Consider the following 115,343-nt stretch of genomic DNA (forward strand, 5'->3'; position numbering starts at 1 on the left):
GCGACATATGGAGCGGACAAATACTAATCGATCGAGGACTTAACCTTTTAATCTTGATTTTCGTTACGAAGTAACTGTACTCTTTTCTTCTCTAGTTTTGAGAGAACATCGTTCTTTCATTCTTTGTCTGGTAGCTATGGCGAGAAGGTCACACCCGTTCCCATCCCGAACACGGTAGTTAAGCTTCTCTGCGCCGATGGTAGTTGGGGGCTTCCCCCTGTGAGAGTAGGTCGCTGCCGGGCAATAATTTTGGAGGTTTAGCTCAGCTGGGAGAGCATCTGCCTTACAAGCAGAGGGTCAGCGGTTCGATCCCGTTAACCTCCACCATTTTTATGCCGGCTTAGCTCAGTTGGTAGAGCAACTGATTTGTAATCAGTAGGTCGCGAGTTCGACTCTTGCAGCCGGCACCATTTTTTCTTAATACTATTACATACATTAGTATAAAGAGCCGTTAGCTCAGTTGGTAGAGCATCTGACTTTTAATCAGAGGGTCGCAGGTTCGAACCCTGCACGGCTCACTCTTTGCGGGTGTGGCGGAATTGGCAGACGCACCAGATTTAGGATCTGGCGCCGCGAGGCGTGGGGGTTCAAGTCCCTTCACCCGCACTTATAATTATGCGGAAGTAGTTCAGTGGTAGAACATCACCTTGCCAAGGTGGGGGTCGCGGGTTCGAACCCCGTCTTCCGCTCCAATCTGAGTTTTATTATATGCCGGGGTGGCGGAACTGGCAGACGCACAGGACTTAAAATCCTGCGGGTAGTGATACCCGTACCGGTTCGATTCCGGTCCTCGGCACCATTTTTATATTGCGCCCATAGCTCAACTGGATAGAGTACCTGACTACGAATCAGGCGGTTGGAGGTTCGACTCCTTCTGGGCGCGCTTTATTTTACGGGAAGTAGCTCAGCTTGGTAGAGCACTTGGTTTGGGACCAAGGGGTCGCAGGTTCAAATCCTGTCTTCCCGACCAGTATGAAATTTATTATTTGGGGCCTTAGCTCAGCTGGGAGAGCGCCTGCTTTGCACGCAGGAGGTCAGCGGTTCGATCCCGCTAGGCTCCACCAAATTTTAAATCTATTCTTTACTAATATGGCGGCGTAGCTCAGCTGGCTAGAGCGTTCGGTTCATACCCGAGAGGTCGTGGGTTCGATTCCCTCCGCCGCTATCTTTAAAATTTGGACCTTTAGCTCAGTTGGTTAGAGCAGACGGCTCATAACCGTCCGGTCGCAGGTTCGAGTCCTGCAAGGTCCACTTAGCACTTTTTATGATTATATCGTGGAGGAATACCCAAGTCTGGCTGAAGGGATCGGTCTTGAAAACCGACAGGGGTGTAAAAGCTCGCGGGGGTTCGAATCCCTCTTCCTCCGTTTTTTATTTGTGACTAAGTGGACTATTTTTAATATTATTATCGCGGGGTGGAGCAGTCTGGTAGCTCGTCGGGCTCATAACCCGAAGGTCGCAGGTTCAAATCCTGTCCCCGCAATCGTGGTTCCGTGGTGTAGGGGTTAACATGCCTGCCTGTCACGCAGGAGATCGCGGGTTCAAATCCCGTCGGGACCGCCATTTGGCTTGGTAGCTCAGTTGGTAGAGCACTTGATTGAAGCTCAAGGTGTCGGCAGTTCGATTCTGTCCCAAGCCACTTTCTTGTATATGTGTAGTGTGCGGGTGTAGTTTAGTGGTAAAACCACAGCCTTCCAAGCTGTTGTCGGGAGTTCGATTCTCCTCACCCGCTTTTTAGGGCCTATAGCTCAGCTGGTTAGAGCGCACGCCTGATAAGCGTGAGGTCGATGGTTCGAGTCCATTTAGGCCCATTTTATTCCACAGTAGCTCAGTTGGTAGAGCAATCGGCTGTTAACCGATCGGTCGCAGGTTCGAGTCCTGCCTGTGGAGTTTATATTTTTACTGGAGAAGTACTCAAGTGGCTGAAGAGGCGCCCCTGCTAAGGGTGTAGGTCGTTTGCGCGGCGCGAGGGTTCAAATCCCTCCTTCTCCGCCAGTAAGGCCCGTTGGTCAAGCGGTTAAGACACCGCCCTTTCACGGCGGTAACACGGGTTCGAATCCCGTACGGGTCATCATTATGGGGTAAGAACAATGCGGAGGCATTGTTCTTATTTTATTTTAAAAATTTTTGGGGGCGGCTTGGATGCGAAATGGGCGGAAGTTTTGGGTTTTGACGGTGATTGTGGCTATTTCGGGGCTGTCACAAGGGCTTTTGTTGCCGCTAATTGCGATTATTTTTGAAGGTATGGGGATTAGTTCGGGAGTGAATGGACTTCATGCGACGGGAATTTATATTGGCGTTTTATTGGTGTCACCGTTTATTGAAGCACCGCTACATAAATTTGGCTTTAAGCCAATTATTATAGTTGGTGGGGGATTAGTTCTGGTGGCGCTATTTTTGTTTCCAATGTGGTTTAATTTGTATTTTTGGTTTTTATTGCGTCTTATTATTGGCGTGGGGGATCATATGTTGCATTTTTCATCGCAAACTTGGATTGGAGCTACAACAGAGGAAAGTAAACGTGGAAGGAATATGGCAATTTATGGCTTGTTTTTTTCACTTGGATTTGCAGTTGGTCCGCAGCTTGTAAATTTAATGGATGTGAGTCCTAACTTACCTTTCTATATTTCTGGCGTGCTAGTTCTCGTCGCATGGGGACTAATTTTTACGCTGAAAAATGAGTTTATTTCAGAAGAAACAGAAATTCGTAAACTTTCTTTTTTTGATAGTGTGAAACGTTTTTCGGATGTTATGAAAATTGCATGGGTGTCAATGATTCCACCATTTTTATGTGGTGTTTTGGAAACTGCCTTAAATGCGACTTTTCCAATTGTTGGGCTTAGATTTGGAATCGAAACGTATATGATTACGTTTATTATTTCTGCTTTCTCGGTGGGGACGATTTTATTTCAGGTTCCAATTGGGATTCTTAGTGACCGGTTGGGGCGCGGGCGCGTGTTGCCGATTTTGACGTTTTTAGGTGGTCTCGTTTTCTTTTTAGCAGCATTTGTTTCTAATGATTTGCTTTTTATTGTGATTTTCTTTGTGCTTGGGATACTTGTTGGTTCGCTTTATTCCCTAGGTCTTTCGTTTATGACGGATTTGACGCCGCTTGATCTTCTTCCTGCGGGGAATATTTTGGTTGGGATGTGCTTTAGTGCGGGGAGTATTTTGGGACCAACTGTAACGGGAGCTCTCATTAGCTTGGTTGGTCCGCAGAGCTTTTATTTTACGGTAGCAGGACTTCTTATTTTAGGGGGAATTTTATTATTTTCAAAAAAAAGATTGACAGTATAGATTCGTTTTTGGTATTATGATTTCAATACATTTGTTATGTAAATTAAATAGGAAACTCTTATAACGAGTGGTAGAGGGACTGGCCCGATGAAACCCGGCAACCTTTCAATTTTTTGAAAAGGTGCTAAATCCTGCAAAGCGTGATGCTTTGAAAGATAAGAGAGAACTAATTTTTCGTTTATTTTCGAATTATTTTAGCCTCTCTATCTAGGGAGGCTTTTTCGCGTCATAAATAAAGAGAGGATGAGGTAAATGGTAAAAGTACTTAGTTCAAATTTAGGGTATCCACGTCTTGGTGAGAAACGCGAATGGAAGAAATCGTTGGAAAATTTTTGGAATAACAAAATTTCAGAAGATACTCTTCTTTCTGAAACAAAAGCAATTCGATTTGCTGCTTTAAACAAACAGAAGGAAAAAGGGATTGACATTATACCAGTTAACGATTTTACGTTGTATGACCATGTACTTGATTTAAGCGTGGCGTTTGGCGTAATTCCCAAGCGGTTTGGGAACTTTACGAATGAGGTATCACTGCGTACATATTTTGATATTGCACGTGGAAACAAGACAGCAGTAGCTTCAGAGATGACGAAATGGTTTAACACAAATTACCACTACATTGTTCCAGAACTTCAAGATGTGGAGCCAAAACTCTTAGAAAATAAAGCGCTAAAAGCATATTTAGAAGCGAAAGAAGAGCTCGGGATTGATGGAAAGCCGGTCATCATAGGGCCGATTACTTATTTGTCGCTTGGAAAAGGTGCTGATAAAAATGATTTCAAGAGCTTAATTCAGAAGTTTTTGCCGCTTTATAAAACGATTATTGAAGAACTGGATGCGGCGGGCGCGAAATGGATTCAACTTGATGAACCTATTCTTGCAACGAGTTTAGAAAAAGAAGAAGTGGCGCTTTTTGATGAGGTGTATGCGGAATTACGGGCGGCGGCGCCACATGCAAAATTGATTTTGCAAACCTATTTTGAGAGTGTGGATGAATATGAGACGATTGTGAAGTTGCCGGTTGATGCGATTGGGCTTGATTTCGTGCATGATCACGGGGAAACGCTTGAAAAAATTCAAAAATTTGGTTTTCCAGATAATAAATATTTGGCGGCAGGAGTCATTGATGGGCGTAACGTTTGGCGGGCAGAAGTTCGGGAGAAACGCGCAGAGCTTGAAATTTTAACGCGGCTTGTGCAAAAAGACAAATTGATTGTGCAGCCATCCAGTTCATTGCTACATGTTCCAGTAACGAAAAAAAGTGAACCGAATTTGGATAAAGTGCTATACGGCGGACTTTCATTTGCGGATGAAAAATTAGAGGAAGTTGTACTTCTCGCAAAAGCTGTTTCAGACGGAGCGGAGGCGGTGACTTTTGAGCTTGAAAAAGCGGAACAAGCTGTTTTGGAGTTGAACCGCTCAGAGTACCGAAATAACAAGGAAGTTCAAACGGAGCTGGCAGAGCTCAGTACCATTTCTGCCGAACGAAAAAGTCCATTTGAAACGCGTATTAAAGCCCAACACGAATGGCTCAAGTTGCCGCTTTTACCAACGACAACAATTGGAAGTTTCCCGCAGTCGCCTGAAGTTCGAAAAAAACGTGCGGCATTTCTAAAGGGAGATATTACAAAAGCGGACTATGAAATTTATATTGAACAGGAAACAGAACGTTGGATTCGCATTCAAGAAGAGCTTGACTTAGACGTCCTTGTCCACGGCGAATTTGAACGGACGGATATGGTCGAATATTTTGGGCAAAAATTAGCAGGTTTTCAGGCGACAAAATTTGGCTGGGTACAGTCATACGGCTCGCGTGCGGTGCGTCCACCACTTATTTACGGAGATGTTGCATTTACGGAAACAATTACGGTGAAGGAGAGCAAATTTGCCCAGTCACTCACAAATCGCCCTGTGAAAGGAATGCTGACAGCGCCTGTAACTATCATTAATTGGAGCTTTGTGCGAAACGATATTCCAAAAAGCGATGTCTTTAACCAAGTAGGGCTTGCTCTTAGGAAGGAAGTTCTTGCATTAGAGGAAAACGGGATTCGCGTGATTCAGGTTGATGAGCCGGCGCTTCGCGAAGGGTTGCCGCTGAAGCGTTCGAGATGGGAGAAATATTTGAACGATGCGGTTTATGCGTTTAAACTTACGACTTCAGGTGTTGCGGACGAAACGCAAATTCATACGCATATGTGCTACTCGGATTTTGATGATATTATTGATGCGATTAGTGCGCTAGACGCTGATGTTATCTCGATTGAGACTTCACGTAGTCACGGGGAAATTATTTCCACGTTTGAAGCGTATCATTACGATAAAGAAATTGGGCTTGGTGTCTATGATATTCATAGTCCTCGTGTCCCAAGTACGTCAGAAATTAAAGCAAATATTGAACGCGCACTACGCGTGATTCCAGTTCAAAACTTTTGGATTAATCCAGACTGCGGGCTTAAAACGCGGAAGGAAGAAGAAACGGTGGCCGCACTTCGTGATATGGTTTCCGCAACAAAGGAAATTCGTGAGGCCTATACAATTTTAGAAAAATAGAAAGTGGGGGAAGCACGATGGGAAAATTAAGTAAGCAGACGATTTCAGCACAAATTGGCAATAAAAAATGTGAGAAAACGGGTGCAGTAAGTCCGCCGCTCTATTTCTCAACGGCTTACCGTCATATGGATATTGGGGTGGGAACTGGATATGATTACACGCGGACGGCGAATCCAACGCGCGATTGTTTACAGGAGGCACTAGCAGAACTTGAGGACGGGAAATATGGTTTTGCCACAAGTTCTGGTATGAGCGCTATTCAACTTGTTTTTAAGCGATTTAAAACAGGAGATCATATCATTAGTTTACAAGATTTATACGGCGGGACATTTCGGTATTTTAAAACGCTTGAAAAGCGGTATGATATTGCCTTTTCGTACTGGGGCGGAGAGCGTTTAGCAGAACTTGACGGGCTTTTACAGCCAAACACGAAAGCGGTTTTTATTGAAACACCGACGAATCCGCTTATGCAGGAAGTGGATATTGAAAAGGTGGCCCAATTTGCGAGTGCGCATCAGCTTTTACTTATTGTGGATAACACCTTTTATACACCCATTTTGCAACAGCCGTTAAATCTCGGAGCAGATGTTGTGATTCATAGCGCTACAAAATATTTAGGCGGGCATAATGATGTTCTTGCGGGGGCTGTCATTGTGAGAGATGACGAGCTTGGTCAGTTTTACGCGACAGCATTAAATGAAACGGGGGAAGTGTTGTCCCCCTTTGATTCATGGCTTTTGATTCGCGGGCTTAAAACGCTACCGCTACGAATTAGGGAGCATGAAAGAAATGCTAAGCGCGTCGTTCAGTTTCTAAAAAACCATGCTTTAGTCAAAGAAGTGAAATATCCGGGTCGCGGTGGCATGATTAGCTTTTATATTGAAAATTCTGCGCTGATTTCACCGCTTTTAAGAAATGTTGCTCTTTTTACTTTTGCAGAAAGCTTAGGTGGCGTTGAAAGTTTGATTACGTATCCTGCTACGCAAACACATGCGGATATTCCGCGAGAACTGCGGGAATCGTATGGCTTAACTGATGAGCTGCTGCGTATTTCGGTTGGTGTTGAAGATGCGGAAGATTTAGTGAACGACCTCAAATCGGCGTTTGAACTCGCTTCTAAGGAGGCGATTCGTTCATGAATTTGCGTAGAGATTTAAGTGAAAAAGTTCTAATTGCAGACGGGGCAATGGGGACACTTCTTTATTCGTACGGTGTTGATCGTTCGTTTGAAGAATTAAATTTGACGCATCCAGATGATGTACTTGCGATTCACCGTGCTTACATCGAAGCAGGCGCGGACATTATCCAAACCAATACGTACGGTGCAAACTATATAAAACTTAAGCGCTACGGCTTGGAAGATGAAATTAAACGAATCAATCAGGCGGCTATTCGGTTGGCTAAAAAAGCGACGAGTGGGACGGGAACTTATATTTTTGGAACAATCGGTGGCATTAACGGGGCGAGTGATTCAAAAGTGGAACAGGCGCCTCTTGAGGAAATCAAACGTAGTTTTCGAGAACAGTTATATTGTTTTTTACTGGAGGGCGTGGATGCGATTCTTCTTGAAACGTTTTATGACCCAAATGAGCTAAAAACGGTATTAAAAATTGTACGTGAAAACACGGATTTACCAGTTGTGGCGAATGTATCGATGCATGAACCGGGGCTACTTCAGAATGGGGAGAAGTTACCAGATGTTTTACAGGAATTAGCAAATCTAGGCGCGGATGTTGTTGGCGTGAATTGCCGACTTGGCCCTTATCATATGGCACGCGCGCTTGAAACGGTGCCACTCTTAGATAATGCCTATTTGGCGGCATATCCGAATGCTAGTTTACCTGAGATGCAAGAAGGTAAAATCATTTATCAAGCGGAGACGGATTATTTTAAGGAATATGGTGAAATTTTTCGCAAAGAGGGCGCACGCATTATCGGCGGTTGTTGCGGGACGACACCTGAACATATTCGGGCGTTCCGGGCGGGACTCAGCTCGACTAAGCCAGTTCAAACAAAGGAAGTTCGTCCCATCATCGAACTTGTTCCTGAAGAAGCTGACGTGCTTGATGGCGTTCGGTTAGTGGACAAGGTGAAAAATGAGTGCACCGTGCTTGTTGAGCTTGATCCGCCGCGAACGTTTGACACGGAGCAATTTTTTGAAGGTGCAAAGGCGCTTGATGCAGCTGGTGCTGATGCGATTACAATTTCTGATAATTCGCTTGCAACACCGCGCATTAGTAATATGGCACTTGCTTCGATTTTAAAGCACGAGCATAATATTAAACCGCTCATCCATCTAACGACGCGCGACCATAATCTTGTAGGCATGCATTCACATATTATGGGTTTTCATAAACTTGGCTTGCATGATGTTCTCGCTGTGACAGGGGATCCAACGAAAGTGGGGGATTTCCCAGGGGCGTCCTCGGTCTTTGATTTACGTTCGGTTGAGCTCATTCAACTCATTAAAAAGTTCAACGACGGAATTTCCTACACGGGAAAATCACTTAAAGAGAAGGCTCGCTTTCATGTTGCTGCTGCTTTTAACCCAAACGTTCTTAATGTGGATAAAGCGGTCCGTTTGATAGAGCGAAAAGTGGAATACGGCGCGGACTACATCATTACACAGCCCATTTATGATGCGGAAAAGGCTACGATATTAAAAGAAGCACTTATTGCAGCAGACATTTCCGTTCCCGTTTTTGTTGGTGTCATGCCGCTTCTATCAAGTCGAAATGCGGAATTTTTGCACAACGAAGTTCCAGGTATCCGGCTTACAAATGAAGTCCGTGAAAGAATGCGCGAGGCGGAGAAAGCGGGTCGTGGCAATGAAGAGGGCATGCTCATCTCAAAAGAAATTATTGATACAATTACTACGCATTTTAATGGCATTTATATTATTACGCCGTTTTTGCGGTATGATTTATCACTTGAGTTATTGGAATATGCAAAATCGAAAAAACAGGTGCATGTCGTATAGATGCAGCCTGTTTTTTCGTTATTTTAAAATAAATTTAACTGAAGCAAACTTAAGAGGTAACTTATCGCAAGTATGATACCAAAAATGGTAATCGCTTTTGATGTGGCCTTCATTGCTGGTATCATGGTGATTGGTTCTGTCCGACCAATGAAACGTCTGACAGAACGAATGGCTTCTGGGGCGCTAATTAAAATAAGTAAAGTCCAGTACGGCGCGCCTGCCCAGAAAATAAGTGAGATTTCAAATGCATAGGCAAATACATAGGCAAGGGCAAATAAAATTGTTGCATTTCTTCTTCCAAGTAAAATGGCAAGGGTCAATCTTCCATTTGCTTTATCTGGGTCTAAATCACGGATGCTATTTGCGAGTAATAAATTGCCGACGAGAACCATGATAGGGATGGAAATATAGACGATTTGTGTGCCAATAAATTCCGCCTGGATGTAAAATGATATAAACGTTATGACACCACCCATGAAAAATCCGGCCATAATTTCACCAAAAGGGGTGTAAGCAATTGGGTATGGTCCGCCTGTGTATAAATAGCCAACGAGCATACAAATTGCGCCGAGTAAACCGACATACCAATTTAATTCCATCGAGAGATAAACGCCGCCTAAAATCGAAAGTATGTAAAGGAAAATGGCTAGGAAAAGAATGAGTCCTGGGCGTATACCGTTTCTTACGATGGCTCCGCCGTTTCCAACCGAGTGTTCATCATCGTGTCCTTTTTTATAATCGTAATATTCATTAAACAAGTTTGCTGAAGTTTGAATGAGAAAGCATGAAATGAGCATCACGATAAAGCGTGTAAAATGAAGATTTGAGTAGAGCATTGCAACGGATGTACCTAAAAATACAGGTACAAAAGAGGCAACTAGAGTGTGCGGGCGGAGTAGTGTCCACCATTTTTTAAAACCAGATTGTCTGGCTAATACTTGTCTTTCCTGCGCTGCCATTTTATTCGCTCCTTTTTTTAAATATCCTTTCTTCATTTTAGGGAAAATAGTGAGTTTCGTCAATGAATAAAGCAAAAATCGCAAAATGAGCAGGAAGAATTTATTTTTGATATAATAGAAGGAGTGTTAGTAAAGGAGCGATGAAAAAAAATGGGAATTACATTACCTCTTGCTTTATTTGAACAAGCGAAACGTCATGCGACAAAAGATAAACCTGCTCTTCTAAGCTGGGTGACTGAATATACACAAGATTTGGCGCCGCATGTTTTGTATCAAAAAGCAAAAGATGCCTTTTCTGGCGAGCGTTTCTTTTGGCAAAATCCTGAGATGACGCTAACACTTTCTGGCTTTGGTGTAACGGAGCAATATTTAGCTAATGACAAAGCAAAAGATGCCTTTTCTGGTTTAGAAGACAAAATTAAGGCTTTAAAACTAAGAATGGTGACCAACGCGACTGAAAAAGGAACGGGACCGCTTTATTTTGGTGGTTTCAAATTTGATCCAGAACGCGAAACAGATAAAGAATGGCAAGCTTTTAAAGATGGTCTGTTTTACTTGCCGCTATTTATGTTAACGAAAAAGGGCGAAAAAGTCTTTTTGACAGTTAACTTAGTCGTTTATCCCGATGATGAGCTTAAAAAATTGGAAGCCGTAAAAGGTCAGTGGGAAAAAATTGTGGAAGCGAAACATCCAGATATGGAAATAAATTCGCTCATTACAGCTAAAGAAATAGAAACGGATGAATTTTTGGAAAATGCACGTGATATTATTGCGTTACTAAAAGATTCAGAAGACTTACATAAAGTTGTATTGTCTAGACGAATGGGCTTGCGATTTAGCAAACAAATTGATAGCGGAGCGGTTCTTCAGAAAATGATGGATACACAAGAAAATAGCTACTTTTTTGTTATGGAAAAAGGGGCTGCACTTTTCTTTGGTGCTACGCCAGAAAGGTTAGTGGCCGTTTCAGATGATAAAATTCACTCTTCTTGTGTCGCAGGCTCAGCCAAGCGTGGTGAAACGGCAGAACAAGATGAAAAACTTGGAAATGCGCTATTAAAAGATGCTAAAAATTTACGTGAACATCATTATGTGGTGGAAATGATTGAAGAAACCTTGCAACAATTTGCGGATGATTTAACGATTTCCAGCGAACCAGTTCTTTTGAAAAATCGAGATATTCAACATCTATATATGAATGTGCATGCAAAAAAGCGTGATGACGTAAATATTCTTCAAATTTTACGTGCTTTGCATCCAACACCAGCACTTGGTGGATCACCTAAAAATTTAGCACGAGCAATCATTCGTATGAAAGAAACGAGTGACCGTGGTTTTTACGGCGGACCAATTGGGTTTTTGGATACGGATTTTGATGGTGAATTTGCTGTTGCGATTCGTTCAGCGCTTGTCATTGATGCGCTAGGTGTACTTTATGCTGGTTGCGGGATTGTTTCTGATTCCGTTCCAGAAGAAGAATTACAAGAAACGAAAGTGAAATTTCAACCGATGTTACGCGTTTTAGGAGGAAATGTCGAATGAGTCATCAAGAAATAATGACCGCATATTTAACGGCTTTTATTGAAGAACTGATTCAAGCGGGTGTCAAAGAAGCTGTTATTAGCCCAGGATCAAGATCGACCCCAATTGCTCTTTTAATGGCAGAGCACCCCACGCTTAAAATTCATGTTCATGTGGATGAACGTTCAGCTGGCTTTTTCGCACTTGGGATTGCGAAAGCTTCGAAAAATCCTGTAGTCTTACTTTGTACAAGTGGAACGGCTGCGGCCAATTATTTCCCAGCAGTTGCAGAAGCAAATTTATCTCAAATCCCACTTATTGTGTTAACGGCGGACAGGCCACATGAACTACGGAATGTTGGCGCCCCGCAAGCGATGGATCAAATCCAGTTGTTTGGCACACATGTGAAAGATATGGTGGATATGGCGATACCAGAAGGAACAGATGAGATGCTCCGCTACGCGAAATGGCACGGTAGCCGCTCGGTCGATATTGCGCTTAAAACGCCACGGGGACCTGTTCACTTGAATTTTCCGCTACGCGAACCTTTAACGCCGATTCTAGAACCGTCGCCGTTTACACAAACAGGCAAGAAGAAGCACCACGTACGAATTTATTATACGCACGAAGTTTTAGAGCAAGATGCATTAGATAAAATGTTTGCAAGTTGTTCGGGCAAAAAAGGGGTCATCATTGCAGGACCACTTGATAAGAAGAATTTGGAAGGAAAACTTGTTTTAGCGGCACTGAAATTGGGATGGCCTATCTTGGCAGATCCACTTTCTGGTCTTCGTTCATACGGCGAAAAAGATGCTATTGTGGTGGATCAATATGATGCACTACTAAAAAGTGAGGCCTTTCGTTCAGCCTTAGAACCTGAAATGGTCATTCGATTTGGCGCAATGCCTGTATCGAAATCGCTGAAAACTTGGCTCGAATCGCTTGATGTGCGAACTTTTGTAGTGGATCCTGGTGCGGCTTGGCGGGACCCTGTGAAGGGTGTAACGGATATGATCCACTGCGATGAGCGTTTCCTACTTGAAGAGATTATTCAGGCGGAGTTTCAGACTCCGGAGAATTGGCTTTCTGTTTGGCATAAATTGAATGAATCTGCGCAAAACTTGCTTTCTTCCCATATAAAAGAAACAGACCACTTGGAGGAAGGGAAAATTGTAAGTGTGCTACGCGAACACTTGCCAGATCAGTCGGGTTTATTTATTGGAAACAGTATGCCGATTCGGGATGTGGATACGTATTTCATGCAGACGGATAAGCGCGTGAAGATGCTTGCAAACCGCGGAGCAAACGGGATTGACGGTGTCGTATCGGCTGCGCTCGGTGCAAGTACGATTATTCAACCGATGTATTTACTTATTGGCGATTTATCTTTTTACCACGATATGAACGGCTTACTCATGGCGAAAAAATATAATTTAAATTTGACCATTGTCGTTGTGAACAATGATGGCGGCGGAATCTTCTCATTTCTACCTCAAGCGAAGACGCCAAAATATTTTGAATCGCTGTTTGGTACATCAACAAACCTTGATTTTCGCTACGTAGCGGCACTTTATGATGCTGAATATAGTGAAATTACACGACTAAGTGATTTGGAAGACGCGCTCGATAAAGCCGCTTACAACAAAGGGTTAGACATTATCGAAGTGCGCACAAATCGTCACGAGAATGTTGCTTATCACCAGGAACTTTGGGGGAAAATAGCGGTCCAAGTGGAGCGTGACCTGAAAAAATGAAGCTCTTTTCAAGTTTTATAAATCGTCATGCAGTACTTGATATGATGTTGCTACACGGTTTTACAGGAACGCATCAAACATTTAGTCAGCTGGAACTGGGGCGTGCCAATTTGATTTTGCCAGATTTACCTGGGCACGGAGCGTCTTATTCGCCTGTTTTAGATGATTATTCACTTGTGGCAACTGAAACCGCACTAGATGCGCTTCTTAGAGCGGACAAGCCTACGGTTTTAGTTGGCTATTCGATGGGCGCACGAATTGCCCTTGCGCTTACTATGCGGCAAAGGGGAAAATATAGCGGGCTTGTTTTGATTAGTGGTTCCCCAGGGCTTAAGACGGGTGATGAGCGTTTCATGCGGCGTAATCGTGACGCAAACTTGGCGCAATTTATTACCGAAAAAGGTGTGTCAGAATTCGTTTCTTACTGGGAAAATTTACCTTTATTCGCTTCGCAAAAAGGGTTGGCGGAGGATTTGCAAAAACAAATTCGAAGTGAGCGCCTAAATCAAGTGGGAACGGGTCTCGCTTATAGTTTAGCGGGTGTTGGAACTGGCGAATTGCCTTCTTACTGGGCGGATTTGGCGGCGCTTAGGTTGCCTGTGCTACTTATTACGGGTGAGCTTGATGAAAAGTTTTGCCATATTGCTGAAGAGATGCAGCGTTTACTGCCCCATGTGAGCTACGTTTCTGTGAAAGATACGGGACATGCGGTTCATCTTGAGGCACCTGGAGAAGTTTCAAAAATTATTAATAACTGGTTAGATAATCATTTTTAGGAGGTTTTTTCTATGATTGAATGGAAAACGGAGAAAGTGTTTGAGGAAATTAAATATGAATCACATAATGGCATTGCGAAGGTAACGATCAATCGTCCGCACGTACATAATGCATTTACGCCTAAAACGGTGATGGAAATGATTGATGCATTTAATTTGGCACGCGATGATGAAAAAATTGGTGTTATTATTTTAACTGGTGAAGGAGATAAAGCCTTTTGTTCTGGTGGTGATCAGAAAGTACGTGGACACGGGGGCTATGTTGGGGACGATCAAATTCCGCGTTTGAACGTGCTTGACTTGCAACGCCTTATTCGTATCATTCCGAAACCAGTCATTGCAATGGTTGCAGGTTGGTCAATTGGCGGGGGGAATGTATTGCAACTTGTTTGTGACATTACGATTGCTGCTGATAACGCAAAATTTGGGCAGACTGGGCCGAATGTTGGGAGTTTTGATGCAGGGTACGGGTCTGGCTACTTGGCGCGTGTTATTGGGCATAAGAAAGCAAAGGAAGTTTGGTTTATGTGCCGCCAGTACACGGCTAATGAAGCGCTTGAAATGGGCTGGATTAATACGGTTGTGCCTGTTTCAGAGTTGGAAAATGAAACGGTTGCTTGGGCGGAGGAAATGCTCAAGAAAAGTCCAACGGCTTTACGATTCATTAAAGCGGCATTTAATGCGGATACAGATGGTTTGGCGGGAATTCAACAACTTGCAGGGGACGCAACGCTTCTCTATTATACAACAGACGAGGCGAAAGAAGGTCGAGATGCCTTCAAGGAAAAACGTAGCCCTGACTTCGATCAATTCCCGAAATTTCCATGATGAATTGGTTATTACAACGAGCGCAGGTTTCGCCACATGAAACTGCGCTTGTTTTCCGCGAAAAAAAATATTCATTTAAAGAGGTAAGTGAGGAAGCAGTTTGTAGGGCAGAAAAACTGGTTAGTTTGAACATTAAAGCGGGCGATTTTGTTGCACTTCTTGGGAAAAACAACAAGGAAACTTTTTTAATGATTCACGCGTTGCAACTTCTTGGCGCTATACCTGTTTTTTTGAACAACCGGTTGACGGCCACTGAAATGAATTTTATGATTTTGGATAGCGGTGCCATTTGTACGCTTTTTGATGACAGCTTTACTGATTTATCGGTGAGTTTAGACGGTGCCCGTTACCCCTTTTCGGATGTGACTGCGCAAATTGCACGAGATTTTCCTTCCGTAAAACATGATTTTGAAGATGTTGCATCGGTCATGTACACATCTGGGACAACAGGGAATCCAAAAGGCGTTTTGCAAACGTATGGGAACCATTTTTTTAGTGCGACTGCATCGGCGCTAAATTTTGGCTTGAATCCGCAAACTGACTCGTGGCTTTGTGTCGTGCCGATTTTCCACATTAGTGGTCTTTCGATTTTGATGCGCTCGGTCATTTACGGAATCCCGGTCTTTTTGGAAGAAAAATTTGATGCAGAGCGTGTTACAAAACTGCTTTTAAGCGGGGAAATCACGCACGTTTCAGTTGTTCTTACGATGATTGAACGGCTTCTTACCCACAGTTCGGCGGCTTTCCATGAAAACGTGCGTGTCGTTTTGCTTGGCGGAAGTGCCGTTCGAAAAGATATGTTAGAAGCCTGCTTTATGCGCCGTATTCCAATTGTCCAGTCTTACGGTATGACCGAGACGGCATCACAAATTGTGGCACTAAATCCGGCGGATGCAAAACGCAAAATCGGCTCCTCGGGCCGCGTCTTGTTCCCTTCAAGCTTGCATATTGAAAAGGCAAATGAAACGGACTTAGACGGAGAAATCTGGCTTAGCGGGCCTACTATCTTTAAGGGCTATCTGAATAATCCGGCTGCGACAGACAAAGCCACACAAAACGAATTCTTTTGTACCGGAGATATTGGCCATGTGGACGAAGAAGGATTCCTATTTGTAGCAGAGCGGAAGGGCGACTTAATTATTTCCGGCGGTGAAAACATCTACCCGACAGAAGTTGAACACGCCATTTTGAGTGATGAACACGTCTTAGAAGCAGCTGTTGTCGGACAAAAAGACGCCGAGTGGGGAGAAGTGCCCGTTGCACACCTCGTTGTCCTACCCACATTTAACGAGCAGCACCTAGTTCAAGTATTACATGCTAAACTTGCCGCATATAAAATCCCAAAAGCCTTCCACATCACCTCCGAGCTACCCAAAACTGCATCCGGCAAAATCAAGCGCCATGAACTAAAATAGCGGAGAAAGGCGGAAACCCAATGTTCAAACAACCAATTGATGAGAAAACAACCATTCGCGTGTTAACTGAAAATGATGTAGAGGAATATTTTGAGTTAATTAAATCCGTCAAAAATGACTTGAAAAAGTGGCTGACAGTTAGCGACAAAGCTGAATCTAAAACGAGTACAGCACAAAATATCGCCTATCAAATGAAAATCAATGAAAAAATGCCAACTTTGTTTATAATTGAATACGAAGGAAAACTCGTTGGTTCCATCAGTTTTAATTCCGTCGATGAAATAAATCGAAGCGGGGAAATTGGTTACTGGCTGTCAGAAAAGTATCGGGGACTTGGTATTATGTTAAAATCTCTGCAATTTTTAATTCGGTATGGGTTTGACGTACTAAAGTTACACCGACTCGAAATGAAAATTGCATTAAACAATACAAAAAGCCGTGTTTTGCCCGAAAAATTAGGTTTTAAAAAAGAAGGTATTTTACGAGAAGCAAAGTTTCTAAATGGTGAATTTATTGATTATGTCGTATATGGTTTGCTTGTGCGGGACAGATAATAGAAAAAGAGCAACTCAAAGTGAGCTGCTCTTTTTCCGCACATCATCTTTAATAATTCGTGATGTCATCCGTTGTTTCTTTGCGATCCCATTTCACAATGAGAAGCGCCTCTTTTTTTCGCGCGTTAATTTCATCGTAAGCTTCCGTGTAGAAGCCGCGCTGAGTTTGAATTTGTTCTGCTAGAAAACCTGCTTCTAGTTTAAAAGTAGGATTTCCGTCTTTTGAAAAGCGTTTTTCGACTTGCTCACCGCTTAAAGTAATACGCAACTCGTCTTTTTTCTCTTTCGTAAGCGTAAGTTCGCCGAAAGAAGCCTCTTTAAAAAATGCGCTTATTTCATCTAAAGAAGCTAAAGGAAATTTGCGTGCTAAATCTTTTCCGGCCCAGTAAAGGATATGTGGCGTTTCTTCGCCTAGTAAATCAGGAATAAGATGGTCGCGCAACAGCTCTAGACCTAGGCTTGGAACTTGTAATTGAACTTCTTCATGAATTTCTTCTGTCATTAGTGAATACCCCACTTTCTTCTTCACTATTATAACTAAAAGAAGCCCTAATTGAAAAGAGAGAAGGGCAGTTTTTATAAAATACTTGCTAAAAGTACGAAAAAATAAGAAAATGGAAACGTATAGATTTAAAATAGAAATTGAGGCGAGACCGTGAAACGAGCAATTGGATTTATTGATTCTGGAGTTGGTGGCTTAACTGTAGTTAAAGAAGTGTTAAAACAACTCCCTCATGAAAATATTTATTATTTAGGTGATACAGCGCGTTGCCCGTATGGTCCGCGTGATACAGAAGAAGTTTTGAAATTTACTTGGGAAATGACCAACTTTTTAATGGAGCGAAAGATTAAAATGTTAGTGATTGCTTGTAATACTGCGACTGCTGCTGCATTAAAAGATATTCGTATGGCGTTAGATATACCTGTTATTGGCGTTATCCAGCCTGGCTCAAGAGCAGCACTTAAAGCATCACACAATAATCATATTGGTGTACTTGGAACGATTGGAACTGTCCAAAGCATGGCTTATCCAAATGCTTTAAGAGGACTTAATAATCAAGTAAAAGTGGATTCACTTGCTTGTCCAAAATTTGTTTCAATAGTGGAGTCTGGTGAATATAAAAGTGCTATTGCAAAAAAAATCGTTGCCGAGTCACTTTTGCCACTAAAAAGCACAAAAATTGATTCGTTAATTTTAGGTTGCACACATTATCCGCTTTTAAAGCCGTTGATTGAAAATGTGATGGGTGAAGGCGTTGCAGTCATTAATTCTGGTGAGGAGACAGCAAGCGAGGTGAGCGCACTGCTCGATTACCATGATTTACTTGAGAGAAAAGGCGGCGAAAATGATCACCGCTTTTATACAACAGGTTCTATTAAAATTTTCCGCAGCATCGCAAGCGACTGGTTAAATCTACCTCAAATGGATGTTAAACACATCACTCTTGGGGAAAAATAAGGAAATCAGGTGTAAAAATGAGAGTTGATAATCGAAATAAAGAAGAACTGCGCCCCGTTACAATAGAAAAAGACTACGTTATCCATCCAGAAGGTTCCGTTTTAATTTCAGCTGGAGCAACAAAAGTCATTTGTAATGCGAGTATTGAAGAAAAAGTCCCGCCATTTATGCGCGGTGAAGGAAAAGGCTGGATTTCAGCTGAGTATGCCATGCTACCACGGGCAACGGGCTCAAGAAACATTCGTGAATCCTCTAAAGGAAAAGTAAGCGGACGTACGATGGAAATTCAGCGCCTGATTGGCCGCGCACTGCGAGCAGTCGTCAATTTAGATGCATTAGGTGAGCGAACAATTTGGCTCGATTGTGACGTCATCCAAGCGGACGGAGGCACGCGTACAGCTTCTATTACAGGTGCTTTTATCGCGATGACATTCGCGGTTTATCGGTTACATAAGGAGAAACAATTTGAATCATTTCCAATTCAAGATTTTCTTGCCGCTATAAGTGTGGGCATTTTAGATGAAGGAGAAGCGGTATTAGATTTAAACTATGTAGAGGATAGCGCTGCAAAAGTTGATATGAACGTGATTATGACGGGAGCAGGCCGCTTTGTCGAACTCCAAGGAACTGGCGAGGAGGCTACTTTTTCTGACGAGGAACTAACAGAACTGCTTCGCTTAGGGAAAAAGGGAATTACGGAGCTTGTTAATATGCAAAAAGAACAGCTAGGTGCGGAAATCACGGCACTTATAAAAGGGGAGTAAACTATGCGGAAATTAGTAATTGCAACAGCTAATGTTGGAAAGGCACAGGAATTTCGTGGTATTTTAGAAAAATATGATGTGGAAATTTTAACATTGAAAGATTTTCCAGAAATTGGTGAAATTGAAGAAACGGGAACGACTTTTGCGGAAAATGCTGCACTAAAGGCAACGGAGGTAGCAAAAATTTTGAATCAAACGGTGCTTGCTGATGATTCAGGTTTAATTGTGGATGCCTTAGGCGGCGCTCCTGGCGTTTATTCTGCACGTTATGCGGGTGAGGCACATAATGATGCTAAAAATAATGAAAAGCTCTTACACGAGCTGAGTGGTGTGAAAGATGTAGAGCGCACAGCTAGGTTTCATTGCACGTTAGCACTTGCTACACCTGATGGCACTGTTGATTATTATGAGGGCGACTGCGAAGGAAGAATTGCGCACGAGCTTTCTGGAGAAAATGGGTTTGGCTATGATCCATTATTTTTCCTACCTGAACGTGGTGTTACAATGGCGAATTTGACTCCTGCAGAAAAAAATCAAATTAGTCATCGTGCTAATGCAATCAAAAATCTTGGTGAAAATATTGAAAAAGTACTAGAAAAAATCGATAAAAAGTGAGAAAATAGAAAGCAGTAGCACATGGGGGGATATACATTTTATGAAATTATTAGTAGTTAGCGACAGCCATCATGAACAGGACTGCCTGCTTCGTTTGAAAGAAAAATATGAAAACAAAGTGGATGCTATGATTCATTGTGGTGACTCTGAACTTGAAAAGGATGATCCTGCTATTCAAGGTTTTCAAACGGTACGTGGAAACTGCGACTTTGGTGCAGACTTTCCAAATGACCTAGTTACTCAGGTCGGAGATTACCGTATTTTTGTGACGCACGGTCATTTATACAATATTAAAATGACGTTAATGAATTTACGTTACCGCGCGCGTGAGCTTGATGCTGATTTTGTGTTTTTTGGTCATTCGCACGAGCTGGGTGCTGAACTGATTGACCAGACGCTCATTTTAAACCCTGGTAGTATTTCTTTGCCGCGAGGTCAAATCCGCGTGAAAACTTATGCTTTAATTGAAAGTGTTCCTGAAGGTGTTTGTGTGAAATTTATGGATGAAGACGATCAGGAGTTAACGGAGCTGACACAAGTTTTTCCACTTATTAAAGCTTAAAAAAGGTTTCTTTTTGTAAAAATATAAGGGAACTTGCATAAAACCATTGACAAACGAATAAAATCACAATAAAATGGTATTTGGCTGTTGAAAAATTAGCCATTTGTCCTGATAGCTCAGCTGGATAGAGCAACGGCCTTCTAAGCCGTCGGTCGCAGGTTCGAATCCTGCTCAGGACGTCAAAACCAAAAAATACACTACTACTAAAACAGTAGTAGTGTATTTTTTTATGTATTAAACGTTTCTAAACAAATTTAATAGTATAAGCGTGATGAATTAAAAAGGTGGCTCTAGTATGGCGTAAAGATGTAAATGAATATGTTGCAAAACGTATTGTTTAATGAATAGAATTCCGCAACAACTTAGGACAAACAGGTCAAAGAGGTTTCTATTTATAACACAGATTTATGCGTTACTAGCCAAAAATTTTGCCAGCCTGCCAGAAAATTCAGGCTGGTCTTTTCGTACTATCTTGGCCTTTATTATTTGGAAGCGTTTTTTAGTCTGTATCCAAGACTACCCCGCAAAATATGAGATGAGTTTTGAGGGGAGTTCATATGGAAGAACCAAGTCGAGAAGAGAAAGAGTTGGTATTGGAACTGCTACTAGGAAAAGGATTTTGTTTCAACCAATTTTTGACAAGGTCAGAGAGGTATAGAAAGATTACAAAGAATCAATTTCTTATGACTTTGTATTGGTTAGAGGCTAAAAAATATGTATATCGGTTACCTGGAAATGTGCACGAGTACAGTGTAACGAAACGAGGACAAACTTGGCATGTTACGTACTTAAAAGAATATAAAGAAGAAGTACTGCCAAGTAAGGCCCTTCTTTTGAGGATGAAAAAGAAAAAAATGCAGCGGCTAGACTAAAAAAAGATTAGGGAGTAGTTAAGGTGTAGGCTAAAAAGGCGCTTCTTTTTAGTCTGTGAAATCATGGGAAACCAACTAGATTTACTAGCTTTTATAAGTTGGTGGGTTTTTGCATATATTTTACTAAAAATTTCATATCATGTTCACAGATTCCAAACTAGCTGTGCGTTGTAGTAAAAAATAAAAAATGGGGGGACGGGGAGCACTGTGGGCTTTTCAGATAGGTGAAATTTATTGGAGAGTCTGAGAGTTTTATTTTAACAGGCGGTTTAAAAATATTACCAAATATAATTTAATAGATGCGATTTTTATAGGTGCTAATCTAGCACCTATTTTTGTGATATTGACAACTTGGAAGTACTTATTTCATGCATAAAATTAAATTTTAGAGATATAGAGCATAGCCACTTTTCCGCTATTATCTGGGTCGGCTTGTAAAACTGTAAAATGCATGTTGCCGCTTTTGAGCTCATAACCTACGGAGCCTGAACCGTCTTTCATCTCGGTTAGAACGGTTCTTTCTTTCGGAATGTAGGGCGATGCGAGGCTTAATAATTTATCTTTTGAGGCTGGAAAATCTATATTTTCATCTGTTACATCTACTTGAATAAAAATAATTTTATTTTCTTTATCCACTGTATAGGATTCTGTTTCATACATATTTGTCCAATTATCAGTTGTCTCATGCAAACCTTCTGTTTGTATAGTTTGTCCAATGATATTTTTCGGTTCGGTATTTTCTTTGCTAGTTTCTTCTTTTTTTGAAGCATTCCCCGAGCAACCAAATAGAAGAACGCTAACCAAAAAAAGTACGCTAACTAAAAAAGTAGCTTTTTTCAAAATAATCATTCCCTTAGAGTTTTTATTGATAGTAGTACTTATTATATCATCTTTCGAAAAGTAGCGATATATTAGATTGGTTAAGATCGTCACGTTATTTCATAAGGTTCTTTTTGATCTAGTCACTTTGTTTTATTCTTTTTTTAAAAAATGACTTTTGGACTGTATACTTTTTCTGGTTAATTTAATATAATTTAATCGAACATACGTTCTTTTTAGGAGGTGGAAAATATGAGTTTGCCTGGTGAAGAATTTGACCGTGGTATCCAGAAATGGGGCGGTTTTATTTTAAGTGAGCATTCAGAACAAATTGAACATGAGAAGAAGCATTTAAGTTGGAAAGAAGCAATGAGTGAAGAAAAAATTGGCTTACTACTGAGTGAAGCATTATTACATCAGCAAACAATTATTATTCAGCAGAAATTGGCAGTTTATACGCCAAATGGTTTTCCAGAAGCAAATTTAATTGGACGGATAGTTGGTATTCAAGATGGCGATCTTTGGATTAGAAGTGGGGAGAAAAACGTAAAGGTACCTTTTGATAGTATCCATCATGTTGCTTGTAAAGAAGGCGAATCAAGATGGTACACATAATGGATTATCAAGCTGTGCCGCGGAAAGATATTTTATGCATTGATGTAAAATCATTTTTTGCGAGCGTTGAATGTGTTTCAAGGGGGCTAAATCCACTAACCTCATTTCTAGTTGTAATGAGCCATTCAGAAAATAGTGGAGGATTAATACTTGCTGCCACGCCACTTATGAAGGAAGTGTTTGGTATTCAAACAGGATCTAGGAGATATGAGCTTCCAGACGATCCACGTATTATTGTTGCACCGCCTCGTATGAAGTATTATTTAACCATTAACTCACAAATTCGGGCGGTTTTTTTACGCTATGTACCTGAAGAATATTTTTTACCTTATTCAATTGATGAAATTTTTTTAGATGTGACTGGGTCGCACCGTCTTTTTGGCTCTACTACACGGATTGCAGAACAAATTCAAGCAGATATTTTGAGGGAAACAAACCTTTATGTTACATGCGGCATTGGTGATAACATGCTTTTAGCTAAGCTTGCACTTGATAATGAGGCGAAACATAGTTCAAATGGACGTGCAGAGTGGCGATATGAGAATATAAGTGATACAGTATGGCGTATCAAAAAACTCACAGATTTTTGGGGAATAGGCATGAGGATGGAGAGAAAACTTAAGGACATCGGTATTAATAGTGTTTATGATTTGAGCCAAACAGAACCGGGATTACTTAAAAAGCATTTCGGTGTCATTGGGCAGCAGCTTTATTATCATGCTCACGGCTTGGATTATAGCCGAATTAATGAAACTTATAAAGCCGTTGAAAAGTCTTTTGGAAAAAATCAAATTTTGGAATGTGACTACAAAGATGCAAAAGAAGTTGTGATTGTCATAAAAGAAATGGCCGAAGACATAGCAGCTCGCTTACGCAAAAATTTTGTTGATACTAATCGGGTGTTTTTGGGTATTAGTTACAGTAAATACAGTCCAATACGCGGGTTTAAACACCAAATTAAAATTCAACCGACAAATTCAAGTACAGAGCTTAAAGCTATTTTAGAAATGTTGTTTTGGAAATATTATCAAAAGGAGCCTATTCGCGTTATTGCGATTTCATTTGGTGGCATTGCCCTAAAAAAAGGTCTGCAACTTAATTTATTTGAAAATCCAATTAAAATGCTACAAATTGAGCAATTAGAACGAACTATTGACAAAATTCGAGCGCGCTATGGTTATAAAGCTTTAATGCATGCCAGTAGCCTATCAAGTGGAGCAACTGGGATAAAGCGTTCTACCTATGTAGGTGGACATCAAGGCTAAACTTTAATAGAAGATGGAAAGTGTTTTGTAAAATGTTTGTCTAGAAATAGATGGGGAAAATACTTTAAAATATGAGGAAGGGAAGATAAAATCGTGAATCCATATATTAAACAAACCAATTTAAAACGTGAAATCTATCCATTACCTGAAGATATTCATCAATTGCTAAAAGAAACACAGGTCTTAGAAGCTTATAAAAATCGTCCTGATTTTCAAAAAAATGATTATATTGGATGGATTGGACGTGCCAAACGTAAGGAAACTCGTGAAAAACGAATTGAACAAATGATTACAGAACTAAAAGGTGGTAAAAAATATATGAATATGGATTATGATGCGGAATAATCCACCCCATTTCTATGATTTATTGATTAGTAGGTACAATATTGTATATAATTGTTTTATAAGGTTGCTGTTTAATTTAATAAAAAGTAGCTCTTGCTAAGGCGGTATATAAATAATAGAGAAAGTTGTTGGATGCTATGAATTTAATAGGTGCTAGACTGCGAAATTTAAGAAAACAACAAAATATGACCTTGAAAGAAGTAGCTCACGGCATTATTTCTGTGCCTTATCTATCAAAGATTGAGCGAGGGAAAAAACCAGCTGCATTTGAAACGTTAGTGGATTTAGCTGAGCGCCTTGGGGTAGAGGAAGAGTTACTTGTTATAAAAAGTGAAAAAGAGTACTCTAATTTATATAAAAGTTTTGATGAGATAGTTATCTTATTATTAAATCATGAAGTAAAAAAAGCAGAAGAATTGCTACATGAAGTAACTTCTGGCATGAATTTGAATTATGTACCGGCTGATATTGCGTTTAGCCAAGCTATTTTACAAGCGACAATCTATTACCGAAAATGGGATGAACTGGCAATAAAAGAAATTGAAGAGAATATATTAAGTGCTCTGGATAACTATGATTTAACAGCTACAAACCCTCATATTCAATCTTATTATTATCAATATTTAGGTTTGAAATATTTTGTGAAAAGCGACTATCAAAATTCACTTAACTCATATGAAAAAGCTTTTTCCATAAGTCACAATATAAAATTGAAATCTTTATTTTGCTGTAAAGAAATCATTAATGCGGTTTGTTTAGTCAATTATGATTTAGTCTTAAGTCTGGTAGAAACCGCACAAAAGACCATTCAAAGTTTAAAAGAAGAAGAACAAGGGATACAAATACAAGTTATTTATTATAAAGGTTATTGTTATTTTGAACTAGGACTTGTAACACAAGCAGCATCCTGTATTCAAGAAGCTCTAGCCTTGTTAGAAAGGTTTCCAGAATGGAAAAGAGAGTTTGAAGCATTAATTCGTTTGAAATATATTGAAATTGCTAGTTTACAAAAAGAGGAAACCTTAGTTTTAAAAGAGGCAAACGAACTTTTTAACATGGTTATAAAAAGAGATGAGCTACGTCCCAACGATTATTTAATGATTGGTGAATTAATGCTCATATTTGCAGAACGTAGCCATTTTGAGGAAGCACGGAAGCTACAAATAATGTTAGAGCCTTTTAGTGAAAAATTTATTGAACTAGAATATTATATTGATTTTATGAAAGCATTAGATATTTTTGCACATGATTCCATTGATATGTATGAAAAATCTATGTTGCAGTTATTAAAAAAGGTGCAAAACTCCAATGATCCAGTCTTTATTGAACGTGTATTGAAGCATGCGAGTACTCATTTTGCCAGCAAAAATCAGTACAAAAAGGCCTACAGTATTTTAAAAAGCCAATATAAATTTTAGGGAAAATTTACTGAAAAAAAGCTACTTAGTGAAGGAAATGGATACCGGTTTCCTTTTTTCTAAGTAGCTTTTTTTTTCTGATAAACTGTTTAAGTGAAGATGAAATTCACTGATTGGTTACGCTTTTTCAAAGTGATGAGGCTGTTTTAAAGAAGATAATTTAAACGATTATTTAGTGGGAAAAGTGAAGACTGACAAAATATCATGTTTTTACTGAAAACAGAGTTTTTCATCTGAAAAAATTTTTAATCCATTTATTCCAAAATACATTAAAGGAGATGTAGCATGAAAGAAAAATTATTAGCACAAGGATTTCTACAAGTAAAAAATGGTAGTGAGGGTTATTATTTTGTGCAAAACAACCAAAAACTTTGGGCAGTTTTTAGTGCAGAAGGTGAGCAACTTAATGATTTTGTATATCAAGAAATTCTAGCTTATGAAGAAGGAAAAGCTATTGCTCGTAGAAATCCACAAACTTTACCTGAAAAAATGTGGTTTTTAGAGTTGAAAGAACGAGAAGTGCCTCAGGGAACATGTAAGCTTTTTTTAAGTCCAACGAGAAATTATCAAGGTGATCCAACAGAAAAAGCATGGTGCATTTTAGATGAAGAAGGACAAGTTATTGGAGATGCCTACTTTAGTGAAATTTTACCAAGAAGAGAAGACGGGTATATTTTGACAAAAGCTATAAATAGGGATACTGGATTTCTTGCACCAAGCGGTCTATTTATTGAACCGGATATTAAAGATGAATGTTGGCCAACCAATATTTTACTATTTCAAGATGGCTATGCGCGTGCCTATTGTAACGGGCTTGGCGTTGTGAATGAAAAAGGAAAGTGGGTCATCCCTCCTAAATATGATGCACTTGCTACTTTATCAGACGGAAAATATTTTTATTGGATTCGGGAAACTAATGAATCTGGTTATGTCGATATAACGGGAACGGAGTACACGCTAAAAAAACATAAAAACAAAAACCTTTATTTATATCATGATAAAAAAGGCAATTTAGCACCTGTACCAGAACCAGGTAAGATTCGTACCTTTGTAGAAGATAGTTGTGGGTTCGGGGAAGGACTAGAATCAGTTATTGTAAATAGTAAAGGTGAACCAATTATTGATGTCGGGTATGAGAAACTAGCGGGCGCTTTTTGGGGAGATATAAGCTATGCAAAAAAAGACGGCTTTTACGGATTTATTCACCGAGATGGTAGAGAGTTAACTGATTTTGTCTATTCACACATTGGCTTTATTTCTAAAGGATATGGTCAGGCAGCAAATGAAGATGAGCGTATACTTGTTGGGGCCGATGGAATTATTGCACGTAGCAAAAAAGGCTATTTTGGGTATAATAATCGACGCAAAGATCCAAAAACTGAAAAATTAAGATATTCTTGTGGCGGAGATATATGGTGTATGATTAGTGAAACAATAGAATTTGCCTTGCTTGATGAATTGGACGATAGCAGAATTACAGAAGATTTAGAATTTAGTTTGTTACAACAAGCACCGGATGGGCAATGTTATTTCATGACTGGAAAAAATACAGCAGTCGATTTAAATGGAAATATTTTAAAAAATATGGAAATGCAACCAGTTCAGTTAGTACAACCAAAATTAAATAAGGAAACACAAAAAATTGTGGATGAACTTGAGAAAACATACTATGGTTTTACTTGTCCAGACCTATTTAAAGATTTAATTGCACATGAGCAATGGCTTGGTGAGCGTGAATTTAGTTATGGACTTTCTGTATTCTATCAGTCTAAGCAAGATATTGAAGAATGGTATGATAACTGGTTTCGTCTGGGGGAGGAGGCTACTCTTAAAATCAAGAAGAGCCTACTTTATCTTGGTTATGCGGACGGGACAGGGGGGTGCTATTTCTTTTTTGTTGATAAGGGTATAACAGATTTAAGTGAAGCGCCAATTGTTTTCATTGGAAGTGAAGGTGAGATAAACATGGTGGCTAGCACGTTAAAAGATTTTTTACAACTTGTCAGTATAAATGCAGAAATTTTGGGAGGATTTGACCGAGATACTCTGGCTTGCTTTTATGTGGATGAGGATGATGAGCCTAGTGTTAATTATTATAAACCATTTATTGAATGGCTTGCATTTAATGAAATACCTATCCTATCCCTTGAAAACTATGAGGAGAGGTCAAATGAAATAATTCAAAATGCACACGATAAATATTTTACTTCACTAAAAGAAATGTTGTCGTCGGTTGGAGTAGATGTATAAATAGATAATAACCTTTCAGACTGTAATGTACTTTTGCTACAGTCTAAAAGGTTATTTCTATAAAGTATGAGTTTAAAAAAACGTAAAAAAGAAACGCTTATTCACTTGTTATTTGTTTGGTAAAACCTTCGCCTACAACACTTTGGGCATCATTAATAATGAAAAAGGCTTTTTCATCGTGTTTATTGACAATTTTTGTAAGAGGTAATAATTGCTGCCTACTAATAACAATATAAAGAATTTTTTTATCTTCTTTTTTATAATAACCCTGCCCATCAAAAAGGGTCATACCTCGTCCAATTTTAAGATCAATTTCACGAGCGATATCTTCATACTTATCAGAGATGATGGTTACGGATTTCTTAGGATTAAATCCTTCTAAAATTAAGTCAAGCACTTTGGTTGAAACATAGAGAGAAACAATAGTGAAAAGCATATTTTGTAGTCCAATAATAAAAGTGGAAGGGATTACGACGATGAGATCGAAAAAGAGGAGCGCATAACTTGTATTCCAACCAAGATATTTGTTTGCAATTTTCGCCAAAATAGCACTCCCTGCTGTTGTCCCCCCGCCGTGCATAATAAGCCCCATGCCAAAGCCCATTAGCACACCAGCGAAAATAGCTGCTATGATGGTTTGGTCGGTTACAAAGGTAATATTTTCGGTTAGACGTAAAAAAAGTGACGTAAAAATAATAGCTATAATAGTCAGGATAATCGTCAATCGGTCCAAAAATTTATACCCAATAATAAGTAAAATTCCATTGAAAATTAAAGTCGTAATGGCAGGGGCAATACCAAATGTGTAGTACAAAATCATTGTAAGCCCTGTAACGCCACCTTCACCAAGATGGTTTGGAATCGCAAAAACGTTTACTGCTAATGAGAAAATAAGCGCTCCTATGATAATTTTCGCAAAATTAAAAGTCCATTTTTTATTCATATGATAACTCCTCTCTTTCCTAGTGAGCAGAAAAAGACCCCGATCAGCCCAAAATGGGTGTCGGAGTCTTTTTGTAAAAAAGCATTAAGGCAACCGCCATTAACTGTCTCACCATAAAAACATCAAATTCTATTACTAAATTAGCATAAAATTTTTAAAATGGCAACTGAGTATCTTTAAGAAAATATCGCCAGGATAGGCATGAGATTAAGTAAAACAAGCCCTAACAAAACAGAAATGACAATTTTTATAACAAGTGGTTTTTCACTTTCTGCTTTTTTCATGTGGAAATCCTCCTTTGATGATTACTTTTTCCAATGAACAAATTCATTTTTTAGCGGCATATAAGTGGCCGTCTTTTTCTTGTAAACTTGAAGCGCTACAATAGCTCCTAAAGTTGCAGGAAAAACGATTGCCAGCACAATCAGCAATGTTTGCTTCATGAAAATCGCCCCCTAGTTAGTGAATTATTTATAGTATTAGTGTACCATAAACTCTAGTTAGGTAGCTATTTTTATTCATAAAAAAACAGGTCATGCAGAACCTGTTTTTTTAGTTGCCGTTTTCTTAGGGGTATTTGATTTTCTTTTAATGAGTGAAATAAGACTGATGATGAGGGCAATTACGTATTCACCAAAGCTTGCTAGAAATAGTGCGATGGCAATTTCAGTTTGCTTTAAGCCGCCGCCATAAAAGCTAATAAAGAATATGATACCACTGGCTACTAAACCGACAGTAGCTAAAAAGTATTTAAACCAGCGCCATTTCACAATGAACTCAAATAAAAGCAAAGCCGCAACAAAGCCTGCTAAAATAATTAAAGTTAGTGGAATTAATGTCATGTTTATTCTCCTTACCGTTAAATTCGAATATATTTTTCTGATTTTAACCATTCTATCATACCACAGGTTTAAAAATATGATAAGAGGAAAGAAAATGACTAGGAGGTTATCAAAATGAAAGCTATTATTTTTTATGATGGAAACTGCGAATTTTGCAAAGAAGTCAAACGAATAATGACGAAATTTGATAAAAATGAAGAGCTAGAATGGCGGGCACTACAAACGTATGAGGGTACCTATTTTTCACCAAGCGATTTATACGAACAATTACACGTTGTAAGTTGGGACGGTCATATTTATCGCGGCTTTTATGCTGTACGCAAAATCCTTACGTACTTATCTTACTGGAAATGGCTAGCATTAGCGTTATATTTCCCAGGAATTCCATTTTTTGGCAGGAAAATTTATCGTTTAGTTGCTCGAAAACGTGGTAAAATAATGTGTTGTATTAAAAAATATATATCACTTAAAGATGTAAAGTGTTTGAAAAAGGAAGCGTGAAGAGGTTGGAAATCCCATTTGGCTTGGCCTATAAAATCATTGAAAATATATATAAGAGCGAATCGAACATTCATGAGCTTATTAATGATCGTTCGAAATCTAGGAAGCAGACTTTGCCAAGTAAAACGGATTTTTTGTGGACAATTTATCACTTGGAAGAGGCCGGATATGTTTTTCGCTACCACAGCAACCAAGGTATTCGTTACGGTCGAACAGAAAAAGGCGATTTATTTTATGAAAAGTATCGGGATGTGCCGCCAAATGAGTGGCCTGAACTTTTAACAGAAAATTAGGCTTGCAACAGTATGGTGCGTATGTTATTCTAAAAAAGAACGAAATCAACTCTTATCCAGAGCGGTAGAGGGACTGGCCCTTTGAAGCCCAGCAACCTACACTTTTTGTTGTAAGGTGCTAACCTGAGCAGGAGAAATCCTGACCGATGAGAGCGAAGGTACGAACTTTCAAGCCTTTTCTCTATGCCTGTTATGTAGAGAATAGGGCTTTTTTTCTTGCCATACGCGGATGGAAGAGATTAAAAGGAGGAACTATCAAATGACAGAAAATCGTCATTTATTCACGTCAGAATCTGTTTCTGATGGGCATCCAGATAAAATTGCAGATCAAATTTCTGATGCGATTTTAGATGCTATTATTGCAAAAGATCCAGATGCACGTGTAGCCTGTGAAACGACTGTGACAACAGGTCTTGTCCTTGTAGCTGGTGAAATTACAACATCGGTTTATGTGGATATACCTAAAATTGTGCGAAAAACCATTAAAGAAATCGGCTATACACGTGCTAAATATGGTTTTGATGCAGAAACATGTGCCGTTTTAACAGCAATTGATGAACAATCGCCAGATATCGCACAAGGTGTGGATGAATCTTTAGAATCACGTAACGGCGAAAAAGAGAAGGATTTACTTGCAATCGGTGCGGGCGATCAAGGATTGATGTTCGGATTTGCGACAGATGAAACCGAGGATTTAATGCCTCTACCCATTCACTTAGCGCACGGACTATCGCGTAAAATCGCTGAACTTAGAAAATCAAAAGCATTAAAATATTTACGTCCCGATGCAAAAACTCAAGTAACCGTGGAATATGATGAAAATAATCAGCCCGTACGGATTGATACAGTCGTAATTTCTACACAGCACCACCCCGAAATTTCAAATGAAACAATAAGGGAGGATATGCTTGAAAAAGTAATTCATGCCGTTATTGATGAAAATTTGTTAGATGCGGAGACAAAGTATTTTATTAACCCTACTGGACGTTTTGTTATTGGTGGTCCTCAAGGAGATGCCGGACTAACCGGGCGGAAAATCATTGTGGATACTTACGGTGGGTATGCAAGACACGGCGGTGGTGCCTTCTCAGGGAAAGATCCAACTAAGGTTGATCGCTCTGGTGCCTATGCAGCACGCTATGTTGCTAAAAATATTGTAGCAGCAGGTCTTGCCAAAAAAGTAGAAGTGCAATTAGCCTATGCAATTGGTGTGGCACAACCAGTTTCCATTTCAATTGAAACATATGGTACAAGTAGTTATTCGGAAAAAGACTTAATTGATGCAGTGCGTGCGAATTTTGATTTGCGTCCAGCGGGTATCATTAAAATGCTTGATTTACAACGCCCGATTTACCGCCAGACAGCGGCATTTGGACATTTTGGACGTTCTGATTTAAACTTACCTTGGGAAGAAACAAATAAAGCAGCCGACTTAAAGGCCTTCTTAACCCAACTTGCAAGTAAACTATAATTTTGAAACGTTGCTTTCTTTTAGCAGCGTTTTTTTATAATTGAAACTGTGCAAATCATCGCGCTTTATGATATGATAGACGTTGTGTAAATGAGAAATTAAATGAAATTTAAAATAGAGGAGAATGTCAGAATGTGTGGATTTGTAGGATGCGTTCATGACCGCATTGCTGAAATTACTGGTGAAGAAAAACAAACATTTAAAGAAATGAATGATATGATTACTCATCGTGGACCTGATGATGAAGGGTACTATACAGATGAGCATGTTCAGTTTGGTTTTAGACGATTAAGTATTATTGATGTGGAAAACGGCCATCAACCGCTAACGTATGAAAATGAACGTTACTGGATTATCTTTAACGGGGAAGTTTACAATTATGTGGAACTTCGTGCGTCACTTAAAGCGGACGGATTAACTTTTGAAACCGAAAGTGATACAGAAGTCATCATTGCTACATATGCAAAATATAAAGAGAAGACGGCTGAAAAACTACGCGGAATGTTTGGTTTTGTCATTTGGGACAAAGTTGAAAATACCGTATATGGTGCGCGTGACCCATTTGGCATTAAACCGTTCTTTTATGCAGAAGAAGACGGGAAATTATATATGGGTTCTGAAAAAAAATCGATTTTACATGCGCTAAAAAGCAAAAAGTTAGATGAAGTTTCTTTGCAAAATTATATGACGTATCAATTTGTGCCAGAGCCTGACACACTTACGACAGAAGTAAAACGTCTATTACCCGGACATTATTTTACTAAAAAAATAGGGGGAGACATGCAGTTTACACAGTATTTCAAGCCAGAATTTGCTGCTGTTTCGAAGGCTGAGGATACATTTATTAAAGAAATTCGCGATGTTATGTATGATTCTGTTAAAATGCACATGCGTTCTGACGTACCAGTTGGTTCCTTTCTTTCTGGCGGAATTGATTCGTCAATTATCGCTGCTATTGCAAAAGAATATCATCCAGCAATTAAAACGTTCTCGGTCGGCTTTGAGCGAGATGGTTTTAGTGAAATTGATGTTGCAAAAGAAACAGCAGATAAACTTGGTGTAGAAAATATTAGTTATGTTATCACACCTCAAGAATATATGAACGAATTACCGAAAATCGTTTGGCACATGGATGATCCACTTGCTGATCCAGCAGCGATTCCGCTTTATTTCTTATCACGTGAGGCGCGTAAGCAAGTAACAGTAGCACTATCAGGCGAAGGAGCAGATGAACTTTTCGGTGGTTATAATATTTATAATGAACCCAATTCGCTTTCCATGTTCAACAAAATGCCTAGCGTTTTTAAATCCATGCTCGGAGGCGTTGCGAAAGTGATGCCAGAAGGAATGCGCGGAAAAAGTTTCTTAGAACGCGGTACAACACCAATGGAAGAGCGCTATATTGGAAATGCAAAGATGTTCACTGAAGCAGAAAAACGCATTTTACTGCCTGGCTATATGGAAGGATACGATTACACAAACATTACAAAGCCATTCTACGAGGAAACAAAGCACTACGGACCAGTTGAGCGGATGCAGTACATCGATATGCATACATGGCTACGTGGCGATATTTTGCTGAAAGCTGACCGCATGACGATGGCGAATTCACTTGAAGTACGAGTTCCTTTCCTTGATAAAGAAGTATTTAACGTTGCGAAACAAATTCCCGCATCGCTTAAGACGACAAACGGAACAACGAAATATATTTTACGTAAAGCGGCAGAAACTTTCGTACCCGACCACGTTTTAAATCGCCGTAAACTAGGGTTCCCAGTCCCAATTCGCCACTGGTTAAAAGCAGAAATGAATGAGTGGGTAAAAAACGTCATCCATGAATCAGAAACGGATCACCTTATTAATAAGGCGTATGTTTTACAACTTCTCGATGATCACTGCGCTGGTAAACACGATTACAGCCGCAAAATTTGGACAGTTGTGATCTTCATGATTTGGTATTCCATCTATATCGAAGAAAAATATGATTTTAATAAATAATCAAAAAGAGCGGAAATTAATTTTTCCGCTCTTTTTTTTCGATTGCCACAATAAATGGTGGGTGGTTTTGCTGGTTGATGAAACCGTATCTGAGAACATGAAAGTCCTTTTGCGACAAGGATTCAGCATAGTTTAGGACAGCTTGTTTTTCGGCTTTGCCTGCATCATGACCATGATAGATGACTAAGATGACAAGGCCACCAGGACGGAGCTTTGCGAGCGCCTGCTGGATGCTTAAAATCGTTGTTTCGCTGAGTGTCGTAATGGACTTATCACCACCTGGAAGGTAGCCAAGGTTGTAGATGGCCGCTTTAATTGGCAGGGGGACGCAATTTTCGATTTCCGCATGGCTTTTTTGGAGCAGCTTCACTTGCGCTAAGCAATTGGCTTCTTTCAGTCTCTCACTTGTATTTTGAATCGCATCATGTTGAATATCAAACGCGTATACCGTACCATTTGTGCCGACTAAATTAGCAAGAAATAGCGTGTCATGGCCGTTGCCACAAGTCGCATCAATCACTACATCACCAGGGAAAATGATTTTTTTCAGTAAACCATGACTAAAGGGGAGAATACCATCTAAATTCATGCCTTTACCCCCGAAAAAGATTTGCCCTGATAGCTATCACGAAAGACGAGCTCTCGGTCGATAGCGTTTAGCACCTCAAACTTATTCAAACTCCACATTGGACCAATTAAATCGCTAACACCGCCGTCACCCGTGATGCGGTGGATAACCATCTCTTTTGGTAAAAGCTCAAGTTGGTCACAAACGAGCTTCACATAGGCTTCTTGCGTCAAAAACTGGAGGTCGCCACGCTTATAATCCTGAACCATTGGCGTGCCTTTCAAAAGGTGGAGGAGGTGAATTTTAATACCTTCAACACCGCTTTCAGCAACTTTTCGTGCAGTTTCAAGCATCATATCAGGTGTTTCTTTTGGCAAACCATTAATAATGTGCGTACAAACGCGAATACCTTTGGCATGCAGTTTCTGGACACCTTCCAAATAAGTATCATAGTCATGAGCCCGATTAATCAGTTTCCCCGTTTCATCGTGAGCTGATTGAAGACCAAGCTCCACCCATAAATAAGTGCGTTCATTAAGCTCCGCCAAATATTCCACAACATCATCTGGCAAACAATCGGGGCGCGTTGCAATCGAAAGCCCAACAACACCTTCCTCATTTAAAACCGTTTCATACTTTTCACGTAAAACAAAGACGGGGGCATGGGTGTTTGTAAAGGCTTGAAAGAAAGCAATATATTTGCCGTCTTTCCATTTATGGTGCATTTTACCCCGAATGTCATCAAATTGTGTTTTCAAGTCAAAGTTTCTATCACCAGCAAAATCGCCAGAACCAGCAGCGCTACAAAAAGTGCAACCGCCGCGTGCCACTGTGCCGTCACGATTAGGGCAATCAAAACCGCCATCAAGAGCTACTTTAAAAATTTTCATACCAAATTGTTCGCGGAGACAATAATTCCACGTATGGTACCGCTTGTTATCGCGGCTATAAGGGAAGGGATTTACTTGTGTCACAATACTTCTACTCCTTTTTATTCAATGTGTTAAGTTTACCACAAATAGTTGACGCATAAAATAAAGTTTGCTATATTTAGTTATGCTTTCTTATGGTAAAGTGATAATACGTTAAACAAAAAGAAGTCACAATTATGTCGCAAAAAAAGAAAATGGGCTTTTTTATCTTAACGGCCCTCGTCATCGGAAATATGATAGGTTCTGGCATCTTTATGTTGCCAAGACAAATGGCAGAAGTCGCAAGCCCGCTTGCAATTTTACTCGCATGGTCCATTACCGGACTCGGTGTTTTAATGATTGCCCTTGTTTTTGGAAATTTGGCGGTTAAAAGACCTGATTTAACAAGTGGCGCACAAAGTCATGCCTATGCTTTATTTAAAAATCAAAATGCGAAACAGATGGCTGGTTTTATTGCTGTTTGGAGCTACTGGGTGGCCAACTGGGCTGGAAACGTGTCAATTATCACCTCGTTTGCCGGCTATTTATCCGTGTTTTTCCCTATATTAAACAGTACTGATACGTTAGTTAAAATCGGAGGCTTTCAGATAACAGAAGGACAGCTCGTTACATTTTTCGTGTGTTCCGTCTTACTTTGGGGCGTGGCGCTCACCATTTCACGCGGCGTAAGCGCAGCAGGAAAAATCAATTTAATCGCCACCACTGCGAAAGTCATTGGCTTCTTTCTATTTATTATCGTGGCCGTCTTCGCTTTTCAGTCCGCCAAAATGGGCGCGTTTTATCACCCCGTTTATGATGCGAATGGACTTGCAAATGGGCTTCTATCGCAAGTAAACAAAGCCGCAATTGTGACGCTTTGGGCATTTATTGGCATCGAATCAGCAATGATGTTTGCTGGACGTGCCAAATCAGGACGCACTATTCAAGCAGCAACCATTTCTGGTCTGGTAATTTCCGTCTTGTTGTACATCTCCATCTCCGTTTTAACTCTCGGACTCATTCCAAAAGAAGAACTACTCGGTAGCGCGAGTCCACTTGCTGATGCGCTTAATTCAGTTATCGGAAGCGGTGGATCCGCTGTGATGGCAATTTTAGTGCTCATTTGCCTTTTCGGCTCAACAATTGGCTGGATTATGCTTAGTTCAGAAGCGCCTCACCAAGCAGCCAAAAACGGTCTATTCTTACCTTATTTAAAAAAAGCAAATAAAAATGGCACGCCAGTTCGAGCGCTCGTTCTAACTTGTTTGGCCTCACAGTTATTTATTTTATCAACGCTATCTGGGAGCATTGCTGTCGCATATGATTTTGTCGTAAAAGTTTCGACACTTGCTTTTCTTGTACAATATTTCATTTCACCAATTTTCCAATTGAAACTCGTACTAACTGGTTCTAGCTATGAGCATTCAGCGCGCACAAAACGTGTCACAGATGGTATCGTCGCACTGCTTGCTTTAATTTATAGCGCATGGATTATTAAAAGCGGCACGGAAAATCTAGTCGTATTCGGCCTTAGTCTGGGCTTGTTCCTGCTTGGCTTTATACTTTATCCACTAATGAAGAAAACAGTGAAATAAAATAGACACTGTCAGACGTTTAATAGCTTTTTTGTGTAAAATCGTACACAAGTTGCCCAATTTAGTTTTTTGCAGTAAAATGAAAATGCAGGGCTAAAGGCTTAAACAATGAAAAGGGGTACAAGAATGAAAAACAAAATGACAACAATGATTATTTTTGCAATATTTTTTTCAGCATTAGTGGCCCCAACCACAACAAAAGCTGCTACTGATGCAACTTCTTATTCAATACCAGGGAAAAAAGGGAAAATAACTTCTAATGTTTGGCGCAGTAATTATCCAAGCACTTCAGGTAACACTGGAAAATATAGTTATCAAGTTTCTGCTGTTTATAGTGGTTCGAAAAAGGTGACTGAAATTAAAACGACTTTTAGGACGGGAGCCTCACTTCGGAAAAGTGCAAGTTTGAATATTGGTACTTCCTCTGGAGGAGCCAGTGCTGGAGCTAGTAGTAGCTGGCAAACTGTTTCAAAAACAGCGTACTGGATAAATACAAATGGTGCTAAAACATCTAGCTGGAGATCTAATGCTACTTTCGCACCGTATCGAGACTATAGAAATAATACTGTTTTTGTGATGAATACGGCTCGTGTCAGATTGTCTGGTGATAAAAAGCCGTATGAAATAACTGCTTCTATTTAAATGAATTAGCCCTACAAAAAATAACAACATTGGAGCAAAAAATGAAAAAGAAAATAAGCTTTTTAATATCGCTACTTATAGTACTAATAATGTCTGGATGTTCTGAAAACTTAGACGATAAGAAAAATAATAGTACTGCAGGGGATGAAAATGTCACGCTTGTGTACGACGGAGCCAAGCTAATTAAATTTGATAGGAGCAAAAAATTAGCTTTAGAACCTTGGGATACACGCGATAATCAGTTTCAATATATGTTTTTTAAAACTGCCAAGTACATTACTTCAGGAAATTCGATATCAAATAAATTTGAAATATTAAAGAAAACAGGCGATTCTTACAGTAATGTATATCGTTTAAATGATGATAAGGAAGCTATTTTTCCTTTAGCAAACATTTTTGATGAGTACTTGTTTATGATTGTTAGTTATTCTGGTAATACAAATGAACTCGTAGATGTAGTAGAAATTAATAGCTCTGGGAAAATAAAAAAATTGAATTTAGCACTGAGTGATAAGGCTAAAAAAGTTTTTTCGGGAATATCAACGAACCAAGGAGATATCTATACGTTACTACATGAAAATGATGTGGCGAATCTTTATAAAACGAATAAATCGTTATCTAAATTTGACTTAATTGCTTCTGATGTAAATGAAAGTGCGCTCAGTACTAATAAAGAAGAAGTTGTTTATAGCAAACAAAATTATTTATATAGTGGTATAAGGCAAATAAAAAAATTAAATAAAGAGACGGTACTAGCGAAGGTTATTTCGGATAAATATATCTTGCAAGTAATGATAGATGGAAAATTCATTGTGGAAGACATGTCTACAAATACGATTCTGTTGGGGCATAGCGATTATTTAGGTTATCAAGAAGAAAATAATAAAGTAAGTTTTTTTACAGTAGATAATGTCTATGAATTAGGTGGGAGATAAACAAATGATAAAATTTGAGAATGTCAAAAAAAATTTTCGATCTTCTGGTTTAGAGAATGTGTCATTTGAGTTGCCTAATCATGGTCTATTTATTTTATATGGCAAAAGTGGTAGTGGTAAAACAACCATTTTGAACTTGTTAGCATCGTTAGAAAAACCTGATTCGGGTAATGTGACAATAAGTAATCACACAGTCACATACATGATGCAAACAGACATGCTTTTCTATAATCTGTCTGTGGAAGAAAATCTAATTATTAAGCTCCAGGCGACAACTATAGATAAGAAAAATTATGAGCATGAACTATTGGGCTTGTGTAAACTTTTAGGTATTGAAGAATTATTGAAAGAACAAGTCTCGATTCTCTCAGGAGGAGAAAAACAGAGAGTTGCTTTTGTTCGTGCGATGCTAGGGGAGGCGAATTTACTACTTTTAGATGAACCAACGTCTGAGCTCGATGCGCATAACAAGAGGGTAATTATGAAATATCTTAAACATTTATCTCAAAAGAAATTAGTTATTATTGCGAGTCATGATAATGAAATTAAAAACTTCGCAGATAAAGTAATCATCATGAAGGACGGTCATGTGAATGAATAGAAAACTAGTCGCGCGTTTATTTAGAAAAAAAACCTACCAATCATTAAAATTATCACAAATTATATTTATTTTCTCTCTCTTGATTGTAAGTTGCATATTACTATACTTAGCCAATCAATATTTTCAAATTAATCAAGATTATTTAAAAAATAACAATGTCAAAGTTATTGAAATCTTGAGTAAAACTCAAAAAAATGTCACTGAAGAGATTGTAAGAGAAGATGTGGAGATAATAAATGAACATTTTAAAGAGAAGAGAATAAATAAAAAAGGGATTGCATATCCGGTATACGGTTTGAAAATAGGAATGGAGTTATCTGGCGATGAACGACCTGTTTTTATAACAGGTATAGATAAAGAACTAGATTTTTTAATCGGGGACAAAATAGATTTAAAAAATGGAACTATGGCTGTTTTGAAATCAAGAAATTCATCTCTTGAGCTCCAAGTTCCAATTATTGAAGAAAAGAATGGTGGTATAAGTTCTAATGATTATGAAGTGCTTAAATATGCAGCCATTCAAGGAGCTAAATCCGACAATCCTTTATTCATTAATTCTACTCCCTTTCATCGTGCCTATGTTAACTTAGATGAATTTGATCAGATATTAAAAGTGATTTATGCTAAAAGTGAGAATGATTTAGCATATAATAAAGAGCAAAATTTGGAAAAAATTATCGTCTATGTGAGTAACACAACGGATGTAGACCAAATGGGGCTAGCTTTGAAAAATTTAGGTTATGATACAAGCTATACGTTTAGTAATTTTTCTAACTTTACAGCTAATCTAAGGATGGGGGAATTGCTATTATTTATTATAGGATCTATCATTTTGCTAGCTTCGATAACGAGTATAGCTTTCCTAACTTTTAATTTTTTGAATGCAAACAAAAAAGAAATCGCTATTTTGAAACTACTGGGTTATCAAAATAACGATATTTCGCATATCTATTTAAACATTATTAGTCGGAATTATGGAATTGGTGTAGCTATAAGTTCAGTGATTTTTATGCTAATATCCTTGTTACCATTTTTTGAAGTGCCGATTTATATTGCGATGAGTATAATAATAATGGATGTGTTTATTTATGGAGTAATTATTCTCATTATTTATTTAGGTAAGATTAATCGGTTAGCTAATACGGACTTCTTAGATTTGCTGAAACAAGGTAGAGAATTTGATTAGAACCGCCTTGCCAAAAGTGTGAAAATCGGCTACAATAAAGCTAACTTCAAAATGAGATGCGATAAAAGGAGTAGTAGTCCGATTTTCTTTTGCTTAGAGAGTCAGCGGTTGGTGCGAGCTGAACAAAGGGACGGGTGAACTTGCCTTTACAAAAATTCGCACGTTATCCGCGTTAAGGATGATAAAAGTTGAGTGAATGTCACTAATTTGGGTGGTACCGCGGAAGAAACAGTCTTTCGTCCCATAGCAATTATGCTATTGGGGCGGAGGACTTTTTATTTTGTGCATCTCAAAAAATAGGTAGAGAGAGGGAGTAAAAATGAGTTTTAATCATAAAGTAGTTGAACCAAAATGGCAAAAATATTGGGATGAGAAGAAAACATTCCGCACGACGAGTGATGCTGATAAGGAAAATTTTTATGCGCTAGATATGTTTCCATACCCGTCTGGTGCTGGGCTACATGTTGGGCATCCAGAAGGTTACACGGCAACAGATATTTTGTCGCGTATGAAACGTGCACAAGGGTATAATGTGCTTCATCCGATGGGCTGGGATGCATTTGGTTTGCCAGCTGAACAGTATGCGATTGATACAGGGAACGATCCAGCTGAATTTACGGCTCACAATATTGAAAACTTTACACGTCAAATTAAATCGCTTGGATTCTCCTATGACTGGGAGCGCGAAATTAATACGACAGATCCAGGTTATTATAAATGGACACAATGGATTTTTGAAAAATTGTATGAAAAAGGATTGGCCTATGAAGCAGAAGTCGCAGTGAATTGGTGTCCAGCGCTTGGAACGGTGCTTGCTAATGAGGAAGTTATTGACGGGAAAAGTGAACGCGGTGGGCATCCTGTTTTTCGGAAACCAATGCGCCAGTGGATGCTTAAAATTACGGCGTATGCGGATCGTTTGCTAGATGATTTGGAGCTTGTCGATTGGCCTGAAAATATTAAGGATATGCAGCGCAATTGGATTGGTAAATCAACTGGGGCAGAAGTCAATTTTGCAATTGATGGCGCGAATCAATCGTTTGCTGTTTTCACGACACGTCCAGACACACTTTTTGGTTCAACGTATGCTGTATTGGCACCAGAGCATGACTTGGTGGATGTTATTACGACACCAGAACAAAAAGAGGCCGTCATTTCGTATCGCAAAAAAGTGGAACTAAAAAGCGAACTAGAACGTACTGATTTAGCCAAAGAAAAAACAGGTGTCTTTACGGGAGCCTATGCGATAAACCCAGTTAATGGCTCTAAAATGCCGATTTGGGTTGCTGATTATGTACTCATTCAATACGGTACAGGCGCTGTGATGGCAGTTCCAGGGCACGATGAACGGGACCACGAATTTGCGCAACAATTTAATCTTGAAATTGTGGAAGTTGTGAAGGGTGGAGATGTTTCTAAAGCAGCTTATAGTGGCGACGGAGAACATGTAAATTCTGACTTCTTGAACGGTTTGAACCAAGCAGATGCTATTCAAAAAGTTTGTGATTGGCTAGAAGCGAATGGCTCGGGTACACGAAAAACAACATACCGTTTGCGTGATTGGCTTTTTAGTCGCCAACGTTACTGGGGCGAACCAATTCCCGTTATCCACTGGGAGGACGGGGAAACAACACTCGTTCCTGAAAATGAGTTGCCACTTCTTTTGCCTAAAGCAACGGAAATTAAGCCATCTGGTACAGGCGAATCACCACTTGCGAATTTGACCGATTGGGTAAATGTGGTGGATGAAAATGGTCGAAAAGGTCGTCGCGAAACGAATACGATGCCACAATGGGCTGGTTCTAGCTGGTATTTCTTGCGCTACATCGACCCGAAAAATGCGGATAAAATTGCAGATCCAGAAAAATTGAAAGCTTGGCTACCTGTTGATGTGTATATTGGCGGAGCGGAGCATGCAGTTCTTCACTTGCTATACGCACGTTTCTGGCACAAATTCCTATATGATATTGGGGTTGTTCCTACAAAAGAACCATTCCAAAAACTTTTTAACCAAGGAATGATTTTGGGAGAAAATAACGAGAAAATGTCTAAATCTCGCGGTAATGTTGTCAACCCAGATGAAGTCGTTGAAAAATACGGAGCGGACACGCTACGCTTGTATGAAATGTTCATGGGACCACTTGAAGCTTCTATCGCTTGGAGTGAAAACGGGCTTGAAGGTGCGCGTAAGTTCCTTGACCGGGTGTACCGCCTTTTTGTTTCTGACGCAGGCAATTTGCAAGCGAAAGTGACGAAAGAAAACGATGGCAAACTTGAACGTGCGTACCATCAAATGGTGAAAAGTGTGACGAATGATTACGAAAATCTGCGTTTTAACACTGGGATTTCAGCGCTAATGATTTTTGTGAATGAAGCGTATAAAGCAGACACTATTCCAACAGCATATGCAGAAGGCTTCGTAAAATTGCTTGCTCCAATTGCGCCGCATGTAGGAGAAGAAATTTGGTCCATTTTCGGATATCAAGAATCTATTGCATACGAAGCATGGCCGACGTTTGATGAGTCAAAACTAATTGAAGATGAAGTAGAAATTGTGCTTCAAGTGAACGGCAAAGTGAAAGCGAAAGCAATTGTTGCAAAAGCAATGCCAAAAGAAGAACTAGAAGCATTCGCTAAGCAAAATGAGCGCATCCAAGCAGAACTAGAAGGTAAGACAATTCGCAAAGTAATTGCCGTACCAGGAAAACTTGTCAATATTGTCGCAAATTAAAAAGAGGGGGAGACCCCTCTTTTTTAGGAAATGAGACGATTACAAGAGGATTTGGAACTGTTTGTAAGGGAGATAAAACGTTTAGGAGGAAAAAACATGGAACAGTTAAAAAACATCATTCCAGAGCCATTTATCCAAGATTTTTTAAAAAATGAAAAAAAAGCTATTCAATTATCGTTTGTAGATGAAGGACTATTAGATTTAAAAACAAGCAAAGCAGGAGGAAGAGGATATTTGCCTAAATCAGTGAATTATCCAGTAAATAAGAAAGGGATGCCGCTATCACTTCTTGCACAAATTAACTTTGAAGAGATGCCCTTTTTAGAAAACTTTCCTCAACAAGGCTTGCTCGCTTTTTATGTGGATATGTATGATGATTTAATCGGGCTTGATTTTAAAAATCAAAAAAATACGGATGGTTTTCGAGTTCTTTATTTTGCGGAATTAAATGAAATAAGTTATACGCGAGAGGAACAAGATGCCCTTTTCACTGTATTTGAAAAGGAAGAGTTATACAAAATTGTATCGGATGAATTTAAAATGACAGGTCAAATAGAATCGCGAGTCATTATTTCTAATAGTTATGATTTTTTTAAAGCTTATGGGAAAAACGCCTATGAATTTTATGAAGATGCTTTTTTAGAAAAAGCGGATGATATTATGGACGCTATTTATGAACACATTCCAGTTGCAGGCAGCCTTATTGGCGGCTATCCTTTTTTCACACAAGAAGACCCAAGACAATATGAAAAACATGTTACAGAAACCGAATTGCTTTTTCAATTAGATACTGAAAAAATTGGCGATGGTGAAATCATGTGGGGAGATTCTGGAATTGGGAACTTTTTCATTTCAAAAGAAGATTTAAAGAAGAAAGATTTTAGTCGTGTCTTATATAATTGGGATTGTTACTAAGCAAGCACTAGATGTATAGTTTTACCAAAGGAAATGAGCGGAATTTTATTTTTGTGAAAAATTTTAAAAAACATACTGAATAGGAGATTTAACATCCGTGATAATCTTGACGAATCCTCTTGTTTTATGTTATATTAGTAGACGGTGTTAAATCACACACGCATTGTGACAAATGAGAGGGTGCTTGACTTTTCAAGTCTTTTGTTTGGATGAACGATTGCGGAGGGCGACTTGTCGCAAAAATAAAACCATAGGAGGGAATAACATGCCTGTTATTTCAATGAAACAATTATTAGAAGCTGGTGTTCACTTTGGACATCAAACACGCCGTTGGAACCCAAAAATGAAGAAATATATCTTCACGGAACGTAACGGAATTTACATCATCGATTTACAAAAAACGGTTAAAAAAGTAGACGAAGCTTTCAACTTCATGCGTGAAGTTGCTGCTGACGGCGGGACTATCCTTTTTGTTGGTACTAAAAAACAAGCGCAAGATTCTGTTAAAGAAGAAGCGGAACGTTCTGGTCAATACTTTGTAAACCATCGTTGGTTAGGTGGAACGCTTACAAACTTTGAAACAATTCAAAAGCGTATTAAACACCTTAAAAAAATCGAAAAAATGGAAGAAGACGGTACTTTCGAAGTTTTACCTAAGAAAGAAGTTGTTCTTCTGAAAAAAGAAAAAGAAAAATTAGAGCGCTTCTTGGGCGGTATTAAAGATATGAAAGGTCTTCCTGATGCAATGTTCATCGTTGACCCTCGTAAAGAGCGTATCGCAGTAGCAGAAGCTCGTAAATTAAATATTCCTATCATCGGTATTGTAGATACTAACTGTGATCCTGATGAAATTGATTATGTAATCCCTGCAAACGATGACGCGATTCGTGCGGTTAAACTATTAACTGCTAAAATGGCTGATGCAATCATCGAAGTCAACCAAGGCGAAGAAAACGTTGAAGCTCCTGTAGAAGAAGTTCAATCTACTGAAGAAGTGAAGGCGGAAGAGTCTACTGAAGCTTAATTTTTGATGAAACATTCTGAGGTGATAAGAGATTTAACTTATCACCTTTTTTAAAAGTTAACTATTGGAGGGAAAATAAAATGGCAAACATTACTGCTCAAATGGTAAAAGAATTACGTGAAAAAACTGGCGCAGGTATGATGGATTGTAAAAAAGCGTTAGTAGAAACTGATGGAGATATGGATAAAGCAATCGACTATCTTCGTGAAAAAGGAATTGCGAAAGCAGCTAAAAAAGGTGACCGTATTGCTTCTGAAGGTATGACTCACGTTGTAAGTAACTCGAAACATGCTGTTGTTTTAGAAGTCAATGCTGAAACTGACTTTGTTGCTAAAAACGATAACTTCATTGCCTTAGTAGATAAATTAGCGAATCATTTGTTAGCTGTTAAACCAGATAACTTAGACGACGCTTTAAAAACTGAAATTGAAAGTGGCGTAACTGTTCAAGATTACATCACTGAACAAATTACAAAAATCGGTGAAAAAATTTCACTTCGTCGTTTTGAAATCAAAGAAAAAGCTGACAACCATGCGTTCGGCGAATACATTCACATGGGTGGACGTATCGGCGTTTTAACACTTCTTGAAGGTACTGATAAGGAATCAGTAGCAAAAGATGTTGCGATGCACATCGCTGCTATTAATCCAAAATACATTTCTCGTGACGATGTAGATGCTGCTGAAATCGCACACGAAAAAGAAATTTTAACGCAACAAGCTCTAAACGAAGGCAAACCTGAAAAAATCGTTGAGAAAATGGTGGAAGGTCGCTTAACTAAATGGTTGAGTGAAATCTCCCTTTTAGACCAACCTTTCGTTAAAAATCCTGACATTACTGTTGGCGAATACGTGAAACAAAACGGTGCAACGGTTGCATCATTCGTTCGCTTTGAAGTCGGCGAAGGCTTAGAGAAAAAAGAAGATAACTTTGTAGAAGAAGTTATGAATCAAGTGAAAAAAGATTAATTATAGTTGATTTAAAACCCGTTATTTGTTAAGAATAGCGGGTTTTTGTTTTAATAAAGGCTGAATTATTTGGTGATTTTTATGAGAGCCTAAAAAATCCTCGAATTGCGTTTTGATTGAATTAAAGAGAAAATAAACTTAGTGAGTTGACTAATGGGTTATGGGGAGTTTGTTTGCATAAAAAGAATTATACATCATGCTTTTATCTTCATTTTATGATAGCATTAAGAAAATAGAAATCAAGGGAGATTGCTATGGAAAAAATGCAGAAATTTATCAACATCTTGTTTCTAAGCTGTTTATTGATGCCAGTAACACTTTTCATTTTTCCACCTACATTTGCTATTATAGACGGTGCTAAAGGTGCTAGCTATTTATATGAATTTGGAGGGCTCGTAGACTGGCTAACAGTGAGTAGCGATGTCGGGAATAAAAGTGGTTTTATTGAAGTTTTCTTTCATGGAAATACAGGTGTTACCATTCACTGGTTCTCCGTACTCTACAATTTCTTTATGATTTTTGTATTAGTGTACATGATTGTTTTTATTCTGTCACTGTGCTTAAATCGTACTAGAAATTATAATAAGTAATCTTTTTTGTCAACAAATAAAAGTGAATAGAAATTGAAATATTTGAGTATGAATATCATGGAGTCGTTTTAGTATAATTTAGTTTTAGATGAATATATAATCCATAATACTTTTTTGTTATTTAATTATACTGAATATTAAAATTATTTAAATTTTTTATTCTGAAAAATGTTCAATTTTCCTGGAAATTATGCTTACATAGGTTATTTAGGACTAAAACCGAACACTTCAGGGAGTTTTTCGTTTTTAGAATTTTATTTGTGATAAAATTAACTTGTATCACAAATAAAAAGGAGGAGATAAATAATGCGTAACAAAATGATTGGCCTTTTTTTCGGGACTATCCTCGTGTTGATTTTATCGCTATATATAGCATATGTGTATTTAAATCAACAATTTATATGGGTTGCAGGAATATTATTTGTAGGTGGTACAATATTTAATTGGTTTTTATATCGTAGATGTTTGACAACAAAGAAATAGGAGACGTTTTAACATGAAAAAATATATTAGCTTTTTGATAATTACAACACTTGTATTTTTGACAGTAACACCGTTTTCCGCTAAAGCAGAGGAAGATGAAATCTATGATGGAGAAAGTTTGAAATTAATTCAAAGGGATAATAGAATTACATTGGAAGACAAAAGTACTGGAGAGATTGTTACTTTAGAAATGGATGATGAGTCGAATGGTTCACTTACATTAGAGAATGGGGAAATTGAAGATATACATATAGATAATGAGGGGAATGTGTACGCTGATGGGGAATTGGAAATAGAGGCAGATGTTGAGCAGAATGATAATGCCACACCTACATTGCTCCGTGCTAGTAAATGGATATATGTTCAAACCTATAAATATAACACTACAACTCAAGGGAACCTTAGAAGTATTGCTTTAGGCATCTGTTCATTTATGCCAATTGTAGGGCCTATTTACGGCATTGTAGGCATAATTGATGCTGCTAGATCAATGGGGGCAAAAACACTTTATGTGAGAGTTAAGCAATATAGAACTAGTGGATATCAGTTTTATAAATATGATTCTTACTACTATACAGATTCTAAACTAACTAAGCTTGTCAAGAAGACTTCAAAAACTAAGCAGATGTGGTAGTTTAATATATATTAAATAAATTATTTCAAACTTCATCCCCTTATCTTTATAAATAAGAGGATGTTTTTTTACACTATCACACTTTCTCTTATCCTCGTAATTCGCACATGTAAATCGATAAATTTAGAAATAGAATGAAATAAAATGTAATTCTAAAAAAGCAAAAATCCAGTGATATCATTTAAAAAATGAATTTGACTAGATTTTTGCTTATTTTAATTTAATGTTATCCTATTTGATTAGGAATTTTTAATAAAACAAATCGGCTTTTTTGAAAATATTTACCTCGGTAATGTCTCTTTCTGATAATTAAGCTGCCAGTGCACACCGTACTTGTCCGTTAGATTCGCATAAATAGCGCCCCAAAATGTTTCTTGGAGTTCCATATGCACGTCCTTCGCTTCACTTTTCAATTTGTCGTATGATCTTTTTAAAGAATCTTCGTCTTGGAACATAAATGCAATTGTGACTGTGTCGCCTTCTGCTGTAATCATGCCTTCAGGAGCATCAGAAAAGAGTAGGAAATCAACTCCATCTTTTGCAAGCCAACCATGAATTAGGCGTTTTGCCGCTAAATCATTTCCAGAAAAATCTTCCATGTCACCATAACGCTGAACGCCGCTGTTATCCGCTTCAAATACATCTTTATAGTATTCTAAGACGTCATTTGCCGTGCCATCAAAAATTAAATAGGGTACAGTCCAAACCATTATCATTCCTCCTTTTGTTTGTTAACAGTATACCACGTTTTTTGAAAATTAGAAAAATAAAAATGCTCCAAATTACACAAAAAAGCAAAGCCTAAATATTTTTTCTATTTTTATATAAAAAAGCTTTTGTAATGTTGGTTTTTCTAGTAGAATAGATAATGGTGGATAAAGAAATAACTTATCTCGAAAAAGAATGAATAGTGGAGGTTTTTATGGATACCCCAGAATATAAACGCGTAGTACTCAAATTAAGTGGTGAAGCATTAGCAGGTACGGAGGGTTTTGGTATTAAACCTAATGTAGTGAATGCGATTTCTAAACAAGTAAAAGAAGTAGTCGAGTTAGGTGTTGAAGTGGCAATCGTTGTTGGCGGCGGAAACATTTGGCGCGGGAAACTTGGAAGCGAGATGGGCATGGACCGTGCGGCAGCTGATTATATGGGCATGCTTGCGACAGTCATGAACTCTCTTTCCTTGCAAGATTCTTTAGAAAATGTGGGTGTGGCAACGCGCGTGCAAACTTCAATTGACATGCGTCAAATTGCTGAACCGTATATTCGTCGTAAAGCGATTCGCCATCTTGAAAAAGGACGTGTTGTCATTTTTGCTGGCGGAACTGGAAATCCGTATTTTTCGACAGATACAACTGCAGCGCTTCGTGCGGCTGAAATTGAAGCAGATGTCATTTTAATGGCTAAAAACAATGTGGACGGCGTATATAGCGCGGATCCAAAAGTGGATGAAACAGCGAAAAAATATGATGAGCTATCTTACTTAGATGTTATCAAAGAAGGACTCCAAGTGATGGACTCAACAGCTTCATCGCTAAGTATGGACAATGATATTCCGCTAATCGTGTTCTCGTTTGCGGAAGATGAAAACAATATTAAACGAGTTATTCTCGGTGAAAAAATCGGGACAACTGTTAGGGGGAAGAACTAAATGAGTAAAGAAATCTTACAAAGCTCAAAAGAAAAAATGGAAAAAGCCGAACAAGCTTTAGTTCGTACACTTGGACAAATCCGCGCTGGTCGCGCGAATGCTTCAATTTTAGATCGCGTTCAAGTCGAATATTACGGGGCGCCAACGCCACTTAACCAAATGGCAAGTATCTCCATTCCAGAAGCGCGCATGCTTTTGATTACACCTTTTGATAAAAATATCATTGGTGACATCGAAAAAGCACTTTTAAAATCCGACTTAGGTTTAACGCCAAACAATGACGGTTCCGTTTTACGTTTAACGATTCCACAATTGACGGAAGAACGCCGCCTGGAACTAGCAAAAGAAGTGAAAAAAGAAGCAGAAGAAGCAAAAGTAGCTGTAAGAAATGTTCGCCGCGATGCAAATGATGAACTTAAAAAGATTGAAAAAGCGGGCGATATTACAGAAGATGATTTGCGTGGATACACAGACGATGTACAAAAACTAACAGATGCAAGCATCAAAAATATCGACGAAATTGCTAAAAACAAAGAAGCTGAAATCTTAGAAGTGTAATGTTGAGAGTGGAAAGCGTTCCTTTTCTTCTAACTTGAGAAGGGGAGGAATGCTTTTTCTTATTATTTATTCTCATGAAAATCTCATCTTCCACATGAAAATTTTAGTACATAAATGGCGGGATTTTTGATATTATAAGTATAGATGTGCGCATAAAAATGGCATCTCTATTGGAGGATATAAAATGTTTAAGAAGCTATTTGGACAAAACGAAAATTTTATAGATAGCGAGCTTTCAACAGAAATTCCTCTTCCAAAGCATGTCGCAATTATTATGGATGGCAATGGAAGATGGGCAAAGAGACGTTTTTTACCACGCATAGCTGGTCATAAAGAAGGTATGAATGTCGTTAAAAAAATCACGAAATATGCTAGCAGTCTGGGCATTGATGTGTTGACATTGTATGCTTTTTCAACAGAAAATTGGAAAAGGCCAACTGATGAAGTGGATTTCTTAATGAAGTTACCAGTGGAGTTCTTTGATACATTTGTACCTGAACTGGTAGAAGAAAATGTTCGCGTAAATATTATGGGATACCGTGAAAATTTGCCAGCTCATACGCTTAAATCAGTTGAAGGAGCTATCGAGGCGACGAAAGACTGCACGGGGCTTGTGCTTAATTTTGCGCTCAATTACGGAGGACGAGCAGAAATTGTATCAGCGACAAAAGCGGCCATTCGGGAGCTAATTGCTGCTGGTAAGAATCCGGCTGAGATTACAGAGGCAGATATTGATAACCATTTAATGAGCCGTGGATTAGGTGATCCAGATTTATTGATACGGACAAGTGGCGAACTACGACTAAGTAATTTTATGCTTTGGCAGCTTGCGTATAGTGAATTTTATTTTACCGAGGTTCATTGGCCTGATTTTAAAGAAGAAGATTTCCTACAAGCGATGATTGATTATCAAAATCGATCACGGAGGTACGGTGGTCTATAGGGAGGACAAAATACGTGAAGACAAGAATAATTACAGCAATTGTTGCACTCATAGTTTTTATTCCTTTTGTAATTATCGGGGGAATTCCTTTTGAACTAATGAGTTTGTTATTAGCAACAATTGCTGTATATGAAATTTTAATGATGGTGAAACAACCTGTTTTTTCTGTGAACGGGATCATAACGATTTTACTAACATGGGTTGTGACCGTTCCAGACCGCTATTTAACTTTTTTTACAGAAATAGGCCTTTCGAAAATGGAACTTCTTTTTATTGGAATTGCAATTTTATTAGCTTATACGGTTTTTTCGCGTAATAAGTTCCATTTTGATCAAGCAGGTGTGGCACTACTTTCAGCTATTTATGTGGGATTTGGTTTCCACTATTTATCTTTAACGCGTGATGCAGGTTTATATTATGTGATTTTTGCATTACTTATTGTCTGGTCAACCGATACAGGTGCCTATTTTATCGGGCGTCAATTTGGGAAGCATAAACTAGCGCCACACGTTAGCCCGAATAAAACGGTTGAAGGATTTATTGGTGGTATTATTTGCGCATTAGTTATTGCAGGTGGCTTTTACTACTTCGCAGATTTACCGCTATCCATCACTGTTATTTTATTAGGTCTTGTTGTCTTATCAATTTTTGGACAGCTAGGTGATCTTGTTGAATCTGCATTGAAACGCTATTACGGCGTGAAGGATTCTGGCAAAATTTTACCAGGTCACGGCGGGATTTTAGACCGTTTTGATAGCCTGCTCTTTGTATTGCCACTTCTACATATACTTCAAATTATTTAAATGGAGATGTGACTATGAAAAAAATTATTTTACTAGGTGCGACGGGATCAATTGGAACACAAACACTTGAAATTATTCGCGAGCACCCCGAAAAATTTGAAATTGTTTCACTTTCATTTGGAAGGAATGTGGAACTCGGGCGAAAAATTATGACAGAATTTCAGCCTAAAAAAGTATCAGTGCAAAATAAACGTGATGTTGAAACGTTGCGGGCAGAATTTCCAAGCATTCAGTTCTCTTACGGCATCGCTGGTTTAAGAGAGATTGCCACTTTTCCAGAAGGTGATGTTGTCGTGAATGCCGTGATTGGTAGCGTCGGTCTCCTTCCTACCTTAGATGCGATTGAGGCGGGGAAAGAAATTGCGATTGCAAATAAAGAAACACTTGTCACAGCAGGACACCTTGTTATGGCGGCAGCAGCGAAACATAATGTAAAACTATTACCCGTAGATAGCGAACATTCAGCTATTTTTCAGGCATTAAATGGCGAAAACCAGAAATCTGTTGCTAAAATTGTGTTAACAGCTAGCGGCGGTAGTTTTCGTGATAAGACACGTGAAGAGTTAAAAGATGTGACCGTGAAAGAAGCGCTTAATCATCCAAACTGGAACATGGGAAATAAACTCACAATTGATTCGGCGACGATGTTTAATAAGGGACTTGAAGTCATTGAAGCGCACTGGTTATACGATATGGACTACGATGACATTGAAGTTGTTATTCATCGTGAAAGTGTGGTGCATTCAATGGTCGAATTTGTTGATGGCAGTTTGATTGCCCAGCTAGGAACACCAGATATGCGCATTCCAATTCAATATGCCTTAACCTATCCAGAGCGCGATTCTATTTCGTTTGGTGAACCGTTTGATATTACTAAATACGGGGCACTCCATTTTGAAAAAGTTGATTTTGACCGCTTCATGGCATTGAAATTAGCATTTCAAGCTGGTAAAATGGGTGGAACAATGCCGACGGTTTTAAATGCTGCAAACGAAATTGCTGTTGCAGGCTTTTTAAACGGGCAAGTTGCCTTCCAAGGTATTGAGGCTGTTGTTGAGAATGCGATGCATAATCATAATGTTATTCAAAATCCGTCGCTTGACACGATACTTCAAGTAGATCAGGAAACACGTGCATACGTGAAAACACTTTTATAGGATAGAGGTGAAACGAGTTTGACAACCATCATTGCATTTATATTTGTTTTTGGGTTAATTGTCTTTTTTCACGAATTAGGGCACTTTTTACTAGCCAAACGTTCAGGCATCATGGTAAAAGATTTTTCAATCGGCTTTGGTCCCAAAATATTTGCTTATAAAAAGAAAGAAACACAATACACGATTCGTTTACTTCCCATTGGCGGTTACGTACGCATGGCCGGGGAGGACGGCGAAGAAATTTCGCTCAAACCAGGCTTTCGCATTGGCTTGGAGCTTTCTGAGGATGAAAAGGTCGAAAAAATTATCGTAAATGGGAAAGACCAGCACGTTAACGCCCAACCGCTTGAAGTCTCAAATGCAGATCTTGAAAAAGATTTATTCATCGAAGGCTTTGAAGATTTTGATGAAACAAAAAAAGTCCGTTATGAAGTCGCAAGAGATGCGGTCATTATTGACGGGAAAATTGAAACGCAAATTGTGCCATATGATCGCTCCTTCGGCTCGAAGTCGCTCGGGAAGCGCGCTGCGACAATTTTTGCGGGCCCATTATTTAACTTCATTTTAGCCATTCTTATTTTTACGGCGCTTGCTTTTGTTCAAGGTGGTGTTGTGACAAATGACAGCGAACTTGGAAAGGTCATGCCGGATAGTCCCGCTCAAACTGCTGGCTTAAAACAAGGCGATGAAGTCGAATCAATTAATGGTAAAAAAACGGATTCCTGGTCGGATATTGTGACCATCGTGTCGGAAAACCCAGGCAAGGATTTAGACTTTAAAATAAACCGCGACGGAAAAACAGAAGATATTCATGTGACGCCTGATTCGGTGAAAGAACAAGGCAAGGAAGTTGGGAAAATTGGCGTTGGGTCTCCAACTGACGATTCATTTGGCGCTAAAATCAGTTATGGGTTTACGCAAACATGGTACTGGATTTCGCAAATTTTTGCGGTTCTCGGTAACATGATTACAGGCGGTTTCTCACTCGATATGTTGAATGGACCTGTTGGGATTTATACGAGCACGGAACAAGTTGTTAGTTATGGTTTCTTAACGCTACTAAACTGGACGGCAGTTCTTAGTATTAATTTGGGGATTGTTAATTTACTGCCACTTCCAGCTTTAGACGGTGGAAGGCTCTTATTCTTTGCTTATGAGCTAATTAGAAGAAAACCAGTTGATCCGAAAAAAGAAGGAATGATTCACTTTATCGGATTTGCACTACTTATGGTTCTAATGATTCTTGTCACTTGGAACGACATCCAACGTGCCTTTTTCTAGAACCAATAGTGCAAGGGGAATGATTTTAAAAATTAGGGAGTGTTTTTCATGCGTCAGACAATGACATTTATTCCAACCTTAAAGGAAACACCTGCTGATGCAGAAGTAATGAGCCATAAGCTATTACTCCGCGCAGGTTTTATTCGTCAAGTTGCAAGTGGGATTTATAGCTATTTGCCACTTGCACACTTAACGCTTAAAAAAATCGAACAAATTATTCGTGAAGAATTAAATCGTGCGGGGGCATCCGAACTTTTGATGCCAGCTTTACAACCTGCTGAACTTTGGAAAGAATCGGGGCGCTATAGCGATTATGGACCTGAATTAATGCGCCTTCAAGACCGCAATGCGCGTGATTTTGCGCTTGGACCAACTCATGAGGAAGTCATTACATCACTCGTTCGTGATGAACTTAATTCATATAAGCGTTTACCAATCACACTTTACCAAATTCAAACAAAATTTAGGGATGAAAAACGTCCTCGTTTTGGTTTGCTACGTGGTCGAGAATTTATTATGAAAGATGCCTATTCGTTCCACGCCACACAGGAAAGTTTAGATGAAACATACGAAAAAATGTATGAAGCTTACAGCAACATCTTTACGCGCTGTGGATTAGATTTCCGTGCGGTGATTGCGGATTCTGGCTCGATTGGTGGGAAAGACACAAAAGAATTTATGGTGCTCTCAGAAATTGGTGAGGACACAATTGCGTATAGTGATGCTTCGGATTATGCGGCGAACATTGAAATGGCGCCTGTTTTACACATGGAGAAAAAGTCACATGAAAAAGAAGCTGAACTTGAAAAAGTGGCAACGCCTTTAAAACGGACAATTGAAGATATTGTTTCGTTTTTAGAAATTCCAATTGAAAAAACATTGAAATCGATGTTGTTTGATGTAGATGGCGAAATCATTATGGTGCTCGTCAGGGGTGACCATGAGGTAAATGACATTAAAATTAAAAATGCGCTTGATGCTAAAAGTGTAGAACTGGCAGATCCTGCTGTTGCGACTAAACTTCTTGGCGCAGATTTTGGTTCGCTTGGACCTGTTGGTGTACCAGATTCGATTCGCATTTATGCGGATAATGCAGTCGCAGATGTTGTGAATGTTGCAACAGGTGCAAACCTAAATGACTATCATTATATCAATGTGAATCCAGAACGTGATTTTACGGTCAGTAGCTACTTTGATCTTCGGATGATTCAAGCTGGAGATTTATCGCCTGACGGACAAGGTATTATTAAATTCGCTGAAGGTATTGAAGTGGGACACATTTTCAAACTAGGAACAAAATATAGTGAAGCGATGAATGCCACTTTTCTTGATGAAAATGGTCGTGCCAACCCACTAATTATGGGCTGCTACGGAATTGGCGTATCGCGACTTTTATCTGCGATAGCAGAACAGCATCATGATGATAACGGTTTAGTCCTAGAAAAAGGAATTGCGCCGTTTGATATTCATTTGATTCCTGTAAATATGAAGAGTGATGAGCAGCGCGAATTTGCGGAAGAGCTTTATACGAAACTTCAAGAAGCGGGTTACAGTGTGTTGCTTGATGATCGAAGTGAGCGCGCTGGTGTGAAATTTGCGGATGCAGATTTGATTGGCTTACCAATTCGTGTAACGGTCGGGAAGAAAGCTGCGGAAGAAATTGTGGAAGTGAAAATTCGGAAGACGGGCGAAATGATTGAAGTGCGCCAGGATGAACTTTTAAATACGCTACCAATTCTTTTTGGCGAAAACTGATTTTTTTAGTACAATAGAGATGACGGAAAAGTACCTTGGCTTTTGTAAGGTACTTTTCAAATTTTCTGGAAGGAGTGTCAGAAATTGAGTGCTACAGAACAGGATAAAAAAGAACGATTTAAACTTCTTTTAGAACAAGTTGGGTTAAGTGACGTGTCGACTTTTACTGATTACACGAATGAAACGCAGATTGAAAAATTGATAGCAGATAAAGCGACGAAAACATGGCAATTCCATTTAAAAACGGCGCGAATTTTCCCGCAAGAGTTCTATCAAATGCTTGATACGGGGATGAAACGTGCATTTAGTGAGATTGCGGAAACAAAACTGCGAATTATAACAACCGATGCGCGCTTGGAAGAAGCGCTCATTCAAGATTACTGGAACATGATTATCGAGCCGATTTTTAAAACGTCACCAATGATTGGTCAGGTGTTGATGGAGCAAAAACCGACTTTGAAAGAGCCGCATTTTTTGGAGATTTCGGTTCATAATGAAATGGAGCAAACTAAAATAGCGCAGAGCTTTCAAAATCAGATTCTAGACGCCTACCGTGATGCGGGATTCCCGCGTCTTGCTTTCCGGATGAATATTTTAGCTCAAGAGGAAACGGAAGCTTATAAGGCATTTGCGAAGGCGAAACAAGAAGAGGATGCGATGAAGGCACAAGAAGCCGTTCAGGTGATGCAAAAGCGCCAGATGGAGGCAGCGTCTTCTGATACTCAGGCTGCACCGCTTGAAGGTCCGTTCCAAATTGGTTATAAAATTAAAGATGATGAAGAAGTGAAGCGGTTAGGCGATATTTATGATGAGGAGCGCCGTATTACGGTGCAAGGTTACATTTTTGCGACGGAAATTCGCGAGCTTCGGAGTGGTAGGAGCCTGCTTCAATTTAAAATAACAGATTATACAAGTTCCATGATTATTAAAATGTTTTCACGCGATAATGATGATGCGGCGATGTTTCAAAACCTTAAAAAAGGTATGTGGGTAAAAGTTCGTGGAAGCGTGCAAAATGATACATTTGTCCGTGACTTAATTATGATGGCTCAAGATATTAATGAAATTGCGCCAAAAATTCGTCAGGATAAAGCAGAGGAGAAACGTGTTGAATTACATTTGCATACGAACATGAGTCAAATGGATGCGACAAATTCCATTAGTGATTTAGCAAAACAAGCAGCGGATTGGGGACATAAAGCCATAGCGCTTACAGACCATGCAGCGGCACAATCGTTCCCAGAAGCTTATGCGGCTGGTAAGAAAAACGGCATCAAGATGATTTATGGTATTGAAGCCAACTTAATTGATGACGGCGTTCCAATTGCTTATAACGACCAACATACAGGGTTAAAAGATGCAACTTATGTGGTGTTTGACGTTGAGACAACAGGGCTTTCCGCAGTTTACGATACGATTATCGAGCTTGCCGGCATTAAAATGTATAACGGGGAAGTCATTGATAAATTTGAAGCGTTTATTGACCCTGGTCATCCACTTTCGGCAACAACAATTAATTTAACAGGGATTACAGACGATATGGTGAAAGGTTCCGACCCGATTGAAGTCGTCTTGAAAAACTTCCGTGATTGGTGCGGTGATGACATTTTAGTTGCCCATAACGCATCATTTGATATGGGCTTCATCAACACAGCATACCGTAAAATTGGGTTGCCTGACGCACCAAATGCGGTAATTGATACGCTTGAGTTAGCCAGATTTTTATATCCGCACTTTAAAAACCACCGACTAAATACGCTGACGAAAAAGTTCAACATTATACTCGAACAGCATCACCGCGCAATTTTTGATGCTGAAGCAACGGCATATTTGGCGTGGAAACTTATTAAAGATGCAAAGGAAATGCATGATATTGATTTTCACGACGCGCTAAACAATTATATGGGAGAAGGCGACGCTTACAAACGTGCACGCCCGTTCCACGCGACCATTTATGCTAAAACTCCTGAGGGTTTAAAGAATTTATTTAAACTGGTTACGCTGTCTAATTTGAATTATTTCTTCCGTGTGCCGCGTATTCCGCGCTCACAGCTGCAAAAATTGCGTGAAGGCTTAATTGTGGGGACGGCTTGTAGCCAAGGTGAGCTGTTTGAAGCTATGATGCAAAAAGGTATGGCTGAGGCTGAAAAGGTGGCTGGTTTTTATGATTTCATTGAAGTTCAACCAAAACCCGTTTATGCCCCGCTTATTGAACGCGAAATGATTCGCGATGAGAAAGCATTAGAAGAAATTTTGAAAAATATTGTCAAAGTGGGAGAAAAAACTGGAAAACCTGTTGTGGCGACTGGAAATGTGCATTATAAAGACCCAAATGATAAAATTTACCGTAAAATTTTAGTCCATTCTATGGGCGGTGCGAATCCTTTAAATCGAACGGAAATGCCAGATGTGCACTTCCGTTCAACGGATGAAATGCTTGCTGAATTTAGTTTTTTAGGAAGTGAGAAGGCGCATGAAATTGTTGTAGCGAATTCTAATCTCGTTGCCGACTGGATAGAGGAATTAAAGCCGATTAAAGATGAACTTTATACACCTAAAATTGAAGGCGCTGAAGATGAAGTCCGCAACATGAGCTATGAGATGGCTCACAAATTGTACGGCGAAAAGCTGCCTGAAATTGTGGAAGCGCGTCTTGAAAAGGAATTAAAAAGTATTATCGGACACGGGTTTGCGGTTATCTATTTAATTTCCCATAAGCTTGTTAAAAAATCACTCAATGATGGTTACTTGGTAGGATCTCGTGGGTCTGTTGGTTCGTCTTTTGTAGCTACTATGACCGAAATCACCGAAGTAAATCCACTCCCGCCGCATTATTTGTGTCCGAACTGCCAGCATTCCGAGTTTTTTGACGATGGGTCTGTTGGCTCTGGTTTTGACCTCCCAGATAAAGTTTGTCCGCACTGTGGAACGAAATATCAAAAAGAAGGGCAGGATATTCCGTTTGAGACGTTCCTAGGCTTCAAAGGGGATAAAGTACCCGATATTGATTTAAACTTCTCTGGTGACTATCAACCCGTTGCGCATGCGTACACGAAGGAAATTTTCGGTGAGGACTACGTATATCGTGCGGGAACAATCGGCACAGTTGCGGAGAAAACCGCTTTCGGCTTTGTTCGCGGATATGAACGAGATATGAATATGAATATTCGCGGAGCAGAAGTGGACCGACTCGTCGCAGGGTGTACGGGTGTTAAACGTACAACTGGACAGCATCCGGGCGGTATTATCGTAATTCCGGATTATATGGATGTTTATGATTTCACACCGGTGCAATTCCCAGCGGACGCAACAGATTCAGAGTGGAAAACAACGCATTTTGACTTCCACTCGATTCATGATAACGTGTTAAAACTCGATATACTTGGACACGATGATCCGACTGCCATTCGGATGTTGCAAGATTTAAGTGAAATTGATCCAAAAACGATTCCAACCGATGACCCAGAAGTCATGAAATTATTCGGTGGGACTGAATCACTTGGTGTTACCCCGCAAGATATTGATTCAAAAACAGGAACGTTAGGCATCCCGGAATTTGGAACACGTTTCGTACGGCAAATGCTCGAACAAACAAAACCAACAACATTTTCTGAACTCGTACAAATTTCTGGTCTTTCTCACGGGACAGATGTATGGCTTGGCAATGCAGAAGAACTTATAAAAAACAAAATTTGTGAGCTCCCTGATGTAATCGGTTGTCGTGATGATATTATGGTATTTTTAATTTATCAAGGCTTAGACAGTTCGCTTGCGTTTAAAATCATGGAATCTGTGCGTAAAGGGAAAGGCTTAACGGAAGAAATGGAAACGGCGATGATTGAAAATAAAGTACCTGCTTGGTACATCGATTCTTGTAAAAAAATCAAGTACATGTTCCCGAAAGCCCATGCGGCTGCCTATGTACTGATGGCCGTTCGAATTGCGTATTTTAAAGTTCATCATCCGCTTTACTTTTATGCGACTTACTTCTCCGTTCGCGCAGACGATTTTGATTTAACGGCAATGGTCAATGGACGAGAAGCAGTGCGCGCTGTTATGAAAGAAATTAACGATAAAGGGCTTGAGGCGAGTACGAAAGAGAAAAACTTGCTTACGGTGCTTGAAATTTCAAATGAAATGCTAGCACGTGGCTTTAAATTCCAAAAAGTAGACTTATATAAATCTACTGCAGATGAATTTATCATTGAAGGTGATACGCTCATTCCGCCGTTTAATGCGATTCCAAGTCTTGGGACGAACGTAGCCAAACAAATTGTTGAGGCACGCCTTGATGGTGAATTTTTATCAAAAGAGGATTTACAGCAACGCGGAAAAGTTTCAAAAACAATTATTCAATATATGGATGATCAAGGCTGTTTAGACGGTCTGCCTGATCAAAATCAGTTGTCTTTATTTTAAAGTAAGCTTAGGCTGATGATATATGGTAATCTTAGGCGTTAAAGTTTGCCTACTCGGTGATGCCTAGAATATCAACAATTGTCATCAGTCAAAAAGCGGCTTTTATTCAGTAAAGGTAGTTTTGAAGGAGGAAACATATGGATACCTCAAAACAATTTCGTAAGGCACTATATTATTTAGATAAAGAAAAGGAACTAGAAGCGATTAAAACGCTAAATCAAATTATTCCGGTTGCAAGAAATGAAGCTAACATAGAGGTATTTATTAGGGCAACAGTCGTTTTAGCGGATCTTTCTTACAGGCGTGGAGAGAGATTTTATGAAATGGCAAACAATTTAGCGGAAGTCTTTCAGCTTGAACACGGTTCTTTAGATGATAGTCTGAATGTTGAAATGCAAAAAGCGAATGAATTACAGCAAATTTTTAGCCGATATTTTGAAGAAGAGGGTAACTTTTTTGAGGGGTTAGATTTGAAGACATTTTTTAATAATAGCTATGGTAAGGATGAGTATTTAGATGTCTATCCGACTGATGAAATCATTCAAGAAGTTGAGACGGAGTTAAGGTATAAGTTGCCAGCTTCATATATTTACCTTATGCGCCATGCACAAAATGGTGGAATACCGTTTAAAGAATCTTTCCCTACAAATGAAGTGACTTCTTGGGCGGAAGATTCCACTGCGATTACCGGCATTATGGGGTTAGGTAGACTGGCAGATTGTTCGTTATGTGGCAAGTTTTCTAGCGAGTTTTGGGAATCGGAGTGGGGCTATCCTAAAATTGGTGTAAGTATTTGTGATTGTCCTTCAGCTGGGCACGATATGATTTTTCTTGATTACCGAGAATGTGGTCCTGATGGTGAGCCTAGCGTTGTTCATATTGATCAAGAAGCGGATTATAAAATTACGTTTTTAGCTCAAAATTTTGAACAATTTATTATGGGACTTTATCATAATGAATTTTAAAACCCGGAAATTTAGTATATGCTAAATTTCCGGGTTCTTTTTATTTTATTCCAAGTCCTTTTTTCATAGCAGAAAGAGTGATGTCATTAGACCAGTCTGGACGGTCTGGGTATGCGAAGACTGAGTTTGTTGCAATCCCGTCAAATTTTATTTCTTTTAACTTTTTAAATAAGGCGGTGAAATTGACTTCCCCTTCCCCGATATTTAAATGTTGATGAATCGTCACGTTAGCGTCTGGCGGATTAATTATGTAGCGCAAACCAAATCCCGCTTTATGATTAAGCGTATCCGCAAATAAAACGTGTGTTAAAATATCTTTTGCATCTTCAAGCTGTGTTTCGACGTCCCCAATCCCATCATCATAATAGAATGCGTGAGCTACCGAGTAGACAAGTTTAATCCATTCTTTGTCTAATGCACGAATCATACGAACGGCCTCAATATTTGTTTCGATAAAGTCATTAGGATGTGCTTGTAAATTAAGTTTAATCCCTTCTTTTTCAAATAAAGGAATTAATTCATCCATCGAACGTAAGAAGGCAGCTTCACTTTGAACTGGCTGACTCTTATCGCCACTGAATTCCGTGTTCATTAAATCTACACCAAGTTCAGATGTGATTTCAATGCAACGTTTCCAATTTCTAACAGCTGCAAGACGTTCTTCTTCATTTGGTGATGACCATTGTTGTACGGGTAAAACAGACGAAATTTTAACACCCGTATCTCGGCAGTATTTTTTTAAGTCGGCAATTAATTGTTTATCAACTTTTGGATATTCATAGAACCAAATGAAGTCCTTACGAGGTGAAAGCTCTAAATATTCATAACCTAGGCGGGCAACATGGTCTACGGTATCTTTTAAATTTGTATTGTCTCGGAAATGAGATGGATCATAAGCTAGTTTCATTCATATTCCTCCTTTTAAACATAAAAAGCGGGTTTATCTTGTAAAATAATTGGCTCTTTTTGTCCAGAAGTTTGAGCTTTTACGCATGCATCTGCTGTAACAGAAGCAATATACCCATCCCATGAGGAGGGACCAGTCAATTGTTTGTTTTTACGTACACAATCGATGAAATCCTGAATTTCAACATCATAAGCTGCAACAAAACGATCTTTCCAATCATTTAAAATAGCTTGACTTAATTGCTCTTCTTTTCTTACCGTGATGCTAGGGACTTCAGGTAATTTAATGATTCCTTCTTCACCAATAATTTCACATTGAATATCATAGCCATAAACACAATTTACGAAGACTTCAACTGAAATGACAACACCTTTTTTTGTTTCTAATATAAAAATTTGTGGGTCTTGTAAGTCGTCTCTAGCACGACTGGTTTGTCTTGGGAAGTAGGCTTGAACATTTTTATAGTCATCTTCAAGCAACCAGTGCAGGCAATCAATTTCATGAATTAAGGTATCAGTTACAGCCATGTCTGTTGTATAATTTTCTGCTACAGATGGATTACGATGGGCACATTTCAGCATGAGTGGTGAGCCAATCAAGTGATTTTCCATAGCTTGTTTTAGTTGTTTATAACCAGCATCATAGCGACGCATAAAACCGACTTGAACAAGTCTTGAACCATGCTTCATTTCAGCTTCAATAATTCGGTTACAATCCTCAGCAGTTGTCGCAAGCGGTTTTTCACAAAAAACAAATTTTCCAGCTTCTACGGCTTGGACAACAGTTTCAGCATGAGCCCCACCAAAACTTGTCACAAAAACTGCATCTACGTCGGAAGCAATTAACTCTGTATCAGTTTGGTAAATAGTTGCATTTAAATCAAATTGTTCGTTGACTTGTTTACATGCATCTAAAAATACATCCGTCAAAGCTACAATTTCTGCACCAGCTAATTTATTTGTAACTCTATCAATATGTTCTCGTCCAATGGCTCCAGTTCCTACAACTCCGATTTTTAATGTCATGAGAATTCCTCCTTGATTATTAAATAGGATACGAAAGATAGAAAGCGCTTACTCTTTTTGGCAAGTTTGTAGCCTATACATGATAGGCTAGTTTAATAAGTTTTGGTTAACTATTGATAATTTTGGTTATATTTTCATCATAATTGAACTTTTTATTTTCGTCAAGTAGAATTTTTGGATTAAAAATGAGATTTACGAAATTTTCCTGGTGTTAAGCCACCGTTTGATCGTGAAAACAACCTAATGAAATGTGCTACATTATAAAAACCGCAGTAATCACTGATTTCTTCAATAGGCCATTCTGTTTGTGCTAATAAATTTTTAGCTTGGTGCAGACGAAGTTGAAGTAGGTATTGATGTGGTGAGCTTCCCGTATGTTTTTTAAAAAGACGTGAAAAATAGTAGGGACTTAAATTTGAAATTTGGCCTAGTGAAGCTACGCTAATTTTTTCTCTGTAATGTTCGTTTATATAAGTGATAGCCCGTTTAATCGAAATGGGATACTTACTTGTTGCAAAATGGCGCAATGTACCAAGATGATTTTTTTCAACGAGTGAACCAAGCAATTGATACAGTTTTAAAGAAATTTCGAGATCGTTTGAAGATTTATTTTCAAGAAGTTCAATAATAGCTGGAATTGTATTTTTTTCTTTGGGCAATTGATGAATAAAATTATTTTTTTCAGTCAGTGTTTCATAAAAAGCAGGCACTTGTTCACCATTAAAATGAATAAATTGGAAATTTGTTTTTTCTTGAACAAAATATTGATTTTGTTCTTTGCAATCTAGTAAAACAATGGAGTTTTCGGGGGCTTGGAATGATTTGCCACGGTAAGTAAATTGCATCTTTCCTGTTTTTATCCAAAAGACAATAAAGGAATCCATGTAATTACGGTTAATCGAATAGGGGGCATCTACAAAATATTCACCGCACCAAAAAACATAAAAATAAAGTTTTTTGGCTAAATCCGTTGTTTCAGAAAAATAGATACCTCGCTTGGAAAGAATGCCTGGTTCAATTTTAGGAATATAGGGGTTCAACTTGGTCACCTCATTTACACTTTTGTTGTTTCAAATGTAACCAATTTTTATTAATCTGACAAGAAAATGACTCAAAATATGATAAAAACGCACATTTATATAATTATAAGGCAATTTTTTATAGTGGAAAGTCTCATAAACTGTTTTAAAATGAAAACGGATACAGAATGATAGATTTGGTTAATTTTTGGCTTGAATTCATTCAAGGAGGACATTATGAAAATAGCATTTAATGAAGGGACGACATTTGAAAGTGCGACACTGGAGCAGAATCTTGAGTACTGTGAGAAATATGGATATGACTATATTGAGATTCGGACAATTGATCAATTAAAAGATTACTTAAAGACGCATACATTAGATGATTTAAAGCACTATTTTGACACACATAAAATTAAACCGCTGTCTTTAAATGCAATATGTTTTTTTAACAATCGAACAAAAGAGGATGAGAAGGAGGTCTTTTCCGAGTTTAAGGAATACTTAGATATTTGTCAAAAGCTTGATTGCGAGTATATTTGTGCTGTTCCTTCCAATATTGATGTTACTGAAAAAGGAAAGACAAAGGTAGCTGAAATCAATGAAAGTGCGGTACGTGTTTTACGTGAATTTGCTGATTTGGCCAAACCATATGGTGTTAAAATCGCGCTTGAATTCATTGGTATTCCAGAAAATACAATTCATACATTTAAGCATGCATATCAAATTGTAGAGCAGGTAAATCGTGATAATGTGGGACTTGTTTATGATACTTTTCAATTTACGGGGATGGAATCCAGTTTTTCCGATGTAGAAGAACATATGGCAGATAAGATTTTTATTTTTCATATAAATGATGTAGACGATTATCCTACGGGACAAATGCGTGATACCGACCGTATTTGGCCAGGGCATGGGGTCATTGATTTAGAGAGACATCTACAACTTTTGAAAGATTTAAATTATGATTTTGTTGCTTCTGTCGAGCTTTTCCGTCCTGAATACTATCAAATGAAACCAGAAGAAGTAATACGAAAAGCAAAAGAAACGACAGAAGAAGTGATTCAAAAATATTTTATATAAAAAAAGAGCCGAGTCTGTTCATTCGATTCGGCTTTCTCTTGTTTAATTGAAGGAGCAGACATGGTCATAACGGTTTTTAATCAAACAATTTTATTGCTTTTTTATATGCTAATTGGAGCCATCATGATGCATAAACTCCCATTTACAACAGAAGTAAAGGGTTTTATAAGCTGGTTTCTAACTAACATCGCCTTGCCCTGTGCTATTTTAAACAGTTTTGAGACACCTTATTCAATAGAAATCATAGTGCTTATTGGAAAAAGTTTTGCTGTTTCTTTGATAGTTATCTTACTCACCATGCTATTTGCCCTTTTTTACACCTTTCTTTTTAATAAAAAAGGGATTTCGAGAAGGTTGTGGATGGGGTGTTTTACTTTTTCTAATATTTTATTTATTGGTATGCCAATTGTTTCCGAACTTTTTGGAGCAAAAGGACTAATTGTTTTAGTTGTTTACAACACAGTGGCGAATCTTTTTCTATTTACAGTTGGAATTATGATTTTTTCCGGTCAAAAACAAATCGAATGGCGGAAAATGATTCAAACTCCCGCCTTAATTGCAGCATGTATGGGATTTTTATTTTTCGTGTTAAATATACGTTTTCCGACACCTATTAAAAACTTTATAGAGGTTATAGGGACCATGACAGTCCCCCTCGCGATGATATTAAATGGCGCTTTATTCGCTAGTGTAAGTTTAAAAACAATTATAAAAAACAAAGATAATCTACAATTTTCGTTTTTGAGACTTCTTATTCTACCACTCTGCATGATTCCTTTACTAAAATTAGGTATTCAAGATTCCCTCATTTTAGGTGTTATGGTCCTCGTTTCAGGCATGCCGACAGGTGCATTAAATGCTGTATTTGCCGAACAATATGCACAAAAAGGCGCCAAAGTATCACAATATATCGCGATTTCCACGATAATTAGTTTAGTGACACTACCGTTACTCTTATTTTTTGTATAAAAAAAAACAGAATTGCTCTGTTTTTCTTTCATTTGCAGTAGTTCTATTTCATTTTGAGTAGTTTTATAATTCACCTGTGACAAATTGCGCCCGCCCGTAGCCAAAAGACCAATCTGCATCATCATTTTCTACAATCGAAATCATTAAATCATTTGACGCTAACTTTAAACGATGCTCTAATCGATCTGCGGTGAGTGCATAAAACATTTCTTTTTGTTCGGATGTACGATGCTTACTAATCATACGAATAACAACTACTTCGTTTGAACGGTGAAAGCCTAAACCAGTGTCTAGAATGACCATTTCATTTGGATCATGTTGATGCACAATTTGATAACGGTCTCGTTCAGGCACTTGAAAGGCATCCACAACAGCTGAGTGAATTGTATCAAGCAGTAACTTTAATTCATCATTTGAACGCCCTTTAATAACATCAATAGTAAGAAGTGGCATTTAGAAAAACCCCTTTCATTCTTCAGAACTATAAATTAAATCAATTTTATTTTCCCGACAATATTTATCATAAACAGAAGGAATCTCTTTTGATGTAATAAGGACATCAAAATCTGCCAATGAACTATAAGTGAGAAGGGCAGACTTATCCGCTTTTGTATGATCAACCATAAGAATTTTTTTCTCCGCTTTCTCAACCATTCGTTTTTTCACTTCATACTCTAAAATATCGGAATTCATAACGCCGTGTGAAGCAGAAAAAGCTGTCGCTGCCATAAATGCTTTTGTTACATTATATTTTTGAAAAAAAGACCAATTTTCAATACCAACAAATGATTTTGTCTTCCGCTTAAAAGTTGTACCGATTACAAAAATATTAATATTTTCCATGTCAGCTGCTAAATTAATGGTATCCAGATTATTTGTAATAATCGTAACGTTTTTATCACTTGGGATGTAGTTAACAAGATAACGTGTAGTTGTTCCAGAATCAACAAAAATTAAATCGTTATCTTCAATAAATTGAGCAGCAGCTTGACCAATTTTTTTCTTTTCATCATGATTTGTAATATCACGATTCTCAAATGGAAGCAATTCATTTATGTTTTCTTGTAAGGAGACAACGCCGCCATATACTTTTTTTATTGTGTTTTTTTCAGCGATTTTATTAATGTCTCGGCGGATTGTATTTTTGGAAACACCGAAATAATCACATAAATCATCAAGACTAACTGTTCCTTGTGCATGAATATAATCTTCAATAGCTTGTATTCGTTTGACCTTCACTCACGTCACCTTCTTATTTTTTCTTGAACTTCTATACTATACACTTATATCATATTATCAAAAATTAATCAACATATAACTTTTTTGGGTAAGTTTGATGGTTTTTATCATAATTTTAATAACTTATTTGATTGTATATTGAAATAATAGCTGATAAAAATTGTAAAAGGGTTGACTATATAAACATAATCAACTATTATTATTGATATAATCAAAACATGACACTTGTGGTCAATTTTTGGATAAGTTAATCGAAATGGAGGCATGTTTTTATGTCAGAAGTCAGAAAGATAAAGAATTTTATTGGTGGGAAATGGGTAGAAAGTCGAACAAATCATTTTGAAGATGTGATAAACCCGGCGACTGGAGAAATTATTTGCCAAGTTCCTATTTCTACACGAGAAGAGTTAGATGAAGCGGCAAAAGTGGCTGAATTAGCCTTCAAAAAATGGAGCCAAGTTGCGGTACCAAGACGAGCAAGAATCTTATTTAATTTTCAGCAACTACTTCAAGAAAATAAAAATGAGCTTGCAAAGTTAATTACAATAGAAAATGGAAAAAATTTATCTGAGGCATTAGGCGAAGTCGGCCGTGGGATTGAAAATGTTGAATTTGCAGCTGGGGCACCTACTTTGATGATGGGCGATTCACTTGCAACAATTGCAACAGATGTAGAAGCAGCCAATTATCGCTATCCAATTGGTGTTTGCGGGGGAATTGCCCCGTTTAATTTTCCTATGATGGTGCCTTGCTGGATGTTCCCGGCAGCTATTGCGCTAGGTAATAGTTTTATCTTAAAACCATCAGAGCGAACACCACTTCTTATGGAAAAACTAGCTGATTTATTTACACAAGCTGGGTTACCAGACGGCGTTTTAAATATCATCTACGGAGCACATGACGTGGTGAATGGTATTTTAGAAAATGATACTATTAAAGCTGTTTCATTTGTCGGATCAAAACCTGTTGGGGAATATGTTTATAAAACAGGAAGCGCAAATTTAAAACGTGTTCAAGCATTAACGGGGGCGAAAAATCATACTATCGTTTTAAATGATGCCGATATTTCGGATACGGTTACAAATGTGATTTCAGCTGCATTTGGTTCGGCTGGCGAACGTTGCATGGCATGTGCAGTGGCAACTGTGGAAGATGGTATTTATGATGAATTTGTTGCGGCTTTAAAAGCAAAGGCAAAAGAAATTAAAATGGGGAATGGTTTAGATGACGGTGTTTTCTTAGGACCAGTGATTCGTGAAGAAAATAAAAAACGGACGCTTTCTTACATTGAAAAAGGGGTAGAAGAAGGGGCCAAGTTAACTCTTGATGGTCGAGAAAATAGCTTTTCTACAGGTTTCTTTGTTGGACCAACTATTTTTGAAGAAGTAACGACAGACATGACAATTTGGAAAGATGAAATTTTTGCGCCAGTATTGTCCATTATTCGTGTGAAAAATTTACAAGAAGCAGTAAAAATTGCTAATGAATCAGAATTTGCAAATGGAGCGTGTCTATTTACAGATAGCGCTAAAGCGATTCGTTATTTTAGAGAAAATATTGACGCAGGTATGTTAGGTATTAATTTAGGCGTACCAGCACCGATGGCTTTCTTCCCGTTCTCAGGCTGGAAATCTTCATTTTATGGTACACTACATGCAAATGGAAAAGATAGCATTGATTTCTTTACGCATAAAAAGGTCGTAACGGCTAGGTACGTTCAAAAAGGATATGCAGAATAAAAAGGAGAGAGTCGAGTGAGTAAACTATTACGAAAACCAAAAAAAGAACATTTAGATAAAGGTGTTACACTTGTTCATGATGTTCAAAAGGAAAACTCAGCGCTTAGCTATGTAGCTTTCAGAATGATAGAGCTTGAAAAAGGCGCAGTTTATTCCGAAGAGATCGTGCAAAAAGAAGTTTGTGCTGTTGCACTTACTGGTAAAATAACAATTCAAACGGATTCCGAGACTTTTAATGAAATAGGTACGCGCCATTCAGTTTTTGAAAAAATTCCTACAGATAGTGTTTATGTAGGAAACGGTGGAAAATTGAAAATTATAGGGATAACAGATAGAGCAAAAGTGGCGCTTTGCTATGCCCCGACAGAAAAAAGTTTACCTACTCATTTTATTAAAGCAAGTGATAATTCTATTGAGGATCGCGGGAAGTACCAAAATAAGCGACGTGTGCATAATATTTTGCCAGATGATTCGCCCATTGCGGATTCTGTTTTAGTTGTAGAGGTCTTTACAGAAGGTGGTAATTTTTCGAGTTATCCACCGCACAAACATGACCAAGATAATTTACCAGATGAATCTTTTTTAGAAGAAAGTTATTATCATGAAATGAATCCGAGTCAAGGTTTTGTATTTCAGCGGGTTTATACAGATGACCTTGCAATTGATGAGACGATGACCGTTTTAAATCAAGATGTGGTTCTTGTTCCAGCAGGTTATCACCCAGTAGGTGTACCGGATGGATATACTTCCTACTATTTGAATGTTATGGCAGGTCCCACGCGAATTTGGAAATTCCACAACGACCCAGCTCATGCTTGGATTTTAAATCGTGAATAAAGGAGAATGAAAATGGACTTAAATAAACATCAAAATCGTAAATTTGATCTTATAGCTATCGGGCGAGCGTGCATTGATCTAAACGCAGTAGAATACAATCGTCCTATGGAAGAAACGATGACGTTTTCAAAATATGTAGGTGGTAGCCCAGCGAATATTGCTATTGGAGCCTCAAAATTAGGATTAAAAGCAGGATTTATTGGGAAAATTCCAGATGATCAACACGGTAGATTTATTCAAGAATATATGACTGGAGTAGGGGTAAATACCTCGGGAATGGTGATTGATAAGGAAGGGCATAAAGCGGGCTTAGCATTTACTGAAATTAAAAGTCCTGAAGAATGTAGTATTTTAATGTATCGTGATCAGGTGGCTGATTTATATTTAGAACAGGATGAATTAGATGAAGCTTATATTGGCGATGCTAAAATGCTTCTTGTCTCCGGGACGGCTCTAGCAAAAAGTCCATCGCGAGAAGCAATCTTAAAAGCTATCCAATTAGCGCGTAAACATGATTGTCTTGTAGCCTTTGAGCTTGATTATCGACCATATACATGGGTGTCTGAAGAAGAAACGGCTGTTTATTATTCGCTTGTTGCAGAACAAGCCGATATTATCATCGGAACACGTGATGAATATGATATGATGGAAGGGAAAGTAGGCGGTGAAAACGCAGAAACAATTTCTCATCTATTTCAACATAACGCCAAGCTTATTGTTATTAAACACGGTGTAGAAGGCTCCTTTGCTTATACGAAACAAGGCGAAACGTTTCAAGCGGGGGTTTATCAAACGAAGGTGCTAAAAACTTTTGGAGCTGGCGATTCTTATGCTTCTGCTTTTCTATATGCTTTATTTACAAATAAAAGTATTGAGACTGCGCTTCGTTATGGTAGCGCTTCTGCATCGATTGTAATTAGTAAACATAGTTCTTCGGATGCTATGCCTACTGCAAACGAAATTGAGACGCTAATTGAAGCGCAAAAATAATAGTCAGGAGGTTTCGCGTGTGACTTTAGAAAAAGTGCGCTTAACAACAGCGCAGGCGCTAGTGAAATTTTTAAACCAACAATATATTGAATTTGATGGTGAAGTTATGCCCTTTGTAGAAGGTGTTTTTGCAATTTTTGGTCACGGGAATGTAGTAGGAATTGGGCAAGCACTTGAAGAACATCAAGGTCATTTGAAAATTTATCAAGGAAAAAATGAGCAAGGAATGGGGCATGCAGCGATTGGTTTTGCGAAACAAAATAATCGAAAAAAGATCTTCGCTTGTACAGCTTCAGCTGGGCCTGGCAGTGCGAATTTTGTAGCAGCTGCTGGAACGGCACTTGCGAATAATATTCCAGTTTTATTTTTACCAGCAGATACATTTGCTACTCGTCAACCTGATCCAGTACTCCAACAGCTTGAACATGAGTATAGTGCTGATGTCACGACAAATGATGCACTGCGTGCCGTATCGCGCTACTGGGATAGAGTAGAGAGGCCAGAGCAATTAATGAGCGCTTTAATTCGGGCATTTGAAGTGATGACAGATCCTGCGACAGCTGGTCCAGCAACAATTTGTATTGCTCAAGATACAGAAGGAGAAGCATATGATTATCCAGTTGAATTTTTCAAACAAAGAATTCACTATGTGAATAGAAGAATGCCAACAGAACGAGAATTAAAAGGGGCGGAAGAAGCTATTCGTGCGAGTAAACGTCCAGTTATGATTGTTGGAGGTGGCGCACGTTATTCAGGTGCTAGAGAAGAATTGATAGCTATTTCTGAAAAACATCAAATTCCAATTGTTGAAACACATGCGGGTAAATCGACAGTTGAAAGTGATTTTCCTAATAATTTAGGTGGAAGCGGTATTCTAGGCACACTTGCAGCAAATAAAATAGTTCGTTCGGCAGATCTTGTTATTGGAATCGGTACACGTTATACAGATTTCACAACTAGTTCCAAAACGGCTTTTAATTATGAACAAACTAAATTTTTGAATATCAATGTAAGTCGCCCACAAACATATAAATTTGATGCATTTCAAGTTGTAGGTGATGCTAAAGTGACGTTACAAGCGTTAAAGATGCGATTAGGTGATTATAAAGCGACCTATGGCGATGAAATTGAAGCGGTAAAAGCAGAGTGGAATAAAGAGCGTAATCGCCTTTCAAACACGAAGTTTACACGCGAAAATTTTGAACCAGAAATTAAAAATCAATTTGGTAATGAAATTTTAAACGAGTATGCGGATGCTTTAAACACAGAGTTTACGCAAACAGAGGCGCTTCTAACAATTAATGAAGTGGTAGATAAGGATAGTATCGCTCTTACTTCTGCGGGGTCACTTCCTGGTGATTTGCACAGGCTTTGGAACCCTCTTGTACCTAATACGTATCATCTAGAGTACGGCTACTCTTGTATGGGGTACGAAATTAATGGTGCGCTAGGGGCCAAAATGGCTGAACCGGAAAAAGAAGTTTATTCCATGGTGGGAGATGGAAGCTTCAATATGCTACATTCTGAACTTTTGACTTCATTGCAGTATGGGCACAAAATTAACATTATGTTGTTTGATAACTCTGGATTTGGCTGTATTAATAACTTGCAAATGGAGAACGGAAGTAAGAGCTTTTACTGTGAATTTCGGGATAAAAACGACCAGATTTTGAATGTCGACTATGCCAAAATAGCAGAGGGCTACGGCGCAAAGGTATATCGGGCGAACAATAAGGAAGAACTTACAAAAGCACTTCTCGATGCAAAAAAACAAACGAGAACAACGCTAATTGAAATGAAAGTATTGCCAAAAACAATGTCAGATGGCTATTTGGGCTGGTGGAATGTAGGGGTTTCAGAAGTTTCCGGAAAAGAAAGTATTCGGAATGCATACGCTGCAAAACAAGATATGCTCAAAAATGCCCGCTTGTATTAAAAAAGGGGGAATTTGATGGCTTTTGTATCCATGACATATTTATTAAAACAAGCTAAAAAAGATGGCTATGCCGTTGGGCAATTTAATTTAAACGGTCTTCTATGGGCACAAGCCATTTTAAGTACTGCTGAACGTTTGAAATCTCCAGTTATTCTAGCTTCCAGTGACCGAATTGTTGACTATCTAGGCGGCTTTAAAACCATTGTGCAAATGGTACATTCTTTAATGGAAGAAATGAAGATAACCGTTCCAGTTGTCCTTCATCTTGATCACGGGCAAACAGTCGAACGCTGTATAAATGCCATTGATGCAGGATTTAGTTCAGTAATGTATGATGGATCTAGTTTACCCATTACAGAAAACATTTTAAATACGAGAAAAGTGACGGATTATGCACACAAGAAATTTGTTTCCGTGGAAGCAGAAGTTGGTTCTGTAGGTGGGATGGAAGACGGACTAATTGGTGGCATTAAGTATGCTGATTTGGAAGAATGTAAAAGACTTGTTAAAGAGGCAAATGTGGACGCACTTGCGGCGGCGCTTGGTTCGGTGCACGGTAAATATCAAGGGGAGCCGGTTCTCGGTTTCCCCGAAATGAATGCTATTTCAGAGGCCATTCAAATTCCGTTAGTTTTGCACGGCGCATCAGGAATTCCTTCCAATCAGCTTAAAAAAGCAATTCAATTTGGGCATGCTAAAATTAATATTAATACGGAATGTAACCTTGCATTTCGCGAAACACTGCAAGAAACTTTGCTTGAAAATCCAGATGTATTTGAACCACGCGCTTTACTTTTGCCAAGCATGGTTGCCATTCAAAATGTTGTAGAAGAAAAGATGCGGGAATTTGATTCAGTTAATCGAATTTAGTGCGACAAAAAACGTGCCAGGTGGCACGTTTTTTAGTTATTCATAATGACGTAAAGTGTCCATATAATTTTTTCCTTTTAAAGCATATTCCAAAGGGTTGGCGATTTTTGGGTCTTGCTCAGCTTCAATGACAATCCAACCTTTATAATGATGAGCAATTAGGTAATCATAAATAGGCGCGTAATCAATAACACCGTCGCCTGGCACGGTAAAAAGACCATGCAAGAAGGAATCTAAGAATGATTTGTGTTCTTGCTTGCAAGTGATTAATTTATCTGTTCGAACATCTTTAAAGTGAACATGAGCAATGCGATTAAAGTGTTCATATAAAAGGGCGGTCGCATCATTATCGGATACAAAAATATGCCCTGTATCGTAAAGTAAATGGACTTTTGTGGGATCAGTTGTTTGCATCAAGCGATCAACTTCTTCTTTTGTTTGCACACCTGTCCCCATATGATGATGAAATGCTAATTTTAAATCGTAGCTACTAGCAATTTCGCCTAAAATATTCAGCCCTTCTGCTAAATTAGCCCATTCCTCATCTGTAAAGGAAGGTTTTTCTGTATAGACGCATTTTTCTGTACCTTGGATGCTATAAGTTTGTTCAGAATAAACGGCAATATCTGCGTTAACCGCTTTCAAAAAGGCACAATGTTTATGAAACTCATCCGCCGCTTTTTGGACACCGTCGCGAATAATATAACCGCTAAACCACTGACCAATTAAACGTGTGTTTCGAAGACTCAATTCTTTATTTAGTTCTTTTGCGTCAGTAGGGTAGCATCCACCAACTTCTGTTCCTTCAAAACCAGCAAGTACAGCATCGCTTAAAATCTGTTTATATGTATTTTCCTTGCCGATTTCTGGAATATCATCATTCCGCCATCCGATTGGAGCAATCCCAATATGAATATCTGTTACTTCCGTCGCCATGTGTAGCACTCCTTTTTGATAATATTTTGGTATCATTGCGAATTAGATACTTTTGTTAATATTTATTCTAGCTTATTCTCTTATTTTAGCTGAAAATAAAAATTAAATCAAGTAACTTTTGGTTAAATTTAATCAAAAGTTAACAAAAAGTATTGTAAAAGTGACCAACATTTATTATAATAGAAATTGTTAAGAATGCGCTTACAAAAAAGGAGGAATCGAGATGAGAAAAATAAAAACAGGTATTGTTGGTTTAGGACGTCTCGGGAAAGTTCACGCAACGAATATCGTAAATTATGTAAATCAGCTAGATCTTATTGCGGCCTGTAGTGTTGTGGAGGAGGAATTACAATACGCATCTTTAAATTTAGGGGTGGAAAAACTATATGAAAGTTTTGAAGAAATGATTGATCAAGCAGATATTGAAGCTGTTATCATTGTTTCACCCTCAAGTTTACATACGAAACAAATTGAGTATGCCTTTAAAAAAGGAAAACATGTTTTTTGTGAAAAGCCGATAGGATTAGATGTGAAAGAAATTGAACAAGTTGAAGAGTTTATAGAAAAAAGAAAAGAGCAGGTATTTATGCTTGGATTTATGCGCCGATTTGATGAATCCTATCGATACGCTAAAGAACTGGTTGACCGTGGGGATATTGGTGAAATTACACTTGTTCGTTGCTACGGAATCGATCCAAGTTCGGGGCTCCCTAGTTTTGTTCAATTTGCGAAAAACAGCCACAGTGGAGGATTATTTATCGACATGGCAATTCATGATATTGATTTAGTTCGATGGTTTACAGGGCAGGAAGTAAAAGAAGTGTATGCGATTGGGAACAACTTCGCTTATAAAGAACTTGCAGAATATGGGGATACAGAAACAGGTGCTGCGCTTATGAAACTTTCTAATGATGCGATTGCAATTCTAGTCTCAGGACGAAATGCGGCCCATGGTTATCACGTGGAGACTGAAATCATTGGCACAAAAGGAATGCTCCGCGTTGCTCAAGAACCTGAGAAGAACTTAGTGACTATTTTTGATGAAAAAGGAGTGCGGCGTCCCTGTTCAGAACATTTCCCGGAGCGCTTTAAACAAGCTTTCATTAGCGAATTAAAGGAATTTGCTAAATGTATCATAGAGAAACAAGTTTCAAGTGTTAGAGCGAAAGACGGACTTGAATCAACAAAAGTTGCCCTTGCCTGCACAAAATCATTTGAAACAGGAAAACTTGTGGCATTGGAGGATGAAACAAAATGAATTTAGACGCGCGATCAAAAAGAAATTTAGCTATTTTTGCACTTATTTCAACTTTTGGGGGACTTTTGTTTGGGTATAACACTGGAGTCATGAACGGGGCTCTTGAATTTATGCGTCTACCATCTGAGCTAGATTTGTCACCCGTAACAGAAGGATTAGTTACAAGTTCAGTCACATTTGGTGCGGCGTTTGGCGCTTTAATTGGAGGGAAGCTATCCGATAGCTTTGGTCGCAAAAGAGTTATTTTTTATCTAGCCATTGTATTTTTCTTAGGTTCTATAGGATGTGCGATTGCACCGAATGTTCCTTTAATGATTATGGCGCGACTTTTACTTGGTTTAGCAGTTGGCGGGGCATCAGTTATTGTTCCAACGTTTCTAGCAGAAATTTCGACGGCAGAAACAAGAGGACGAATTGTCACACAAAATGAATTAATGATTGTAGCAGGCCAGTTTATCGCATTTTTAATTAACGCTGTTCTTGGCACAACGTTTGCTGATAATTCACATATTTGGCGCTATATGTTAGCTGTGGCGGTTATTCCTGCGCTCATTTTGTTTTTTGGGATTATTCGCGTTCCGGAGTCACCACGCTGGCTTTATTTAAATAAAACAAAAGAAAAAGCACTTGCCTCTCTTATGAAAATTAGGACAAAGGAGGCTGCTAATGAGGAATTAAATGTCATTGATATTTCACTAAAACGTGAAAAGCAGGCGCCAAAAGCTACTTTTGCTGATTTAAAAACCCCGTGGATTCGGCGGATTGTTTTGATTGGTATTGGACTTGGCGTAACGCAGCAATTAATTGGGATTAACATCATGATGTATTATGGTACTACGATTTTACAAGAATCTGGCTTTGCTTCAAGCGCTGCGCTTATTGCTAACGTGGCGAATGGCTTTGTTTCCGTCTTGGCCGTTATTATTGGGATTAGCATTATGCATAAGGTAGATAGAAGAAAACTGATTTTAACGGGGATTACATGTACAACGCTTTGTATGTTACTCATTACAGTGGCGCAATTTGCCTTTCCAACTGCCGCCTTCTTACCTTATTTAGTTATTATCCTAACTGTTCTTTTTATTGGCTTCTTCCAAGGTTGTATTGGTCCGATTACATGGCTTTTACTTTCTGAGATTTTCCCGCAAAAAGTGAGAGGGCTTGGGATGGGAATTTCAACTTTCTTCCTTTGGATAGCAAACTGCCTTGTAGCACTAGTATTCCCTATTTTACTTGCTGCAGTTGGCCTTGCCTATACGTTCCTTATTTTCACGATTTTTAATATTTTATCTTATATTTTCACCTATAAATATGCGCCTGAAACACGTGGGAAAACGCTGGAAGAAATTGAACTTGATTTTAAATTTGGTGATAAGTTCAAAGAAAATCTTGTAAAAGATGAACTAGAATAGTTATATAATAAAGAGATGCCTCGCGGTATCTCTTTATTTAGTCTGATTTTTGATTTTACTTTATTTATAGCGGCTATTATTTTAAAATAATTGTAAGGCGAGGGCGTTAGTGTAAAAATTAGTTAGGTTGTATTATGTTTTGTAACCGAATACATAATTGTTTTAAAACGTGCTATTTTTTAGCTAGTAAATGTCGTGAAGCCTATTTAACAACTGAATGATATGGTTTTATACTAATTAAAGAGGTGACTTAAATGGCAAAAGTAAAATGTGAATTTTTTTCAGAGGTTCTTGGCATTTCAACATCGATGACAGTACTCCTTCCTGAGGTTGGAGAAAATCGAATTGGTATGGCAGGAGCAAAAAAACAGGAAACTTATCCTGTTTTGTATTTATTACATGGGCTTTCTGATGATGATAGTACGTGGACACGTCGGACGGCGCTTGAGCGCTATGTGGCTGAACTTGGTATTGTGGTTGTCATGCCGAATGGGTATCGCGGATTTTATACGAATACGAAAACTGGCGAGAAGTATTTCGACTATATTGCGAATGAAATACCAAGTTTAGCGCAACATTACTTTCCAATTAGTAGAGAGCGAAATGAAACGTTTGTTGCGGGGCTATCAATGGGCGGTTATGGGGCCATGAAATTAGCACTCCTTTTTCCGGAGCGGTACGCTGCAGCAGCTAGTTTTTCTGGTGCTTTAGACATGGAAAGTTACTTAAAAGAGGTTTCAGGAGATGCGGCTCGTGAGAAAAATAATACGTTTGGGACGGCGGCGGATTTTGCTGGAAGTGAAAACGATCTGTTTGCGCTTGCGAAAAATGTGTCAGAAGATGCGCCTAGACTGTATCAGGCGTGCGGGACAGAGGATTTTTTATATGTGCATAATCAAAACTTCCACAAGTTTATCACGGCGGAGACGAACTTACAGCTAACATACGAGGAAGGTCCAGGTAGCCATACATGGGATTATTGGGATGTGCAAATTCAGAAGGCGTTGCGGTTTTTCTTCGAGTAAATTAATTTTCTTTTATGATAGAAATAAAACACCATTGATAATTTATGAAAATAAATTGTTAATGGTGTTTTTTATATAATGCAACAATTTTCTTGAAATTTGAATTTTTGTGCAATAATTGTTAAAATAAAACTAAAAAAGGAGAGGGAGAGATGGATGAATTTATTGAGTTGTCACGTCAAATAAGGGTAAGAGAAGAAAAAAATAGAGATTTAGAGATGCAATTACTTGAAAAAAAGAAAGAGTTAGAAGAGCTGAATTTTGGGAGACAGAAGCAAATTGAAACGCAAAACAAGTTAAATGAATTTCAATACAGAAGGAAAAAACAGTATCAAAATCTTTACAATTCCTCAAGTAAGATAAAATTTTCAGGGAGCCAATCTTTAAATATGTTAAATCTACTTCATGGGCAAAAAGCAATTGATACAGAACATTCAATTAACAGAGGGATTGAAAAAATTGATTTTGAAATTGAAAGAGTTCAAAATGAAATCGCTTTCATCTGGACGCAAATTGGAATTACCGATACTTCAATTAACGATTTATACTACAAGCGAAACCAAATGAGTAATTAGATTTTTGAGGAGGACATCTAGATGGGGAGTAAAATTGGCTACGATATTATCGTAAACGAAGATAATTGTAAACAAATCGGCGAGACATACATGAGCTACGCAGAAGCTTTTGAAGTGAAGTTGGAAAATTATATAGCTTCTTTAGATAGAATATTAGATGGAGCTGTGAAATCTGGTAAAGTGGCAAATAATTTAGAAATATTTAGCGGTGAATGTAAAAATTTAAAAACTATGCTTAATCAAATGAGTGAAGAAGCTAAAAATGAAATAAATAGTTTTGTTGCTGACATTGATGCAGCGGATAAAGAGCTTTTTTAAGGGGGGGAAATTGGTGGAAGAAATAAATATCAATCCAGAAGTTTTAACTGCAGAAATAACGGTATTAAATAATTTGCTACAAGAAAAAATAGTTACTTCTTGCATGATGAATGCAAATAAAGGGAAAACTGCGGAACAAATAGAAACTATTTTGAGAGAGTATACGGGCTTAGAGGAAAACCTTAATTTATTGATTCAAAACACAATAACTTTCCTTGAGAATGCAAAGGATTCAATGATAGATGTTGATGAAAAGAGTGCAGAAATTTTGGGGAGAATGATGGAAGGGGTACATTAACGTGGCTGATAAAATTCATGATTTTTCTGAAGAAAGTATTGAGAATATTGAAAGTATCGTTAATGAGATTGAAGATGATGGTCAACTAGGTTTTTTTGACTGGATTGGAGACTGGACAATTTCAATTCCTGAAATAGATCAAAGTAGATCTAACTTAAATGAGTATCATAAAGCTGTAATTGACAAACATGATGTTGGTAGGATAGAGTTTGAAAATATTCAAATGAGTGTTAAGACAGTGGATGAATACTATGAAAGAAAACTAATTGGTACGAGAGATGAAGTGATGAATTTTAATAAAAAGTTACATGAGGTCGCGTTATTAATTACTCCGTCAGTTATGAGTGTTGATTCTGAATCATTTAAAAAATTCACAGCCGATATAAATTTGATTTTTAGTTCAAAAACAAAGAAAGAAGTTTTTAATGAGAATGGCGATTTTGGTGCTAATCAAGGTGGACCTAAGAAAACTTGGGATAGTTTGAAGTATACTTCATCGGAAGAAAAGGAATTTTTCAGACAGATGATTATTAACAGAATTGGAAGGTATATGACGGATGAAGAAATTACTGAGTATGTTAACAATTTAAATTATGAGGGATGTGGTTATGCATCAGCTGTTAATGTGATTTTAAATAAATTTAAAGGACGTGAAGATGAGTTTGAGGAAAAATTTGGTATTCCTTATTATGATGAACAGGGAGATGTGAATTTTGATGAAATTTTAATTGATTTTTATCATAATGAAAACGATTTACGTGACTTACCTTTTACTTCCAATGAATTTTACTTTCCTCATCCAGGCGTCCTAGCCGGTGATTTACAATCAAATATTAACAAATATTGTGAAGATCACGGTGTATCCATATCAAGCAGCGTGGAGAGTATTTATTCAGAAGATGAAATTAGAGAACGTCTGAATAAAGGTGAAACAGTCTTGATGTCTTGCTATTTTAATAAAATGACATTGATAAATAAAGATGGAAGTGAGTATGGCGATGTCGGTTGGCATACAGTAACAATTGTCGGTTTTGATGAGAGTAAAGGACAATTTATAATTTCTTCTTGGGGAAGGCAATTTTATTTGGACAGCTTACCTGTAGTTGCTGATATAATAGGTTATCAATGATTGGAGTGGTGTAATGAAAATCTTATTCCTAGCTATCATGGTCATCATTTTTATATGTATACTTGGCATGATTTTTATTAAAAGCAGGCAGAAGAAAAAATGGGTTTTATTTTCTGGTATACTTTTTTTGATAGTTTTTGCCACGATTAGTTTTGTTTCATATGAAAATAAAATGCAGAAAAAAGAAGTTATAAATCATTATTTTACATATTTTAATGAAACTTTCCATTTCCGCGATAGTCAAAGTTACTATAGTATTGAGAAAGACAATAAAAACTCACCAATTATGTTTCTAACATTTGATCAATACAACAAAAAATGGAGTTTTTCAAACGATGCACTAATAGGTGAAGTGCGTGAGGAAAGAGGAATAAAAGCTCTTCGTAATCATATTTATCCGCACTATCTTGCTTTTGTTCTTTCCGACTTTTTATACTCAAAAAATGCAGGTAATGACTTCAAGCAAATTGAAAGCTATTTGAATGAACATGGATATAAATTTTATTGGGATAGTCAAAGTTATCGTGTATCAGAAGACTATGGTTATGAATTATATAATGAGTCAAATGATTATGGTATTCGTTTAAAAGGAGAAAAACAAAATGTTTCAACGCAAGACGAAAAAAAGTTTTATTCTGGGAGAAAGATGGAAAACTTTGATTACTATGAATACATGGATTTCTTTGATTACCATATTTCTCTAAAAGGAATTTACTATCCAGGTGATAACAACACATCTGAAATTGATCCGGTTTATTTAAATAACTTGATTCAACAAGAAATGACTAATAAACAGTTAACAATCGAATTAACTGAGAAAAAGCCGTAAATTTGCGTAATTGAGCCGTTTGTGATATGATTACTTATGAAATACTACGATAACTCAGCTAAGAGTGGGCATTTGCCCACTCTTTCGTTTTGCGAAAAGCAAGCGAGCGAGAATCTAGAAGGAGGCTGAAATGAGTAAAGTCCTAGACCAAGTAGAGTCCATCGTAAAGCCTATTACGGAAGAGCTCGGCTTTGAACTTGTCGATTTAGCTTTTGAAAAAGAAGGGAAAAACTGGTTCCTACGTATCTTTGCTGATAAAGAAGGTGGCATTGATATTGATGATTGCGCTTTGATTAGTGAACGGGTTAGTGAGAAGCTAGATGCAGCTGATCCGATTTCTGAAAACTACTTTTTAGAAGTATCATCACCAGGTGCTGAACGCCCTCTAAAAAAAGAAGCTGATTTTGAAAATGCTATAGGAGCATATGTACATGTGACCTCTTATGAGCAAATTGAAGGTCGTAAAATGTGGGAAGGCACACTAACTGCATACGATGGAAATGCATTAACTGTTGAGATTATGGATAAAACACGCCAAATTACATGTGTGATTCCAAAAAACAAAGTTGCAAAAGCAAGACTTGCGATTAAATTTTAAAATTAAATAAGGAGTGAGCAAAAAATGAGCTCAGAACTACTAGATGCTCTTCATGTTTTAGAACATGATAAAGGAATTTCGCGTGATGTCATTGTGGAGGCAATTGAAGCTGCCCTTGTATCCGCCTATAAACGAAACTTTAACCAAGCCCAAAATGTTCGGGTGGAACTAAACTTAGAAAATGGATCAATTCGCGTTTTCGCTAGAAAAGATGTTGTAGATCAAGTATTTGATTCACGTCTTGAAATTTCACTTGAAGAAGCACACAATTTAAATCCAGTTTATAAAACAGGGGATGTTGTGGAGCTTGAAGTTACGCCAAAAGATTTTGGCCGAATTGCAGCACAAACGGCAAAACAAGTGGTGACACAACGAGTTCGCGAAGCTGAACGTGGCATTATCTATGATGAATTTATTGACCGCGAAGATGATATTATGACGGGGATTGTCGAACGCCAAGATTCACGCTTTATTTATGTGAACTTAGGTAAAATTGAAGCGATTTTATCTCAAAATGAGCAAATGCCAAATGAAACGTACCGTGCACATGACCGTATTAAAGTTTATTTAACTAAAGTTGAAAAAACAACAAAAGGTCCGCAAATTTTTGTTTCAAGAACACATCCAGGACTATTAAAACGTCTTTTTGAGATGGAAGTTCCTGAGATTTATGACGGTATTGTAGAAATTAAATCTGTTGCACGTGAAGCGGGCGATCGTTCAAAAATTTCGGTATATACATCAAATCCAGAAGTAGATCCTGTTGGTGCATGTGTGGGACCTAAAGGGGCACGTGTACAGACCATTGTAAATGAACTCAAAGGCGAGAAAATTGATATTGTCGAATGGTCAGATGATCCGTTCACTTTTGTTGCAAGCGCCCTTAGTCCTTCAAAAGTGTTGGATGTTATTGTGGACGAGGAAGAACAAGCAACAACGGTTGTCGTGCCTGACTATCAACTTTCACTTGCTATTGGGAAACGTGGTCAAAACGCACGTCTTGCTGCAAAATTAACTGGCTGGAAAATCGATATTAAGAGTGAAACTGTCGCGCGTGAAATGGGTATCTACCCTCGCGAAGGTACACCAATCTTGGAAGAAGAATCACCAGTTTCTGACGATGAAGAATAAAAGGAGAAACCAAAATGCGTAACAAAAAAATTCCACTTAGGAAATGTATGGTTACAGGGGAGCGTTTGCCAAAAGGTGAGCTCCTTAGAATCGCGTACTCGAAAGAAGGAACGCTAACGATTGATCCTACTGGAAAAGCACCTGGACGTGGTTTTTATATTAAAAAGGATGTAACAGTTGCAAAGAAGGCAAAGCAAAAAAATGCGCTTTTTAGAGGTCTTAAAATAGATGAGCAGGAAAGCTTTTATGATGAACTTATTTCATACTTAAAAGCGGCAGAGGATGCAAATCATGAATGATAAGGCACTTGCACTTCTCGGACTTATGAATCGTGCGAAAAAATTAACGACCGGAGAAGAATTAGTTTTAAAAGCAGTTCGAAGCGGAAAGGCAAAATTAGTCATTATCGCTGAAGATATTTCAGAAAGAACGGCGAAAAAAATCCATGATAAATGTGAGTACTACGAAGTGACTGTTAGACAAGTTGGCACACGAGATGAATTAGGAGGTGCCATTGGAAAAGAGTCGCGAGCAATTATTGCAGTACTGGATGCTGGATTTGCAAAAAAACTAAAAGAACTCCTCGGTTGATTACCTAATGGAGGTGTACGGCATGAGTAAAATTCGTGTATATGAGTACGCAAAAAAACAGCAATTGTCGAGCAAAGAAGTCATTGAAAAGTTACGAAGTTTGGGTGTTGAAGTCGCTAATCATATGTCAACGATTAATGATAACGCACTTAGACAACTTGATGAATCTTTTTCGAAAAAAAATCAGCCTGTAAATGAAGCAAAGCAGAGCACAGGAACAAGTAAGGAGCCAAATAAACTGAATAAACAAGAAAACAAAAAACCAGCGAGTCAAAATCGTGCGGAAAAACCGCAAACAAATACGCAAAATAAAACGCAAGCTCAGGCGAGTCGTGGGACTCAAAGCGGGCAGAGTGCGAACCGTTCTAACAATCAGAATAATAATTCTGGCGGTAATCGGAACAACAATCAAGGTGGAAAAAATAGCAACCAAAATCGTGGTGGAAAAAATAATAACCAACGTGGTGGATTTAATAATCAAAATCGTAGTGGGAAAAATACGAAACGAAAAGGTAAAACAAATTACAGTACGACACCACCAACTCCGCCAAAACCTAAGGAGCTTCCAGAAAAAATCGTTTTCAGTGAATCTTTAACGGTTGGCGAATTGGCGAAAAAATTATACCGGGAACCATCAGAAATTATCAAAAAGCTTTTCCTACTTGGTGTTGTTGCCACAATTAATCAATCTTTAGACAAAGATGCTATTGAACTTATTTGTTCAGAGTACGGTGTTGAAGTAGAAGAAGAAATTAAAGTGGATATTACGGACTTAGATGTTTATTTTGAAAATGCAGTTGAAGAAGATGCCGGGCATTTAGAAGAACGCCCGCCAGTTGTTACAATTATGGGGCACGTTGACCACGGAAAAACAACACTTCTTGATTCTTTGCGTAATACAAAAGTAACGCTTGGCGAAGCAGGCGGTATCACGCAACATATTGGGGCTTATCAGCTTGATGTTCGCGGGAAGAAGATTACTTTCCTAGATACACCTGGTCACGCGGCCTTTACTGCGATGCGTGCACGCGGGGCCCAAATTACGGATATTACGATTCTTGTTGTAGCTGCTGACGATGGTGTTATGCCGCAAACGATTGAAGCAATTAACCATGCAAAAGCTGCTGGAATGCCGATTATCGTTGCTGTAAATAAAATCGATAAACCACAGGCTAATCCTGATCGCGTCATGCAAGAATTAACGGAATATGAGCTTATTCCAGAAGACTGGGGCGGCGATACTATTTTCGCACCAATTTCAGCGAAGTTTGGTGAAGGTTTAGACAACCTTTTAGATATGATTTTACTTGTATCGGAAGTAGAGGAGTTAAAAGCTAACCCTGAACGTCGTGCGATTGGTACAGTTGTCGAAGCTGAACTTGATAAAGGTCGCGGTTCTGTGGCGACACTTCTCGTTCAAGATGGGACGTTAAATATTGGTGATCCAATTGTTGTCGGAAATACGTTTGGACGCGTTCGTGCAATGGTGAATGATTTAGGTCGTCGTGTGAAAAAAGTGGGACCAAGTACGCCAGTTGAAATTACTGGTTTAAATGGTGTCCCACAAGCGGGTGATCGGTTTGTAGTCTTTGAAGATGAAAAGACAGCTCGTAGTGTCGGTGAAACGCGTGCATCAAAAGCTCTTCAAGAGCAACGTTCAGCGACAAATCGCGTCAGCCTAGACAACTTATTTGAACATATGAAAGCTGGCGAAATGAAAGAAGTTAACGTCATTATTAAAGCAGACGTTCAAGGTTCCGTTGAGGCTCTTGCTGCATCACTTCGCAAAATCGAAGTAGAAGGTGTGAATGTTAAAATTATTCATACAGCAGTAGGTGCAATTAATGAATCCGATATTACATTAGCGGCTGCATCGAATGCAATTGTCATCGGCTTTAACGTTCGACCAACGACTCAAGCTCGTGAAGGTGCCGAAAATGAAGGTGTAGATATTCGTTTACACCGCGTTATTTATAAAGCAATTGAAGAAATTGAAGCGGCGATGAAAGGAATGCTTGATCCAGAATATGAAGAAAAAATCATTGGGCAAGCACAAGTTCGCCAAACATTTAATGTGTCTAAAGTTGGTACGATTGCTGGCTGTTATGTGACAGATGGTAAAATTACACGTGACAGCGGAGTCCGCTTAATTCGTGATGGTATCGTTGTATTTGAAGGTACGCTTTCTACATTGAAACGCTTCAAAGATGATGCAAAAGAAGTAGCTAAAGGATTTGAATGTGGGATTACAATTGAAAACTTTAATGATATTAAAGAAGACGATGTGATTGAAGCATTTGTAATGGAAGAAATCGAAAGAAAATGATCATTTATAGTGCCGCTCTAACATTTCATATTTATGAAGCCCAAAATTTAAAAGAAAAGCGTGCCGTATTACAACGCGTTTTAATGCGCGCACGCCAGAAATTTAATGTTTCTATGGCAGAAATAGGCTTTCTTGATAAGTGGCAGCGCACGGAAATTGGTTTTGTGATTGTCGGAAGTTCGCGTGTCCAAACGGAAAAGGAAGGTCAGGAAGTGCTACGCTTTCTAGACTCCTTTCCCGAATGGGAGCGCCTTTTGACGGACATTGAATGGTTATGAGGTGAACAAAATGAGTTTGAGAGCAGATCGTGTTGCGGAGCAAATGAAGAAAGAACTCGGCGACATTTTAAACCGAAAATTAAAAGATCCTCGTCTTGGCTTTATCACGATTACAGATGTAGAAGTGACGGGTGATTTGCAACAAGCGACGGTGTTTATTTCAATTTTAGGGAACGAAAAAGAGCGCGAAGATACGCTACTTGCGCTTGAAAAAGCACATGGCTTTATTCGCTCTGAAATTGGCAAGCGAATGCGCCTACGGAAAGTACCAGAGCTTCTGTTTGAAATGGATAGCTCGTTAGAATACGGTAATCGTATTGACGAACTTTTAAGAGATTTAAATAAAGGTGAATAACTTTTTAGAGGGGCGCTTTTTGCCTCTCTTTTTGCGAAAGGAGGACTTTTTATGGAAGGAATCATTCCTTTATTTAAGGAGCGCGGCATGACGAGTCACGATTGTGTCTTTAAACTGCGCAAAATCTTAGGAACAAAAAAAGTCGGACATACAGGAACGCTTGATCCAGAAGTCGAAGGAGTATTGCCGATTTGTGTTGGTCGGGCAACAAAACTTGCTGAATACATAACGGATGAAGGGAAAGAGTATGTGGCGACAGTTTCACTCGGAACAAGCACGACAACAGAAGATGCAACGGGTGAAGTTGTGTTAAAAAAGGAACTTCAAACGGCAATCTCGGAGGAAAAATTAGTTGATGTTTTGGCTAAATTAACAGGCGACATCGAACAAGTTCCGCCCATGTACTCTGCTGTAAAAGTAAATGGCAAAAAACTTTACGAATACGCACGTGCTGGGGAAACTGTGGAGCGACCAAAACGCATCGTGCAAATTTATGCGCTAGAAAGGCTCGATTCTGGTGAACTGACTGCCGAAAATGCTACGTTCCAAATCCGCATCGCTTGCGGGAAAGGGACCTATATTCGTACATTAGCAGTGATGATTGGCGAACAACTTGGCTTGCCGGCTCATATGGCAACGCTCGAACGCACAAAAAGCGGTTTTTTTGAAAAAAAAGATTGCCTGACTTTAGCAGAAATTGAAAAACAAGTCAGCGACAACCGTTTTGACTTCCTCGAACCTCTTGAAAAAGGCATTTTTGATATGCCGCAGCTCGAATTAAATGATGTGCTTTATAAAAAAGTACTAAATGGTGTGGTACTCGAAAAGGCGCTTTTTGATGCGCCAAACGGAAATTTGTTTGCCATGATGCGAAACAACAAATTGGTTGCCATTTATAAGCCCCACCCAACTAAAACGCATCTTTTAAAACCTGAAAAAGTTATCGAATTAAGAGATGGTCCGCTAAACTAATTTTTTGCCAAAAAGGTGAAAAATAGATATGATATGTAGGAAATGTTATGAGTGAAAAGGAGATTTCATGGAAACTATTTTTATACATCACCCTAATAATATGTTAACTTCAGAATTGAAACCGAAAACAATCGCGCTAGGCTTTTTTGACGGTGTTCATCGCGGACATCAGGAAGTCATTTTGCGCGCCAAGGAAATCGCGAAAGCGAACAATGAACTTTGTGCAGTCCTCACTTTTGACCCGCATCCGTCTGTTGTGCTAAGTAAAATGCGAAAGAAAGTAAAATATTTGACCCCGTTGGAGGAAAAAGAAGAAAAAATAGCGGCACTTGGTGTTGATATTTTATACGTGGTGCGTTTTACGGCTGCTTTCTCCGAGTTGTCACCAGAAGAATTTGTCGAACAATATTTAGTTGGACTAAATGCCAAACATGTTGTGGCTGGCTTTGATTATTCGTACGGCAAAAAAGGTGCTGGAAAAATGAGTGATTTGCCTGAATATGCAAATGGACGTTTTGATGTCACTGTTGTGGATAAACAAGAAGCTTTTAAAGCGAAAATTAGCTCAACAAATATCCGCAATTACATTGAAAGCGGCGAATTAGACGAGGCAAATGAACTTCTAGGATACCCGTATAAAGTTCGCGGCACAGTCATTCACGGTGATAAGCGTGGGCGCACGTTAGGCTTTCCGACAGCAAACATGCGTATTGACGGTGATTACCTCATTCCAAAACTTGGAATTTATGCAGTGAAATTTATTGTAAACGGCGAAACCTATCATGGCATGGCAAGTATTGGTTACAATGTCACTTTTAAAACGGACCAAGAGCTTTCCATTGAAGTGTATATTTTAGATTTTGACCGCGAAATTTACGGTGAAAGTGCAGAAATTGAATGGTTCCATTTCTTCAGACCTGAAATGAAGTTTAGTGGAATGGAAGGCCTAATTGAACAGCTGAAAAAAGACGAAGAGAACACCCGTCGTTATTTCGCAGGAGGAAGTTTGATTTAACTTGATTTTATTCCAAAATTAGTGTATCTTTAAATCTGTACGACAAGAACCTTTACTTGGCTGTTGCGAGTCACCGGCGCATAGCTCAGTAAGTGGGGATTAGAAAATTTAGGAGGTGGAGTTAAATGGCTTTAACTCAAGAACGTAAAAACGAAATCATTGCTGAATACCGTGTTCATGATACGGATACAGGTTCGCCGGAAGTACAAATTGCTGTACTAACTGCAGAAATCAACAGCTTAAATGAGCATGTTCGTGTACACAAAAAAGATCATCATTCTTACAGAGGTTTAATGAAAATGGTAGGTCACCGTCGTAACCTACTTACTTACCTACGTAAAAAAGATGTTCAACGTTACCGCGAACTTATTAAACGTTTAGGTTTACGTAGATAATAACGAAACCAAGAAAAGCGGGGAACGATTTTTGTCTCCCGCTTTTTTATTAAGAAAAAAGAGGACGATTTTTTATTTATCGCATGAATCCAAAAACGTGCTAAAAACAGTTTGCCTGAGTAGTAGGTTTTTGGATTCATGCGTGCCCCGCACTCGGGGTGTGCATGAAGCATTCTTATGCATGGTAAAGGAAAACGTTCTCTAAAAAAGGAGAATGATTTATGTCAGAAAAACAAGTATTTCAGACAGAGCTTGCAGGAAAGAAATTACAAATCGAAGTAGGACAATTAGCAAAACAAGCTAGTGGAGCAGCACTCGTACGTTACGGCGATACAGTTGTCCTGACCGCAACAGTTGGATCAAAAAAACCAAGACCAGGAGATTTTTTCCCGCTAACGGTAAACTATGAAGAAAAAATGTACTCTGTTGGTAAAGTGCCCGGCGGATTTTTAAAACGTGAAGGACGCCCAAGTGACCGTGCAACACTAACTGCACGCCTTATTGACCGTCCCATTCGTCCGTTATTCGCCGAAGGATTCCGTAACGAAGTGCAAATTACATCGACTGTTTTTAGTGTTGACCAAGATTGCTCACCAGAAATGGCAGCCATGTTAGGTTCTTCCATCTCACTTTGCATTTCAGATATTCCATTTGATGGCCCAATTGCAGGTGTTGATGTAGGACGTGTTGATGGTAAATTTATTATCAACCCAACTATTGAAGAAGCTGAAAAAAGCGATATTTCATTAACTGTTGCCGGAACACATGAAGCAATTAATATGGTTGAAGCTGGGGCTAAAGAAGTATCTGAAGAAGCCATGCTTGAAGCGATTATGTTTGGACACGAAGAAATCAAGCGTCTATGCGAATTTCAACAAGAAATCATTAAAGCTGTCGGAAAAGAAAAACGCGAAATTGAGCTTTTTGTAACAGATCCAGAACTTGAAGAGGAAGTAAAAAGCTTAAGTGAAGCAAAAATGAAAGCAGCCATTCAAACTGAAGAGAAAAAAGCACGTGAAGCTGCAATTGAAGATGTAAAAGAAGAAATTTTAGAGGGCTATAAAGCAAAAGAGCTTGAAGATGAAGATGATGTTTTAGCAGAAGTCGCTCATATTTTGGAAATGATTGAAAAAGATGAAATGCGTCGTCTCATCTCACAAGAAAAAATCCGCCCAGATGGTCGTAAGGTTAACGAAATTCGTCCGTTATCCTCTGAAACTGGTCTACTCCCGCGTGTACACGGTTCTGGTTTGTTTACACGTGGTCAAACACAAGCATTAAGCATTTGTACGCTAGCGCCTCTTCGTGAGCATCAAATCATTGATGGACTAGGTGCTGAGGAGTACAAACGTTTTATGCACCACTATAATTTCCCGCAATTCAGTGTAGGGGAAACTGGTCCGCGCCGTGCGCCTGGTCGCCGTGAAATTGGACACGGAGCGTTGGGTGAGCGTGCACTTCAATATATTATCCCGTCTGAAGAAGACTTCCCGTATACAATTCGTCTTGTGTCTGAAGTTCTAGAATCCAATGGATCAAGTTCTCAAGCAAGTATTTGTGGTTCGACACTCGCTTTAATGGATGCTGGTGTACCGATTAAAGCGCCAGTAGCGGGAATTGCAATGGGGCTTGTGAAATTAGGCGATGACTACACAATTCTTTCCGACATTCAAGGTATGGAAGACCATTTTGGTGATATGGACTTTAAAGTGGCTGGAACAAGTGAAGGAATCACAGCACTTCAAATGGATATTAAAATCGATGGTTTGAGCCGTCAAATTTTAGAAGAAGCTCTTGCACAAGCAAAAGAAGGTCGTTTGCACATTTTAGAACACTTAATGAGTACAATTAGTGCACCGCGCACAGAGCTCTCTCTGTATGCACCAAAAATTGTTACAATGACGATTAAGCCAGATAAAATCAAAGATGTTATTGGACCTGGTGGAAAACAAATCAACCAAATCATTGAAGAAACTGGCGTAAAAATTGATATTGAACAAGACGGGACAGTTTATGTTGCTTCTCAAGATGAAGCAATGAATAAAAAAGCAATAAGCATTATTGAAGATATCGTTCGTGAAGTTCAAGTTGGTGAGATTTATACAGGAAAAGTTCGTCGTATCGAAAAATTTGGAGCCTTTGTTGAGTTGTTCAAAGGAACAGATGGTCTCGTGCATATTTCCGAGCTTGCTTATGAGCGTGTTGGTAAAGTAGAAGACGTTCTAAAACTAGGCGATGAAGTTACTGTCAAAGTTATTGAAGTCGATCATCAAGGTCGTGTCAATCTTTCACGTAAAGTACTTCTTGAAAAACCAGAAGGCTATGACGAGAAAAAAGCACAGGAGAAAAAAGACCGCCCAAGAAAACCTCGTTTTAAAAAAGATGAATCTAAATAAATAAAAAGCCAAAGTGCTCTCAGGCACTTTGGCTTTTTTAATCTTGATGCGTTAACTTTTTCGCGAGTTGTTCAAACGTCATTTTATTGGTGACATCATATTTACCATCACGAACATATTTTTCATAGTTATTTTGTTTCAAATAGTTATCGAAGTCTTGCGCATTTGCAATAATACCATTATTTTTCAAGTCTTGACTTACTTGAGAAGTAGGCTCGCCTTTAGAAACGACAACCGTATATTTTTTCTCTTCATTTTTCTTCTTTTCTTCGGCAGCTTTCTTTTCAGCTTCTTGACGTTCTTTTTCAGCAGCTTCATTTTTTTCAAGCTCTTGCTGAGCTAACAGTTTTTCATATTTTTGCTTCCAAGTATTACTATTTCCAGCTGCTTGTTTCGTTGCTGGTTCCTTTATTGCTGCATCAGTTTCTGAAGAGAAAAATTCTGAATAAACAAAAAGGACAACAGCTGAAATGAGTAGACCAAGAGCAATCATGCGTAAATTATTCTTCAATGATTTACCCCTTTCTTGCCAGTTGGAATCAATGTTCCAAGTATTCTTCTATGATTTGTTCAACTTCCTCTTTTGAAAGAGAAGATTGTTCGACGATCTCATCAGTTGCAATCCCCGAAGTGTAAAGGGTGATAACTTGTTTTTTTAATAGAGATTGCATTTTAGGACTCGGAGTAGAAGAGGGCTCTTTCGCAGCCATCTCAGTTGTTCCATCTTTTACTTCTGTAGTCACTTCGTCATTTTCAGTGTTTTGCATAGCTTTTTCAATCGCAGAAATACGCTGTTTAAGCTGATAATTTTCATGCAATAACTGTGACGCAACTTCTTCAAATTCGCTTTCTGTCTGTTCAGTATCTCCTTTTTTCAAGAACGACACAATAAAAAGAACAATAGCAGCAACAAGAAGAATTATTATGATTGCGGTCATTGTGTAGTAACACCTCTTTTCACTAATACTCTACTTTTATTTATAACATAAAGCGTGTTAAAAGACCATGCCTTTTGAGATTTGTAAAGAAAATAAAAAGAAAATCACAAGTAACCTTGCAGAATAAGCCTAAAAATGATATTATAATACAGGTCTATAAATAATTTTTCTGATAGAGTTGGAGGGAAAACAATGCGCGTAAATATTACTTTAGAATGCACAGAGTGTGGCGATCGTAACTACATTACGACTAAAAATAAACGTGAAAATCCTGAACGTATTGAACTAAAAAAATATTGTCCAAGATTGCGTCGTGTAACTTTACACCGCGAAACAAAGTAAGCAGCAGGATTTCCCCTGTTGCTTTTTTTATTTTAAAAGGGAGGTTTCCTCATGCTAATAAATAAAAGCGATTTACGTCAAAAAATTTTGCGCCAACTAAATGAAATGGATAAAGAAAAACATCGTGAGCAATCTGAAAAATTAGCAAATCAACTTTTTAACATGCCCGAATGGCAACAATCAATGATTATTGGTGTAACAATTTCAAGATTCCCCGAGTTAGATACAACATCTATCATCAAACGGGCTTTTCATGAACAAAAAACAATTGTTATCCCTGAAACCCTCTATCCCGGACATAACATGCAATTTCGAAAGTATCAAAGTGGGGATCAATTAGTCGAGAAAAAATTAGGACTTAAAGAACCAAGTGAAAAAGCGCCTGTTGTGCAAAAAGAAGCCATTGATTTACTGATTGTTCCAGGTGTAGTATATAACGATGCAGGATATCGTATAGGCTTTGGCGGTGGCTTTTATGACCGCTATCTTGAAAACTATCCCAATCACACTATATCGCTTTGTTTTAGTGAGCAAATAAGTGGCGATTTAAAGCCAGAAGCACATGATATTCCAGTTGAGAAAATTTTGGTTATTTAATCATAAAGAATTTTATTTAGGATTTGTTTACAACGCCTATTTTTTTGCGTATAGTAGTAAATGTAATCTGTATTTTTAGAGAGAAAGCAGGGAATTTTTTGAGCCTCCAAGAAAATTATGTTTTCTGGCTACTAACGAATTATTTTTTAGGGCAAGAAAACTATCGACTCATTCATTTACACGAAGAAAAACAAGAATTATGGTTAGATAACCCAAATAAAAAGGATCGCCCTGTTATCCGTATTCAAATGCGGGAATTAGGGTGGGCAAGTGTAGTGGAGCGTGATATTAGACATGTCTTCAATGTGGCCGAAAATCTTCGTAAACAAATGGGGAGATTGAAACTTTCACTCGTAAACATTTACATTAGTCCCTTTGAGCCTGTTGGGGATAAACCGGTATTTGAGAAAACAATAACAGAAAAAAATAATAAAATTTCACTCCAGAACTTTTTAATTTCAACAGAACATACAGAACAAAAATTGCGAGAGTTAGAAATAGAACTTGGAATTCAGCAAGGAACATTTTCTGTAGATGGTGACATAACAGAGTCACGCGTCGCACTAGAACGACAAACTGTCATCAACTACATTACAAAAAAGGTAACGGAAGAACAACAAACGGCAAGAAAAGAAAAACCACTTATTACTTATGCCTTCATCGCGATGCAGGTTGCTTATTTTCTTTGGGTCTTTTTCAAAGATATGTCACTTAATACATTCACATTAGTTGAATACGGTGCTAAGTTTAACCCGCTTATTTATCAAGGCGAATGGTGGCGCTTTATTACGCCTATTTTCTTGCACACGGGGCTTATGCATATTGCCTCTAATTGCTTGATGCTCTACATTGTTGGCCCATGGGCAGAAAAACTTTATGGAAGATGGCGTTATATTTCCATTTTGCTAATAGGTGGAATTGCTGGAAATATCGCAAGCTTTGCTTTGAATAGTAATGTAGCTGTTGGCTCCAGTACCGCAGTTTTCGCTCTTTTTGGTGCTTTGTTGTACTTAGTCGTGTTAAAACCGCATCTTTATGCTAAAACAATTGGTTCTAGTATTGCAGCGTTAGTTGCAGTAAATCTAATCATCGACATTTTTGCAACTGGAATCGATTTAGCTGGACATGTAGGTGGTCTTGTCGGAGGCTTCTTTTTAGCAGGAGCATTATCTTTACCACTACAATATTTTCACTGGCGTCGACTTTTTTACGGAATAGGATTTATTACGCTAACGACTTTATTTCTAATTATGGGCATTAACAAAGCAGGAGAAATTCAGAATCCTGCAATTAGTAATAGCATTGCACAATCTTATTTACAAGAAGAAAATCATAAAGAAGCCAATAAAATACTTTCTTATCTAGTGGAAACAAGAAGTGCTGATGAATATACCTATACACTTATGGCTACAGAAGCCTTACAAAATAAACATTATGCGAAAGCAGAAGCTGCTGCAAGAGAAGCAATTCTATTAAATCCAGATATTCCTCAAGCACATTATGTTTTAGCAGTAACCTATTTGCACAAAGGTGACCGAGAAAATGCTTTAAAAGAAGCAGAAAAAGCAAAGGACTTATCTGATGAAAAATACTTTTTAGATTTCTATAATCAATTAAAAAATCCTAACCAGTTAGAGGGAACGCTATGAATTCTGTTTATGATGTAGCACAGCTATTAAAAAAATATGGCATTATCATTTATCTTGGTAAACGCGAGTATGATATCGAAATGATGGAGCATGAACTAACTGAACTTTTTAAACATCAAATTTTAGAGAGAGAGTTATATGCAAAAGCACGAGGCATTCTAAAACAAGAATTAATAAAAGAACAGAAGAAAAATAGTAAATAAAAGGAGAATAAGGGACATGGACAAAAAGTTAATTGGTATTGATTTAGGTGGAACGACAGCTAAAATTGCGCTTTTAAACAAAGAGGGCGATATTACTGATAAATGGACAATTAAAACGAACATCGAGGATAACGGCAAAAATATTGTTCAAGATATTGGCAATAGCTTAAATCAAAAATTGGCAGAACTTCAAGTTAAAAGTGATGAATTCTACGGAATCGGTATGGGAACCCCAGGTGCTGTAAATTTTGAAAAAGGGACTGTAAAAGGCGCTTATAATTTAAACTGGGTGGAAGAACAAAATGTGTCAGAAGATCTTGAGCGTATAACAGGACTAAAAGTTCACTTAGATAATGATGCAAATGTTGCCGCACTTGGTGAACGCTGGAAAGGTGCCGGAGAAGGCGGTGCAAACGTAGTATTTGTCACACTAGGTACAGGTGTCGGCGGTGGAATTTTTGCTGAAGGCAAAATTCTTCACGGTGTGAGAGGGGCTGCTGGCGAAATTGGTCATGTTACTGTTGTACCTGAAAATGGTTATGATTGTACATGCGGAAAGAAAGGATGCCTAGAGACAATTGCATCTGCAACAGGTATTGTACGTGTTGCAAAAGACCTCGCAAAAGATTTCTCAGGTGATTCTAAACTGCGTGATGCCATTTTAAATGATGAAGAAGTGACAGCTAAACTTGTTTTTGATTTTGAAAAAGAAAATGATGAATTAGCTAAAAAAGTTGTTGATAAAATTTCCTTCTATTTAGCATTAGCACTTAGCCATATTGGAAATATGTTAAATCCTGAAAAAATCATTATTGGCGGGGGAGTTTCAGCTGCCGGTGACGCTTTATTAAAACCAGTTATTGCATACTTTGAAACAATGGTATTCCCAGCAGTTAGGGAATCGACTAAAATTTCAATCGCTACTAAAGGTAATGATGCAGGTGTTATTGGCGCTGCATGGTTAGCGCTCCCAAATGAGGAAGCTTAATAATTAAAAAAGTGCCATCTAATCTAGTTTTAGCTTATTCTAAAAAGGGTATTTTTAAGGATAGATAAACAGATTGGAGGCTTCAAATGAAGAAAAAACAAGTACTTATCCTAGTTTTGTTCTTAGCAGTCATCACTTCTACATCATTTGGATGCTCTCCTCCTGAGAAGAAAGATGCTAGGGAAAATGAGAGCATGACCGTCAAACCATTTCAAACAAGTAAGCAGAAATTTGTTCGCATCATTGGCTGGTTAAATAATGAAAGTGTTTTAGTTCAAGCGCAACAAGGAAATAGTACAAACTTTATTAACTACAATATTTATACGGGAAAAGAAGGAAGAATACTATCTGTAAATAGCTTAATTTCTGATGTGCAATTAAGTCCAGATGGAACTAGGTTTCTCATCTATGCCATTCAAAAAAATAATAAAGTGAATTTATCTGTTCATTCGACATCTACTGGTGATACGATTATGACCAAAGAGATGGAACCTTTGTCTGCCAATTTTTATTGGAATCAAGATTCGGTGAATAAAATAATGATGGTGCTCTTTGATCAGAATTTTGCCTACACCGTAAATGTTATTGATACAGAAACAAGTGAAATTTCAAAAGTAACGACTACATCACAATTTGTTAGCTGGTATAGTGATAATTTATATGTAGTAAATCGAAAAGAACCTGATAGTGAACTCGGCAATTTATATTTGGAAGATACTAGAGAACAAGAACCAGAAAGTCTTATCGTAGCTAATATTTTACAATTTGCTGTAAGTCATAATATGCTTTTAACAACTGAGCGAGCTGATGATTCATCAAAAGTTACGTATGATTTTCGGACGATTGGCTTTCAAACTATTTATAAATATGATATGCCTAGAGAATACGATGAATTAGGGACGTTTATTCCTTATTTCGATAAAAATTTTACGAGCAAGACTTTTTTAACTTTTGAACCGTATGAAAGTAAAAAAGTAAGTCCACAAGGAAATGATTATCGGCTTGTATTGGTGAATCCAGAAAAGAAAGCGCACCGTGTCATTATGGAACTCATGGATAATAAACCTATAGTTAGCTCTCCAGACGGTAAAAAAATCTTATATGGATATCAGTTTGAACAACTTATTTCTATCAATGATGGGAAAATTTTAAACCTAGTCTCATCATCTGAGCGAATTTATTAATAACGCACTGTCTAATAAAAGTAGGCAGTGCGTTATTTTGCGTACAAGAAGTTAGTTATCGACCAAATTGCTTTATTCTCTCCATATAATAATTTTGCCATCTATGCTCGAATTCGATTTGGCGATTAAAAAGAGTTATCACACTGGTTAAGATAAGAAAGCTAATAAAAAGAATAAATATAGTAATTGGGAGAGAAAAGCCATTTTTCATAATAAATTCACTCCCTTTCTAGCGCAAGTCGAGTCGTAAAATTTTTATTGGCAGTTGTTCTGATTTTTAAACTGAGTTCAGCATCATTTAAAGAAAGCGAAAATTGAGTGACATTTGTAAGTAATGTTTCATGTCCTTTTCCATCAACTTGTTTGCGAATTATATCTTTATAGAATTCATAACAAACTTCTTTACTCGAAATAGAACAAAATTTATTATCTGATAGAATTTGAACTTCCCTGTCTAAAACTTCTTCCCGTAGTTGTTTCATAAAAATATGCCATTCCGCACTATGAGAAATATTCGTTGCATTTAAAATCTTTTTTTCGGTTTGCAGTAAAAAAGGAATCATTGTAAAAATGATGATGGTGACTAAAAGTGCCACAATAGATTCCAGAAGGCTAAAAGCATTTTTATTTGGAGAGAGGGAGACATTTTTTGTTTTTATTTGACCAGCCACAAATCTCCTCCTTTTTTAATTGCTCAATATAAAAACCATCAATTTCTTTTTTGAAAGGGAGGGGGTGTTGAATTTCAATTTGATTATATAGATGCTGATAAAGTATTGTTAAGTCTTGCTCAGCTTCAAGTTGACTAAGCATAAATAAAATCAACGGCATAATGAAAGAAGTAATCAAAATTAAAATACTAAGCGAAAAAATACTTTCAAGGAGCGTAAAACCATTAGGCTTCTTCAATTCTAAAACGCCCCTTCCCAATTTGAAAAATCCATTTGTAGTTACGTGTAAGTCCTTCAAAATGAACGGTTGTAAACCGATTTATATGGCCCGAGTTTGGTAAAAATTGAAATTTTTCTAGTTGAAGAACTTTTAGCGACTTGGGAAATTTTTCTGCGAATCGTACTTGGTCGTCAATTACTACATAAAACTGCTCTTGACTAAAAATAATTTCTGTACGCTTATTACTTGTAATTGCAATGGTTTGCGCTAGATAAATATCTGCCTTAATTTGCTCGAGCATTTCTTTTTCTGAAATTTGATTAATAAGACTATGAACTGGCGTAATTGATAATTGAATGGTTAGACTACAAATCAATAAGACAAATAACATTTCAATAAGTGTAAAACCATCATTTTTCACTAGTTTTCCTTAACATTTCCGGAAGCATCAATTTGAACGGTTTTTCCATTAGGGCAACTTTTTTGATCTTCAGACAAATACCCCTTTGCTAGGAGGTCGGAAAAACTTGGGATTTGATTGAATTCTAATTGATAGGCTTGTACTTGGCTTTCTACGACGGAAATAAAAGCCGTACAACCTTTATCATTAATAGATTTACTTTGCTTCACGATGTTTGGAATCGTTAATAGCAGCAGAACACTTACGACAAGTAAAACAATTAACATTTCTACTAAAGTAAAGGCTTCGTTATCTTTCCAATTGATTTTAAACATAAAAACACTCCTTTTAGATTTGATTAACCACCGAAAACATTGGATAGAGAATTGATAAATAAATTGAAATAATTAAAATGCCGATAATAAGAAATACGGCTGGTTGAATATAACCAAAAAGCTTCTCTGTTTTTTCGAGCGTTTTACTATGACAAAAATCATAATAAAATAAAAGCTCATCCGGTAAAGTACCATTTTTTTCACCATGTTTAATAATGTAGACCAGTTCTTTTTCAAAAATACCAATCGATTTTGTAGCATCGGTGAAAGAAGTACCTTTTTCTAAGGAGGCTGTAAATTTTTCACCTATATTCATGAAAAAGGAGGTTGATTCCTTTTCCGAGAAAAGCTGAAAAGTTTGTTGGATAGAAAGCCCACTTTTTAATAAATAACCGCACTCTCTTGCAAAAAGTTGTGAATAATGGATGCGTGTAAAGCTAGAAACAATAGGGATTTTATTGAAAAAAAAGGCTCGTCTTAAAGCATCTTTTCGCTTACTCCTTCTTAAAATGAATAAGAATAGGCAAAAACAACCTAGCATAACGCCAAACAATATAATCGGCAATTGCTGCAACAAGAAATAAGAGAACTGGCTGGAGGTATTTTTACCATTAGCAATTTGCCTAAAAAGTAAATCAAATTTAGGTAGCAAGAAAATCCGTAACAAGAAAAATACAATGATGACGGTTGAAAAGAGAACAGCCGGATATTGAAATGTCTTTTTTAAAGATTTTTGTTGTTCAGCTTTTCTTTTTAAAAGTTTGCCGCACTCTAGTAGAGTTTCGTTAAAATAACCGTGTTCATTTGCGTAAAGGACAGGTGCCGATATGAAGGAGGGAAAATCAGCTTTTTGTAGTGCTGTTGAAAAATTCGCACCAGTATTTAATGTTTCAAGCATGATATGGTAGCGTCTTTTTTCTTTTTTTGAAGTGATTGCTAGATAGGCAATAGCAGTATCAATTGGAAAACCTTTGCCTAAAAGTTCGGAAAGGCGAATTAGGAAATCGCCATCTTTATTCCAGTCGGTTTGGTTTAAAAAAGCCATAGCAATGTCCTTTCTGAAATTGTTTGTTAAGTGAAAGTAAGGGGGTAGCTCTCTGCCCTTCTATCATTTGCAAAAGATGCATTTGTCGTGTTTCGATTTCGTATAAAACAGTGCGTTTTCTTGAAAGATGTGTGCAAAAAAGATGGCAAGAATTTAAACATAGTGGACAATATAGGGCATGAATTTTTTGAAAGCTTATACCAAGCAAACAATGTGCTAAATTTTCTTTTGACACACCTAATTCAGCTAGTCTAGCAATAATGCCATCTAAACTATTTGCATGGACAGTACTCATCACAAGATGTCCTGTTAGAGCAGCTCGTATGGCCATTTGCGCAGTCTCGCTATCACGGATTTCACCAATAATTAGAATATCTGGATCATGCCTTAAAAGTGAGCGTATAATTGTTCCATAAGTAAGCCCAGCACGTTCATTAACTTCGATTTGTAAGAACTCTTGATGAAAATGTTCGACAGGATCTTCAATAGTGACAACATGTTGATGTGTGTGCCGAGTTAATTCAGTAGCAAGACTATACATAGATGTGGATTTGCCACTTCCTGTGCTACCTGAAAATAGAAATAAACCTGATTTAGAAGCACAACAACCTAAAATAGATTTTGCTGTCTCATAAAAAAGAGTTGTTTCTAAAAACGGAAGCGACTCCGCGCAATTGTATAGCCGCAAAACCATGCTTTCCTTTCCCGTTTTGTTTGGCAACGTAGAAACTCTAAGAGAAATTGTGCGATTATTAACTACACGCTCATATTGCCCAGATTGCGGCTTTCGTTTTTCGCCAATATCCATTTGCGCATTGAACTTCAAAAAAGAAATCAGCTTGTCACCATGATTAAATGGCAAAGTTGCTAAAGGATAGAGTTTTCCAGAAACGCGAACTCTTACAAGATAACAAGTCAGAGAAGGATGCACATGCAAATCGCTTGCATGCAGCTCAAAACACTGTTCTAAAATACGATCTAAAAAAATTTGGGGCATGATATTCACCTCTTGCTAATTATATTCGCCGCGCACATTCCAAACTCCTTTTTTGGATAAAAGGGTTTTCCTGCCGGACAATGATTTTTAGACAACAGGATAAAAATGCAAACGCTTAATTGATGTCAAAAAATACATCACCAACACATAAAAAAATTTTTTCTCCAAAAAGTTTGTGAATTCAATAACTATGCGTACGTTTTTTCGTACGAAAATAAATAAAGCCTTTTCATTACGAACAATGCAATAAAAAAATACTTTTATATACGTTAGAACGTATAATTTGCCGAACGTTGCGAGGCGTGATAAGCTATAGGAAAAGGCAGGTACATATGTAAAATGCGGTTGAAAATAAACAGAGAGACTGTTAAAACAGCGCCGACGGGGAAAGCATAAAGTATGTGAAACTCTCAGGCAAAAGGATGTTTATGGGACGCAACTCTGGAGTTCAGACGACAGGGCTTATGATTTAGTAAGCCTTTTTCCTATGCTTAAATTTAAAAGGAGGTTTTCATTTTGACAGAATTACTACGGACACCGCTTCACTCAGTTTATGAGAAGTACGGAGCCAAAACAATTGATTTCGGGGGATGGGATTTACCAGTACAATTTGCAGGGATAAAAGCCGAGCATGAAACAGTTCGCACGGATGTTGGAGTATTTGATGTTTCACATATGGGTGAAGTTCATGTGACAGGGAAAGAGAGCACTGCTTACTTAGAGAAAATGCTCACAAATAATATTTCAAACCTAAAAGATGGACGTGCGCAATATAATATTATGTGTTATGAAGACGGGGGAACCGTTGATGATTTAGTCGTTTATAAACGTAACAGTGAAGACTATTTACTCGTTGTGAACGCTGCAAATACAGAAAAAGACTTTAACTGGCTAAAAGAACACGTCACCGAAGATGTAGAGGTGAAAAATGTGTCAGCAGAATATGGTCAACTTGCAGTACAAGGACCTAACGCCGAGAAACTCGTGCAAACATTGACAGATGCAGATTTGGCGAGTATTCCGTTTTTTGGTTTTGTAGAAGAAAAGGTAGCTTCCGTTGACGCAATCATTTCGCGTAGCGGCTACACAGGTGAAGACGGATTTGAAATTTATATGGCAGCTGAAGATGCAATTACCGTGTTTAATGCAGTGACAAATGCTGGTGCAAAACCAATTGGACTCGGTGCACGTGATACCCTTCGATTTGAAGCGAATTTGGCGCTTTACGGTCAAGAGCTATCAAAAGATATTACGCCACTTGAAGCGGGCGTAAACTTCGCTGTGAAATTAAAAAAAGAGCCAGACTTTATTGGAAAGGCCGCACTCATTGCACAAAAAGAAGCAGGTGTGCCACGTAAACTCGTTGGGGTAGAACTCCTCGACCGTGGGATACCAAGACACGGCTATCCAGTTTATCTAGGCGAAAAAGAAATTGGGGAAATCACTTCAGGAACACAATCACCTACTTTAGGGAAAAACTTAGGACTTGCCTTAATCGACTCGTCATATGCTGAAATTGGAACGGAGCTTGAAGTTTCCGTGCGCAACAAAAAACTAAAAGCTGTCGTTGTTGAAACGCCGTTTTATAAACGAGGAAAATAAACCTTACGCAATTAAAAGGAGGAAAGAACATGTCAAAATTTCGCTACTTACCAATGACGGAGCAAGATGAAAAAGAAATGTTAGAAACAATTGGGGTCAGTTCCATACAAGATTTGTTCACGGATATCCCGGAGAAAATCAGATTTAATCGAGATTATAATTTGAAACCTGCGATTTCGGAACCTAATTTGTTGCGTGAACTGACAAAACTAGCTGCGCAAAATGTGAATACACAAGAAGCTGCCTCATTTCTAGGTGCAGGTGTATATTCACATTACATCCCAACAATTGTTGACCATGTCATTTCGCGTTCTGAGTTTTACACGGCCTATACGCCGTATCAACCTGAAATTTCTCAAGGAGAATTGCAGGCGATTTTTGAGTTTCAGACCATGATTGCAGAACTTACTGGAATGGATTTAGCGAACTCATCGATGTATGACGGGGGGACATCACTTGCTGAAGCCGCCATGCTTGCAGCTGGTCATACGAAACGAAAGAAAGTTTTGGTCTCTGAAGCGGTTCATCCTGAATCCAAACACGTATTAGAAACCTATGCAAGTGGACAAGGCGTGGACGTACAACTTATTCCTGAAAAAGATGGAAAAACTGATTTGGAGGCACTTAAAGTAGCAATGAACGATGAAGTTGCCGGTGTCGTTGTTGGCTATCCGAATTTTTATGGGCAAATAGAAGATTTAGCAGCAATTGAGGCGATTGTTCATGAACAAAAAGGACTGCTTATCGTTTCAAGTAATCCGCTCGCTTTAGGAATTTTAACCCCACCTGGGAAATTTGGGGCAGATATTGTTACAGGCGATACACAGGTATTTGGGATTCCTGAATCATTTGGTGGTCCGCACTGTGGGTATTTCGCTTGTACAACAAAATTAATGCGTAAAGTTCCAGGCCGTTTAGTCGGCGAAACAGTTGATGAAAATGGCAAACGTGGCTATGTGCTTACGCTTCAGGCACGCGAACAGCACATTCGTCGTGATAAAGCAACATCTAATATCTGTTCAAATCAAGCGTTAAACGCGCTTGCCTCCTCGGTTGCAATGGTTGCACTAGGACAGAACGGGCTTCCTGAAATGGCAAAGCAAAACATTGATAAGGCACATTATGCTAAAAATGCGTTTCAAGCGGCTGGTTTTACCGTTTTATTCTCGGACGCTTTCTTTAATGAATTTGTGGTGAAATTAGATGAGCCAGTGAAAAATATTAATGAAGCTTTACTAGGACGCGGTTTTATAGGTGGTTTTGATTTAGGGCTCTATGCACCGCGTTATGCAAACCATATGCTTGTCGCCGTAACAGAAATGCGTACGAAAGACGAAATCGATGCCTTTATTACAGCATTAGTAGAGAGTTTGGAGGGTGTAAAATGAGTGAAACGATGAAACTTGTATTCGAACGTTCTGTGCCAGGACGTATCGGTTTTAGCCTACCAGAGCAAGATGTTCCTGAAACAAATTTAGAAGATATTTTTGAGTCGCGCTATATTCGTTCGGAGAAAGCGGATTTACCAGAGCTTAGCGAACTTGAAATTATGCGTCACTATACGGAGCTTTCAAACCATAACTTTGGTGTAGATTCAGGGTTTTATCCACTAGGTTCATGTACGATGAAGTACAATCCGAAAATTAACGAAAAAGTTGCACGTTTTCCTGGTTTTGCAAATATTCATCCCTATCAGCCTGAAAGTTCTGTACAAGGGGCGATGGCACTTTTATATGATTTGCAGATGAGCTTAGTGGAAATTACAGGAATGGATGAGGTCACATTACAGCCAGCAGCAGGAGCACAAGGTGAGTGGACGGGGCTCATGCTAATCCGTGCTTATCACGAAGCAAATGGCGATTTGAAGCGAACCAAAGTTATTATTCCCGATTCTGCACACGGTACGAACCCAGCTTCTGCAACTGTAGCAGGTTTTGAAGTTGTAACCGTTAAGTCGAATGAACAAGGTCTTGTAGATGTAGAAGATTTGCGTGCTGTTGTTGGTGAAGATACAGCCGCACTCATGCTGACGAACCCGAACACACTCGGACTTTTTGAAAAAGATATTGTTGAAATTGCGGAAATTATTCACGCTGCAGGAGGAAAACTATACTATGACGGGGCAAATTTAAATGCGATTATGGCAAAAGTGCGTCCAGGGGACATGGGATTTGATGTGGTGCATTTAAACTTGCATAAAACATTTACCGGTCCGCACGGCGGTGGTGGACCTGGCTCCGGCCCAATTGGAATCAAAAAAGATTTAATTCCATTTTTACCTACGCCTGTTTTAACAAAAGAAGGGGAAAGCTACACATTTGATTATAACTACCCGCAATCAATAGGGCGCGTAAAACCTTATTATGGAAACTTCGGAATTAATGTCCGGGCGTATACGTATATCCGCACCATGGGCCCAGATGGACTCAAAAAAGTAACCGAGTATGCTGTCTTAAACGCCAATTATATGATGCGCCGTCTTGAAAAAGCATTTGATTTACCATTCGACCAAGTATGCAAACACGAATTTGTCCTTAGCGGCAATCGTCAAAAGAAACTTGGCGTTAGAACGACAGATATTGCCAAACGTCTTTTAGACCACAATTTCCATCCGCCAACGGTATATTTCCCGCTCATTGTAGAAGAAGCGATGATGATTGAACCAACGGAAACAGAATCGAAGGAAACACTTGACAAATTCATCGACACAATGTTACAAATTGCGAAAGAAGCGGAAGATGATCCTGAGATCGTCCAAGAGGCTCCGCATGATACCTATGTAAAACGTCTTGATGAAACACGTGCTGCAAGAAAACCAGTCCTTCGTTACCAAAAATAATAAAAATAGGGAAGTAGGCTTGTAGCTTACTTCCCTATTTTTTAAGCAATTTTATTATCTTTTTCAAAAATTGGGTAGTCTTTTAATTGACCAGAGAACACTTCATTTAGTGGTTCAAAAGCTGTGAAGTCACTAGGCTTTAATAATTCTGGAGGAATATTATCAATGTTAATATCTGCCTCAAGAAGTGTCCGTCCAACAAATTGACTACAGAACATATAGTTTTCACGTTTATACGGAATTTGGAAAAGTAAGGCGAACAAGCCTAAAAAATTATAGCGATAGTGTTTTTCTCTACGCTTCATTTTATGTACGGAACGTTTAATTTGGTCATATTTTTCTTTGGAAACTCGAAGCTCATAAATGATGCAAGTTGCATTTTGAAAGATTGGATCATGCATGTTTTCCCGAACAAAACCCGCTTGAAATGGATTTAAATCACTTTTTCTTCCAAAACTATATGTATTAAAAAGTGAAGCATCTAATGCAAGTGAGACGTGTGAGAACGGAAACCCTGTTGATTTTTGAATTGTTCTCGCAAGCAGTGTGTTGGTGCTAGTTAAAAGTATGTATATCTTCATTTTGAAATCCCCTTTTTATGTCGATACCATTATTTTAGCGGGAAAATAGAGGATTTATAACCTACGATAGACGGAAAATTAATCAGTATTTAGTCTGATTTTTATTCGATAACGATGCCAAGCAAGGTGGATAATTTTATGGCTTGTTCAGAAGTAACTTTTAATCCTTTAAGCGACTCTATTGAGGCAATTAGTTTATCAAAAGTGCAACTTGTAAAGTCGAGTCCATTTAGTGAAGTGTTAGCGAAAAGACAGTCTGTCAAAAGGCAATTTTGAAATGAAAATTGTTTGAACTCGGTACTTTCAAATTCAGCCCCAACTAACTGACAATCAACAAAGCTAGCATTTTTAAATTTTGAGAAACTAAAGCCAGCTAAATCTAGCAAGCAGTTTTGGAAGGTAACATTATGAAATAAACTGTCGGAGAAATCAACACCCGTTAATTTGCAATCGTGAAATCTTGCGCGGTGAACGGTACTTGAATAGAGTGAGAGATTTGATAAATTACATTTTTCAAAAAGGACATCGGTCAAGTCAAATTTTGGATAATGACGACCTTCAAAAAAGACATTTTCAAATTTCGATTGATCGAACGTAAGACTTTCAGCTTCTTGAAGAGGAAAAGTGCCAGTAAAAAGGATGTGCTGTAAAAAAGAATCAGCTAGGTCTGCTTCAAACGCATTTATTAAATGATGAGGAATTTTTGGTGCTACTATTTTAGACATATATACGCTCCTTTATAAAATTTGAGCCGCCTCATAAATTGAGACGGCGTTCATATTTACTTTGCTTTTGTTTTACCTTTCCACTTACGGAAACCGCCTTTTAGTTGATAAATATTTCGGTAGCCGCGTTTATAAAGCATGATACCTGCGCGGTTACTACGCTGCGCGGACTGACAGTACAAGTAAATCGGCTGATCTTTGCGGAACTCAGAAATACGTTGTTTAAGTTGTGTCACAGGAATATTTCTTGCTCCTAAAATATGACCACCATCAAACTCATTAGGTTCGCGCACATCAATAAGTTGCGCTTTGCGATACCCCTCTTTAAACTCTTCTTCTGATAAAACCTTGACTGCTTTTCTGCGCATAATTAGCTGATACACTTCATAACCTAGTAAAATCAGTAAAATGGCAATGGCTAAAATCCAACTAAAATCCAACTCATAAACTCCTTTCTAAGTACAACATCATTTCTATTATAACTCATTTTTTTCCACCATCAATGACTTTGAACGAAGATTTTTTCTTTTTTGAAATGCGATTTTCCTCATTTTGGCGAAGTTTCCTTGATTGCTTAACCGCTTTTTTATAACCAGACTCATTTTTAGCCGCCATAGAATAAAACAAAACAAAAAGCAAAGAAGCAGAAACTACCCCAATGATAATGAGTATGATAAGCGAAATCGCGAAACCCGTAAAGATGCCAATAAGACAAAGCACAAGAAGTAGAATAAAAATAATTTGGGATGTTTTTTTCAAACTCATCTACTCCAGTAACTCTAAATTTTGAGGTAAGTCGCTTAAAGGTGCGCCTTCTTGTTCAACACGTAAAAGCTCATTGAAAGATGCAATGGCAACTTCTACTTGTGAGTCGTCAGGCTCTTTCGTTGTAATTAATTGTAGCCAGAGCCCTGGATAGCCTAGGAAGCGCAAAACGGGAATGTTCCGGCATTTATTGGTGAGTTGCAAGACTTCAAACGCTACACCAAGGACGACAGGGATGAGTAAAATACGATCCACAACACGTAGCCATAAGGGGTCAGTTGGTACTAAGAAGTAAATGAACATCCCAACAATGACAGTGAACAAAATGAAACTACTCCCACAGCGATAATGAAGCCGCGACTGTTTTTGAACATTTTCAACAGTAAGAGGGAGGTTATTTTCATAGCAATTGATAACTTTATGTTCAGAACCGTGATACTGGAAAACTCTTTTAATAATCGGGGTTTGCGAAATGACAAAAATATAGGTGAGTAACAATAAAAGTTTAAAAAAGCTCTCTAAAATGACTTGTCCAACATCACCTGGAACAAGAAAACGGAAAAATTGTGCGAGAAATACTGGAATAAGTGTCATTACAAATTTCGCGAAAACAAATGACAGGACACCAATAACAGCTACACCAAGCCAAAGAGCGACTTTTGATTCTTTTTTCTCAATTTTTTCTTCCACTTCAGGTTGATTTGGATCCTCATCATAACGATCTGTTGCAAACGTTAAATGTTTAGAACCTATGGCACTAGACTCAATAAGAGCGACAATGCCTCTTAAAAAAGGAATGCGTTTTAAAGTCGTCACCCAATTAGGACTGTTTTTTTCTAAATAAAAGTACTCTATCGTACCGTCTAGTCTGCGAATGGCCGTAACGGTTTGCTTTTTGCCGCCAAACATGACGCCTTCAACGACTGCTTGACCGCCATAAGCAGGTTTTTGTCTATCTTTCAACAAGTTCACCAGCCTTTATGATTTCTAAAAACTAATTATACCACAGGAAGTATAGCTTGTTACTGACTTTTTCTCGAATGTTTTAATTTCATAAAAAAAGGTTATAAAAATAGTAGTCCAATGCGTTTTGGGCAGATTTACCTCACTTCACTAAAATGGTATACCGCAAAAAAACTCATCCAGCTCTCGGATGGGTTTTTGCGTGGCACTTATGGTAAAATAAAAAACGAAGCATACATAATAGGGAGGAAGTTAAAAATGAATCGATTGAAAAGCATACAACAAGCACTTGTAAATGAAAAAATGGAAGCAGTTCTTGTGACGAGCGAATATAATAGACGTTACGTTTCCGGATTTACTGGCACGAGTGGTGTGGCACTAATTTTGCCTCAAAAAGCTTATTTTGTGACGGACTTCCGTTATACAGAACAAGCTAGTAAACAAGCTGTAGATTATGAAATTGTAAAGCATCAAGGGCCAATTTTTGAAACGGTTGAAGAATTACTTCAAAAAAATGGTGTAAAAACATTAAATTTTGAAGAAGCTTACGTCACTGTTTCTGAATTCAAAATAATGGAGCAAACTTTTTCCGCAGCACTTTCGCCGGTTCAAGGTTTTTTTGAAATGATGCGACAAGTGAAAACAGAGGCAGAATTAAAAGAAATTCGAACTGCATGTGAAATTGCTGATGCTGCGTTTGATCATATCATTCGCTTCATGAAGGTGGGAATGACAGAGCTTGAAGTATCTAATGAGCTTGAATTCTTTATGCGCAGACAAGGTGCGACTTCATCATCCTTCGATACAATTGTAGCGAGTGGTCTTCGTTCGGCACTTCCGCACGGCGTGGCTTCTGATAAGAAAATTGAAACAGGCGATTTTGTGACAATGGATTACGGTTGCTATTACAATGGGTACTGTTCAGATATGACACGTACTGTTTCGGTGGGGGAACCAAGTGAAAAATTAAAAGAAATTTATCAAATTACATTAGATGCACAACTTAAAGTAATCGATGCATTAAAACCTGGTATGACGGGCATTGAGGCTGATAAAATCGCTCGTGACCATATTGCGTCTTTCGGATACGGTGATGATTTTGGACATTCTTTAGGGCACGGTATTGGGCTTGAAATTCACGAAGGTCCTAATTTATCCATGAAGAGTCCACAAAAATTAGTTGCCGGCAATGTAGTGACTGATGAACCAGGCATTTATTTACCAGGAATTGGCGGCGTGCGTATCGAGGACGATATTTTAATCACAGAAACAGGGAATGAGGTCTTAATTCATTCGCCAAAAGAACTTATTATTTTGTAAAATTTCTTTGTAACTTTTAGCTATTTGTGGTTAAATAAGTAAGAACTAAGAAAATGGGATTTACAGGAGGAAAAAGATGATTTCAGTTAACGATTTTCGTACGGGTCTTACAATTGAAGTAGATAATGGGATTTGGCGCGTTTTGGATTTTCAACACGTGAAACCAGGTAAGGGCGCAGCTTTTGTTCGCTCTAAACTACGCAATTTACGTACAGGTGCAATTCAAGAAAAAACATTCCGTGGCGGCGAAAAAGTGGCCAAAGCGCAAATCGATAATCGCAAAATGCAATATCTATATGCAGATGGCACAAACTATGTGTTTATGGATAACGAATCTTATGAGCAAATTGAATTACCGGAAACACAAATTGAATATGAGTTGAAATTCCTAAAAGAAAATATGGAAATCAACATCATCATGTATCAAGGTGAAACAATTGGTGTAGACTTGCCAAACACAGTGGAGTTAAAAGTAACTGCAACGGAACCAGGAATTAAAGGTGATACATCTTCTGGTGGCTCCAAACCAGCAACGCTTGAAACGGGTCTAGTTGTTCAAGTACCTTTCTTCGTCAATGAGGGTGACACACTTGTGATTAACACAACAGAGGCCAGCTACGTTTCACGTGCTTAAAAAGAGAGTAAGTCTGGGACATAATTAGATTTTGTTTTATAAAAAAGTAACTAGACAAGCAAAAATCCGGTAAACATGCCATTTTTAAAAATGGATTTTACTGGATTTTTGTCTATTATTTATGTCTCAGACTATTTTTTCATGTTTCAGACGGGATGTATGAAGCTTCACTTTTTAGAACAATCTAATAATTAATTTAAGAATGGAGTTATTTTATAAAGTTTGTTCTTATTTGGTAGAGTTTAGACGTAGGTTCCGAAGAGATGTTCCAAGATACTTTTCTTTTGTGCTTGATTCTTTACTTGGTTGAGTAGCCGATTCTGATTTATCAAAATTACCCCTCTTTTTTGCGAGAGAATTACTAAAAGAATAGTCAGTTGCTTTTTCGACATTTAAATCTAAAGTAAAAACAAAATAATCCATTTCATCTTAGTTGATATGTCCTTCCACATTTATTCGTCTTAAAGGGGAAATATCTACACTATCAAAATGAATATCTTTAACATAATTATTATAATCTTCAGCATGAATTCGTTCTTCCATTACTGGGTGCATTTTTTAGCAAATTTTTCAGCTTTTTCTTGTTTGCTTATGTCACCAGCTCCTTTACTACAAGATGTTAATATAAATCCAATTGAAACAAGTAATAAAATCCACATTAATGGTGTAGTTATTAGTGGGCTCTTCATGTTAAATGCTTTTTCTCATGCTTTTAAGAGAAGTTCCGGGATACTTTTCATTTGAAGTAGATTCGTTACTTGGCAATGGATCCATTTTATCCTTATCAAAGTTCCCCATTTTTTTAGCGAGTAAATCATCATAGCTATAAGATTGGATATTGTTTTTATTAGAATAAGTTAAAGTAAATGTAAAACCTAAAGAATCATTATTGTTTATTGTTCCATCAATGCTAATGTTCCCCAACGGAGTCACTTCCACAGAGTCTTCAATAAAATTGATTTGTTTTACGAAATTATTATAATCGTCAGTATGTATACGTTCTTCCATAATTGGCTTCATTTGTTCAGTAAATTTTTCAGCTTTTTCTTGGTCACTCATCTTTCTGTCCTCCTGACCGCATGCCACTAATAATACAGTGTTAAGTAAGAATAGTAGTAATATAATTTTATTCATGATTGCGCAGTCCTTCCCTTTTTAGTATGATTATAGCATATAATATACAGAAAAATCAGGGGTGAATAATTTTATGGGGCAAGAAAAAACAGCTTGGATGCTTGCTGATAAAGTTTACGACATTAAAGAATTTAATCGAAGTAAGATTATTGATGAAAATGGGAATACATATTATGCACTAGATCGAATTGATAGCGGTGTCAACGCAGTGACATACGGAACCAAAGAAGATTACAACAACTTAAAAAATGGTCATCCCGAACGAATCACGCATGCTTTTGTAGCGTATCGTGGATCCGAACCCATGGATATTAAAGGACGGATGAAAGACTATGGTGGTGGTAAAGAAGGCTTTGATAAAGAGGTGGGCGAAGTTTTATACGATTGGCTCGGAATTGACTATCAGTATCTTATTCAGAAGAAACCTTTTGAAAGTGAAGGGGCTAATTCTTTTAAATTATCTGCTGACTACGTTGGCCAACATCTTCAAAGTCGATTCCCAAATGCCACGTTCACTTTAACTGGACATTCATTAGGAGGAAGTGAAGTCAAGTATGCTGCCTATCAATATCCGCAGTTAGTAGATCAAGCATATAGCTTTGAAGGCCCGAATATTTACCCTTGTTTAACTAAAGAAGGGCAAGAATACGTGCGGACAGGAGCACTCAATGGCAAAATATTTGATTACATCAACCTAACGGATGGTTTAGCACGTTTAAATCGCGATGAGCCAGCCTTTGGTACGCAACGAATCATTTATGATCCCCAAGCTAAGTTTACAATGCAACATCAAGATATGGCAGCATACATAAAAAAATCGCCTTTTTTAGCCAATATTAATCAAACCTATGCAAAATTTGGTGGTCTTTTAGCTTTTGATAAAGCTTTAAAAGGTATAAATCCTAGCTTGTCTTATCTTATGTTGGCTACATTTGCCGATCACAGCTTAGATCGCTATCAATTTCAATCGGATGGTTCCATGCAATTATTTTCTGGACAGTCATGGAATGTAGATGACTTAGAACAAATGCGCAACTATTTGGCTTTTTCTGGAATGAGTGACTATGCGGCGCCTATGCTTTTAATCCGCGGCGAACTTCTAATGAGTATTGCGAATCGAACAGAAACAGAATGCTTACAAGTGCTAAAACAACTTGAGCAAATTATTCAGGACGTTCCTGAAACAGCACAAGTCGTTACGAATCAAGCTAGACAAATGTTCACTGGATTAGTGGGCTACGGGGAATACAGTGAGCTGAATGCAAGTGATGTAGCGGCTTTTCATGATGAACTAGAACTTGAGCCCGGTCGATTCTATAAAAAAAGTGATGTAGAACATGCCCTGGATACTCTTAGTTGGATGAAAAAGAAAACGAATGAATTTGTGGGTAATACGCATCAACTGGCAAGAGAATTTTTAAAACTGGATGAAGAATTAGCACGAAAGATTGACTTGAGGTGAGGACATGCAGCCATTAAACAAACAACCGAATTTAACTGGACTTACGCCATTTCAAGCTATACAGACTGCGCGGGCTAATCAAATAACGTTGCCACCTGATTTAAATAGACAACTGAAGGAAGCCATGCGAGAAGCACAAAATTATCAATTAAAGTGCAAAATGAAACCACATTACCAAGAAGTTCTAGAAGCCGAACGAACCCACATCATGGCCCGGGTGGAAAACTTGGCTGATGAATGGGCATACGCCTTACAAAAAAACGTAAAAGAAATGAAAGAGAATAATCAAGGTAAAGCAATCCAAGCTCTTGTTCAAGCAGGAGATAATATCCAAAAATCCGAGCAAAGAAGGACACTTGTAGATGCTCCGAGTAGTTTAGGCGCTAATCAAAATAGCGTTATTCGAGTACCTAGCCATCCTTTATTACCATTAATTTAGAATTAAACGGCGCTGTTATCATAATTCAATCGAAAAATTAATTGATGGCGAAGACTTTTTAAGCTTAAATATGGTCTGCTTTGATAAAAATACGCCTTATGTTTAGGCCATTTGCGGTATAACTAGAACATGTTATCATGAATATGAAATGAGAGCTATGCACGAACATGACTCCCTAAACAATAATACCGTTATAAAGACGGTGGACTATATATTAAAGATATTATAATCATCTAGCACTTCGTCCAAAAGTGGGTTAGATGGTTATTTTTTTGTTTATTGAAGTCGAGAATCATCACAATGAGCGTGGCGAAAATCACGACAAATGTCAGTTCTTATGGTAGTGAATTTGAGAAAATATGCCGCCAGAGGTCGACATTAATCAATAAAAAATGGGTAAAAAATCGAAAAAAGATTTTCTACCCATTTTTCATATTCAGCTAAGATTTATGTCCCAGACTCAATTTTTATGAAAAAATTGAAATATAAGCATGTGATTTGTCCATTTAAAAGGAAATTATGGTACAATAAAATTAGTTTGTGAACTAGATATGTTAAGGAGTGTAGAAAAAAATGCTATCATTTGATGATATTAAACAGCTAATTGAGCTGATTGACGATTCCAATTTAAATGAATTTGAATTAGACCAAGAGGGAACTAAGCTTTCTATAAAGAAAAACGGTGGAGTAGTTTCCCACGTACCTAGTGAAGTAGGACACACTATTCAACAAGAAGTTGCACCTAAAGTAAATGTTGTAGAAAATACACCAGTGCCTGTTCTTTCCGAAACATCAACGGAAACAAACGACTTAGAAGTGATTACATCTCCAATGGTAGGAACGTTTTATGCATCAGGTAGCCCAGGTGAACCGCCATTTGTTGAAATCGGCGCCCAAGTGTCAAATAATACAATTGTGTGTGTCGTCGAAGCAATGAAATTATTTAATGAAATTACAGCTGACTTAAACGGGGAGATTGCTGAAATTTTAGTTTCAAACGGGGAACTTGTTGAATTTGGTCAACCTCTCTTTAAAGTTAGAAAAAAATAAGGAGTAATGCGAAATGATTAAAAAAGTATTGATTGCCAATCGTGGCGAAATTGCCGTTCGTATTATTCGTGCTGCAAAAGAGATGGGAATTGAAACAGTTGCGATTTATTCCGAAGCTGACCGCGATGCTCTACATAGTCAATTAGCAGATGAAGCTTACTGCGTTGGTCCAGCTGCAACGAAAGATAGTTATTTGAACATGTCGAATATTATTAGTGTCGCTGTTTTAACAAACTGTGATGCAATTCATCCGGGATATGGCTTTTTAGCAGAAAATGCCGATTTTGCTGATTTATGTGCCGACTGCAATATTACTTTTATCGGACCAAGCGCAGAAGCTATTTCGCAAATGGGAACGAAGGATGTTGCGCGTGAAACGATGCGAAAAGCTGGGGTCCCAGTTGTTCCCGGTTCACAAGGAATTGTTCAAGATGCTGAAGAAGGTAAAAAAATTGCCAAAAAAATTGGTTACCCAGTCATTATTAAAGCAACAGCTGGCGGTGGTGGAAAGGGAATTCGTGTTGCCGAAAACGAAGAAAAATTAGTTTCTGGAATAAAAACAACTCAGGCCGAAGCCGAAGCTGCATTTGGTGATCCGGGTGTATATATTGAAAAATATATTGAAGATTTTCGACATGTGGAAATTCAGATTATGGCTGATAACCACGGCAACGTCATTCATCTCGGCGAACGTGACTGTACCATTCAACGTCGTTTGCAAAAATTGATTGAAGAAAGCCCATCACCAGCTCTTGATGAAAAAACACGACAAAAAATGGGTCGCGCTGCTGTTAAAGCGGCAAAAGCTGTTCATTATTCTGGTGCCGG

General features: G+C 38.1%; 113 protein-coding genes, 21 tRNA genes, 1 rRNA gene, 3 riboswitches and 1 other annotated feature (1 of these 139 running past the window's edge). Of the genes, 107 read left to right on the forward strand and 28 right to left on the reverse strand.

Features of this window, described 5'->3' with window-relative positions; all coding sequences use genetic code 11:
* The first annotated feature begins 126 nt into the window (after positions 1 to 126).
* The 25 genes from rrf to R8923_RS00125 all read left to right on the forward strand — a co-directional run bounded on the left by rrf (position 127) and on the right by R8923_RS00125 (position 8,827).
* Positions 127 to 242, forward strand: a 5S ribosomal RNA gene (gene rrf / locus R8923_RS00005).
* Positions 243 to 251: 9 nt separating this feature from the next.
* Positions 252 to 327, forward strand: a tRNA-Val gene (locus tag R8923_RS00010).
* A gap of 7 nt (positions 328 to 334) precedes the next feature.
* Positions 335 to 410, forward strand: a tRNA-Thr gene (locus tag R8923_RS00015).
* A 35-nt stretch (positions 411 to 445) separates the two neighbouring features.
* Positions 446 to 518, forward strand: a tRNA-Lys gene (locus R8923_RS00020).
* A 6-nt stretch (positions 519 to 524) separates the two neighbouring features.
* Positions 525 to 606, forward strand: a tRNA-Leu gene (locus R8923_RS00025).
* An 11-nt stretch (positions 607 to 617) separates the two neighbouring features.
* Positions 618 to 692 (forward strand) — tRNA-Gly (locus R8923_RS00030).
* A gap of 18 nt (positions 693 to 710) precedes the next feature.
* Positions 711 to 799, forward strand: a tRNA-Leu gene (locus tag R8923_RS00035).
* Between the two features lie 10 nt (positions 800 to 809).
* Positions 810 to 883: transfer RNA gene (locus R8923_RS00040), tRNA-Arg, on the forward strand.
* 10 nt (positions 884 to 893) lie between these two features.
* Positions 894 to 970: transfer RNA gene (locus tag R8923_RS00045), tRNA-Pro, on the forward strand.
* Positions 971 to 988: 18 nt separating this feature from the next.
* Positions 989 to 1,064, forward strand: a tRNA-Ala gene (locus R8923_RS00050).
* 27 nt (positions 1,065 to 1,091) lie between these two features.
* A tRNA-Met gene (locus tag R8923_RS00055) sits at positions 1,092 to 1,165 on the forward strand.
* Between the two features lie 12 nt (positions 1,166 to 1,177).
* A tRNA-Ile gene (locus R8923_RS00060) sits at positions 1,178 to 1,251 on the forward strand.
* A gap of 26 nt (positions 1,252 to 1,277) precedes the next feature.
* Positions 1,278 to 1,367, forward strand: a tRNA-Ser gene (locus R8923_RS00065).
* Between the two features lie 42 nt (positions 1,368 to 1,409).
* Positions 1,410 to 1,483, forward strand: a tRNA-Met gene (locus R8923_RS00070).
* Between the two features lie 4 nt (positions 1,484 to 1,487).
* Positions 1,488 to 1,563: transfer RNA gene (locus R8923_RS00075), tRNA-Asp, on the forward strand.
* Between the two features lie 3 nt (positions 1,564 to 1,566).
* Positions 1,567 to 1,639 (forward strand) — tRNA-Phe (locus tag R8923_RS00080).
* Between the two features lie 22 nt (positions 1,640 to 1,661).
* Positions 1,662 to 1,732, forward strand: a tRNA-Gly gene (locus R8923_RS00085).
* 5 nt (positions 1,733 to 1,737) lie between these two features.
* Positions 1,738 to 1,811, forward strand: a tRNA-Ile gene (locus R8923_RS00090).
* 6 nt (positions 1,812 to 1,817) lie between these two features.
* Positions 1,818 to 1,890, forward strand: a tRNA-Asn gene (locus tag R8923_RS00095).
* A 14-nt stretch (positions 1,891 to 1,904) separates the two neighbouring features.
* Positions 1,905 to 1,995: transfer RNA gene (locus R8923_RS00100), tRNA-Ser, on the forward strand.
* Positions 1,996 to 1,999: 4 nt separating this feature from the next.
* Positions 2,000 to 2,071 (forward strand) — tRNA-Glu (locus tag R8923_RS00105).
* Between the two features lie 71 nt (positions 2,072 to 2,142).
* Positions 2,143 to 3,297: an MFS transporter gene (locus R8923_RS00110; protein ID WP_485870727.1), complete on the forward strand. Its 1,155-nt coding sequence runs from the start codon at positions 2,143 to 2,145 to the stop codon at positions 3,295 to 3,297.
* 55 nt (positions 3,298 to 3,352) lie between these two features.
* Positions 3,353 to 3,459: riboswitch (SAM riboswitch) on the forward strand.
* Positions 3,460 to 3,549: 90 nt separating this feature from the next.
* Positions 3,550 to 5,847, forward strand: coding sequence for a 5-methyltetrahydropteroyltriglutamate--homocysteine S-methyltransferase (metE, locus tag R8923_RS00115; RefSeq protein ID WP_485870728.1), 2,298 nt, complete (start codon positions 3,550 to 3,552; stop codon positions 5,845 to 5,847).
* Positions 5,848 to 5,864: 17 nt separating this feature from the next.
* Entirely contained in the window at positions 5,865 to 6,986 is a 1,122-nt protein-coding gene (locus R8923_RS00120) for a PLP-dependent transferase (protein ID WP_485870729.1), read from the forward strand.
* Positions 6,983 to 8,827 (forward strand): bifunctional homocysteine S-methyltransferase/methylenetetrahydrofolate reductase, encoded by a 1,845-nt coding sequence (locus R8923_RS00125; protein ID WP_485870730.1) that lies wholly within the window; start codon positions 6,983 to 6,985, stop codon positions 8,825 to 8,827. Before R8923_RS00120 ends, R8923_RS00125 begins: the two co-directional genes overlap by 4 nt.
* Before the next feature lie 23 nt (positions 8,828 to 8,850).
* Here R8923_RS00125 and R8923_RS00130 read toward each other — a convergent pair whose 3' ends face one another.
* The gene (locus tag R8923_RS00130) at positions 8,851 to 9,786 is read right to left on the reverse strand and encodes a 1,4-dihydroxy-2-naphthoate polyprenyltransferase (protein ID WP_485870731.1); all 936 of its coding nucleotides are present in this window, start codon (positions 9,784 to 9,786) and stop codon (positions 8,851 to 8,853) included.
* 150 nt (positions 9,787 to 9,936) lie between these two features.
* Here R8923_RS00130 and R8923_RS00135 point away from each other — a divergent pair, with 150 nt between their 5' ends.
* Genes R8923_RS00135 through R8923_RS00160 form a run of 6 tightly spaced genes read left to right on the forward strand, consistent with a single transcriptional unit; the run spans position 9,937 to position 16,634 of the window.
* Positions 9,937 to 11,328, forward strand: coding sequence for an isochorismate synthase (locus R8923_RS00135; protein ID WP_485870732.1), 1,392 nt, complete (start codon positions 9,937 to 9,939; stop codon positions 11,326 to 11,328).
* Positions 11,325 to 13,061 carry a 2-succinyl-5-enolpyruvyl-6-hydroxy-3-cyclohexene-1-carboxylic-acid synthase gene (menD, locus tag R8923_RS00140; RefSeq protein ID WP_485870733.1) on the forward strand — a complete coding sequence of 579 codons (1,737 nt, stop codon included), beginning with the start codon at positions 11,325 to 11,327 and terminating at the stop codon, positions 13,059 to 13,061. The genes R8923_RS00135 and menD overlap by 4 nt, the downstream gene beginning before the upstream one ends.
* Positions 13,058 to 13,837, forward strand: coding sequence for a 2-succinyl-6-hydroxy-2,4-cyclohexadiene-1-carboxylate synthase (gene menH, locus R8923_RS00145; protein WP_485870734.1), 780 nt, complete (start codon positions 13,058 to 13,060; stop codon positions 13,835 to 13,837). The genes menD and menH overlap by 4 nt, the downstream gene beginning before the upstream one ends.
* A gap of 12 nt (positions 13,838 to 13,849) precedes the next feature.
* Positions 13,850 to 14,665 carry a 1,4-dihydroxy-2-naphthoyl-CoA synthase gene (menB, locus tag R8923_RS00150; protein WP_485870735.1) on the forward strand — a complete coding sequence of 272 codons (816 nt, stop codon included), beginning with the start codon at positions 13,850 to 13,852 and terminating at the stop codon, positions 14,663 to 14,665.
* Entirely contained in the window at positions 14,662 to 16,080 is a 1,419-nt protein-coding gene (locus R8923_RS00155) for an o-succinylbenzoate--CoA ligase (protein ID WP_485870736.1), read from the forward strand. Before menB ends, R8923_RS00155 begins: the two co-directional genes overlap by 4 nt.
* A 20-nt stretch (positions 16,081 to 16,100) precedes the next feature.
* Positions 16,101 to 16,634 carry a GNAT family N-acetyltransferase gene (locus tag R8923_RS00160; RefSeq protein ID WP_485870737.1) on the forward strand — a complete coding sequence of 178 codons (534 nt, stop codon included), beginning with the start codon at positions 16,101 to 16,103 and terminating at the stop codon, positions 16,632 to 16,634.
* A 49-nt stretch (positions 16,635 to 16,683) separates the two neighbouring features.
* On the opposite strand, the gene R8923_RS00165 is transcribed toward R8923_RS00160, so the two are convergent.
* The gene (locus tag R8923_RS00165; protein WP_485870738.1) at positions 16,684 to 17,136 is read right to left on the reverse strand and encodes a YslB family protein; all 453 of its coding nucleotides are present in this window, start codon (positions 17,134 to 17,136) and stop codon (positions 16,684 to 16,686) included.
* A 153-nt stretch (positions 17,137 to 17,289) separates the two neighbouring features.
* On the opposite strand from R8923_RS00165, the gene racE reads away from it, so the two are divergent.
* The 6 genes from racE to R8923_RS00195 all read left to right on the forward strand — a co-directional run bounded on the left by racE (position 17,290) and on the right by R8923_RS00195 (position 20,906).
* Positions 17,290 to 18,093, forward strand: a complete 804-nt coding sequence (gene racE, locus R8923_RS00170) for a glutamate racemase (RefSeq protein WP_485870739.1) — start codon at positions 17,290 to 17,292, stop codon at positions 18,091 to 18,093.
* Positions 18,094 to 18,110: 17 nt separating this feature from the next.
* Complete coding sequence (gene rph, locus R8923_RS00175; protein WP_485870740.1) at positions 18,111 to 18,857, forward strand: ribonuclease PH; 747 nt, start codon at positions 18,111 to 18,113, stop codon at positions 18,855 to 18,857.
* Positions 18,858 to 18,860: 3 nt separating this feature from the next.
* Complete coding sequence (locus R8923_RS00180) at positions 18,861 to 19,472, forward strand: XTP/dITP diphosphatase (RefSeq protein ID WP_485870741.1); 612 nt, start codon at positions 18,861 to 18,863, stop codon at positions 19,470 to 19,472.
* 40 nt (positions 19,473 to 19,512) lie between these two features.
* Positions 19,513 to 20,034 (forward strand): metallophosphoesterase, encoded by a 522-nt coding sequence (locus R8923_RS00185; RefSeq protein WP_485870742.1) that lies wholly within the window; start codon positions 19,513 to 19,515, stop codon positions 20,032 to 20,034.
* A 105-nt stretch (positions 20,035 to 20,139) separates the two neighbouring features.
* Positions 20,140 to 20,213: transfer RNA gene (locus R8923_RS00190), tRNA-Arg, on the forward strand.
* A 378-nt stretch (positions 20,214 to 20,591) separates the two neighbouring features.
* Positions 20,592 to 20,906 carry a DUF3116 family protein gene (locus R8923_RS00195; RefSeq protein WP_485870743.1) on the forward strand — a complete coding sequence of 105 codons (315 nt, stop codon included), beginning with the start codon at positions 20,592 to 20,594 and terminating at the stop codon, positions 20,904 to 20,906.
* Between the two features lie 378 nt (positions 20,907 to 21,284).
* Here R8923_RS00195 and R8923_RS00200 read toward each other — a convergent pair whose 3' ends face one another.
* Positions 21,285 to 21,746, reverse strand: a complete 462-nt coding sequence (locus tag R8923_RS00200; protein WP_485870744.1) for a hypothetical protein — start codon at positions 21,744 to 21,746, stop codon at positions 21,285 to 21,287.
* A gap of 231 nt (positions 21,747 to 21,977) precedes the next feature.
* On the opposite strand from R8923_RS00200, the gene R8923_RS00205 reads away from it, so the two are divergent.
* From R8923_RS00205 to R8923_RS00225, 5 genes are all read left to right on the forward strand, one after another.
* Complete coding sequence (locus R8923_RS00205) at positions 21,978 to 22,340, forward strand: hypothetical protein (protein WP_485870745.1); 363 nt, start codon at positions 21,978 to 21,980, stop codon at positions 22,338 to 22,340.
* Positions 22,328 to 23,605, forward strand: a complete 1,278-nt coding sequence (locus R8923_RS00210; RefSeq protein ID WP_485870746.1) for a Y-family DNA polymerase — start codon at positions 22,328 to 22,330, stop codon at positions 23,603 to 23,605. Before R8923_RS00205 ends, R8923_RS00210 begins: the two co-directional genes overlap by 13 nt.
* A 93-nt stretch (positions 23,606 to 23,698) precedes the next feature.
* Positions 23,699 to 23,950, forward strand: a complete 252-nt coding sequence (locus tag R8923_RS00215) for a YdeI/OmpD-associated family protein (protein WP_485870747.1) — start codon at positions 23,699 to 23,701, stop codon at positions 23,948 to 23,950.
* Between the two features lie 137 nt (positions 23,951 to 24,087).
* Entirely contained in the window at positions 24,088 to 25,368 is a 1,281-nt protein-coding gene (locus R8923_RS00220; RefSeq protein ID WP_485871204.1) for a helix-turn-helix domain-containing protein, read from the forward strand.
* Positions 25,369 to 25,653: 285 nt separating this feature from the next.
* Entirely contained in the window at positions 25,654 to 27,618 is a 1,965-nt protein-coding gene (locus R8923_RS00225) for a WG repeat-containing protein (RefSeq protein WP_485870748.1), read from the forward strand.
* A 97-nt stretch (positions 27,619 to 27,715) separates the two neighbouring features.
* On the opposite strand, the gene R8923_RS00230 is transcribed toward R8923_RS00225, so the two are convergent.
* From R8923_RS00230 to R8923_RS00240, 3 genes are all read right to left on the reverse strand, one after another.
* Entirely contained in the window at positions 27,716 to 28,561 is an 846-nt protein-coding gene (locus tag R8923_RS00230) for a YitT family protein (RefSeq protein WP_485870749.1), read from the reverse strand.
* A gap of 305 nt (positions 28,562 to 28,866) precedes the next feature.
* The gene (locus R8923_RS00235) at positions 28,867 to 29,004 is read right to left on the reverse strand and encodes a hypothetical protein (protein ID WP_485870750.1); all 138 of its coding nucleotides are present in this window, start codon (positions 29,002 to 29,004) and stop codon (positions 28,867 to 28,869) included.
* 90 nt (positions 29,005 to 29,094) lie between these two features.
* Entirely contained in the window at positions 29,095 to 29,403 is a 309-nt protein-coding gene (locus R8923_RS00240; RefSeq protein WP_485870751.1) for a hypothetical protein, read from the reverse strand.
* Between the two features lie 114 nt (positions 29,404 to 29,517).
* Here R8923_RS00240 and R8923_RS00245 point away from each other — a divergent pair, with 114 nt between their 5' ends.
* The 4 genes from R8923_RS00245 to asnB all read left to right on the forward strand — a co-directional run bounded on the left by R8923_RS00245 (position 29,518) and on the right by asnB (position 33,666).
* On the forward strand, positions 29,518 to 29,904 hold the full coding sequence (locus R8923_RS00245; RefSeq protein ID WP_485870752.1) for a thiol-disulfide oxidoreductase DCC family protein: 387 nt from the start codon (positions 29,518 to 29,520) through the stop codon (positions 29,902 to 29,904).
* Between the two features lie 5 nt (positions 29,905 to 29,909).
* A complete protein-coding gene (locus tag R8923_RS00250) occupies positions 29,910 to 30,197 on the forward strand; it encodes a DUF3116 family protein (protein WP_485870753.1) in 288 nt (95 codons plus the stop codon).
* A 49-nt stretch (positions 30,198 to 30,246) separates the two neighbouring features.
* Positions 30,247 to 30,350: riboswitch (SAM riboswitch) on the forward strand.
* A 106-nt stretch (positions 30,351 to 30,456) separates the two neighbouring features.
* A complete protein-coding gene (gene metK, locus R8923_RS00255; protein WP_485870754.1) occupies positions 30,457 to 31,668 on the forward strand; it encodes a methionine adenosyltransferase in 1,212 nt (403 codons plus the stop codon).
* Positions 31,669 to 31,800: 132 nt separating this feature from the next.
* The gene (asnB, locus tag R8923_RS00260; protein ID WP_485870755.1) at positions 31,801 to 33,666 is read left to right on the forward strand and encodes an asparagine synthase (glutamine-hydrolyzing); all 1,866 of its coding nucleotides are present in this window, start codon (positions 31,801 to 31,803) and stop codon (positions 33,664 to 33,666) included.
* Positions 33,667 to 33,682: 16 nt separating this feature from the next.
* Here asnB and mnmM read toward each other — a convergent pair whose 3' ends face one another.
* Together mnmM and mnmL are read right to left on the reverse strand one after the other, a co-directional pair.
* Entirely contained in the window at positions 33,683 to 34,255 is a 573-nt protein-coding gene (mnmM, locus tag R8923_RS00265; protein WP_485870756.1) for a tRNA 5-(aminomethyl)-2-thiouridylate-methyltransferase MnmM, read from the reverse strand.
* Positions 34,252 to 35,208: a tRNA modification radical SAM protein MnmL/YtqA gene (gene mnmL, locus R8923_RS00270; RefSeq protein WP_485870757.1), complete on the reverse strand. Its 957-nt coding sequence runs from the start codon at positions 35,206 to 35,208 to the stop codon at positions 34,252 to 34,254. Before mnmL ends, mnmM begins: the two co-directional genes overlap by 4 nt.
* Before the next feature lie 134 nt (positions 35,209 to 35,342).
* Here mnmL and R8923_RS00275 point away from each other — a divergent pair, with 134 nt between their 5' ends.
* The 11 genes from R8923_RS00275 (at position 35,343) to R8923_RS00325 (ending at position 47,449) form a co-directional block, all read left to right on the forward strand.
* Entirely contained in the window at positions 35,343 to 36,740 is a 1,398-nt protein-coding gene (locus R8923_RS00275) for an amino acid permease (RefSeq protein ID WP_485870758.1), read from the forward strand.
* Between the two features lie 126 nt (positions 36,741 to 36,866).
* Complete coding sequence (locus tag R8923_RS00280; protein WP_485870759.1) at positions 36,867 to 37,382, forward strand: hypothetical protein; 516 nt, start codon at positions 36,867 to 36,869, stop codon at positions 37,380 to 37,382.
* Positions 37,383 to 37,423: 41 nt separating this feature from the next.
* Entirely contained in the window at positions 37,424 to 38,317 is an 894-nt protein-coding gene (locus R8923_RS00285; protein ID WP_485870760.1) for a hypothetical protein, read from the forward strand.
* Positions 38,318 to 38,321: 4 nt separating this feature from the next.
* Positions 38,322 to 38,918, forward strand: coding sequence for an ATP-binding cassette domain-containing protein (locus R8923_RS00290; protein WP_485870761.1), 597 nt, complete (start codon positions 38,322 to 38,324; stop codon positions 38,916 to 38,918).
* Positions 38,911 to 40,104, forward strand: coding sequence for an FtsX-like permease family protein (locus R8923_RS00295; RefSeq protein ID WP_485870762.1), 1,194 nt, complete (start codon positions 38,911 to 38,913; stop codon positions 40,102 to 40,104). The genes R8923_RS00290 and R8923_RS00295 overlap by 8 nt, the downstream gene beginning before the upstream one ends.
* 51 nt (positions 40,105 to 40,155) lie before the next feature.
* Positions 40,156 to 40,351 (forward strand) — a binding site (T-box leader).
* Positions 40,352 to 40,423: 72 nt separating this feature from the next.
* Positions 40,424 to 42,835, forward strand: coding sequence for a leucine--tRNA ligase (gene leuS, locus R8923_RS00300; protein WP_485870763.1), 2,412 nt, complete (start codon positions 40,424 to 40,426; stop codon positions 42,833 to 42,835).
* A 96-nt stretch (positions 42,836 to 42,931) separates the two neighbouring features.
* A complete protein-coding gene (locus tag R8923_RS00305) occupies positions 42,932 to 43,750 on the forward strand; it encodes a YwqG family protein (protein ID WP_485870764.1) in 819 nt (272 codons plus the stop codon).
* Between the two features lie 265 nt (positions 43,751 to 44,015).
* A complete protein-coding gene (gene rpsB, locus R8923_RS00310; protein WP_088809888.1) occupies positions 44,016 to 44,774 on the forward strand; it encodes a 30S ribosomal protein S2 in 759 nt (252 codons plus the stop codon).
* An 80-nt stretch (positions 44,775 to 44,854) separates the two neighbouring features.
* On the forward strand, positions 44,855 to 45,742 hold the full coding sequence (gene tsf, locus R8923_RS00315; protein ID WP_485870765.1) for a translation elongation factor Ts: 888 nt from the start codon (positions 44,855 to 44,857) through the stop codon (positions 45,740 to 45,742).
* Between the two features lie 254 nt (positions 45,743 to 45,996).
* On the forward strand, positions 45,997 to 46,332 hold the full coding sequence (locus R8923_RS00320; protein ID WP_485870766.1) for a hypothetical protein: 336 nt from the start codon (positions 45,997 to 45,999) through the stop codon (positions 46,330 to 46,332).
* A 496-nt stretch (positions 46,333 to 46,828) separates the two neighbouring features.
* Positions 46,829 to 47,449 carry a hypothetical protein gene (locus R8923_RS00325; protein WP_485870767.1) on the forward strand — a complete coding sequence of 207 codons (621 nt, stop codon included), beginning with the start codon at positions 46,829 to 46,831 and terminating at the stop codon, positions 47,447 to 47,449.
* A 281-nt stretch (positions 47,450 to 47,730) separates the two neighbouring features.
* On the opposite strand, the gene R8923_RS00330 is transcribed toward R8923_RS00325, so the two are convergent.
* Positions 47,731 to 48,159, reverse strand: coding sequence for a VOC family protein (locus R8923_RS00330; protein WP_485870768.1), 429 nt, complete (start codon positions 48,157 to 48,159; stop codon positions 47,731 to 47,733).
* Between the two features lie 212 nt (positions 48,160 to 48,371).
* Here R8923_RS00330 and pyrH point away from each other — a divergent pair, with 212 nt between their 5' ends.
* From pyrH to R8923_RS00375, 9 genes are all read left to right on the forward strand, one after another.
* Positions 48,372 to 49,100, forward strand: coding sequence for a UMP kinase (gene pyrH / locus R8923_RS00335; RefSeq protein WP_485870769.1), 729 nt, complete (start codon positions 48,372 to 48,374; stop codon positions 49,098 to 49,100).
* Positions 49,101 to 49,658 carry a ribosome recycling factor gene (frr, locus tag R8923_RS00340; RefSeq protein WP_485870770.1) on the forward strand — a complete coding sequence of 186 codons (558 nt, stop codon included), beginning with the start codon at positions 49,101 to 49,103 and terminating at the stop codon, positions 49,656 to 49,658. It begins immediately after the preceding gene.
* A gap of 184 nt (positions 49,659 to 49,842) precedes the next feature.
* Positions 49,843 to 50,601, forward strand: coding sequence for an undecaprenyl pyrophosphate synthase (gene uppS / locus R8923_RS00345; RefSeq protein ID WP_485870771.1), 759 nt, complete (start codon positions 49,843 to 49,845; stop codon positions 50,599 to 50,601).
* Positions 50,602 to 50,615: 14 nt separating this feature from the next.
* Complete coding sequence (locus R8923_RS00350) at positions 50,616 to 51,404, forward strand: phosphatidate cytidylyltransferase (RefSeq protein WP_485870772.1); 789 nt, start codon at positions 50,616 to 50,618, stop codon at positions 51,402 to 51,404.
* Positions 51,405 to 51,418: 14 nt separating this feature from the next.
* Positions 51,419 to 52,561 (forward strand): 1-deoxy-D-xylulose-5-phosphate reductoisomerase, encoded by a 1,143-nt coding sequence (dxr, locus tag R8923_RS00355; RefSeq protein WP_485870773.1) that lies wholly within the window; start codon positions 51,419 to 51,421, stop codon positions 52,559 to 52,561.
* Positions 52,562 to 52,579: 18 nt separating this feature from the next.
* A complete protein-coding gene (rseP, locus tag R8923_RS00360; RefSeq protein WP_485870774.1) occupies positions 52,580 to 53,842 on the forward strand; it encodes an RIP metalloprotease RseP in 1,263 nt (420 codons plus the stop codon).
* 48 nt (positions 53,843 to 53,890) lie between these two features.
* The gene (locus R8923_RS00365; protein WP_485870775.1) at positions 53,891 to 55,597 is read left to right on the forward strand and encodes a proline--tRNA ligase; all 1,707 of its coding nucleotides are present in this window, start codon (positions 53,891 to 53,893) and stop codon (positions 55,595 to 55,597) included.
* An 84-nt stretch (positions 55,598 to 55,681) separates the two neighbouring features.
* Positions 55,682 to 60,016, forward strand: coding sequence for a PolC-type DNA polymerase III (locus tag R8923_RS00370; RefSeq protein ID WP_485870776.1), 4,335 nt, complete (start codon positions 55,682 to 55,684; stop codon positions 60,014 to 60,016).
* Positions 60,017 to 60,153: 137 nt separating this feature from the next.
* A complete protein-coding gene (locus R8923_RS00375) occupies positions 60,154 to 60,981 on the forward strand; it encodes an SMI1/KNR4 family protein (RefSeq protein ID WP_485870777.1) in 828 nt (275 codons plus the stop codon).
* Between the two features lie 40 nt (positions 60,982 to 61,021).
* On the opposite strand, the gene R8923_RS00380 is transcribed toward R8923_RS00375, so the two are convergent.
* From R8923_RS00380 to R8923_RS00390, 3 genes are all read right to left on the reverse strand, one after another.
* Positions 61,022 to 61,888, reverse strand: coding sequence for a sugar phosphate isomerase/epimerase family protein (locus R8923_RS00380; protein ID WP_485870778.1), 867 nt, complete (start codon positions 61,886 to 61,888; stop codon positions 61,022 to 61,024).
* A gap of 14 nt (positions 61,889 to 61,902) precedes the next feature.
* On the reverse strand, positions 61,903 to 62,913 hold the full coding sequence (iolG, locus tag R8923_RS00385; protein WP_485870779.1) for a bifunctional inositol 2-dehydrogenase/D-chiro-inositol 1-dehydrogenase: 1,011 nt from the start codon (positions 62,911 to 62,913) through the stop codon (positions 61,903 to 61,905).
* Between the two features lie 179 nt (positions 62,914 to 63,092).
* Positions 63,093 to 63,962 (reverse strand): helix-turn-helix domain-containing protein, encoded by an 870-nt coding sequence (locus R8923_RS00390; protein WP_485870780.1) that lies wholly within the window; start codon positions 63,960 to 63,962, stop codon positions 63,093 to 63,095.
* 207 nt (positions 63,963 to 64,169) lie between these two features.
* Here R8923_RS00390 and R8923_RS00395 point away from each other — a divergent pair, with 207 nt between their 5' ends.
* Together R8923_RS00395 and R8923_RS00400 are read left to right on the forward strand one after the other, a co-directional pair.
* A complete protein-coding gene (locus tag R8923_RS00395) occupies positions 64,170 to 65,015 on the forward strand; it encodes a sugar phosphate isomerase/epimerase family protein (protein ID WP_485870781.1) in 846 nt (281 codons plus the stop codon).
* A 60-nt stretch (positions 65,016 to 65,075) separates the two neighbouring features.
* On the forward strand, positions 65,076 to 65,984 hold the full coding sequence (locus tag R8923_RS00400) for an AEC family transporter (protein WP_485870782.1): 909 nt from the start codon (positions 65,076 to 65,078) through the stop codon (positions 65,982 to 65,984).
* A 63-nt stretch (positions 65,985 to 66,047) separates the two neighbouring features.
* Here R8923_RS00400 and R8923_RS00405 read toward each other — a convergent pair whose 3' ends face one another.
* Entirely contained in the window at positions 66,048 to 66,437 is a 390-nt protein-coding gene (locus R8923_RS00405; protein WP_485870783.1) for a tautomerase family protein, read from the reverse strand.
* A gap of 15 nt (positions 66,438 to 66,452) precedes the next feature.
* Positions 66,453 to 67,223: a DeoR/GlpR family DNA-binding transcription regulator gene (locus tag R8923_RS00410; RefSeq protein ID WP_485870784.1), complete on the reverse strand. Its 771-nt coding sequence runs from the start codon at positions 67,221 to 67,223 to the stop codon at positions 66,453 to 66,455.
* 272 nt (positions 67,224 to 67,495) lie between these two features.
* Here R8923_RS00410 and iolA point away from each other — a divergent pair, with 272 nt between their 5' ends.
* The 5 genes from iolA to fba are packed head-to-tail and all read left to right on the forward strand — an operon-like array spanning position 67,496 to position 73,595.
* Positions 67,496 to 68,962, forward strand: coding sequence for a methylmalonate-semialdehyde dehydrogenase (iolA, locus tag R8923_RS00415; protein ID WP_485870785.1), 1,467 nt, complete (start codon positions 67,496 to 67,498; stop codon positions 68,960 to 68,962).
* A 15-nt stretch (positions 68,963 to 68,977) separates the two neighbouring features.
* On the forward strand, positions 68,978 to 69,799 hold the full coding sequence (gene iolB, locus R8923_RS00420; RefSeq protein ID WP_485870786.1) for a 5-deoxy-glucuronate isomerase: 822 nt from the start codon (positions 68,978 to 68,980) through the stop codon (positions 69,797 to 69,799).
* 12 nt (positions 69,800 to 69,811) lie between these two features.
* Positions 69,812 to 70,789, forward strand: a complete 978-nt coding sequence (iolC, locus tag R8923_RS00425) for a 5-dehydro-2-deoxygluconokinase (RefSeq protein WP_485870787.1) — start codon at positions 69,812 to 69,814, stop codon at positions 70,787 to 70,789.
* 19 nt (positions 70,790 to 70,808) lie between these two features.
* The gene (gene iolD / locus R8923_RS00430; protein WP_485870788.1) at positions 70,809 to 72,725 is read left to right on the forward strand and encodes a 3D-(3,5/4)-trihydroxycyclohexane-1,2-dione acylhydrolase (decyclizing); all 1,917 of its coding nucleotides are present in this window, start codon (positions 70,809 to 70,811) and stop codon (positions 72,723 to 72,725) included.
* A gap of 15 nt (positions 72,726 to 72,740) precedes the next feature.
* Entirely contained in the window at positions 72,741 to 73,595 is an 855-nt protein-coding gene (gene fba, locus R8923_RS00435) for a class II fructose-1,6-bisphosphate aldolase (RefSeq protein ID WP_485870789.1), read from the forward strand.
* Between the two features lie 36 nt (positions 73,596 to 73,631).
* Here the strand turns inward: fba and iolE are convergent, their stop codons facing one another.
* Complete coding sequence (gene iolE / locus R8923_RS00440; RefSeq protein ID WP_485870790.1) at positions 73,632 to 74,531, reverse strand: myo-inosose-2 dehydratase; 900 nt, start codon at positions 74,529 to 74,531, stop codon at positions 73,632 to 73,634.
* A 223-nt stretch (positions 74,532 to 74,754) separates the two neighbouring features.
* Here iolE and iolG (R8923_RS00445) point away from each other — a divergent pair, with 223 nt between their 5' ends.
* From iolG (R8923_RS00445) to pnp, 19 genes are all read left to right on the forward strand, one after another.
* Positions 74,755 to 75,789, forward strand: a complete 1,035-nt coding sequence (gene iolG, locus R8923_RS00445; protein WP_485870791.1) for an inositol 2-dehydrogenase — start codon at positions 74,755 to 74,757, stop codon at positions 75,787 to 75,789.
* On the forward strand, positions 75,786 to 77,201 hold the full coding sequence (locus R8923_RS00450; RefSeq protein ID WP_485870792.1) for a sugar porter family MFS transporter: 1,416 nt from the start codon (positions 75,786 to 75,788) through the stop codon (positions 77,199 to 77,201). Before iolG (R8923_RS00445) ends, R8923_RS00450 begins: the two co-directional genes overlap by 4 nt.
* Before the next feature lie 254 nt (positions 77,202 to 77,455).
* A complete protein-coding gene (locus tag R8923_RS00455) occupies positions 77,456 to 78,226 on the forward strand; it encodes an alpha/beta hydrolase (RefSeq protein WP_485870793.1) in 771 nt (256 codons plus the stop codon).
* Positions 78,227 to 78,378: 152 nt separating this feature from the next.
* A complete protein-coding gene (locus R8923_RS00460; RefSeq protein WP_485870794.1) occupies positions 78,379 to 78,801 on the forward strand; it encodes a hypothetical protein in 423 nt (140 codons plus the stop codon).
* Positions 78,802 to 78,822: 21 nt separating this feature from the next.
* Positions 78,823 to 79,119, forward strand: coding sequence for a hypothetical protein (locus tag R8923_RS00465; protein ID WP_485870795.1), 297 nt, complete (start codon positions 78,823 to 78,825; stop codon positions 79,117 to 79,119).
* A 13-nt stretch (positions 79,120 to 79,132) separates the two neighbouring features.
* Entirely contained in the window at positions 79,133 to 79,417 is a 285-nt protein-coding gene (locus R8923_RS00470; protein ID WP_485870796.1) for a hypothetical protein, read from the forward strand.
* 1 nt (position 79,418) lies between these two features.
* Positions 79,419 to 80,546, forward strand: a complete 1,128-nt coding sequence (locus tag R8923_RS00475; RefSeq protein WP_485870797.1) for a hypothetical protein — start codon at positions 79,419 to 79,421, stop codon at positions 80,544 to 80,546.
* A gap of 13 nt (positions 80,547 to 80,559) precedes the next feature.
* A complete protein-coding gene (locus tag R8923_RS00480) occupies positions 80,560 to 81,375 on the forward strand; it encodes a TIGR04086 family membrane protein (protein WP_485870798.1) in 816 nt (271 codons plus the stop codon).
* A 130-nt stretch (positions 81,376 to 81,505) separates the two neighbouring features.
* The gene (gene rimP / locus R8923_RS00485) at positions 81,506 to 81,973 is read left to right on the forward strand and encodes a ribosome maturation factor RimP (protein WP_485870799.1); all 468 of its coding nucleotides are present in this window, start codon (positions 81,506 to 81,508) and stop codon (positions 81,971 to 81,973) included.
* 24 nt (positions 81,974 to 81,997) lie between these two features.
* Positions 81,998 to 83,104 (forward strand): transcription termination factor NusA, encoded by a 1,107-nt coding sequence (gene nusA, locus R8923_RS00490; RefSeq protein WP_485870800.1) that lies wholly within the window; start codon positions 81,998 to 82,000, stop codon positions 83,102 to 83,104.
* Between the two features lie 14 nt (positions 83,105 to 83,118).
* Positions 83,119 to 83,403: an RNase P modulator RnpM gene (rnpM, locus tag R8923_RS00495; protein WP_485870801.1), complete on the forward strand. Its 285-nt coding sequence runs from the start codon at positions 83,119 to 83,121 to the stop codon at positions 83,401 to 83,403.
* The gene (locus R8923_RS00500) at positions 83,396 to 83,695 is read left to right on the forward strand and encodes a YlxQ family RNA-binding protein (RefSeq protein WP_485870802.1); all 300 of its coding nucleotides are present in this window, start codon (positions 83,396 to 83,398) and stop codon (positions 83,693 to 83,695) included. The genes rnpM and R8923_RS00500 overlap by 8 nt, the downstream gene beginning before the upstream one ends.
* 22 nt (positions 83,696 to 83,717) lie before the next feature.
* On the forward strand, positions 83,718 to 86,021 hold the full coding sequence (infB, locus tag R8923_RS00505) for a translation initiation factor IF-2 (protein ID WP_485870803.1): 2,304 nt from the start codon (positions 83,718 to 83,720) through the stop codon (positions 86,019 to 86,021).
* On the forward strand, positions 86,021 to 86,299 hold the full coding sequence (locus tag R8923_RS00510; RefSeq protein ID WP_369821475.1) for a DUF503 domain-containing protein: 279 nt from the start codon (positions 86,021 to 86,023) through the stop codon (positions 86,297 to 86,299). The genes infB and R8923_RS00510 overlap by 1 nt, the downstream gene beginning before the upstream one ends.
* 10 nt (positions 86,300 to 86,309) lie before the next feature.
* Positions 86,310 to 86,654 carry a 30S ribosome-binding factor RbfA gene (gene rbfA, locus R8923_RS00515; RefSeq protein WP_485870804.1) on the forward strand — a complete coding sequence of 115 codons (345 nt, stop codon included), beginning with the start codon at positions 86,310 to 86,312 and terminating at the stop codon, positions 86,652 to 86,654.
* Positions 86,655 to 86,705: 51 nt separating this feature from the next.
* Positions 86,706 to 87,626, forward strand: a complete 921-nt coding sequence (gene truB, locus R8923_RS00520; RefSeq protein ID WP_485870805.1) for a tRNA pseudouridine(55) synthase TruB — start codon at positions 86,706 to 86,708, stop codon at positions 87,624 to 87,626.
* 67 nt (positions 87,627 to 87,693) lie between these two features.
* A complete protein-coding gene (locus tag R8923_RS00525; protein ID WP_485870806.1) occupies positions 87,694 to 88,641 on the forward strand; it encodes a bifunctional riboflavin kinase/FAD synthetase in 948 nt (315 codons plus the stop codon).
* Between the two features lie 125 nt (positions 88,642 to 88,766).
* Positions 88,767 to 89,036, forward strand: coding sequence for a 30S ribosomal protein S15 (rpsO, locus tag R8923_RS00530; protein WP_003719603.1), 270 nt, complete (start codon positions 88,767 to 88,769; stop codon positions 89,034 to 89,036).
* 221 nt (positions 89,037 to 89,257) lie between these two features.
* Complete coding sequence (gene pnp, locus R8923_RS00535; RefSeq protein WP_485870807.1) at positions 89,258 to 91,432, forward strand: polyribonucleotide nucleotidyltransferase; 2,175 nt, start codon at positions 89,258 to 89,260, stop codon at positions 91,430 to 91,432.
* A gap of 37 nt (positions 91,433 to 91,469) precedes the next feature.
* Here pnp and R8923_RS00540 read toward each other — a convergent pair whose 3' ends face one another.
* Entirely contained in the window at positions 91,470 to 91,943 is a 474-nt protein-coding gene (locus R8923_RS00540; RefSeq protein ID WP_485870808.1) for an endolytic transglycosylase MltG, read from the reverse strand.
* 28 nt (positions 91,944 to 91,971) lie between these two features.
* Positions 91,972 to 92,370, reverse strand: coding sequence for a hypothetical protein (locus R8923_RS00545; RefSeq protein ID WP_485870809.1), 399 nt, complete (start codon positions 92,368 to 92,370; stop codon positions 91,972 to 91,974).
* A gap of 192 nt (positions 92,371 to 92,562) precedes the next feature.
* On the opposite strand from R8923_RS00545, the gene rpmG reads away from it, so the two are divergent.
* The 6 genes from rpmG (at position 92,563) to R8923_RS00575 (ending at position 97,333) form a co-directional block, all read left to right on the forward strand.
* Entirely contained in the window at positions 92,563 to 92,712 is a 150-nt protein-coding gene (gene rpmG / locus R8923_RS00550; protein WP_003719608.1) for a 50S ribosomal protein L33, read from the forward strand.
* 51 nt (positions 92,713 to 92,763) lie between these two features.
* Positions 92,764 to 93,309: a 5-formyltetrahydrofolate cyclo-ligase gene (locus tag R8923_RS00555; protein WP_485870810.1), complete on the forward strand. Its 546-nt coding sequence runs from the start codon at positions 92,764 to 92,766 to the stop codon at positions 93,307 to 93,309.
* A gap of 98 nt (positions 93,310 to 93,407) precedes the next feature.
* Positions 93,408 to 94,958 (forward strand): rhomboid family intramembrane serine protease, encoded by a 1,551-nt coding sequence (locus R8923_RS00560; protein WP_485870811.1) that lies wholly within the window; start codon positions 93,408 to 93,410, stop codon positions 94,956 to 94,958.
* Complete coding sequence (locus R8923_RS00565) at positions 94,955 to 95,161, forward strand: YqgQ family protein (RefSeq protein WP_485870812.1); 207 nt, start codon at positions 94,955 to 94,957, stop codon at positions 95,159 to 95,161. The genes R8923_RS00560 and R8923_RS00565 overlap by 4 nt, the downstream gene beginning before the upstream one ends.
* A gap of 16 nt (positions 95,162 to 95,177) precedes the next feature.
* Positions 95,178 to 96,149, forward strand: a complete 972-nt coding sequence (locus R8923_RS00570) for an ROK family glucokinase (protein ID WP_485870813.1) — start codon at positions 95,178 to 95,180, stop codon at positions 96,147 to 96,149.
* An 86-nt stretch (positions 96,150 to 96,235) separates the two neighbouring features.
* The gene (locus R8923_RS00575) at positions 96,236 to 97,333 is read left to right on the forward strand and encodes a YqgU-like beta propeller domain-containing protein (protein WP_485870814.1); all 1,098 of its coding nucleotides are present in this window, start codon (positions 96,236 to 96,238) and stop codon (positions 97,331 to 97,333) included.
* A gap of 218 nt (positions 97,334 to 97,551) precedes the next feature.
* Here R8923_RS00575 and comGF read toward each other — a convergent pair whose 3' ends face one another.
* From comGF to comGA, 5 genes are all read right to left on the reverse strand, one after another.
* Positions 97,552 to 98,004, reverse strand: a complete 453-nt coding sequence (gene comGF / locus R8923_RS00580) for a competence type IV pilus minor pilin ComGF (RefSeq protein ID WP_485870815.1) — start codon at positions 98,002 to 98,004, stop codon at positions 97,552 to 97,554.
* A gap of 224 nt (positions 98,005 to 98,228) precedes the next feature.
* Positions 98,229 to 98,645: a competence type IV pilus minor pilin ComGD gene (gene comGD / locus R8923_RS00585; protein ID WP_485870816.1), complete on the reverse strand. Its 417-nt coding sequence runs from the start codon at positions 98,643 to 98,645 to the stop codon at positions 98,229 to 98,231.
* Positions 98,645 to 98,959, reverse strand: a complete 315-nt coding sequence (comGC, locus tag R8923_RS00590; protein WP_485870817.1) for a competence type IV pilus major pilin ComGC — start codon at positions 98,957 to 98,959, stop codon at positions 98,645 to 98,647. The genes comGD and comGC overlap by 1 nt, the downstream gene beginning before the upstream one ends.
* Positions 98,960 to 98,972: 13 nt before the next feature.
* Positions 98,973 to 100,004 (reverse strand): competence type IV pilus assembly protein ComGB, encoded by a 1,032-nt coding sequence (gene comGB, locus R8923_RS00595; protein WP_485870818.1) that lies wholly within the window; start codon positions 100,002 to 100,004, stop codon positions 98,973 to 98,975.
* Complete coding sequence (gene comGA, locus R8923_RS00600; protein WP_485870819.1) at positions 99,973 to 101,001, reverse strand: competence type IV pilus ATPase ComGA; 1,029 nt, start codon at positions 100,999 to 101,001, stop codon at positions 99,973 to 99,975. The genes comGB and comGA overlap by 32 nt, the downstream gene beginning before the upstream one ends.
* A 345-nt stretch (positions 101,002 to 101,346) precedes the next feature.
* A riboswitch (glycine riboswitch) is annotated at positions 101,347 to 101,437 on the forward strand.
* Between the two features lie 80 nt (positions 101,438 to 101,517).
* Between comGA and gcvT the strand changes: the two genes are divergently transcribed.
* From gcvT to gcvPB, 3 genes are read left to right on the forward strand one after another with little or no spacing between them, the layout of a single operon-like run.
* On the forward strand, positions 101,518 to 102,603 hold the full coding sequence (gene gcvT / locus R8923_RS00605) for a glycine cleavage system aminomethyltransferase GcvT (RefSeq protein ID WP_485870820.1): 1,086 nt from the start codon (positions 101,518 to 101,520) through the stop codon (positions 102,601 to 102,603).
* Between the two features lie 29 nt (positions 102,604 to 102,632).
* Positions 102,633 to 103,991, forward strand: coding sequence for an aminomethyl-transferring glycine dehydrogenase subunit GcvPA (gene gcvPA / locus R8923_RS00610; protein WP_485870821.1), 1,359 nt, complete (start codon positions 102,633 to 102,635; stop codon positions 103,989 to 103,991).
* The gene (gene gcvPB / locus R8923_RS00615) at positions 103,988 to 105,442 is read left to right on the forward strand and encodes an aminomethyl-transferring glycine dehydrogenase subunit GcvPB (RefSeq protein WP_485870822.1); all 1,455 of its coding nucleotides are present in this window, start codon (positions 103,988 to 103,990) and stop codon (positions 105,440 to 105,442) included. The genes gcvPA and gcvPB overlap by 4 nt, the downstream gene beginning before the upstream one ends.
* A 41-nt stretch (positions 105,443 to 105,483) precedes the next feature.
* Here gcvPB and R8923_RS00620 read toward each other — a convergent pair whose 3' ends face one another.
* From R8923_RS00620 to R8923_RS00640, 5 genes are all read right to left on the reverse strand, one after another.
* Positions 105,484 to 106,023: a hypothetical protein gene (locus R8923_RS00620; RefSeq protein WP_485870823.1), complete on the reverse strand. Its 540-nt coding sequence runs from the start codon at positions 106,021 to 106,023 to the stop codon at positions 105,484 to 105,486.
* Positions 106,024 to 106,124: 101 nt separating this feature from the next.
* Positions 106,125 to 106,748 (reverse strand): pentapeptide repeat-containing protein, encoded by a 624-nt coding sequence (locus tag R8923_RS00625; protein ID WP_485870824.1) that lies wholly within the window; start codon positions 106,746 to 106,748, stop codon positions 106,125 to 106,127.
* 56 nt (positions 106,749 to 106,804) lie between these two features.
* Positions 106,805 to 107,188 (reverse strand): rhodanese-like domain-containing protein, encoded by a 384-nt coding sequence (locus R8923_RS00630; RefSeq protein ID WP_485870825.1) that lies wholly within the window; start codon positions 107,186 to 107,188, stop codon positions 106,805 to 106,807.
* A gap of 43 nt (positions 107,189 to 107,231) precedes the next feature.
* Positions 107,232 to 107,507: a hypothetical protein gene (locus tag R8923_RS00635; protein ID WP_485870826.1), complete on the reverse strand. Its 276-nt coding sequence runs from the start codon at positions 107,505 to 107,507 to the stop codon at positions 107,232 to 107,234.
* Positions 107,508 to 107,513: 6 nt separating this feature from the next.
* Positions 107,514 to 108,422 (reverse strand): DUF1385 domain-containing protein, encoded by a 909-nt coding sequence (locus tag R8923_RS00640; protein WP_485871205.1) that lies wholly within the window; start codon positions 108,420 to 108,422, stop codon positions 107,514 to 107,516.
* A gap of 312 nt (positions 108,423 to 108,734) precedes the next feature.
* Between R8923_RS00640 and R8923_RS00645 the strand changes: the two genes are divergently transcribed.
* Both R8923_RS00645 and efp read left to right on the forward strand, forming a co-directional pair.
* A complete protein-coding gene (locus R8923_RS00645; protein ID WP_485870827.1) occupies positions 108,735 to 109,796 on the forward strand; it encodes a M24 family metallopeptidase in 1,062 nt (353 codons plus the stop codon).
* A gap of 76 nt (positions 109,797 to 109,872) precedes the next feature.
* Positions 109,873 to 110,430: an elongation factor P gene (gene efp / locus R8923_RS00650; RefSeq protein ID WP_485870828.1), complete on the forward strand. Its 558-nt coding sequence runs from the start codon at positions 109,873 to 109,875 to the stop codon at positions 110,428 to 110,430.
* Between the two features lie 690 nt (positions 110,431 to 111,120).
* Here the strand turns inward: efp and R8923_RS00655 are convergent.
* Entirely contained in the window at positions 111,121 to 111,489 is a 369-nt protein-coding gene (locus tag R8923_RS00655; protein ID WP_485870829.1) for a hypothetical protein, read from the reverse strand.
* Positions 111,490 to 111,637: 148 nt separating this feature from the next.
* Here R8923_RS00655 and R8923_RS00660 point away from each other — a divergent pair, with 148 nt between their 5' ends.
* From R8923_RS00660 to accC, 4 genes are all read left to right on the forward strand, one after another.
* On the forward strand, positions 111,638 to 113,026 hold the full coding sequence (locus tag R8923_RS00660) for an alpha/beta hydrolase family protein (RefSeq protein WP_485870830.1): 1,389 nt from the start codon (positions 111,638 to 111,640) through the stop codon (positions 113,024 to 113,026).
* Positions 113,027 to 113,030: 4 nt separating this feature from the next.
* Entirely contained in the window at positions 113,031 to 113,465 is a 435-nt protein-coding gene (locus tag R8923_RS00665; RefSeq protein WP_485870831.1) for a hypothetical protein, read from the forward strand.
* 573 nt (positions 113,466 to 114,038) lie between these two features.
* A complete protein-coding gene (accB, locus tag R8923_RS00670; RefSeq protein ID WP_485870832.1) occupies positions 114,039 to 114,515 on the forward strand; it encodes an acetyl-CoA carboxylase biotin carboxyl carrier protein in 477 nt (158 codons plus the stop codon).
* Positions 114,516 to 114,528: 13 nt separating this feature from the next.
* A protein-coding gene (gene accC, locus R8923_RS00675; protein WP_485870833.1) for an acetyl-CoA carboxylase biotin carboxylase subunit crosses the window boundary here: on the forward strand, positions 114,529 to 115,343 show its 5' portion. The gene runs 550 nt beyond the window's last position; the window shows 815 of its 1,365 coding nt (coding positions 1–815); its start codon is at positions 114,529 to 114,531; its stop codon lies off the right edge, out of view.

Source organism: Listeria tempestatis, from assembly GCF_963575625.1.
In the GTDB taxonomy this organism is placed as follows: domain Bacteria; phylum Bacillota; class Bacilli; order Lactobacillales; family Listeriaceae; genus Listeria; species Listeria tempestatis.

Excerpts from the sequence above, each read along its gene's own strand:
- frr (WP_485870770.1), top strand. The coding sequence starts at position 49,101 with ATGAGTAAAGAAATCTTACAAAGCTCAAAAGAAAAAATGGAAAAAGCC.
- R8923_RS00325 (WP_485870767.1), top strand. The coding sequence starts at position 46,829 with ATGAAAAAATATATTAGCTTTTTGATAATTACAACACTTGTATTTTTG.
- dxr (WP_485870773.1), top strand. The coding sequence starts at position 51,419 with ATGAAAAAAATTATTTTACTAGGTGCGACGGGATCAATTGGAACACAA.
- pyrH (WP_485870769.1), top strand. The coding sequence starts at position 48,372 with ATGGATACCCCAGAATATAAACGCGTAGTACTCAAATTAAGTGGTGAA.
- R8923_RS00330 (WP_485870768.1), bottom strand. The coding sequence starts at position 48,159 with ATGGTTTGGACTGTACCCTATTTAATTTTTGATGGCACGGCAAATGAC.
- metE (WP_485870728.1), top strand. The coding sequence starts at position 3,550 with ATGGTAAAAGTACTTAGTTCAAATTTAGGGTATCCACGTCTTGGTGAG.
- R8923_RS00180 (WP_485870741.1), top strand. The coding sequence starts at position 18,861 with ATGCGGAAATTAGTAATTGCAACAGCTAATGTTGGAAAGGCACAGGAA.
- R8923_RS00110 (WP_485870727.1), top strand. The coding sequence starts at position 2,143 with ATGCGAAATGGGCGGAAGTTTTGGGTTTTGACGGTGATTGTGGCTATT.
- rpsB (WP_088809888.1), top strand. The coding sequence starts at position 44,016 with ATGCCTGTTATTTCAATGAAACAATTATTAGAAGCTGGTGTTCACTTT.
- R8923_RS00240 (WP_485870751.1), bottom strand. The coding sequence starts at position 29,403 with ATGACATTAATTCCACTAACTTTAATTATTTTAGCAGGCTTTGTTGCG.
- R8923_RS00210 (WP_485870746.1), top strand. The coding sequence starts at position 22,328 with ATGGTACACATAATGGATTATCAAGCTGTGCCGCGGAAAGATATTTTA.
- R8923_RS00570 (WP_485870813.1), top strand. The coding sequence starts at position 95,178 with ATGGACAAAAAGTTAATTGGTATTGATTTAGGTGGAACGACAGCTAAA.
- R8923_RS00230 (WP_485870749.1), bottom strand. The coding sequence starts at position 28,561 with ATGAATAAAAAATGGACTTTTAATTTTGCGAAAATTATCATAGGAGCG.
- R8923_RS00500 (WP_485870802.1), top strand. The coding sequence starts at position 83,396 with ATGAATGATAAGGCACTTGCACTTCTCGGACTTATGAATCGTGCGAAA.
- R8923_RS00525 (WP_485870806.1), top strand. The coding sequence starts at position 87,694 with ATGGAAACTATTTTTATACATCACCCTAATAATATGTTAACTTCAGAA.
- gcvPB (WP_485870822.1), top strand. The coding sequence starts at position 103,988 with ATGAGTGAAACGATGAAACTTGTATTCGAACGTTCTGTGCCAGGACGT.
- R8923_RS00405 (WP_485870783.1), bottom strand. The coding sequence starts at position 66,437 with ATGCCACTTCTTACTATTGATGTTATTAAAGGGCGTTCAAATGATGAA.
- iolE (WP_485870790.1), bottom strand. The coding sequence starts at position 74,531 with ATGGCGACGGAAGTAACAGATATTCATATTGGGATTGCTCCAATCGGA.
- R8923_RS00135 (WP_485870732.1), top strand. The coding sequence starts at position 9,937 with ATGGGAATTACATTACCTCTTGCTTTATTTGAACAAGCGAAACGTCAT.
- R8923_RS00625 (WP_485870824.1), bottom strand. The coding sequence starts at position 106,748 with ATGTCTAAAATAGTAGCACCAAAAATTCCTCATCATTTAATAAATGCG.
- R8923_RS00275 (WP_485870758.1), top strand. The coding sequence starts at position 35,343 with ATGTCGCAAAAAAAGAAAATGGGCTTTTTTATCTTAACGGCCCTCGTC.
- R8923_RS00375 (WP_485870777.1), top strand. The coding sequence starts at position 60,154 with ATGGATACCTCAAAACAATTTCGTAAGGCACTATATTATTTAGATAAA.
- R8923_RS00455 (WP_485870793.1), top strand. The coding sequence starts at position 77,456 with ATGGCAAAAGTAAAATGTGAATTTTTTTCAGAGGTTCTTGGCATTTCA.
- rpmG (WP_003719608.1), top strand. The coding sequence starts at position 92,563 with ATGCGCGTAAATATTACTTTAGAATGCACAGAGTGTGGCGATCGTAAC.
- R8923_RS00120 (WP_485870729.1), top strand. The coding sequence starts at position 5,865 with ATGGGAAAATTAAGTAAGCAGACGATTTCAGCACAAATTGGCAATAAA.
- R8923_RS00395 (WP_485870781.1), top strand. The coding sequence starts at position 64,170 with ATGAAAATAGCATTTAATGAAGGGACGACATTTGAAAGTGCGACACTG.
- menD (WP_485870733.1), top strand. The coding sequence starts at position 11,325 with ATGAGTCATCAAGAAATAATGACCGCATATTTAACGGCTTTTATTGAA.
- gcvPA (WP_485870821.1), top strand. The coding sequence starts at position 102,633 with ATGTCAAAATTTCGCTACTTACCAATGACGGAGCAAGATGAAAAAGAA.
- pnp (WP_485870807.1), top strand. The coding sequence starts at position 89,258 with ATGTCAGAAAAACAAGTATTTCAGACAGAGCTTGCAGGAAAGAAATTA.
- R8923_RS00480 (WP_485870798.1), top strand. The coding sequence starts at position 80,560 with ATGAAAATCTTATTCCTAGCTATCATGGTCATCATTTTTATATGTATA.
- tsf (WP_485870765.1), top strand. The coding sequence starts at position 44,855 with ATGGCAAACATTACTGCTCAAATGGTAAAAGAATTACGTGAAAAAACT.
- accB (WP_485870832.1), top strand. The coding sequence starts at position 114,039 with ATGCTATCATTTGATGATATTAAACAGCTAATTGAGCTGATTGACGAT.
- asnB (WP_485870755.1), top strand. The coding sequence starts at position 31,801 with ATGTGTGGATTTGTAGGATGCGTTCATGACCGCATTGCTGAAATTACT.
- R8923_RS00305 (WP_485870764.1), top strand. The coding sequence starts at position 42,932 with ATGGAACAGTTAAAAAACATCATTCCAGAGCCATTTATCCAAGATTTT.
- R8923_RS00380 (WP_485870778.1), bottom strand. The coding sequence starts at position 61,888 with ATGAAACTAGCTTATGATCCATCTCATTTCCGAGACAATACAAATTTA.
- R8923_RS00290 (WP_485870761.1), top strand. The coding sequence starts at position 38,322 with ATGATAAAATTTGAGAATGTCAAAAAAAATTTTCGATCTTCTGGTTTA.
- rpsO (WP_003719603.1), top strand. The coding sequence starts at position 88,767 with ATGGCTTTAACTCAAGAACGTAAAAACGAAATCATTGCTGAATACCGT.
- R8923_RS00655 (WP_485870829.1), bottom strand. The coding sequence starts at position 111,489 with ATGAGTGACCAAGAAAAAGCTGAAAAATTTACTGAACAAATGAAGCCA.
- iolG (WP_485870779.1), bottom strand. The coding sequence starts at position 62,913 with ATGACATTAAAAATCGGAGTTGTAGGAACTGGAGCCATTGGACGAGAA.
- R8923_RS00280 (WP_485870759.1), top strand. The coding sequence starts at position 36,867 with ATGAAAAACAAAATGACAACAATGATTATTTTTGCAATATTTTTTTCA.
- infB (WP_485870803.1), top strand. The coding sequence starts at position 83,718 with ATGAGTAAAATTCGTGTATATGAGTACGCAAAAAAACAGCAATTGTCG.
- R8923_RS00195 (WP_485870743.1), top strand. The coding sequence starts at position 20,592 with ATGGAAGAACCAAGTCGAGAAGAGAAAGAGTTGGTATTGGAACTGCTA.
- R8923_RS00575 (WP_485870814.1), top strand. The coding sequence starts at position 96,236 with ATGAAGAAAAAACAAGTACTTATCCTAGTTTTGTTCTTAGCAGTCATC.
- R8923_RS00205 (WP_485870745.1), top strand. The coding sequence starts at position 21,978 with ATGAGTTTGCCTGGTGAAGAATTTGACCGTGGTATCCAGAAATGGGGC.
- uppS (WP_485870771.1), top strand. The coding sequence starts at position 49,843 with ATGTTTAAGAAGCTATTTGGACAAAACGAAAATTTTATAGATAGCGAG.
- R8923_RS00365 (WP_485870775.1), top strand. The coding sequence starts at position 53,891 with ATGCGTCAGACAATGACATTTATTCCAACCTTAAAGGAAACACCTGCT.
- efp (WP_485870828.1), top strand. The coding sequence starts at position 109,873 with ATGATTTCAGTTAACGATTTTCGTACGGGTCTTACAATTGAAGTAGAT.
- R8923_RS00165 (WP_485870738.1), bottom strand. The coding sequence starts at position 17,136 with ATGACAGAAGAAATTCATGAAGAAGTTCAATTACAAGTTCCAAGCCTA.
- R8923_RS00565 (WP_485870812.1), top strand. The coding sequence starts at position 94,955 with ATGAATTCTGTTTATGATGTAGCACAGCTATTAAAAAAATATGGCATT.
- R8923_RS00465 (WP_485870795.1), top strand. The coding sequence starts at position 78,823 with ATGGGGAGTAAAATTGGCTACGATATTATCGTAAACGAAGATAATTGT.
- R8923_RS00645 (WP_485870827.1), top strand. The coding sequence starts at position 108,735 with ATGAATCGATTGAAAAGCATACAACAAGCACTTGTAAATGAAAAAATG.
- R8923_RS00125 (WP_485870730.1), top strand. The coding sequence starts at position 6,983 with ATGAATTTGCGTAGAGATTTAAGTGAAAAAGTTCTAATTGCAGACGGG.
- R8923_RS00160 (WP_485870737.1), top strand. The coding sequence starts at position 16,101 with ATGTTCAAACAACCAATTGATGAGAAAACAACCATTCGCGTGTTAACT.
- R8923_RS00545 (WP_485870809.1), bottom strand. The coding sequence starts at position 92,370 with ATGACCGCAATCATAATAATTCTTCTTGTTGCTGCTATTGTTCTTTTT.
- R8923_RS00660 (WP_485870830.1), top strand. The coding sequence starts at position 111,638 with ATGGGGCAAGAAAAAACAGCTTGGATGCTTGCTGATAAAGTTTACGAC.
- R8923_RS00155 (WP_485870736.1), top strand. The coding sequence starts at position 14,662 with ATGATGAATTGGTTATTACAACGAGCGCAGGTTTCGCCACATGAAACT.
- comGA (WP_485870819.1), bottom strand. The coding sequence starts at position 101,001 with ATGCCCCAAATTTTTTTAGATCGTATTTTAGAACAGTGTTTTGAGCTG.
- R8923_RS00620 (WP_485870823.1), bottom strand. The coding sequence starts at position 106,023 with ATGAAGATATACATACTTTTAACTAGCACCAACACACTGCTTGCGAGA.
- iolA (WP_485870785.1), top strand. The coding sequence starts at position 67,496 with ATGTCAGAAGTCAGAAAGATAAAGAATTTTATTGGTGGGAAATGGGTA.
- truB (WP_485870805.1), top strand. The coding sequence starts at position 86,706 with ATGGAAGGAATCATTCCTTTATTTAAGGAGCGCGGCATGACGAGTCAC.
- rimP (WP_485870799.1), top strand. The coding sequence starts at position 81,506 with ATGAGTAAAGTCCTAGACCAAGTAGAGTCCATCGTAAAGCCTATTACG.
- R8923_RS00400 (WP_485870782.1), top strand. The coding sequence starts at position 65,076 with ATGGTCATAACGGTTTTTAATCAAACAATTTTATTGCTTTTTTATATG.
- menH (WP_485870734.1), top strand. The coding sequence starts at position 13,058 with ATGAAGCTCTTTTCAAGTTTTATAAATCGTCATGCAGTACTTGATATG.
- R8923_RS00245 (WP_485870752.1), top strand. The coding sequence starts at position 29,518 with ATGAAAGCTATTATTTTTTATGATGGAAACTGCGAATTTTGCAAAGAA.
- rph (WP_485870740.1), top strand. The coding sequence starts at position 18,111 with ATGAGAGTTGATAATCGAAATAAAGAAGAACTGCGCCCCGTTACAATA.
- metK (WP_485870754.1), top strand. The coding sequence starts at position 30,457 with ATGACAGAAAATCGTCATTTATTCACGTCAGAATCTGTTTCTGATGGG.
- iolG (WP_485870791.1), top strand. The coding sequence starts at position 74,755 with ATGAGAAAAATAAAAACAGGTATTGTTGGTTTAGGACGTCTCGGGAAA.
- menB (WP_485870735.1), top strand. The coding sequence starts at position 13,850 with ATGATTGAATGGAAAACGGAGAAAGTGTTTGAGGAAATTAAATATGAA.
- R8923_RS00225 (WP_485870748.1), top strand. The coding sequence starts at position 25,654 with ATGAAAGAAAAATTATTAGCACAAGGATTTCTACAAGTAAAAAATGGT.
- R8923_RS00185 (WP_485870742.1), top strand. The coding sequence starts at position 19,513 with ATGAAATTATTAGTAGTTAGCGACAGCCATCATGAACAGGACTGCCTG.
- R8923_RS00285 (WP_485870760.1), top strand. The coding sequence starts at position 37,424 with ATGAAAAAGAAAATAAGCTTTTTAATATCGCTACTTATAGTACTAATA.
- R8923_RS00130 (WP_485870731.1), bottom strand. The coding sequence starts at position 9,786 with ATGGCAGCGCAGGAAAGACAAGTATTAGCCAGACAATCTGGTTTTAAA.
- R8923_RS00220 (WP_485871204.1), top strand. The coding sequence starts at position 24,088 with ATGAATTTAATAGGTGCTAGACTGCGAAATTTAAGAAAACAACAAAAT.
- R8923_RS00555 (WP_485870810.1), top strand. The coding sequence starts at position 92,764 with ATGCTAATAAATAAAAGCGATTTACGTCAAAAAATTTTGCGCCAACTA.
- comGB (WP_485870818.1), bottom strand. The coding sequence starts at position 100,004 with ATGGCTTTTTTAAACCAAACCGACTGGAATAAAGATGGCGATTTCCTA.
- iolC (WP_485870787.1), top strand. The coding sequence starts at position 69,812 with ATGGACTTAAATAAACATCAAAATCGTAAATTTGATCTTATAGCTATC.
- R8923_RS00665 (WP_485870831.1), top strand. The coding sequence starts at position 113,031 with ATGCAGCCATTAAACAAACAACCGAATTTAACTGGACTTACGCCATTT.
- rnpM (WP_485870801.1), top strand. The coding sequence starts at position 83,119 with ATGCGTAACAAAAAAATTCCACTTAGGAAATGTATGGTTACAGGGGAG.
- R8923_RS00295 (WP_485870762.1), top strand. The coding sequence starts at position 38,911 with ATGAATAGAAAACTAGTCGCGCGTTTATTTAGAAAAAAAACCTACCAA.
- rbfA (WP_485870804.1), top strand. The coding sequence starts at position 86,310 with ATGAGTTTGAGAGCAGATCGTGTTGCGGAGCAAATGAAGAAAGAACTC.
- comGC (WP_485870817.1), bottom strand. The coding sequence starts at position 98,959 with ATGTTTAAAATCAATTGGAAAGATAACGAAGCCTTTACTTTAGTAGAA.
- nusA (WP_485870800.1), top strand. The coding sequence starts at position 81,998 with ATGAGCTCAGAACTACTAGATGCTCTTCATGTTTTAGAACATGATAAA.
- R8923_RS00450 (WP_485870792.1), top strand. The coding sequence starts at position 75,786 with ATGAATTTAGACGCGCGATCAAAAAGAAATTTAGCTATTTTTGCACTT.
- R8923_RS00320 (WP_485870766.1), top strand. The coding sequence starts at position 45,997 with ATGGAAAAAATGCAGAAATTTATCAACATCTTGTTTCTAAGCTGTTTA.
- leuS (WP_485870763.1), top strand. The coding sequence starts at position 40,424 with ATGAGTTTTAATCATAAAGTAGTTGAACCAAAATGGCAAAAATATTGG.
- R8923_RS00235 (WP_485870750.1), bottom strand. The coding sequence starts at position 29,004 with ATGAAGCAAACATTGCTGATTGTGCTGGCAATCGTTTTTCCTGCAACT.
- R8923_RS00460 (WP_485870794.1), top strand. The coding sequence starts at position 78,379 with ATGGATGAATTTATTGAGTTGTCACGTCAAATAAGGGTAAGAGAAGAA.
- R8923_RS00640 (WP_485871205.1), bottom strand. The coding sequence starts at position 108,422 with ATGTTTGGCGGCAAAAAGCAAACCGTTACGGCCATTCGCAGACTAGAC.
- fba (WP_485870789.1), top strand. The coding sequence starts at position 72,741 with ATGGCTTTTGTATCCATGACATATTTATTAAAACAAGCTAAAAAAGAT.
- mnmM (WP_485870756.1), bottom strand. The coding sequence starts at position 34,255 with ATGAATTTAGATGGTATTCTCCCCTTTAGTCATGGTTTACTGAAAAAA.